This is a genomic window from Litchfieldia salsa (assembly GCF_900104555.1).
In the GTDB taxonomy this organism is placed as follows: Bacteria; Bacillota; Bacilli; order Bacillales; family Bacillaceae_L; genus Litchfieldia; species Litchfieldia salsa.
In genome coordinates this window covers 55,586-170,928 of the sequence record NZ_FNJU01000003.1, presented here as the reverse complement: position 1 = coordinate 170,928, position 115,343 = coordinate 55,586, and the positions used below count along the sequence as shown (strand labels likewise).

The window sequence follows — 115,343 nt, the reverse complement described above, 5'->3', positions numbered from 1 at the left end:
CCAAAAACCAAAGTTGCTAAATCATTAAAGCTTTTTCTTAGTTCATCATTATTTTTATAATCCTTGTATAACGACAACCCAGTCATATTTGCTCCCCTTCCAAGAATTCTTCTATCCCTAACATCTTACATATTTCCGTTTGAACCCTAGCCTTCCTCTATCCATTTCTTTTTGAATACTTTCATAAGCATTAAGGAAACTTCTTTTCTTATTTTCCCGCTTCACTTCTACTATTCCTACTTCTCTTGAGATCTCAAGCACCTTTTCATTTAGGGGCTTATATGATATCCCTACGGTAGATAGAAAATTATTCATAGCAGACTTTGTTCGTTCTGGAGAATCATGTATCTCAGCTTTAACCGTATCGAGCATAGTTGAAATCTTGCTTTCGGAAAATTTATTGTCTGGTCGATTTCCTAAGAGCCAGCAATAACAACTCCACCCTGCTGACATTCTCAGCTCCTGATTGCTTGCAATCCAGTTATCGGCAACTTCTTGAGCAATATCGGATTCAGATAGAGTTACAGCTACCACATAATCGGAAAGCATATAGAAATAGGCTGCATCCATCCAGCGATCAAAATCCGACTCTGTCATGGCTTTTGGGTCAGCAATAATACCTGCAAAATACATCGCATCATAGTTACCTGTCGCATAAAGCTCATCAGCTAAACGTTGATTTATTTTTATTTGCTTTGCAATTGGTTTCATAGCACCTGTTGCCACGCCAAAAACCGGCTCTTGGGCACCATTTGATATGTATATTTTTTTCGTTCGTTCCTTGCCTAAGGCTTCAAGCTCCTGCATAACTGTATCGAAATCCATCGATTTGTACTTCCTTCCAAATTTAGTTGTAAGAAACAAACAAACTAATTTCTATTTTAAGTCTCTATTCTTCAATTTTACCATAATCTTATTAAGCTAATCTTTGCTTAGTTCAAACACTTAAAGAAAGTCAAGTACTATTATCCTGATAATAATGACCGTTAACACATAAGGAAGAATGAAAATTCCAAACGCTTTTAAGAATGCACTAAATTCTGCTTGCTTCCTTCTCTTAAAATAAAATAAAAAAGAAGGAATTGAACCTAAGAAATAGGAATAGGTAACTACCCCAAGTGCTTGCAATATCCATATTTCCCGATCAACAGTCATTGCAAATCCAAACGCTATCACAATACAAAGAAGTATTGGAGAGGCAACACTCTTAGATTAAATTTCATAAATTCATCATACATATCCTAACCTCCCATTTTTAGAATCAATTAATTTTGGTAGAACTTCGTAAGCATTATGCTCCTTTAGCTTAGTACATTTCATCACAGTGTGTCCCTTTTCTTAAGTCGTATATATTTACCTTAACTCTTGCGTAAGATAACTGGTGCTATTTAAGAAAAATCAGAATTTAGATGTTCATATCAAAAAAGCACCCTAAGGATGCTCTTTAACTACTAATATAGGAATCTCAAATCTCCGTTATTAAAGTAATCGGTTCGACCCTTTAATAATTCACTGATTTTGCAACTTCAACCTTTAACGGAGATCTTTGAACAAGTCCGTAAAATGATAATAAAGCTAAGAAGCTTGCAGAAAGGATTGTTATACCCATTGGAACAGCTGTATGTTCCCCTGCTATCCCTACAAGAGGGGCTGTTATTGAACCAAGCATAAATGGTAAAACACCCAATAGTGCGGAGGCACTTCCTGCAATATGACCTTGTGACTCCATCGCTAAGGCAAAAGATGATGTGGCAATAATTCCTATACACATAACTAAAAAGAAGATAGGAATAGCGATTGCAACGATAGGTGCTTTTAATAGAATAGCTACAAGTAAAATAGCCCCTGCTGAGTTAGAAAGAATAAGACCAAACTTCAAGAAGGTTTTCTCTGAAATAGACCCAGATAATCGTCCAACTAGTTGGCTACCAATGATTAAGCCAATTCCATTAACCCCAAATAAAAAGCTAAATACTTGTGGTGATACACCATAAATATTTTGATAGACGAAGGAAATACCAGATACGTAAGCGAAGATACCTGCAATAATAAACCCTTGTGTCAGTGCATACCCTGTAAACTCACGATCTTTTAAAAGCGAACCAAAATTCTTTACCACATTCATAAAGTTACTTGGTACACGCTTTTCAGTTGGTAATGTTTCTTCAAGCTTAAAAGATGTGATGATGACTAACACTAACCCAACACAAGCTAAAGCAATAAAAACACCAGTCCAATTAGTAAAGTAGAGAATCCCTCCACCTGCTATAGGTGCAATAATTGGGCCTAGATTACTAACGATCATTAATAGAGAAAAGAACTTAGTTAGCTCTTTTCCACTATATACATCTCGAACAATAGCTCTAGAAATGACAAGTCCCCCTGCAGCTGCAAAGCCTTGCATAAAACGAGCGGCAATAAAGAAATAAATGTTCGGTGCGATTGCGCAAATTATTGATGCAAGCAAATATAAACTTAGAAAAATTAGCAATGGCTTACGACGTCCTAAAACATCACTCATTGGACCAATAATTAATTGTCCGAGTCCCAAGCCCAATAAACATGTTGTTAAACTAATTTGTACGAGTGATGCCGTGGTACCGAATTCATTGACAATAGTAGGAAAAGAGGGTAAATACATATCAATGGTAAATGGTCCTAAAATGGCAAGTGATCCTAAAAGTAAAGCTAGCTGTAAACGTTTAGTCCCTGTTGTTTGGTTCAATTTTTTTCTCGCCCTTCTGTCATGTCCTATCCACTAATTTAGTTAAATAAGAGCTTATAGAAACCCCTTAATACTCTAAAAAGGATACGAACATTCTTTATCTCGAATTATTTCGGAATCTAAAATATCCCTCTTATTATATAGGTAGATCAGATAAATTGGAATTATTTTGAACCTGAAATTACAAACTTTTAATATTCCCTCGACTTCTCAAAACATTTTACATCAATAACCCAAAGAAAAAAACTGTCAAGGACAGCCGATTCATTAAATCTTATTTCTGGTTTTCACCTTAAAAAACTATACACAGATTTAAACTGACTTAAACGTCCAATAATTATTTAAAATAAAATTAACTAATGGAATAATAAGGATGGTCACCAATTCACTAATTAGATAATTCATCGATAGCTTCGTAACAATGATATACATAATTAATATATTTAGCACAAATCCAATAGATGCAACAATAAAAAACTTAATCAATTCTTTGTGGCCGTAGCTCCCTCCAAATGTATATTTCTTATTAAGCATATAAGAGAATATTGTCATGATAAGAAAGGATATTCCAGAACTAAGTACTGGTTCAATGTTATTAACTTCTACACATAAGAACATGGCTAGAAAGTAGATAGCTGTACAAACAACACCCACTAAGCTATATCTAAAGAACTTTATTGCAAGATTCATGTTGGCCACCTCAATTACAGAAAAAACATGCTTTAATTTTGTGCACGTTAACTAGAATTTTCTAACATTCTATCACACCTTTAAGTCTAATCGTAGTTGTAGTTTTTTCCGATTTAAGAATCTAACATAAATCTAACGAAGATGTATTAAATTAATGAAAACTAAGGCTGTCTTTACTTTTTTGACACTGATCATTACAAATACTTAAAAAGCCAAACCTAAATAAACTAGTCCTGAAAATAATAAAAACGCAGTAAAAAGAAGGATTTTACTTCGACTTGACCAACTTTTCATCCAGCCCCATCTTTTTCGGTTTGAATCTAACCAATGGTAATCAATGAGTAAAGTTAAAGTCAGGATAACAGTAATTTAACCTTCTATTCACTTTCTTTCCGATTATTTCCTGTAGTCTTGTAAATAATAATCCTTGTTAGAAAATAAAATTGGAGGAGGAGGAGTATGAAACCAAAAGATAAAAAGGACTCAGATTCGATTATGGAGCCTAACTTTGCAGGAACTGACGCACAGAAAGTCAAGCAACAAATTAAAAAAGATGTAAGCCAAGGTCAAGGTGCAATGACTTCCCGTGAAGCAGGCGGAATGCAAGATTAATAATCATTATCCTATCAATAAGGTGGCCTGTAACGGAAGACTTGTTACAGGCTTTTCATGTATTATTTTTCTTTAAAATTAAGTAAGCGTTTTATCTTTTTCCGATCATCTATAGAATACTTAAAATATGTTGTACCTCTATTCAAAGATTGATATTATTATAGTTATTGTTTTTTTAAAATATTATTTTCATCAAGAAGGAGCACAATATCTATGCAAAACAAAATACCCTTTTCAACGTATGCAATTATTGGTACGATGCTATTTGGCATGTTTTTCGGGGCAGGGAATTTAATCTTCCCTATACAACTTGGACAACTTGCTGGCACGAACTTTTGGCTAGCGTTAACAGGATTTTTAGTTACAGCAATCGGACTACCCTTTATGGGAATATTAGCGATTGGTCTGACTGGAAGTAACGGATTACGAGATTTGGCTAGTAAAGTACATCCAGTGTTTGGGCTAAGCTTCGCAGTAGCACTTTACCTAACTATTGGACCGTTTTTTGCTATTCCACGTACAGCAACAGTACCATTTGTTGTAGGTTTTGAACCTTATATTAATCCGGAACATGCAAGCTTATGGCTTTTACTCTTTAGTTTTCTATTCTTTGTCATTGTCTATTATTTCTCACTAAACCCTGCAAAAGTTATGGACTACATTGGCAAATACTTAACACCTGCATTTTTACTATTTTTATTTTTCTTAATTATATTTGCCGTTGTTAAACCTATGGGGAAATTTGGTGTTCCTACAGGAGATTATACTCACCTAGCATTTATGACAGGCTTTAAAGAAGGCTATAACACAATGGATGCTCTCGCGTCTCTCGCGTTCGGAATTGTTGTGATTAATGCGATTAAGAGCCAAGGCATCACTGATATTAAAACAATTTCGAAAGCAACATGGAAATCAGGAATTTTCGCTATGGGGCTTATGATGCTTATTTACGGACTTATTACTTTTATGGGAGCATCGAGTGTATCTGTAATCGGTACATTTGATAATGGTGGTCTCATTTTCGCTGCTGTTGCTCAGCATTACTTCGGTTCATATGGTGCCATATTATTAGGAATTATTATCGTACTAGCTTGCTTAAAAACCAGCATTGGTCTTATTACGGCTTGTAGTGAATTTTTCCATCAGGTATTACCGAAAGTGAGTTATAAGTGGTTTGTATTCCTGCTATCATTGACTTCATTTATTATTGCAAACTTTGGATTAACAAATATTATTCAATTTGCGATACCTGTATTAATGTTCTTATATCCACTGGCGATTGTTCTCATCTTAACAGCACTATGTTCACCTTTATTCTCTAATAAGCAAAGTGTATTCGCAGGATCAATGTTCTTTACATTTTTCGTTAGTATCATTGATGGTTACAGTGCGTTAGTCGGAAGTTTACCACAAGCTTCTGTGCGGGTTCTTGAAGCAGTTAAAATGTTCTACCATGATTATCTACCTCTCTATGACATTGGTCTTGGATGGGTTTTACCAGCCATAATTGGTGCTATCATCGGTATTTTCTGGCCTTCAAAAAAGCATTAAAGCTTCGTTTTGTTTTTTTAAAAAAACATTATTAAAAAACCCAGATTCTAGTATCTGGGTTTTTTATTTTATTAGGCTGAATCTAAGATTATTACCGGTTATTTGGATAATCACATAGCTCTATTAATGTCCCGTCAGTGGAAACGGGATTTATATAGATAAGTCTTCTTCCACGTGCATTAATACGTAGAGTATCATCTAGAAATCGAATCCCAAGTTCTTTTGCTTCAACTATAGCCTTTTCTAAATCATCAACCTGGTAGGCTAGATGGTGAACACCTTTCCCACGTTGTTTGATAAATCTGGCAATCGGTGAATTCTTATTAGTTGGTTCCAGTAATTCAATGACCTTATCTTCAGTTCTTACAATAGCTACATGAACCTCAACTCCAGGTGCATCTGCTGTATAACGATCTTCTAGCGATCCTTTTAATACATTAAGATAAAAAGGTAACACGTCATCGATCTTCCTAACAGCAATCCCTACATGATCTAAAACATAGTTCAAATTAGTTTCCCTTCTTTCTAAGCTCTATTAGCAAGCTTCTCACACATTTACTATTTTAACAAATCATAAAAGAACTCTAATTAGGAAAGAAAAAAACTCACTACTAAAGCTATTACTTCAGTAGCGAGTTTTTCTACTAATCATTCTTTCTTCTTATCTTGTGTTTGTAGTACAAACTTATTTAAGCATTTTCAATCAGTAACTTGGTTTCTAAATCTATGGGGTTAACCAAACCCAACGTCTTAGCTGTTGATGTATGAACTTCCTTAAGAAGTTTAGGGTTTTCCATTAATGACAAGCCAAAAGAAGGAATCATTTTTTTGATTTGTGGTTCCCACTCTTGCATATGCTCTGGGAAGCATTTTTGAATAACCTCAAGCATGACGTGAACCGCAGTAGAAGCACCCGGGGACGCACCTAATAATGCAGCAATTGAACCATCAGCGGCAGTAATCACTTCTGTACCAAATTGAAGTGTTCCTTTACCACCTTCTACTGTATCTTTAATTACTTGAACGCGTTGGCCTGCAACTACAAAATCCCAATCATCACTTTTGGCGTTCGGAATAAATTCTCGTAGTTCCTCCATACGCTGTTCCTTTGTTAACATCACTTGCTGAATCAGGTATTTTGTCAAGGGTATTTCTTTTGCTCCTGCAGCTAACATCGTTAAGAGATTATCTGGTTTTACGGAAGTAACTAAATCAAAGACTGAACCATTTTTCAAAAACTTTGGTGAGAAACCAGCAAAAGGTCCAAATAATAATGATTTCTTATTGTCGATAAATCGTGTATCAAGATGTGGAACAGACATTGGAGGCGCTCCAACTTTCGCTTTTCCGTACACTTTTGCATGATGTTGTGCGACTACATCAGGATTATTACACACCATGAAAATTCCACTTACAGGAAATCCTCCGATATGTTTCCCTTCAGGAATGCCTGATTTTTGTAGTAAATGTAGGCTGCCACCTCCACCTCCGATAAAGACGAATTTAGCAATATGTCTTTGAACATTACCACTTTCTAGATCTTTCACCTTCAATTCCCATAAACCATCACTAGTGCGGTTAATCCCAATAACTTTATGGTTATAATTCAGCTCGACATTCTTACTCTCTAAATGATCGAACATCATGTTAGTTAAAGCCCCGAAATTGACATCTGTGCCAGAGTCAATTTTAGTTGCTGCAATTGCCTCATTTAGTTGACGGTCTTGCATAATAAGAGGAATCCATTCCATTAATTTCTGCGGATCATCAGAGAATTCCATCCCTTGGAAAAGCGGATTTTTTGATAGCGCTTCAAAACGTTTTTTTAAGAAATTAACATTTTCTTCACCTTGTACTAAACTCATATGAGGCAATGGCATAATAAAGTCTTCTGGATTATTTATCAGCTTTTTATTAACAAGGTAAGACCAAAACTGCATTGAAATTTGAAATTGTTCGTTAATTTTAATTGCTTTACTAATATCTACAGAACCATCTGGCTTTTCAGAAGTATAGTTAAGTTCACATAATGCCGCATGACCCGTTCCTGCATTATTCCATTCGTTTGAGCTTTCCTCACCCGCATTTGCGAGTTTCTCAAACACTGTAAGGTTCCAGTCTGGTACTAATTCTTTCAAGATTGTTCCTAAAGTCGCACTCATAATTCCAGCGCCAATCAATATGACGTCTGTTCTAATTTCATTATTGCTCATTTTAAACCAACCTTTACCCATAAAATTTACAGAGAAGATGTAGGTGTCACAATAAAACTAGGGTCATTACCCTCGTCACAGTCTTTTCTGTCTCAATACAGTGTTACAATAGTTATAGTTTTATATATCTACTATTATATGATAATTATGAATTATTTAAAAGTCGAAAAAAAGTGGGATGACCCACTTCATATCATAACATGCATTGTTATTTTTAGATAACCTAAAAAGAATGAATCCAATAAAAATCTAAATAATCAACCTAATCTAACTCCAATTAGAATTCAGATTCCAATCTCTTCATAAACTCTTCGGCTGCACTGTACCCTTGTTGTTTAAGAAGCCAGTTATTTGCGGCTGCTTCAATTAAGCCAGCTACATCACGACCAGGTTGAAGCTGTATTTCAATATGAGGGATTTGAACGCCCATATACTCAGTGAATTTTGACTCATGATCTAGTTCATTATTAAGAGAATTCTTTTGCCATTTTGTCAGCTTAATATCTAACGAAATTTTTGATTCATCCTGAAAAGCTTTCCTTCCGTATAAGCGAACAACATTTAATAACCCTACACTCCTTAATGCAAGGAATTCCTTCGTTTTCCCATCGTGTGTCCCTAAAATCGTCCTTGGACTTAATTTCTTCAACACAACTACATCATCTGCCACAAGTCTGTGGCCTCTACCGATCATTGTATGTGCAGTTTCGCTTTTACCAACACCAGAATTTCCTCGAAGTAAAATACCCAGTCCATATACATTAATACAGACCCCATGTACGGTCATAACCGGCGCTAAAATTTTTAACATATAGTTATCAAGGTGGTTGATAAATTCAGAAGTAATTTGAGGGACATTTGTACATAACAAAGGAATCCCTTCTTCTTTACAATACTGTGTTAAATAAGTTAGCCCTTCTTCTCCCGCAGTAACGATAAAACATGGCGGATGATATTTCACAATATTACCTATTCGCATCTGACGTTCCTCTTTACTCAACTTATGCAGATACGTTATTTCTTTTCTACCTAGTATTTGAACCCGCTCAGTTGGAAAAAAATCAAAGTGACCAACAAATTCCAAACCCGGACGATGGCACTTTGGTTGCCTGATTTGCTCCTTTAATTTATTTTCACCAGTTAGTACTTTTAAGGAAAATTTTTGAACTACATCTTCAACAGTTAAAATTTTCACCCAATCTCACTCTCCATCCCTACACTCTCAGATTAAAATATTTGTGTTTGTTGCAGAATATCACGCAGAGCTATTTATCTGAGAAGAAATTTATGTACAATTAAGTAATTTTAAATTTTGTTCTATAGGTGTTACCTCATTATCTCGAGTATGCCTTAATAATCAAAAATTGTGGTCTTTGCATAAGTTGCTCATATCTTTCAGGTGATCTTTCTTTAAACGCTATTGTCGGTTTGGGCTCAATAACACTTTGAATCGTAAAATATTTGAGGGTTTTGTTTAATATATCACTTAGTGGCCTGCGATAGAAAGGTACTTCATACAATTTACCCTCTTTTTTCCATTGGTCAATGATTAATTCCGTTGAAAAGTATTGAGGCTCATCTAGTAATCTTATATCACTAAGAGGGTGATGAATTGAAAAAATCAGGAAACCGTTAGGCTTTAGTATCCTTTTAAATTCACTAAACGGAAGATCCCATTCCTTGAGGTAATGAAGTGTAAGAGAGCTTAATATGATATCAAAAGAATGATCATTAAAAGGTAATTTTGCTTCTAAATCTAAACACATAACCTCCGCCCTGTTTCCTAGACGTCGCTTTGCAGAGTTAACCATCTCAGGACTTAAATCGGTTGCAATAACATTTGCTCCTCTATTTACTAATTCAAGAGTGTACCATCCTGCTGCACAACCTGCATCTAACACATTTTTATTAGTTAAATCTGAAGGTAACTGACTTAACATTGCTGGTCTTTCATACTCACTATTATACAAACTTGTATGATCCAAAGAGTGTTCATATACATTAGCAAGTTGATTAAAAATCTCTTTTATTTCTTCCTTCATATTAACTGCTCCATTCTCTGTTTAGTTTACTTTAAACATTGACTAGACACTACCACATGTTGGAAGTCCAGTTCTATTTACAAGCAAATCCTGAACATTTTAATGAGTAACTTCTTCAGTTAGCCCTTTACTTAGTCTTTTCTTTCCTTTACGAAGATTCATACGAATCCATAGTTCAATGGCTATTAGATTTCCAATCCAACTTAACCAAATGGCAACAACATACCCAACTGTAAAGTTATCTATTGAATATCCAATAATCGCTGACCACATTCGAAATGTAAGAGCTGCAAATGTAACAGCATAACTGCGATACATCCATTCCTCATGTAGAACTAGATGTTTCTTACGAATATATTTATAAGCTTTATATGTGGTGTATAGCCAGGTTAAATCTAAGCCTATAAAGCCAAGAATGGCTAAAATTCCTCCGTGGGCGTAGAATGATAAATAAATCCCCACTATAGAACTAGTAAGAATCATTAAAACATATACTCTTCCTAAATTTCGATGGACTTGTAAATGCAGATTGCGTAGTTTTTTAATAAATAAAAATGGACCTAAAACTAAGGGGATAGCGGCTGTAATGATATGAATGTACAATGCTATACTCCATAGTTGATTGTTCATTCTAAACATTGTCATTCCTTCTCTAATAAGAATGGCATTGCCCTCAACCGGATCAAGTATAAAATAACGAACGATTGCAGAAATTCCTAATACAGCTGATAACAAAAGAATGATGACGAACCCCATTTTCTTAAGCACTAAGTTCCCCTGTCCCCTCTAATAGTTCCTATTATTTCATATAATAATAGGAACTACCTTGATAAATTGGTATTTTCTGTTTTTCAAAAAATCAAAGGTCTTACTTTAACCTCTTCTTTGTAAACCCTCTGAATTCATCAAAACGATTCTCCACCCATCTGGATCTTCAATTGTTACTCCTTTTTCTTTCCAATATGGATTTTCTGGTTCGACTTCATTGTAACCGAGAGTTGATAATCGATCTTTTATTATTTTCACTTCTTCTTTATCAGGAATATAAAAAACAAGTAGGTTATCTTTCGTAGGAGCAGGACATGGACTACCTTCAATATGTCTAGTAAACTCTAAATGATAGTCTAAGTCTGGTAATCCAAACATAACCCCGTCGTATCCATCATGATTTTCGAAGGATGCAACTTTCTTTAATCCCAAACCCTTTTCATAAAATGTGATAACCTCTTCGAATTTATCTGTAGGTCTTGCTATACGAAATTGGATAAACTTTCCCATTAAACGATTATTCATTTTGATCATTAATGACTAACATATTATTTTCGTCAAATTCCCAGCCTTCTCCATAAGCAACCTCCCAATAGTAACCATCAAGGTCAGTGAAATAACCCCCATAACCTCCCCAGTCAGTCTTCTTAGGCTCCTTTTGTATAATGGCTCCAGCCAACTCTGCTTTCTTTAATACTTCATCAACTTCTTCCTTTGATTTTGCATTATAAGCTAAAGTTATCCCAGAGAAACCATTTGGTTTTGTAGGGGGATTTTGACGATCAATATCCTTAGCAAGTTCATCTAGTGGATATAAAGCAATTCTTGTTCCTTCATTTCTAAAGAAAATGATAAATGGGTTTGTTTCTGTACCTCTAATTGAAGTGTCAAACCCTAACTCTTTGAAAAAATGATTGGACTTAACAATGTCATTTGTACCAAGTGTTATGAGATTTAATCTATTCATTTTCCTCTACCTCCTTAGATATTACACACCTATATAATTTTTTCACATTAACTTATAACCTCATCACATTCGAAAGAGAAAGCTACTACCAAAGAGCCAAATCATAGGGGTTAAAATAACCAACAAAAATAAACCTGTGAACATATATTTTATGTATTGTTTTCTATTAATACCTTCTCTTAATTCCCAAAGCCCTAATGTAATGAAATATAGGCCAATCAGAATTGAAGTAATTGGAATAACAAAAATTAAACTCTCCATTTACGCAGCCCCCTACTGATTTTTTCCTCTCGATGTTTTTTGTATTATTTTACCATTAAATCTTAATTAAAGAATACATTTTTTTATTAACCTTACCGTTGCTACAACAAGAAAGGGCTGATTCCTTCATGAAGAATCGCCCTCTTAGTACAGTGTTACAATCATTTAAAATAAAAGAAATGAGTTTATTTTTTTGGCTGATCAAGTGCTTGATAAGCTACCTGGTATTTTCCTCCATCAGCAACTTCTGAATGATACAAGGCCTTGAGCGCATTGTTTTTTTCAAGACTATGTTCTTCCTTCAGTTCTTTAAAGCGTGTATGCAGTTCTTTATTTTCCTTAATTAGTTGTTGCATTTGTGATTTTATGTACTTCAATATATTTCTCTCCTTTTCTGAATCTCTTGGTTCAGCCTCGTTTTTTACCTAGAAATAACCTGTTTAAAAAGACCCCTAAATTGCTCCCGGTCCTCTGCTGTAAAAGGCTTTGGTCCCTTTGTTCGCTGTCCGCTTTTACGAGACATTGCACTTAAATAACGTGTTTGCAATAATTGGTCAATATTTTCATTTGTATAACTAAATCCTTTATGATGAAGGACGATATTTCCTTTCGCTAAACCTAGCGACGCAAGACCATAATCTTGCGTCACAATAACATCTCCTTTATCCACTAACTTTACAATTCGATAATCTGCAGCATCTGCTCCAGAATCAACATAAATCGTTTCCACTCCTGGTGGCTGTTCTGCATTAGAAAAATGAGAAAAGCTTGTAACAAGAATAACAGGGATTTCTAAATTCCTTGCTTCAGATATAATAATATCTTTCACCGGACAAGCATCTGCATCCACATAAATTTTCATCCTTTTTCCTCCTCTTAAGAAGTTCAATTAACTCTTTTCGAATCTTTTTCAAAAAAAGATAAAGGTTGTCTTAATTTCGTTTTTTCCTATCACATATTATACTATAAAATTGTGTTAGCAATCGTTTGTACAAGTGAAACTCCCTATAAATCATCTGATATTAGTAATACTACCTTCTATAATGTTTTCGACAATAGATATAGCATCTACTTTTTCAAGTTTTTCTGACAGATTAAATTCAATGTAATACGATCCATTTTTCACATTAAATGAGACTAACCAAAAATGTCCATTATCATTTTCAATTTCATCAACGATTGTTTTAACGCCACCAATTGTTTCTATGTTTGATCTTTGATTCATAGACACTTGAAAATTGCTGTAGGTGACTCGAAATACCATTTCCCCCTCATACGGTCCATACAATATTCTTTGTCGATCTGAACCTTCCATATCCATTAATTCACCAGATGTTTCCGAATAGGTTACCATAAAGTCCTTCTTTTCCCCTCCATTTGGTGCATACAAAATGGTTGAAAAGGTGATTGGATATTGTTTAAAAGTAGGAAAGTAGATATCGTCTTGGTACTCTGTTTGTAATACTTCATTTAAAATTGTGCTTGCCTGATCGTGTTCTTTTTGGAACTGTGGTATCAATAAGATAAGCAGTATTACTGCAGCTGTTACCACTGCTAAATAATATGGATAAGGAACTAATCGTTTATCTTTCTTATGCAATGATTCTAAAATCCGTTGTTTTTCATTATGAGTAATCTGTATATCTTTTAGTACTGAATGATCTAGATTCTCTTTTAAATCTCTTAATTTCTTATCCATTGAATCCCCTCCTTACCAATCCACCCTTTAATTTTGTCCGTGCACGATGAAGGCGACTTTTTACTGTATTTTGGTTTATTTCTAGTAACTTACTAATCTCATCAATAGTCATATCTTGATAATAAAATAAGATAATGACCTCACGGAACTTTAACGGCAGATCTAATACTTCCTTCATCAAAAGCTGACCCTCCGCTTCAGATACAGTTTGTTTTTCTGGAGAATTCAAATCATATACTAAATCAATTTCCCCTCTATACACCAAGTTTCTAAAGCTCCACCTTTTCAGTGAATCCTTACATTTATTGATTGTAATTCGTATTAACCATGTTTTATAACTACTTTCATCCCTAAATGAATCAATGTTCTTATAGCATGAAATGAATACTTCTTGGAGAATATCTTCAGTTAGGGATTGGTCTTTCACATAAAGAAATGCAAGCCTCTTTATCTCTGTTCCATATTCATTTAATAGCCATTCAATTAAATTAGCTTTATTACTTGGAATATTGCCACCTTGTCGCTCATTCACCTCTTTTAGTTCCCCCTTTTATTTATTAGACGACTTAGCTTAAACTCTGGTTCCCGAAATTATCATATTCGTAATCCTGCGAAGAATAGCCTGTCTAAACTTTAGTTAAAATTCTAGCAGTACAAAACAAAAAATGTCACTTTGTATCCGTTTACTTACAGCATTACATCTTAATTGTTATAAATAAATCTTTTGTTGGCTAATATAAAAAAGACCTTCGTATTGAAGATCTTAAAATGGCTTTAGTTTCACTTAATCACACCTAGCTTTATAATATATTGCTAGTATTCCTAACCGATATTTAGAGCAATGATAAATATTAACACTACGATCAATATTCCTAGAATAACATGCCACCATCTTATTTTGACTTTTGTTAACAAACGATCAATTATAAAAAAAGAGATAGCAGAACCAAGTCCGAGAACACCTAAAATGAAGCCGAAAAGACAATGAAATACAAAAGAGGTAATTTCACGAGTAATAGACGTTTGAGAAATCAATTTACTGAACCAGTCGCTTAATATTGATGTAATGACTCCATAAGTAACTACTATCATTACGTTCAAATAATATAAAGTAGCAAATGCATTCATGTCAAAGCCGCCTGGCAAAGAAAATATAAGGGCAAATAACAAACTACTAACGATTGCTGTTAAAATCTTTCTTCTTAAAATAATAGACATTTTTTCGCCTCCTATTTAAGAATAAACGACACATATTAATTTTACTACCTAGAGAGGTAAATTTTTTATATACGCATTCATTTTTACCTGTAAAAGACCGATTAGTTTATTCCTATTTTCGTTTTAGAATTACAGTTTCAACAAATTGATTGAATTTTTCCTCGGCTTCACTTCTTAATTTGACAGTGAAAAGGAAAGAATCATTAGTATTTTTCTGGGAGAAGGGGTTTTCAGTAAGATCCTCAAGAAAAATGTCCCACAACCCTTGTTCATTTTTACATCCAATAGCTTCTATAACATTATCATTTTTTTCATCATAATAAGTTACATGCCAATGGCGACCTTTTAAATGTTCTTTTATATCTTCGGCATAGGCTTCAATAGATGTATCTATATCAATTAATTCCATCCCCTCCGAAAGCTCATTGAAATCTATAGAGATGGGTAAAGGCAGTTCTTCATTATCGTACAAAATTCCTGCCAAAGAGTACGCTAAATCCTTTTTTGCTTCTTGTAATGCTTTACCTTTTGTTTCACCTCGTGATAAAGGATATTCCCATCCGTACTCTGGAAACAGAGTAGGAAAAAAACACCACACATTCCTTCATCGTCTTGTTGTATAAATGCTGGATAAACTAATTTATCGCCATCTACCATAGTCACACATCCTAACTTATTCAAGGCCTATATTAAAAGTTGAGTATTCCCACTAGTAAAATTACTAGCATAATACAAAGATGAATGTAGCTTCTTTTTATATAAAAGATGAGTATCAATATGAACGAAATAAAGACCCAAAAGATATTATCACCAACTGGTGGCAAGAGGTCAAAGACGAATAGGTCAATTGTATTCTTTATTAGAAATATTATAACGACTGCCATTAAAATAGAGTCAGATGTATTATTTTCTTTACTCTTATGTTTACTAGACATCCCTAAATTCCCCTTTTAAGGCTATTTATCTAATCTTTTTTTGTTTAATTATCCCTATAACTATTGGGATAAGAGTACTTAATATTGCAATCGGTAGAAACCAACCTCCAAGTTCGTTTCCCCAGCCTAATGCAATAGAAACGGATTCAATTAAGATGAGCGAAAAGATCATAAGACATATGTTTTTTATACTATTAATCATTTTTCTACTTAGTAAATAAAGCGCTTTAGCATTCTCTTTATTCAATCGTTCTGGATAATTATGTGATTCTGGAAACTTTTCAAGTATTTGCACAAAAATCGCCATGAATGCCGCTACTATCGGTAAAATAAGTAGTTCCATTTTTGAACCCCAACGATCGACTTCACCCAAAGCGTTATAATGAGCAGGAACTTTGTCAGGCAGCTCATTCCAATTGTAGAGTAAAAAGATTAATGAGCCTAAATAGAATGAATAACCAATAATATCAAATAACCACTCGCTTTTCGTTTTTAACAATTTAATTTTAGGTCTTTCCAACGAGTTTGAAATCCTCATCACCCCCACAGGATGTTTATTCAATGTTAGCCTTCTATCTTTTTCCCACATCATTTATTATTAATACGATTAAATTCTAAAACGGTTTCAGCTATTCCCTTTTCTCACAACCTAAACAACACTTGAATAAATATTCAGTTAATTTTAACATTATTTCCCTTTTAATGGTTCAAAAAAGAGCATTCCTGCCAATTGCAAGAACGCTCCTTTTTTTGAACGGAATATCTTTGTTAAATCCTGTTGATTTTATCCGCTGTTTTGCGATTATCACTGGTATACGAGAGAAGTTGACATGTATGCTTGAAATTAAAGTGTGACAATAATTGGGCCATTTTTAGTAATGATAATCGTATGTTCCATTTGAGCGACAAAGCTTTTTTCTGTAGCATAGGTCCAACCGTCTTCTTTTTGGAATACTTCCTCTTCCAATGTTGAGATAAATGGTTCAAATGCAATAACCATCCCATCCTTTAATAATTCATCATCCCATGTATCATAATAATTATAAATGTGGTCAGGTGCTTCGTGTATTGTTCGTCCTATACCATGTCCTGTCAGGTTTTTGATAACAGTTAATCCATTCTGTCTCGCTGTTTGAAATACTACTTTTCCAATCCCACTTTTCTTGGAACCAGGCTTTGCTTTCTTAAGCCCTGCTTCAAATGCCTCTTTAGCAACATTACATATTTTAGTTAATATTTCTTCTCCTTCGCCAACTACAAACGAGATTCCTGTATCTGCAAAATAGCCATTTTTTGAACCTGAAACATCTATATTGACTAAATCTCCTTCTTGAATAACTCGAGGACTTGGAATTCCATGTGCCACCTCTTCATTCACACTAATGCACGTATAGCCTGGAAAATTATATTCACCTTTAGGCGCTGAAACTGAACCTGCTTTCTCAAAAAGCTCTCCAGCTATATCATCAAGTTCTTTAGTCGTTATGCCAGGATTTGTTCGTTGTACCAGTTCATCTCTAATAGAGGCAACAATTTTGCCAATTTCCTTCAAACCATTAAAATCTTCTTCTGTTTTTGCAATCATCGTATATCCTCCATTTTTAAACTATCTTATGATTAGTATTCCATTTAGATTCTAGCATAAACTTGACTGTTATTTCTTAAAATAAATGAACCGGTACTTTAATTAATATAGAAATAGCGATCCTTGAAATTTCAAGAATCGCCGCCGACATTAGTTTTAAAAGTCATTAATGCTTGAAATTACACTTTTTAATATTTCAATAGATTTTAGTGGGTCATGATCAAGCTCTAGTCTGTGATTTCCACCTTCAACCACTTTTAATATAAGATTATGATTATTTTTCAGTTTTTCAAAGCGCTCCACAATAAAACAATGACGATCTTCTCCTCCAAAGATAGACAGTCCTTGATTTACAGTGTTAACCATTGCATTATATACCTTATCATTTTGGAGTAATGGAGTTAACCACACAATTTTTGCATCTTCCAACATTTCATGATCTAGCAGATAACCCACAGCTTTTGTTCCGATTGATTTAGCCACTATATAATAATGACTATATTTCTTGTCCGTGATTGCGTGATCGATTGTATGTTTGATATCTCTTGCAAAATCACTTTCATTTAGATCAGATAACTCTTCCCTACTAAATGTATAGTTAATGTGTAATACATCAAAACCTTTGTTGTAAAATAACGCTGTTGTAAAGTGTAACAATGGAGCTTGTGTTGTGTAACCTGCCCCAGGTAAGACAATAACTAAATGATTGCTTTCCTCTTTTTGTTCAAGCAATCTAAACGGCACATTTTTAGCACCTATCATTTCATTATTAATCATCAATTTCGCACTCCCTAAAGTTAATAGTTTTTCTATATTCTTCGAAGTCAACCACTTTTCCTTCTTAAAGAAAAATAACGTTGTAACGTTGTTCAACGGGGATTGGTCTACATAATCCTTTACTACAATTAGAATTGACTTTTTTATACAAATAAAGTTGTCAATTCATCGAGACTATGAATTACTGTGACATCCGTATGTTTCTTGTTATTCTTTCGATTTAGCCAAATTCCAACCATCCCAGCATTTTTGCTTCCAATAGCATCAGTTTCAAGTCTGTCACCTACATAATAACTGTTATGAACTTCAGCGTTGGCTTTACAACATGCTTCTTGAAAAATAGCAGGATTAGGTTTAGCCACTCCTATTTCACTTGAAGAAACGATACAATCAAAGAATTGATTAATCCCTATTCTTTCTAATTTTTCTAATTGCTGGCTATAATCACCATTACTTATGATTCCAAGACGAATTCCCTCTTGTTTCAAATGCTTCAAGCAAGGAAATACATCTTCAAAAGTTGACCAATTACTTTTATATAACTCCAAATAATGATTGAATTTAAGATCTGCTTGTTCATCGTTTAAATGATGACCAAACAAATCTTTAATCCGCATTCTTCTTTGTTCTTGAAAGGACACTTTATTTGCTAGAAACTTTTCAAAGTATTTTTCTGATAAGGTATACCATAATTCAACAAATTCGTTTTCACTAAATCCTATCTCGTCTCTATGTTGTTTGAAAAAATCTGTTGCTCCCTTTTTTTCTGCTTTCTCATGGTCAAGTAATGTTGCATCTATATCAAAAAATATCAAAGTACTACTCTCCTTCACTTCCTTATGTAATCACATCACATCACATCACCTGATTTATTTCTTCACTTTCTATTGGCTGAACAAGGATTTATTCCAGATTCTCCCTTCTATTAGGTGTGCAATATTCTAAAAGGAATTTACCAACCCTCACGTTGTTTAAGAAATTCGATTTGTGCTAAATGATGTTTACTATGCCAAGCAAATCTTTGAGTTGCAACATTTAGATTCATAGAGCCGTGTGTAGGACTCTTAAATGTCCTATAAAATTCATTTATTGATAGATTAGAGAGTAATATTACGACTCTAGTGCGAATTGATTCAATAAGATTCAAAGATATTTCAATTGGAGTATTTTGATAGTCACTTAATTCAGCCCATAAATCTTCTCGATAAGAACTAGCCATTGGGTTATCTTCGGTGAGTGCTTTTTTGAAGCGGATAAAGGCATTCATATCATTATCGGCCATATGATGAACTACCTGTTGAACAGTCCAGCCACCTGGACGATACTGTGTATTTAGTTGGTCAATAGATAAGTTTTGAGTTGTAAGTCGAAGAAGTTTTGGCAATTCTGAAATATCCTGAACCCATTTGTTACGCTGCTCAGGAGTTGGATTCTCTACTGGTTCAAATTTACCTTCTGGAAAACGAAGATCATCGTACATAAATCCCCATCCTTTTCTTTACTTTTGTCTAATATAAATCAATAAAGAAAGGATAACTAAATTCCGTTCTGTATTGAATGATAGCTTCAAGTGGTTTCTTTTCGTTTCTTTGTGAACTTAATAGATTTTCATTTTTCATAGTTCCTTCATACCAAACTTGCCCACTACTATTTTCTTGTATATCTTCCAAACCATTAAAATAGATTTCAAAATTTTTCGGTTTGTAATGATTGTAAATCTCCTCTTCACTTAATTCAGTAGATATTCTTTGATATGCCACTATTGTAGGTCTTCCCCCACTCCCCCAAGGGCCACCACCGTATAAAACTCCGTAATCAAAATCTTGTTCAATGATTGTGGTTCTTTCCGGTAACTCATATTCTAACAGTTGGTTTGCATAATTCTTAGCATATACATATTCCTGACCAGCAAACACATAAATCATAAATACTACAAATAGCCCGACAAAGATAAAAGGAATAGCTACTATCCACCTAACGCTCCGTTTCACAAAAAACACCGCCTGCTTAACTATGTAAGTTCCTTTTTAGTTTAACATTATTTTCCTTTTTTTTGGCATTAAAAAAGTGTCTCTCTAACTAAAGAGCTATACTCTCTGATTGATTTCCTAACCAATCTCCAACTGGATTGTTCTGGGGAAATCTGTTCTTAATACCCGTTAATTGAAGTATTTATTAATAAGTTTAGTGGTCTTTATAACTTCTATCTTGTCTTTATGTATTCTATACTTGTTAAAAAAATCAACTTTACCAACTTCTTCAAAATATCGATTCCATTTAAACATTTTAAAAAATATTTCTAATGTTGGTTTATAATTTGATTTTTCCAAACGAAGTTTTTGTTTAAGAAACCTCTTTATTATTCGGTATGTTCTTATTGAATAATTTGTATCTAAAAAAATGATCAAATCTGCATGATGAAAACAATTGCTTACCCAATCTTCATTGTGTACTCCTTCAATAATCCAACCTTCAGATTGTATGATGCTATTAAGAAAATCTTCTCTTTCTTGTTCCGTTCTTCTTAGATCTCCCGCCTCTTTCCTTATCCAAACTACATTATCTAATTCATAATAAGGTATATTTAACCTTAAAGATAAATCTCTCGCTAAAGTTGTTTTACCACTACCAACAGAACCAATAATATGTATTCTTCTAAGAATTTTCTTTTTCAAAATACCACCTGACCCTATATAATATGATTGTAAGGATATTCGATTAAGGCTTATGATTTTCCTCTTATATTTGAAGTAAAAATACAGTTTCTATTTACAAACCTTTCTTTTACTACAAAATGAAAAGGCATTAATCCTTTTAGATCAATGCCCGCACTTTTTTAGTGTGCAAAAATACTCTTATTATCATCTTTATTTCTTGAATTTTTCACTATTCAATATCTTCAACCATTGGAAGTGCCTTTACTTCTCTTCTACTTTTAATATTTGCTTTAATGATTTTTCTACAAATGCAGTTGCATCCTCTTCAGTTAATTTTTCTACTGGGAAAGTAAATTGATAAATTGTATGATCCATTTTGAAGCTAAAACTATATATGGTCTCTTCCTCTGGTAGTTCTCTTTCAATAACTCTATATTTTATAGGGTGCCCAGCAATTATTTTTTCTTCACCATACAACACTGAATTTCTCAGGTCTTTTTGAATAGTCTTTTCGTTAAAAATAACTATGGTAGCCTCGTGCTTCTCGTTTATTAGAAAATCTCCATATACAAGTTCAAAAGGTTCTGTACCTGGTGGCCTTATTATTTCCTTTAGTCGATCCCATTCTGCTGTATCTAATTCATCTGAGTCTAAATGACTATAAGCAATAACAGCTGCTACGTATCTTCGTTCTAATTCTTCTCCTTCAACTGTACTAGTAGTAGACACCATAAACATTGCCATTTTCAAAGGAAGGTCTTCATGATACGGAATGTATACAGATGCTTGCAAAACGTCAGATATTTTTTCTTCTATCTCAATATATGGGTTTTTAGATTCTTCGTTTTCTTGACTTTGGTTTCCTTTCTCTGAAAATATGATTTCATTTACTAGTAAGTATCCTCCAATAAGTAATAACATTCCTGCTAGAATAGTATTGAATACTGGACGTATATGCCAACTTAGTTTCCCGCTTTTAGATTTATTTACTGACTCACTCACCTTTAAATAGATCTCTCTCTTTTCTTTGTCATCTAGTTTAACATTTTGAAAACTTTTAAAAGTGTTATCATATTTCGTATCTTCTTTAGATTGACTCATGCTCATACCCCTCCTTAATCATTTGTTTTTTCAAAGCCTCTAATGCTCTTAACAAGGTGGTTTTCACTTTAGGTATGGTCCAATTTAAAACTTCAGCTGTTTCTCGAATTGATAGTTCTTCTATTTTCCTTAATATAATGACCTCTCGATATGACCTTTTTAGCTTTTGAAGTGAACGATACAGTTGTGCTTCAACTTCTCCTAATTGTGTTACTTTTTCTGGAACATAGTCATTACTTACAAGATAATTGTAGTTATCAAACATAAAACGCAATGGCTTTCTTTTTCGTAATTCATCAATGGTCGTGTTATATGCAATTCGATACAACCAGTTTTTTTCACTTGCTGCTCCTCTAAAACCTTCGAAATTTTTATAAGCTTTAATAAAGGTATCTTGTATTACATCTTTCGCTAGTTCCTGATCAACAGTCATCATTAAAACATATCGATATAGATCATCGCTATATTTGAAATACCATTCATTTAATTTTTCTAATGACTTATCATCTTCCACTTAATTCACCTCTTTCTATAAATGGAATCTTTTCAAAAAATAATTCGACTTAATGACGTGCAGAATGATAAAAAGTTACACTTTTTAATAAAACTTTTTTTGAATAAAAATTAAACGCTTGGATTATGATATCCAAGCGTTAGAGAACTGCCGTTTATCAAGAAGGAAAACGCGAAACCCTAGTCATCAGGAATCTAGCACCTTAGTTTGAATCTTCACTTTCTATAAAAAGTTATAGTTATTATATATTTAAACCTTACATCCTAAAATTTTTGTTTAACTAACCGTTCCAGTTCTTCTTCAATTCTTACTTTGTCAATTCTTTCAAACAATGGTTCTACTTTTTGCAAGTGCCTCGATGTAACAAAAAACGGTCTCCATTCATTTTCTTTTATTTGTAACATTCCCTTGATTTTTCTACTTGAAAAAGGAAGAAAGGGATGAAGAATATGAGCTAAATTTCCAATAAGATAAACACAATCTGCTAAAGTTTGCTTGCAAGACTCGATATCATCATTAATTTGTTTCCACGGTTGTTGTTCATCAAAGTATTTGTTAGAAAATCTAACTAGTTCAAACGCTCTTTCCAAACCTGTTTTGAAAGATGTAGTTTCTATACAATAACCTACGTCTTGGTATAATTGATTTACTTTCCCTATAATAATTGAAGATAAATCCTTGTTTGGAATAACACCATCAAATGACTTTTCAATAAATTTTAAAGTACGATTAACAAAGTTTCCGTAAGCCCCTAACAACTCACTATTATGACTATAAATGAATTCTTTCCAAGAAAAATCAGCATCTCGGTTTTCTGGTGCATTTATGGTTAGGAAATATCTTATCGAATCTGGATCATACCTTTCTAAAATATCTGGAACCCAAACAGCCCAATTTTTACTTGTTGATAATTTCTTCTTTTCTAAAGTTAAATACTCATTTGAAACAATAAGCGTTGGTAATGGTTCTTTTCCTAGTCCAGCAAGAATTCCAGGCCATATTATCGAATGGAACGGAATATTATCTTTACCGTGAACATAGTAAGATTTGGTGTAAGAATTCCAAAATGAGGAATCATCTTGATTCGTCTCCTTTGCCCACTTGCTCGCGGTATAATAGCCTGACACAGCCTCAATCCAAACGTAGATCTTCTTATCTTCATATCCTGCTACTGGTATACTTACCCCAATAGGTAAATCCCTTGAAACAGCTCTATCTTTTAAACCTTCTTGTAGGTAGCGGTTGGTAAGTGAAATGGCATTTTCTCTCCAAAGGTGTTTGTCTTCTGCCTGTTGAATATAGTTTTCCAAGACATTTTGAAATGTGCTTAAAGAAAAATAAAAATGCTCAGTTAATCTTGTGGTAGGAAGGTTTCCGCATAATTTACACTTTCTTTTAAGCAATTCAAGAGGTTCTAAAACACTTGAACAAGCATCACATTGATCCCCACGAGCATTTGCGCTGCACTGAGGACAAATACCCTCAACATAACGATCAGGTAAAAATTGCTGATCATATTCACAATAGGTTTGCTCAATTTTCTTTTTATAGATGTAGCCATTATCAATTAATTCTAAAAAAATCTCTTGAACGATTTTATGATGGTGTGCTGTATCAGTTCTTGTATAGACATCGTATGAAAATCCTAATTTTGAAAAGCATTCTGCAAATTCTTGGTGATAACGATCTGCAATCTCTTTTGGTGAAACACCTTCTTGCTTTGCTCTGATTGTAATAGGTGTTCCATTACAGTCGCTTCCAGATACATATAAAACTTTTTCTCCTTTAAAACGGTAGTATCTTGCCAGTATGTCCCCAGGCAATAAACTCGAAATATGCCCAAGATGCAATGAGCCATTAGCATAAACCCAAGCACCACCAATAAAAATACTCATAAATAAAACCTCCTAAAATAAAAATTTAAAAAACAAAAAAACCTCGCCCCTTAACTATTTAGTTAAGGACGAGGTTTCAATTTCCACGTGATACCACCTTATTTCGCAAATGGTTCACACCATCTGCCTCAACAAGTACGGAGTAAAAAACGCTACTCTTATACTGTGACATTGATAACGAGTGCCAAAACTCGTCGTAGCCTACTAATACATTAAAGTATGTTCAGTACGAAGCTCAGAGACCATTTTTCAAATGACTGTTTTTGCTTCTTTTCAGCTACCGAAGCTCTCTGCAGAAAAACATAATCATTTTACTTTTTCTCATCTTAGCCTTACTTATAATTAAGAATAGTTTATTCAAAAATTTTCCTGAAGTCAATATCAATCTAATTTTGTTAGCAGAAGATTTAATATTTCATTATTATCCAGTCTGTCTCCTTAGGGAAATCATTTCGGGTTAGTTTTTTACCACTAATAAATTGTCTATATGAAGTTATAGTTCCATCGTGAGAAACAACATATATTCTACTTTTACATGTTTGCTTACACCAGTTTAAGAATTTTTCTGCAATGACTTTAAATTCTTGTTCAGATACCGTATTTATACCATTTGACCAATATTCATTTATTGTTTTCTCTTCAATTTCACAATCAGAAAATCCATCTTTTATTTTTTCCTTTGTAAATAGTTTATCACAAGGCAACGTCTGTCCTTTAGGTTTGAGTGGAAACATTCTTGGAGATACTAAAGGACTTACTATTTTTCTGCAATCTATACCTCTACTCCAAATTTCTACTGTCTGTAAGGTTCTCCTAATTGGACTAATTATGATTACATCCTTTTCTGATAACGGGAATTGGTTTCTAATCAATTCTGCTTGAATTATCCCATTTTCAGTCAATGCAGGGTCTTTAGTATGCAAACTGTGAGGTAAATCTAAAGTATGTTCACCTTGTCCGTGTCTAATAAATACTAACTCTATCAAGGTCTCCCTCCTTAAATAAACATTATCTTCCTTTGTGTAATTTTTCTAATATTCATTTTCAAAATGAAAGAGTTCACCTAGTGCAATTAATTCACTTATTAATTCTTCACTATTTATAATTTGGATCCCATTTATCCAGTAGCTTCTAATGGTATAAATATAATCTTCTGTAACAATTGATAGTTTAATACCACCATAGCCTTTCTCTTTAGTTGGTTCCTGTAATACAGCACGTTGGTTCCCAACAATTAGTTCCTTAGTTTTATATGAATATGAAGAATATTTCTTATGAACTAGTCTTCCTGCAATCCCCTCTTCTATCGATCCATATTCATTAAACTGTGTATCTATTTCCACAAATCGACCAGGAGTGGTAGTTGAATAGGTGGCTGACATCGCGATCCTATCCTTATCAGCATTATTAACATAAATATCAGGTTTCCCCATAATCGTTTGAATGTGCATTTCGGCATCTTGTGGAAAGACTACATATTTCTCACCCAATTCTGTTAAAGTTGGCCAATTCACTCCATTATCTAGATTTTTATATTTATACAATGCCTCTACAGGTGCACGAGTTTCATTACTAGAGGAGGAAAAATCGATCATATTAACTTTTCCGTTGATCTGCCCGGCTAAAATAAAGATAAAAACTGCTACCAAAGTGAAACTTGAAGAATAGATTAATCCATTTTGGATTATCTTTCTTTTTTTTAGCTTCTTAATATCTTTCCTTACTTTGTCACGAACTAAATGCGACCTTTCCATGCTCCATTCCATTTGGTACTCCAGCTTTTGAAGTGACCGATCTATAGAGTTAAACTCACTTTGTCTCTTCATTTTTGTACCACTCCTTTTTAAGTTGTTCCTCCAGTGCTGGTAATGCACGAAATAAGGTTGCTTTTACTTTACCCTCCGACCAATTTAGTATTTTCGAAGTTTCACTAATCGAGAACCCTTTTATTTTCCGCAAAATAATTACTTCCCGATATGGATTTTTTAAACCCCCTAAAGCTTTATACAGTTCCACTACACTCTCATTTAATTGAACAATTTGGTCTGGTAGGGGTGCGGAGTCCTCTCTTGAGTTAAAGATTTGTTTAAATAACCGTATTGTTTTCTTCTTTCTTAAATAATCTATGGTCAAGTTGTGGGCAATGGTAAATAACCATGTTTTTACAGTTGAATCACGTTTAAAGGTATGGTGATATTTAAATGCTTTTACAAAAGTTTCATGAGTTAAATCCTCAGCTTGCTGGTAATCTTTTACCATTAACAAAACGTATTTGAAGATGGTTTGGTGATATTGTGTATACCATTCTTCAATTTCATTCTCTATGTAATCAGGCAATTGATCTTCCTCCTCATTAAAGATTAATTCTATATTTAGACGTTTCAATTAAAGGAAAGTTATGAAATTATTTATTTTTTTTAGATATTTTTATTTCTGAAGGATTATAAAGATGTTATCTCTAACTATTCTGTGCGGACCTAAATGAGGATTAACTAAATTACGCAGATGACCCACTCTTGAATTATAGAAAAAGTCTGAGGAGTCTTTTAACAGGAGGAAATGAACTATTCATTTTATGATTGAATAAATTCATGTTTCTATTTAGGGAAGTTATTTCGATTAAGGATATTTAATATAATATAAGCTAATCACAAGGTACCGGTTTCCTTTTGAATAAGAAAGGAACGACCACTTAATTTATCGTTCCTATTTATTGTTTTATTCCATCTTTCAGCTTACGAAACTTTTCCTTCTTTTCGCCTTATTTTAACCTTTAAATGTATGAGAAGGAGTTCCTTTCACATCTGTTTTAATCCTAAAAAGCCCCCCTGAAAAAGGATAATTTTCAAGTTGTTCTTCATCCAACCCTGTCCTAGCAGTGGTTATATATAATTCATTTAAATCTTTTCCTCCAAATGTACACGATGTTACGTTCAATGCTGGGATGTCTATGGAGTTTATTTGTTTTCCTGTTTTAGGATTCCACCTAGACACTTTTGAGCCACCCCAATGGGCAATCCACAGCATTCCTTCTTCATCAATCGTCATTCCATCAGGCATTCCGTCTTCATCTTGAAATTTAATGATTTCTACAGGATTTGAAATATCTCCCGTAGCAACATTATAATTAAAACAACAAACATTTTCATTTAAAGTATCTATGTAATACAAAAACTTATTGTCTGGGGACCAGGCTATCCCATTTGAAATGCCAACTTTATCTAATTTCTTTTGTACTTTCATGTTGGGATGTAAGCAATAAAGAGAACCTTGCTCTTTATCTATAGATTTACTCATTGTTCCTGCCCAGAAACTTCCATTTGCATCACATTTCCCATCATTGAATCTATTATTTGGTAAATGGCTCTCTGGATCATCAATAAGGGTAACATTTTCAGTCTCGAAATTTAAAAAATAAAAACCGTCTTCCAATGCCACTACAGCCTCGTTTCGATTTGTAAGAGCAAGTGCTCCTACACATTGCTCTAACTGTATTCCACGGTATTTATTTGTAACTGGATCAAATACGTATACCTTTTTTTCTAATATATCTACCCAATATAATAATTGATTTACACTATCCCAACACGGACCTTCTCCTAGAGACGATTTGACATCTAGAACTAATTCTAATTCTCCAAACATACCAAACACCTCGTTACAATTTATTCTAAGTGTACAATAGTTGTATACTTAGTTTGATTAGATGCAACTTACGTAAAGTTTTATAAATTCTATAAAACTAGCGTCAATCCCTTCTTCAATCAAATATATCTTGAAGCTTCAATAACACCAACGATTCTCACTTAAAAATTTAGTGTTGTATAATATTTAACCCTAAGCTCTCCAATAACGCAAAATACTCAGGACAGGTTTTAGAAACACATCCTGGATCATTTATTTGTATACCTTCGACTCTTGAACCAATAAGTGCTAATGACATTGCGACTCTATGATCATCATGTGTATTTAGTGAAGTTGGTTTAGGGATACCTGGATACACTTTTAAGCCATCTTTAAATTCTTCTACTTTAATTCCTAAATTAGATAGTGATTCGCATATAACACTTATTCGATTTGATTCATGGTGTCGTATATGTTCAACATCTTTTATGGTTATTGGTCCATCAGCAAATGGTGCTATTGCGGCTAAGGTTAACGTTTGATCAGACATTTCTCTCATAGAAATTTCAAACCCACCTTTTAATTGGGGTACCCCCTCTAATTCAATAAAAGAAGAACCCTTTCTTACTTTACATCCCATTTTTTCTAAAACATCTACCATTTTAATATCTGGTTGCTTTGTTTCATAAGTTAGATTCTCTATTCGGATTCTACCATTTGTTACTGCTGCAAGAGCAAGGAAGTAGCATGCAGTCGAAACATCTGCTTCTAAATTTATATCTCGCGGAGTGTACGTCGAAGGATATACTACAATATTATTTAGATTTTTATCATATTGAACTTCTGCACCAAATTGTTTCATTAATTCTAATGTTAAAAGTACATATGCATGTTGAACAATATGATCTTTAATAGTAATTGTAATTGATTCTTTGAAATAAGGTGCAGCAATCAATAAACCACTTATGAATTGACTAGATAGATTACCCGAAAGGCTAATCACGCCTCCAGATAATTCTTTTCCTTTAATTAACAAAGGGTAATGACCTTCTTTGTTTAAAAATGTTATTTCAGCACCGAGCTCCCTTAAAGCATCAATTAATGGTGAAACGGGCCTTTTGCTCATACTTTCGCTAGCTTCAATTTCCCATGCTCCTTCACCAGAAACCGCTAATGCCCCTGGTAGGAATCTTGCAATCGTTCCTGCTGCACCAATATATAAATGACTTGATTCCCATTTCCCTCCATTACCCTCAATGTAGGCTGTTTCACCTTTAATCTCTATATTTACACCTAATCTTTTCAAGGAATCTATGCACCAGTAGGAATCGTCACTTTTTAAAAAGCCTGTCACTGTCGATTTACCTTTAGCTAGAGCACTTATAATGAATGCTCTATTTGTTAAACTTTTGCTTCCAGGTATAGTAATCGAACCATCTATTCTACTTTTGCTTGGTGAAACACTGATCATTTTCACTCCTTTTAATGGTGTCCAAGGGCTCCGGGCTTTTACATCAAATCCATAATTATCCAATATCACACACTCCTTATTATTAAATTTTTTATTATTTTCTGTATTTTCATTATAATTTCATTTAAGATATAAATGAAATTAATACATTTGATAACAACCATAGGTGGTATCTATATCATGCAACTTGACCTTTATCGTGTTTTTTATGTGACGGCAATTGAACAGAATTTCAGCAAAGCCGCAAGAAAATTATATATTACACAACCAAGCGTAAGTCATGCTATTAAACAATTGGAGGAAGGACTTGGTGTTCAGTTATTTGTTAGAACCTCAAAAGGAGTAACAATGACAAATGAAGGTGAAACTTTATTTGGATATATCAGTCCAGCTTTTGGATTAATTAATAATGCTGAACGAAAGATCTCTGAGCTGAAAAATTTTAAAAGTGGACAAGTTACAATTGGTGGTAGTGATTCAACTTGTAAACATTTTTTACTTCCCCATATCCAAACATTCCAAGACCTGTTTCCAGAAATCAGGATTAAGCTACAACATGGTTCAACACCTCAGATTTTGGAAAAGTTATCAACCGGTCTTATTGATATTGGTGTCATTCATTTACCGATTGATCACGATCAAATAAAAATAACCGAATTTCTAACCATTAATAGTACGTTTATTGTAGGGGAGAAATATAAAGATTTGGCTGAATCAATTCTGACCCTTGAAGACCTACTCAACTACCCTATCATTTCCTTTTCGGAAACAAGCAGTTCAAGAAGATTTCTAAAGCGACTATTCCAAAAACAAGGGCTAAACGTAAAGCCCGACATTGAAGTTGGAAGCGTTGAATTGTTAATTGAATGCGCAAAAATTGGAATGGGGATTGGATTTGTCACTAAAGAGTTGGTTTCGAAAGAATTATCTGAGGGTGAACTATTCGAAGTTCGTTTAAATGTAAAAATAGAAAAAAGAAAAATAGGACTAATAACAAAAAAAGAGATTCCTCTGTCACTAGCAGCAACTAAATTTTTTACACATTTAGTTGAAACAAGACTCTAAAAAATGGGCATATAGATAGATTTATGCCCTTTTGAATTTACTGAACCAAAGAAGCCGTTAGTAAAAAAAGTTCTATTTGAAGGAATGGTCCAGTAGTATTAGAAATATTCATTTTGATGTTAAAAATAGAGTCTATCCTGAATTAGTTAATAGATTTTGTTTATTAATTCTTCTTAAAACAAACCAGCTAATAATTAGATAGATAAAGTATAAAACAATAGCAAATAAATGGGTAAATACAATAGGGATGGTTCCTATAGCTATCTCTAATAGAGCAGATTGGTACCACTCAAAGAGAATAACATTCAATAAAAAACTTAGACCAAACAATGCAAGAAAACCAGTTTTATAGTTTTTAAATATTCTCATAAAGCCAACACCAACAAAAAAGCTAATCACACCCACTATTAATAAAAATATAAAAAACAAATTTGTAATTGTTTCTATATTCATAGAACACCTCTCTTAACTCCATCATCGACCCTTTATTGAAATAGTAGGTTTCTTTTAATCCTGGTTTTCATCCATTTTGTTATATTCACCATTTAGCTTATAAATCTTTTTTAGTGTTGCGTTGATATTATTCAAACTTATAAAAATAAAACCTAACATAACAAATGTTACTATCTCTCCAAAAGGATACTACTCCTAGAACTAAAAAGTAAAAACTATACCACCAATTATTCATCTCTATATTTTCCCCTTTGTAAATACGTTATCACTTCCACTAAAACACTTCTCCTTTTTAAAGAAATACTAACGTTAGCACACTATGCCATAAGGTAGTCAAAAGTATAACCAAAAAGGATTATGCCAACGCCGATTGTAAAATGAACTTTTCTTTCGTTCAGATCTGTTTTCTCTAAAATAGTAAAAATGATTCCTATCAAACCGATAAAAAGGGCACTAGAAATAAGGTAAGAACTATTCACAAGAAAAAGGTTCGGGAACTTTTGCACAAGTCCCGAAACAACTCCTATAACCCCTAATATTAATGGAATTCTTAGTTTCCAATACATCTAACTCAACTACCTTTCTAGTTGGAAGTTTCCAGAAATTGTATTAATATCAGTTTCTCTTTTAAATTCGCCATTAGAATTACTCACTTCAATTGACATTTTCCTCCTCATTCAGGAACTCCTTTCCTTTATTTAACATTTGATATTACTATACCATATTTTACCATTACATTTATTAGGATAAATTCCACAAAAAAGCGTCTAATAAATTACCAAGGATTCTCAAGAATGTTATTGAATAAAATTTCAGGTTGGTGTATATTAATACAATAATTTTAATGAAAAGAGGAGAGTATAACGATGCCCTTAATAATCAGAACCGCAGAAAAAGATGATTTAAACCAATTAACTGATTTGATGTATCAGTATATCGTTGATTTTTATAAAAGACCTAAACCACCTATTGAAAACATACATCGTTTAATTGAGACGTTATTACAAAAGAAGAAAGGTATCCAGTTCATCGCTGAAGAAGATGGTAGATTACTTGGCTTTTCAACATTGTATTTTAGCTTTAGTACAACAAAAGCTGATAAAATAACAATAATGAATGATTTATTCGTTGTTGAAAACGCCAGAGGAACAGGTGTAGGCCAAGAACTGTTTAAACAATGTGAAAAATATACAAAAGAAAATGAATATGCACATATGGGGTGGGTAACCGCAACTGATAATTACAATGCCCAAAGATTTTATGAAAAGATGGGTGGGTCTCAGAGTAATTGGTTGAACTATTCAATATAGCCAAAAAGTCTTTCTCGGAAGACCTCTAGATCAGAGGTCTTTGTATTTCTCTACTACTATTATCAATTTCTTGAAGAGTAGCTTTCAAGTTTAGAATTGATACTCTCTTACTTTGTAACTGTTAAAATCAACTCATCAATCGTACCAATACATTTCTTAACTTGAGGCAAATGGTAAAAGGTACTCGTTGTTTCGAAGTTATTTACTTCATCATTTTGTGAGTATAGATAAATTGTTTTTCCTTGTCCAAGTGCAATGCCAAATTCAATATGACTTCCTTTACCTGCTGGTAGTAATACAATGATAAAATCTGCTTGTGTTACTGCAATGGTTTCTAGCTTTCCTATTTCTTTTAATTCCTCATTTGATGAAGCTCTTTCATGTTTTGTCCAATCATATGTATGAATATAACCTCTATTTATTAACTCGTTGGTAACATAACGAACTGCTTCTATATTTTTAAAACTAGATGCAACATAAAACTTTTTCATGATTTGCTCCCTTTCTTAGGCTCGGTAAAATTAATTCAAAAAATATTCATTTCTAAATATTTTTCTTTCCAAAGGGTCTGTGTTCATTGCTCAACTTCTTAGGTTATCCGCAATTAACTTAGCAACATTTTCTAAATAAGTTCGTTGATGAGGTACAAATTCGTTTAGACTTACACTTTTAATATAGTTGAATGTTTTTCCAAATTCATTAATCTCGAAGCCTTCGATTTTGATTGTGTCTTTTTCTCCAAGACATAAATCAAAAAAATCATCAAACCTTGTTTTTGCAATTCCAGATACCTCTTCTTGTTGCAATATGAAAGTATCCTTATCTTTCATATGATATACATATACATGTCCAAATTCTCTATCTATAAAGCTATTTGAAATGATACAATCTTCAATAATCCCTAGTGGTATTAGTTCTTCCATTTCAACATTTATACCTAATTCTTCCCTTACCTCTCTAATACCGTCAGAAACACTTTCATTAGATAATATATGTCCAGCAGCAGTTATATCTAAGAGGTTTGGATAATCTTTTTTAACATCACTACGTTTTTGAAAATAAATATGATTAACTCCATCCTTTTTATCTACAAACCAACAATGGAATGTTTCGTGCCAATAACCATGTATATGTACCTGATCCCTTTGGGCTACGCCTATTTCATTTCGCTTCTTATCAAAGATTTTCAGTTCTTCACTCATCTTCTAATCTCCTTTTTCTTATTAAGAAAGTAATAAACTTAATTGTTTGTTATTATAAAATTGACACACTTTTAGCAGTTTCACTAGCAAAATCAGGGGCGACAGATTATTCAATTGTCGCAACTCAATAGTTCAAGACCATATGTTCGCTAGGTTTGGATGTAACAATTAATTTACCACCAATTTGTTTGGTTAGAATTAGGTGGATTATGCTTTTGTGCTTCATCTTTAATTGACTCCTGTCCGTCTTTAACATTCTTATCGCTGATTTGTTTATAACGGTTGGTTTTTTTATCTAAAAAATAACCAAATAACAAAAGTACTGCAATGAACAATCCGACAAAAATCCATACCAAAGCCATTAATTTACCTCCTTTATATTTCATTAACTTTTATTAATCTCCTCTTTTTAAAACAACTACTAATCCTCCTGGAAACAAGCATTTAATAAAAAATACACCATTCTATTAATAGACTAAATTTTCTTAGTTACAATTAATTCAGATTGAAAGATATGACTCCTCGAAGGCAGAAAGGAAGTGATACATAATGAAATGGATAAGACCATCATGACAAGAACACCTATAATAACGACGAGTTGAATGGATGCAATTTGAGCAGCAATTCCCATAATACTGGTTACTAGTATAACTAAAGCAGCCTGAATTAAATGATAAACACTTCCAATTCTCCCCATTACATCAACTGGTACATTGTTTTGGTAGAATGTAAGAAAACCTGTATTTGCATAGGCTATAAAAAAGGCTAGTGTAAAGAAACCTGTGGCTGCAACAAGAAATGAACTAGAAAAGGCAAATATAATATACCCTGTTGAAACCAAAACAGTCCCAACACCTATTAAAACAGAGGTGTGAATTTTCTTAACGAAAAAGGAGTTAATTAAGGCACCAATAGCAATACCCGCTCCAGCAATCGTTACTAAGAATCCATACTCACTATCCGACAAAGAAAGAACTTCCTTTGCAAAAGCTGCTTCAAGAGAATCCACAGCACTTGCCATTATGACCATCACACCACTAAACAAAAAGTAAATCATCATAACATATCTGTTCTCTCGGCTATACTCAAATACAACTGACAAGTCCTCTTTAATTACTTTCAACGATAATCTATTATCATCAGAAGATACTGTCGTATGTTTCTCTATATCTGGCATTGCCAATGTAATTACACCTGATAAGAATAAAGCAATCGCATTAATATAGATTGCAAATATCGGAGATCCAATAAAAAATAAGATTCCTGCAAATGCTGGACCTATTAAAAATGCACCTGATGTAATAAGGCTATGAAGAGAATTAAATTGTTTTCGTTGTTCTTGTGGAATTAATTTTGTTATATAAGTCATTGATGTTGGACCAAAGATTGAACTTGCTATATTAATAAAAAATACAAATAAATAGATTAGAGAAATTGTTGAAAAGAAAGGTAATAACGCTATAAATATAGCTCTGACTATATCAAGTAAAACCATTAGCTTTCGTTTATTCAGACGGTCTATTAAGCTTCCCGCCCAAAAGTTAGTACATATAGTAGCTAATGGCTTAATGATATACAAACCAGAAACTGCTAAAGCAGACCCAGTCATGTCTAATACAATTAAATTAAGAGAAATGAAATAAATCCATTCACCTATATTGGAAACTCCGATTCCGACTAATAATATTGATGGATATTTCCATGATGATATCATTTTCTTTAAATTCAATAAGCTCCCCCCAATAGTCATACCTTATAATATAATCTTTAAAAAAGGCTGTTTGCGTATAAATTCTTGCTTTTAAAGCCGCAGGATGAATACTGTATGTCTTAAAACAAAAAACTTTGAGAAAACAGCCTTATAAAAAGAAAAGAAAAAAATCCCACCCCCAAGACCCTAAAGCCTTGAGGACGAGATTATATCATCGTGTTGCCACCTCAGTTTATTAATATGTCACCATATTAATCTTATCAGGTACATTTTATACCTTAGCCCTATAACGGGGGCACCCGCCACACCATCCCCCATTGGTTCCAATGTGATGCTCAGAGTCTTGGTTCAATAACCTATTCTTACTCCTTTTCAGCAAACGGAGCTCTCTGGAAAGAATAAGGGTTATTTACTCTTCTCTTCAACGCATTTGTTAATTTGTATTAATTTTACTGAAGTTAACAATTTTTGTAAACGAATTTTTCATTTCTAACCTTGTAAAGTAATCTTTCAAACTTTATTTGAATTACTAATTAAAGAAAAACTTGGCTTATCGTCAAGTCCTAATTGCAAAAAGAAAACGCAATAGGTTCTTCTTATACCTAAACCTTTAGTAGGGTTTAAGCTTCATAAAGTGTAATTATATTTTTTTTAAATGAAAATAGAGTGAATAAAAATACCTGTTGTCAAGGTTTCATTAAAACTTTACCTGTACTCTCTCCACTTTCTAAAAATCGATGTGCATCTGCACCTTGTGATAAAGGAAATATCGTTGGAGAAGAAAGTATGATTTCATTCTTTATTATCAAATCAAAAAGGCGATTCGCCCTTTTAATTCTATCCTCGCTTTCAGTCACCATTTCCCATAAGTCACCTCCAGCAAGAGTTTTTGAATGTGTGATAAGCATCTTAGGATCTAATGGAGCAGGATCACCACCAGCCGTTCCGTAAAATACAACTGTACCACCTGGTTTTACAACAGATAAGCTATCTAGTAATGTACTTCCAACTCCATCATAGACAACATCTGCACCAACTCCAGTAAGGTTAAAAATTGAACTTAGCCAATCCTCTGATCTAAGAAAAACTTCATCTGCACCTAGCTTTAATGCAATTTCTTTTTTCTTGCATGTTGAGGTAACCCCAATAACCGTTGCACCTTTACTTTTCACAACTTGAAGTAAAAGTTGACCGACTCCCCCAGAAACTGCCTGAATCACCACAGTATGCTTTGATTGAACACTGAAACTATCATTAATTAGGAAGTCCGTTGTTAATCCTTGCAGCAATACACTTGCAGCAGTATTAAATGATATATTACTTGGAAGAGGTATTGCTTGGTCTTTAGGAACCTTCACAAGTTCTGCGTTAGCATAGGGGACATCCGCAAATCCAACACGATCACCTACTTTATAATCAGTTACACCTTCACCCACCTTTTCTACAAATCCTGCAGCCTCATAACCTAAAATGTTCCCCTCTCGCGTATAGCCACCTCTTCTTCTATAGATATCCGCAAAATTTAGCCCAATTGCTTCTGTCCGAATGAGGAGGTCGTTATCTTCCAAAACTGGATTTGAAACTTCTTGATATGTTAGTATCTCTGGTCCACCAAAACCGTCCATTACAAGTGCTTTCACGTATAAATCCTCCTTTTGTATTTCGTTTAATCTTTTATTTAAACTGGCAAAAGCTTTCAATGCTTGGTAATCTTCTAAAATTCCACCTGATTTTTCCTTTCCCTAATAAATATGCTGCAAATTCGATTCCCATAAAGTTAGAAATCTATTGAAATTGTTGAATCATTGGAGGTCCTTTAATAATGGGCTCATCACCACCTTTAGGGCGATAACAAAAGTTTTTTTATCTTCCATTTTCTTCTTGAAACATGGATAATTTATATCTATAGTTGGATGTGACCATCGATCAATAAAGTTCTTCATTATCCCTGTCATACTCTACTTCTTTTATTGGTTAACTTGTTAAAGTCTCAGTATTTCCATTTTTTCGAGTGCCACAATGAATAAATACCATGCTATCTTCTCTCTTTAAACAGCTCATCATTTTCATATTTTCTATACTTAGCTTATAATGGATTTACAAATCAAAAAAGCGGATTATTTCGATTGAATCAATCGTTTTTAACGATTAAAACGAGGTGGATAAATGGATACAAAGCAATTGATTACATTTATAACAGCAGCAGACCTTCTAAATTTTACACAAACTGCAAAAATCCTCAATTTTGCCCAGTCAAGCGTCACAGCTCAAATAAAGACCCTTGAAATGGAGTTAGGTACACCTTTATTTGAACGTTTAGGTAAACGACTAATTTTAACGGAATCTGGTAAGCAGTTTAAACTGTATGCTGAAAAGATGATTATGATTTCTGAAGAGGCTAAGGAAGTGGTAAATGGAAATGAGGAACCAACTGGTACGTTAACAATTGGTGCTCAGGAAAGTCAGTGTACGTACCGCCTCCCTGTATTATTGAAAAAGTTTAAAAAGGAATTTCCTAATGTTAAAATCGTATTTAAACAATCTTACTCAAATGACCAAGCAAGAGAACAGCTCTTAGAGGGCAAGCTTGATATTGCGTTTATTATGGATAAGGTAAAGCCTGTCGATGCATTACATATTGAAACACTTATTCAAGAAGAACTCAAGGTTGTTGTAGCAGCTGATTATCAGTTACCAATAAGAAAGGCAGTTTTTCCCCACCACTATGAGAACGAAACATTTTTGCTTACAGAAAAGGGATGCTCCTACCGAACAATATTAGAAGAGTCTTTTCATTTTGCAAATCTTTCTATTTTAAATAAATTTGAATTTGTAAGTATAGAAGCAATAAAACAATGTGTTAAAACAGGTCTTGGGATTGCTATTTTACCAGCAATGGTGGTTGAAAAAGAAATTAAAGAAGGAATAATGCAAGAACTAGCATGGATAAATTTAGACTCAACAATTCACACACAAATTGCATGGCATAAAGATAAATGGCTCACCCCACCATTAAGAGCTTTTATTGAACTCACACGTAGTACATTTAGAGAATATGAGAAAAACAGAATTACTGGATAATTTTGTTTGGTAAGTACTATATAATATTTCTTGTAATTGGTTTCCTTTATACCCGTTTACTTACATTATGAAGTTCCGTAATGGGATTCTTCGGTATTCAAAAATCTTTAACCTGTTAAATAATCGTATGTGATAAAAGTGATTACCCCTACTAAAAATAGAACCATCGCTGAACCAAGAATAACTCTTGTTTTATCCAGTACACCGTCTTCATTTAAAAAAAGCCCTTTATGGTTTGAATAAGTCAATAAATAACGTTATTAAATCCATACCTATTCCCCATCCTAGTTTTGAAGAAGTTTTCATATAATCATTTTAACAACATTTATTTCCTTTTATTATTAAGAAAAGACTTTCCTCGCGTTCTTCAAGAAACCTCTTTTCTAAAAAAAAGGGATTATCCTCCTTAGATTGATCCCGGTCATATTCATCCCCTTAGTTGATGAACAAGGTTTATATTCGATGAATGTTTAACTTATTCCAAGTAGCCTCCCAATTCTTAGTTAAAATACGCTGATTGTAAATGAATGAAAGCTCTTTGTTTTCAAGAAAATACGGAGTCGGTTTTACTTCCAAATTGACAACATCACTAATTCCACAAGGAGCTGTTAAAATAACTTTATCCCTTTCATCTAACTTTACTCCTAATGCTGTTGCCGTTTCTGGAAATTTTGAAATAGCATCAACTGAAGAAGAATATGGGTCAATATTATTTCTAATGTGCATTCTGGCTTCATTCTTTACCGACCAAGGAATCGTTGGCAAGAGATATTTGAGTCTACCTTCATTCTTCTTTTCTTCTAATTCATTTATGATTGTTGAATCAAAATAGATTACATCAATATCTGGTATCGGTGTTCTAACACGAAACCCATGTAATACATCCCAAATTTTTGATCTAACAAAGCCTGCACAAACCCACCAATCTGATAAGTTTAATACTTTGACTGTTTTTAATATTTCCATCATCCATTCATCTTCTTCTATAAGACTAGTAATTTCATCTTCAGTAAGCACAATTTATACCCCTTTATGAACTAATACGGATTCTTAAGGAAATGCCGCCCTTGTTGTTTTTATTTTTTAAAAATTTACGTTCTAATTTACTAATAAATTCAAAAGAGTGTTACATATTAAAACTAGAGTAATTAGAATCTCCATCAGACAAAACTTCACTACCAGCAGTTGAAACCATATATCATCAAATACCTAAAATGCTTTCAAAAGATTCACTAAATTTCTAGCTTCATTTTTCTTCCTTCTCCATCTATAAACCCATTATTCTTATAAAACACAAATGATTTATCAAACTGTGGTAAAGGTGGGGTGGCAACCTCTAATCGCTTCCATCCCACTTGTTTACCATATTCATTTGCTTTAGCTAATAACATAGAGCCAATTTTCAACGATCTATAACTAGGACGAACAAAAAATTCCTGAATGACCCCAAATTCTCCACCTGCATATAGAGAGTAGCTTGAACAGACTGATATAAATCCAACAATTTCCGTCTCTATTTCTGCCACAAAAAACTTGTAAGTTTCACTTTCCAAATACTGTTTACATAATTCCAATGATTGAGATTTAGCTGGTAAATTTAGTTCCGTATTGGTTTTTTCACAAATCTCTTTTATTAGTTCTTCGTATAATTCTGTAATAATACGATAATTTTCTACTTTTGCACTTTTGATTTCCACCATAAAATCATCCTCTTATTTTTCTATAGGATAAGAGCCTTCTATATAAATTGAATAAAACCTTCTTCATTGCCCTATGTTTTATATCGTTACAATTCGTTCGTGACTGGAAGAGTAGACGTTAAACGTATCCACTTGAATTACTACATAACAAAAAATTGATTGAACCAAAAGGTTCGGGCAACACTTTATTCAAAAATTTTTTCTATTGTCGTTATTGAAAAGCCATCTTTAATCTGATAATTATGAACCTCTGATGATTCATAATCATAAACAATTAAATATTCCTCATCGTAGACAGTTATTCCGAACTTTCTTTCGTTATTTGCTCGTATAGTTATCCAATAAGAATCCGTTGATTCAATTTTGTGAATCTTAGACTCTTTTAATCTTGCATTAGAAAAAGAACTCATTACTTCATCAATCCCATATTTATCTTCAATAACTACCTCTTTATTATCAAAAGTTCTTAGGATTTCTACACTGGTTACTTCACTTAGAAGCTCTTTAGGTACGTTATCTTCGAAAGATTTTGTCATTCCACTAAAAATGAAAAATCCAACGATTGCTATTACAATTAAAGAAGCGAAAATTAAATTGACTTTTTTCAACCGAGAACACTTCCTTACTTTCTATTTGTTCACTTTTTCCTACCAATATAAAGTAAATGAGAAGAAATACCAAGAATATATGGGTCTGTTGCTTCTTCTATAATTAGATCAATTATTTTGTCTACTTCTTTTTCACCTTTGTTTTTCCAGTAATCCCAGTTTTCTTTATTGAAGATTGCACCTACATTGGAGCCTATTAACTCTAGAGAATCAAATCCGTATGCTTCCATAAAAGGATTGATTTCTTCTATATTATAATAATATGCACCTGTAAAACGTCCTTCTTCTGTGTGATTAAAGCAACCTGATTGTGAAAATTGAGAAATAGCATCCATATTGTTGTTTGGTTTCCAATTCTCAGGAGATAAAAGCGATGTAAGTATGTGTCTAATTCGAGGCATACAGGCAACAAAAACCAGTCCAGCCTTTTTAGTCACTCTATTTAATTCTTTAACTGCTAAAATACGGTCATTTTCTTCCTGTAAATGGTACATAGGACCAAGCATTAATGCAGAGTCAAACTTTTCATCTTCAATCATACTAAGATCTCTAGCATCCGCTGTATAAAACCCTTCAAATTGTCCTTCTAAATCAAGTTCTTTTGCTTTATCTTTTGCAAATTCAACTAACCTGGGGGTTAAATCTGTGAGTGTGATCTTATAACCTCCCTTAGCAAGTTTCATAGAATATTTTCCTGGTCCGGCTCCATTATCAAGGACATATCCTGTTTGGGGCATATACTTCTTTATATAATGCCAGTTTACTTGAAACTCTATCGGTTCACGTTCAAGTCTTCCCCACTCATCAAATTGATTGTAATAGTTAATAACCTTGCTCATATTCTTCACCCAAATCCCATTTTTTTCTATATATTCGATACAAGTGAGGTCATATCCTTTCTAGAATTAACTTCAATTAAAAAAGTGTATCGCCAATTGATGTTATGTCGTTCTTTTTAAGAGTAGACTCTCTGAATGGTTTAATGACTTAGTTCAAAGACTCTATGGTTTTGTCCGAATCTACTAACTGTTGTATACTATCCTTGCATTTGTTTATTATAAAAAAACAACCACCCTTGATAATAGGGTGGTTCAGAGTCTAGCATATCTAATACTTCTATCTTCCTTTAAATAATCCAAGACGATTTTCACCCGCTCTTGTACTGAATAATCTCCTTCAATCCTCAATACCGGGCAATGTAGGTCTGACATCCAATGTTCGTGTAATGTTTTACTTCTAACATCCATACCTGCTTCATCATATAGTGAAGCCCAGTCCAAAAATGCTTTTGACTGCTCGAACTTACTCCCTCCCTCTAGTGCTTCCTCGCCATAACGCTCGTACTCCCTAAGTTGTAATCTCTTAAGTCTGATTTCTTTTGGTAACGACAAAAAGATTACCAAGTCAAAAGACTGCTTAAACTGGTCACCCCAACCGCATATTGCACCTGTTAAAATCAATTTTTCATATCGGGTTAAATCTCTATTAAGTAATCTAATTCTATCAGGTACTTGTCTTTGTTCTGTATACTTAGTGATCCAAAAATAATCATCGGTATCAAGATGTCTATGTTGAAGGTGCTCTATTAGAGCAGTTCCAAGGGTAGTAGTTCCTGTACCAGCCGCACCAAATATGTGTATTCTTTTATACAAACAAATCCCTCCATCTCAACGGTTCTTTAGAAAATCAAGAATCATTTATTTACTTTCATCCATAATCCATGTTGGCTGCAATATGCGTAAAAATCTCCACGTACCATTTTTGGTATTCGTACTTCCGCGTCTTGTTCTGGATATAGCTTTACAATTATCACTCTGTCTAATGTAACGTGTGCTATAAAGGAAATATAGTGTGTTTTGCTCATTTCGTGCTGGATGGTAATGTAGTATTCATTTTCAATTTCATTGACAGTTATTTCGTGGTCAACATTTTCAAGCGTTGGAATTTGTAATTCTAATTTTCTTCCACAGCATGAAATCTGAGCTTCACTTGAACTATTGATAATATTCCCACAATTATGACATACATAAAAGTTAATTCTTCTCATGTTTCCTCCATCAGTATCATTGGGATCTAACTCACCTAACAATATATTTTCAATATTAACACCTAGTACGTTAGATAATTCTCTAAGCAAAGAAACATCAGGACAACCTAAACCACGCTACCATTTAGAAATCGTTTTATCACTAATGTTCATTGCATTGGCAACATCCATTTGTGTCATGCCTTTCTCTTTCCGAAGACTCAAAAGTAACCTTCCAACTTTGTTACAATCCACATTAATCACCTCCATAAATATAGGATATCCAGCACTGATGCATTTCTCAATAAACGCTCCGTAGAGAACATAGATGTCTACAAAGAAAAACGATCAAATGAAAGTTCATTAACATACTAAAATCACTTGGTTTATTTACTTACAGTAATATGATAAGTAATTTGATCTAACTGATAGAATTACTACAATATTAATAACCATACAATCATATCAATTGTGGTCTAATTGGTATGATTGTATGGTCTCTTATTGAATCTATGTAAGAGAATATTTATAGAACTTTTTATCTACCTGTAATATGGGAAAATTATCAGGCAACTCTTCATTCTTTATATTTTTAAATCCATTCTTTTCATAAAATTTATGAGCAGCTAAAAATTGTGGTGTTGTTCCAAGATACACTGTCTTTATTGAGTGTTCTTGCGCCCAATTAATAGCAGCGTTTAATAAAAGTTTTGCTGTTTTATACTTTGCTCCTCGGAAATCTTTGTCTACAAACATCTTTCTTAAAGCGACTTCATTATTTCCTATATCTAAAAGACTTATTGTACCAACTACTTTATCGTTATAAATAGCTACCCAAAAGTTGCCATTTCCAGTTTGGTAAAAGTCTTCTATGATAAACAAATCTGGTTGGTCCTCCTTGGTAATAGGTATCTTATATTCTGTTTGCTGAATATGAAGAATTAAATCTACGACTTGGGATTGATACTCTTTTGAATACTTTGTCACAACAGGTTGGTTATTCATCTATTACATCTCCTATAAAATGAACTACTTTTAATTTCTTAACTAATTTATCTTTTGGTTAAACCACTGAGCTTCCTTCGAGATAACTCTATTTTATTATTTTTAGTAGTTTTACATATTCACCATATTCGTCTTCACCAACAAATAATACGTTTGTAAATCCCTTCTTTTCATATAGATGTCTAGCGTTAATATTATCGGTGTCAACTCCAAGAGCTATTTCCTCATATCCAAGTTGCTCAGCATACTCGATCAAATAATCAAGAATAATACCACCTATTCCACGATTGCGATATCCTTCTTTGACGATCATACGAGATAAATAAATCCGTTTATTTGGAATCGTATATTCTGGATCATTGTTGTTAAAAACTAATGACCCTTCCCCTATAAACTCTTCATTTTCCAAATAAATAAAGGTAATTCTATTTCCGCTTACTAGCTCGTCATAAAACCTCTTCGCCATTTCGGGTTTGTTGTTCATATCCCAAATATTAGAGCACTTATTAAAGTCTTCAAGAGATAATTTCAATATTTGATAAGAAGTCATAACCGGTCCCTCTCATAGTTTTATTGTCGGGTAATCAAGAACTATATTTTCTATCGTTTGACTGTTTTATCATTCTCTATTTTTTCTTCGTAATGAATTTCATGCTTGGAATCCTCTATTGAACGATCCCATTTCACATTATTTTTGTGTCCAATTGTAATGTCATCATATGGTGTATATCTATTAGAAGCCCTTGATTTCCTTTTCGTCATTCGAACTATTATTAATCCAATAACAGAAATAACGAATAAAGTGTAAGCATATGCCATTAGATCACCCCTAAAATTAATTACTTGATTACTAGCTAAGGCAGTTTCTCTTTAGTCCCCATTTACTCAACACGAAATAATAAGTAATTAAAACCACTATTCCTATCTACTTGAAAGGTCAATGGATCATCCACTGTAAGCATTTGCGCATGAAAATTGATTCCATACCCATTATTCTCTGGATAGCCATATACATAACAAACGACTTTCCCATCCTTCATAAACACGATCTGGTTCATACCCTCACTCACAGTTTCAGTAATTTCATCCCACTTGTATCCAACCTTCTCATAGATATCTTCACTACTAGTATAGGGATCAAATGAATAGACAACATCCCATTCGAACGGAGTGATATCTAGTAAGTTCACCTTTGTAACAGATTCATCTATAGAAATGATCTCTTCTTTTAATCGTTTTTCGTTAACCTTCCAAACATCCTCTTTGTCGAAAAATTTTATGAATGCCGCAATTAACAAGAAACTGACTACAACGATTGCTACCTTAATTTCTGTTTTCAAATTAGTGGTTCACCTCTTATTGTAAAATGGATTAAAACATAGGTAACCTTCATATAAAAAGAGTAATAGATAACTACAAACCCTGCTTAGGTCAGGTACCCGTTCTTGTAACCTCTTGTATCATTTCTACTCTGTTACCAAAAGGATCTCTAAATTCAAAACGTTCATAATTTGGAATTGGAACTGATTCTAAAATTTCTATGTTGTTCTCTTCTAATACTTTTCTCCAATGAGAAACATCTTCTACTTGATATGCTAAATGAGCTTTCGTTAGTAATCTATCGAAACCTTCTTCCGTACCTACATGGACCTCCATTTTTCCAACCTGTAACCAAAATCCTCCTCGCCCTTTAAGGGGAACAGGCTTTTCAATCTCTGCTAATCCTAATACCTTACAGTAAAAATGTTTACCTTGTTCTTCAGCACCCTTTGGTATAGTAATTTGAGCGTGATGTAGTCCAATAATCATTATAAGTTCCTCCTTCTAAAGTTAAAATTTTTATTAGTTACTCTTCTTCTACAAATACTATTTTTTTTGAATAAGCTAACATTTTAATTCATTAGTTAAGGCTTTAATTGCACTCATTACTTCCTTTTTATTTTCTTCACTATTCATATTGTTTCTTGCATGAAGAAGTACAGGTCTAACAGATTCTATCGAACGTCCGAACTCGTACATCCATTCATAGCGTGGAACCATCCAAGTATGAAAATGATGTGTTGTATCTTCATTGTAAAAATAATAAACGTATTCTATATCTAGAATCTCTCTTTGAACCTTTCTAATTTTTGAAAGAAGGTTGATATAGTCCATTCTTTCTTCTTCAGTTAGTTCATCAAAGCATTTGATATGACGTTTTGAAGCTAATATGATTAAGCCTCTTATTGGATATGCAACATCTTGATGTGCATGAAAATATTCAGTTTCGACCACTACACCACCTTCAGGTTCAATAAGTCCACCTGTCAAAGCACAGCTTAAACATTCAACTTCTACTGTTGTTCCATTAGATAATGTAATCTTCCTCACTGACGTTCCTCCTAATGTTCCTTAATGTTTTAATGTTTGACAATAGTTACTTCGCAATCTTCTTTTCCTCTTCTCCAAGCAAAGAGTATGTCATACCATTTTTCACAGAGAATGCCCCTACAACTTCTTCATTACTAATAATTACTGTGACAAATATACTACCTAACCCATATATCTCACTTAAAAGATGTTGGTTTACATAGAAAAATTCATGATGAAGTTGTTTATCCGCATAGAACTCTGCATCGAAATTTTGCACTGATAAGTAGTCACTATATGGTTTTTCGTTTATGTCGTTTTTTGTTAAAGAGTATGGTCCAAACTCCCCTTCATGGTATAGAATAAATAAATCTTCATCCTTTAAATAATTCATAGCAATAGTACTTGATTCTGATAGATTAGATAAGTGAACCCACCTAATCCCAAACATTACTACAATCAAACTTAAAAATATAACTAAGATAACTTTATCCTTCATATAATACCGCCTTATATTTAGTAAGTTAACCGTCATTTCTTTATTCTTTACTTAACAATAACTTCTACTAAAAAGTGCTTTAATCCTTCTGGGATTAAAGCACCTTGTTGTTTAAATGAAATTATCTATATTGACTTGGATCCTTCTCCCTTTTAATTGGACCTTTATAAACAAAACTCCATTCAACGACATGATCAGTAATTCTGTCATACAAATCATCTGCAAGATACGGTACTTCATAATTAAGCAACGTATCAATATCTGTTCTAATTTCATCTAAAACCTGATTATCAAAGACTTTTATATCGTTTAACGTGTCCCTAAGGAACATGCAAAACCGTTCAAATCCTTCATCCCAATTACCATTTCCATTATTTTGAGCTTCATATCGAAGTTTTTCAATCGCTCTTAACAATTCACCTTCTATGGCATCTGCTTGCCCGCTCTTTGGAACGTGGTTTATCCAAATTTTTTTAGCTTCTTCAAAGTACTTCATATTTCCCTCCAATCAGATTCTAACATTTTCTTATATACTTTTTTCCACTTTTCTGACCCTTTACTTCAACAAAACAGCTACTAATCCTGCTATGATCAGTAGCTGCACCTCAATTATATTTTATCCTTTTTTATTTTTAACATCGAATTAGCATTTGTCTGAAATTCATATGGAACCTTCACTTCTTCAATGATAAAGCCACTATCTGTTAGATAACTTTTTATCTGATCTAAATGTTCATATCTTTTTCCCTCTAAGTCAACTAAGGGGAAAATTCGAACTTCTTCCTTAGTAACCCTCAATAACTCATTCAGTGTATCTATGTGAAATTGATAATCTAACCTATCCGCATACATAAATAGAAAATGGGCAGAGAGAAGAATTTCAAATTCTTCATTTTGAAACGGTAATGAAGGTAACGTAACCGGAATATATCTTCCTCTGGCTTTTTCCATATCGGTGGTACATTCTTCTAAGGCACTTAACCGATTTCTTCTAAGACCTTCTATATCTCTGAAATAATCCCATTTGTAATTATTTTGGGCTTTCCGCATATGCTTCATCGCGTGTTCAATATCCTGGAGACCTTTATTTTTTAGAGCCTCACCTGCATGATCATACGCAATATCGCAAGCTGTTACATCTAAACCGGACTTGTTACCAACAGCAGTAAATGAACAAGCTCCCGCAGGACAATCAAGTATTTTCTTTCCCTCTAATTCTTCCTTTGATAGCGAGAACATATCTAAATACTCTTCAAAGGTTCTTCCGATAAATACAATTCGTTCTAAATCTAATTTTGTACTCTGCTCAACTTTACTCAACTAAACTCACCTCTTATAAAAGAATACTTATAATATAGCATGAAAAAATTGGCAATGTTACCCTTTTTTTCTAATTCAATAAATTTGTTCTGAAAGCTTGATAAATTCTAACAAACAAAAGACCCCCAGATTAGATGGAGGTCTTTGCACTCTTTTTTTAATTTAATATTATAACTCGATTCTTAGACCTTCTTTTAAAGAAGAATAAAATCCACCAAACTACTAAATATAAGTAACCAGCAATCGTAAAAATAGACCAAACGGCACCTAATTGTAATTGACTGATTAAATGTTCAAATTCATTAGCCTCATTAGCTCTTTCTATACTATTTAACATACTAACGATTGGAACAGTTATACTAAATACAATGGATAAAAAGGACAAGCTTCTCATTGTCTTTTTGACAATACAAAATATAGCGCTTCCTAATGTTGTCAATAAGAATAAGTAATAGATTACCCAAAACCAACTAGGAAGAGTCTCAAAATACATTTTTCTACCTCCTTCTATATACTTACCTTATTCTAATTACGAATAAATCCACCTTCTGAATTTATAATCTGACCTGTTATCCATTTAGCATCATCACTAGCAATGAAAGCAATCGTACGCGCGACATCTTCTGGCGATCCAATACGGCCCATCGGGAATTTAGGAAGAAGGTACTCTCTTATTTCATCCGTCATCCAAGTCGAATCTGTTGGTCCTGGATTTACAGCATTAACTGTGATGCCTAATGGAGCTAGTTCTTGTGATAATGATCTCGTAAAGGCTGAAATAGCACCTTTGGTAGCTACATAAGCTAATTCTCCGGGCATTGGACCTAAATCTTGTCCCGATGTCATATTTATGATTCTACCAGTATCTAAACCTTGTTTTTTAAAACGACGAGCGAATTCCACACTTAGCAAAAAGGTAGATCGCATATTAACTGCATAATGTTCATCCATTATTTGAGCATCTAACTCTAAATACCCATCACTCTTTGAATGGGCTGCATTGTTTACTAAGATTGATGGAAAACCCATCTTGTTTTCTATTGAATCAAGTATAATAAATGCCGCATTAGCATTTGATAAATCAATTTTTAAGTTTTCGCAAAGGACACCCATATCCATAATCTCTTTTTGAAATTCTTCTATCCAAAAAGGATCAGAGTTCCAATGAGTAAAGAAAATATGTATTCCTCGTGAAGCTAAGTTTCGACAAATTGCAGCACCGATGTCTCTTTGACTACTCGCTCCTGTAATAAGTGCAATTTTATTTTTATTATAAATCATCATATTTCCCCCTATCAGGGACACTACGATATGGAAAAAAAGAAGTAAGTATTTCACCACAATGGTATCTACGAAGTTGATGGATAACTAACATTCCACACCATACATCCCTTAATGGTCATCATTTAAATAAATAGACATACTACACCTATAGGATAATTATAGAAGTGTTTTCTATTCATTTTTATCCAAATCATTAAAGAGTTTTCCACATAGCAAATTTTAATTCCCCTTCCAACTACATCTCAAATCTAATCTTACTTGTTTTTGTTTAAACAAACAATATTTTCCCAGTATTTTGAAATTATATTATTAACGCAAAAGTTAAACCCTTTGCATTTGTTTGGTACATATCTGTTAGAGAGTTAGGGAAAATTATCAGTTTTGGTCTTCTACTTTCTGTTTTTTATGATCACCTATAGAAAGTAATAAAATTGACACCAGTAAAAGAATAGCCCCAATAATATTCGTAAGTGTTAAGGGTACAGGAAAAAACGGAAATGAGATGATAGCAAGCAAAACAGGACTAAATGCTCTAGTAACATTCGCGATTGAAAAACGGAGATACTTTAACGCTTCGTATAAGAAAATTGTTCCTACAAAACCTGTTATAAGAGCTGATGATGCTATAAACGATACTCCTTGAAATGTATATGCCCCATCAAACAAATCACCAATTAACAATGCATATATGACAACAATTACTAGCGTAATGCAGTTGTTTGTAAATAAAATAGAATTAGAGTTTTTATCTTTGGAAAGTGTTTTTTTAATAAAAACGTTAGTAAGTGCAAAGAAGAACGTATACAAAATTGCAAAAACACTTCCTAATAAAGCAACTTTAAAGTCTCCTCCCTTGTTGACAAACAAAAATGCGCCAGAAATAGCAAGCATTATAAATATAATTTCTCTTCTCGTCATTCTCTCACCTAATATAAAAAAAGAAAGAACTACGGCAAAAACGGTATAAAATCTCCCTAAGAATCCAACCTGAACGGGTGAAAGTAAATCCATACTAATAAACAAAAAAATGACTCCTAAAGTGTTAAATAAAGCTAACCAAAGCATCTCCTTCTCATAATAAAAACGAACTGAATGTTTAGTAAGTTTTCCCCATAGATAACTTGCGATTATTATCGTAATTGCATTTATAATCGCTGCTTTAGATGGTGAAATATCAAGAAGTCCAAACTTTGATAATAGAGGACCAACCCCCATCATTAATACGGATAAAAAATTAAACAAATAACCTTTTTGTATATCTGTCATTATTTAGTAGCCTCTCAGTTTTATATCATTTTCATTTTTTCAAACTAATTTCATCTTAAAAGAAAGGTTTAAAGGAGTTCCATAAATATGGTGGCTATTTGAAGATCCTCTTTTGGTCATCCGGAATAATCATCACATCTTGTATGTGATATTTATTATCTGGAGTTAAATTTAGTAATACCATTTCACCATTATCAAATTCTAGTAATTCGTAAGTTCTGAAACTGGTACTAGCACTCATTATTTCATTTACTTCCTTTAATATTTCTTCAGATATATGTTCAACTCTAGCTTCAGCCATAAGCGTTTTTGCAAGTGAATACTCCTCATATCTAACTGCATCTTTAAATGCTACTCCAATATCAACCGGTCCTGGATCTACTCTAGTTGCTTCATTATATAGTAGGAAACTTAATATAACATTTAACAAAATTGATGATAAGATAACAAGATTCTTTATTTTCATAGACTATCCTCCTTGAATCAATAGTTAGACTTCATGATTGATTATCCCATAATAAACAAGATCTATATATTTCTTATCCTTCATAACATGTTCTCTAAGAATTCCTTCTTGTTTCATCCCTATTTTCTCTAAAACTCTTCCAGAAGCGGTATTTGTTGTAAAGTAACGGGCATATACTTTGTGAAATTTCTTTTTTGTAAAGGCGAATTCAACCATCCCTTTAGCAGCCTCTGTTGCATAACCATTACCCCAATATTCTTCGCCAATCCAATAACCAATTTCACCATTATGAGCATTTTTATTGTGGGATAACCCTATTGCTCCATATAATTCTCCAGTTTCTTTATCTGTAACAGCAAACTCATACATTCTATCATCATTATAATTGCTAAGATGATTCTTTATCCATCCTAAAGCGTCATCAATTGAATAGGGATAGGGAAGATACAAGGTGTTCTTATATAAATGATAATTGTTACACAAAATACTAATTTTTTTTGCATCAGATTCTCTAAATAAACGCAGAATTAACCGGTCCGTTTTGATTGTTTTCTCTGAATGATTATAAATCATGGTACACCCCATCGACCAACATAGTATATGTATCTTCATAATTCCATTTTTATTTTATTACCAAACTCATCATCAATTTATTGGTTAATAATAATAATTGATAATAGCAAATACAATAAGACTAACAATACTTTGGATAAATGTGATGAAAATGTCTTTTTTCCATGTATTATTATTAGGATATCGACTAGGATATCGTTTAAAAGCCAGTAGAATTGCCCACCAAAATACAAGGGCAAGAAACGTAGCACTAAAGCTATCATAAAACAAACTTGTTCCCTCCCTTTTACTAATCTTAAAAACCATCCTTTATAGGATTTTCTTCTTTAAAGTTATGAGTAGCTTTGCAGTTAGATCCTTTAAATATTAAGACTTTAGCCTATTAAACTAGAAAAATTCATAAAGTCCTTGATCGAAATATTTAAATTCTTCCTCTGTTACTCTATACCGTTTGTACCCGTCATAAAAAGCAGCCAAATCTTCTGGGTTATTAATAAATTCTCTAATGGCTAATGATTCATCGTATCTAGGATCTCCAACTGTCATTCCAGCAACATCAATAAATAGTTTGACGGCTCCATCGATGACAAACACATTATCAGTTGTGCAATCACCATGTATCATTGTCGGTATTACTGATAGTGGTTTGTTAGTCTTTAGATGATTTAATAGTTTTAAACTTCCCTCCGTCTGTCCGTTCTCAACATAGAATTGGGCTTTAATAAGCTGTTCTTCTAACCAATCACTACTGTTTCTAAGGATTTCAAGAGGCTTCTTTTCATGAAATTGATGAAGAAATTCTCCAAAACTCTTAATTAAAGCTTTTCTTTCGGTCGATGAAGGTGCCCTATTTAAGGCTGTCGTTAATGTTAATCCACCTTCAAATGACATGATTAAATGACTGCTATTCTTTTCTAAAATAAATCCAAAGTATTCAGGAACTGAAATGAGTTTTTCTGTATTTAGCTTTTTTAAAACTTGAGCCTCAGTATTTAACCATTTTCGATACCTTTCTTTAAAGGCACTTTTAAGTAAGTACGAACGATGATCTGTAATTATTCTGCGAACTTCTGAGGTGCATCCTTGTTCATTGAGTTTCTCTATCTCATATATGGATCCAATTAATTCCTCTAGCTTTATAAATAAGCCTTCATTCATATAATTCTGTTCCCCTATTCGTGTTTACTAAAAAAGTACCAATTAAATTGATGAATTTCCATTCACCTCAATGGTTCTTCCTATTAATAAAGAATGCTAGGATAATATTGATTATTTAAGTTTTCGATAATATAAATTTACACAAGTAAAGAACACGATCGCAGAACCGAAAATAAATGATAAGAATTCCTTTATCTTTTTCTTCCCCATCATTAAATTTTCATTATAAACAAATACCATATTTTCATTGATAAATATATTGGTAGTAAAAATCGATAGTATTAATACAATAACAGCGAAAACTCCATATATATTTAACACTGTTCTTATAGTAAGGTCTTTTTTTTGAACGATTTCAATATTTCGAGACGTTTGTGTATTAGCCTCCAACTACAATCACCTCCAATTTTTCAATTATTTACTATTTACGAAAATACTCATCAAAAGTTTCTTATTTCTAGAAGTTATAGAATGAATAAGAAAAAGCGTATCCCTTATTATAGATACGCAACTAGTTAAGGAAATAATGACAACTGGCCAATATTACGCCATCTCTGCAAAAAACTAATAAAGTCTTTTTAAATACCCTTCATCAAGCCTATCTTGAATAGATTCTACACTTGTATTAGGGAGTTTTGCGTGGTCAAATATCATTTTCGCAGCAGATGGCAACATGTTTTGATCTGGCCAGGTATGAGGATCCCATAATCCCGAACGTTTGAAGGCTTCTGCACAATGAATAAAACATTCTTCAACCTCAACATGGATACCTAAAAGTGGTTTTTTATTATTTACCGCCATCTTTTCAAGTATTTCCTCATCGGAGACCAAAGTAGCTTTTCCATTCACTCTCAGTGTTTCACCCATACTCGGTATAAAAAAGAGCAGACCAACTCTTGGATTAGATAGTATATTACGCAAAGAATCTACCCTTTTATTTCCAGGTCTTTCCGGTATGACTAGTTGCCGGTCACTTAACACTTGAACGAATCCAGTCTGATCTCCTCTTGGAGAAACATCACAAAATCCATATTTATCTGAAGTAGATAGTACCAAAAACGGTGATTTAGAAATAAAATCTAAACAATGATGATCAAGATATGTAATCACTTTGTTCTTAACTAAATCACTCGGAAAACCAATGATAGATTGCAATTCTTCTTCAGTTTTAATCATATTATTAAATTCATAGTTTTGTTTCATTATATATAACCTCTGATCTCAATTATCTGTTTAGATTTTTTTCTAACTTGATTTATTAAGATTTGATTGATTTCTTCAAAATTAGCCTCTGTGTTTCATAAGAAGGATCTCTAAAGTTTTAGAGTATAAATCTGGTTGCTCCCTATGTACCAAATGTCCAGCAAAAGGAATAACAGAGATATTAAATGTAGGATTTAACATTTTATAAGTTGTAACAGCAGAAATTTCTAGTTCTTCCTTATCGCCAACAATACATAGAGTTGGAATTTTCAAACTTGATACATCACCTAACTCATCAAACGGATAAAAATCATCATCATTAAACGAACGAAGCAACGTCTTCCAATCACTTTCGCCATGAATTTCATTCAAGTAGCCTACTGCCTCTTCGTCATTAAACAACTGTTCATAGCCTTCAGCTTCTTCTCTAGTTAATTCAGTCCAGTTATCTGGCTTAACAGGGAATATACCAGAAAAACTGAGCGACTTTACTTTATGCGGATACTTTTTAGCAAAAAGCAAGGCTACAACACCGCCTATTGATACTCCAGCAATATGACATACTTCAACATTCAGAAATTCTAAAGTGTCGTTTATATCCTCAATACAACGGCTAAAATAGTGATCTATTTCCCCAACAGACTTTCCATGGCCTCTTAGATCAGGTCTGATTACTTTATAATTCTGAACCGAAAAGTAATCTGCTTGTTCCTGATATTCGGTCAAACCAGTCATCCCACCCGAGTGGATTAAGACTAAAGGTTCTCCTTCACCTGTAATATTCGTATGTAAAATCATATCGTCACCCCATCATTTTTTAATTAAAATTGGTTATTTGTTCTTAATTACGCTCTCCTAAATTAATCATAATTTTCTTTATTTTACCATTAATTCTTAATGTTGAGTTACTTTTTCTTATAGGGTAAGCTGATCTGTTTAACGCAAAAAAAAAGATCACCTAAGCGATCTTCTCATAAATTCCTACTCTTCTATTTATTGAGTAAAATATCTTCTAATGTCTGTGCATGTTCTTTATCTAGTATTCCATAGCCTTCTTTTTCATTGTTGCTAATAATTGTTGCCGTATCATTTTTTTGATTAATCCAAATACGGTATTCAAATAATCTTTCAGGCATGTTCTTATCATATCTGAAAAACAGAGTTGCCTTTAAATCTTCTCTTCCAGACATTTTAGGTTCTACATTTGGTTCCCATTTAATTTGTTTAAATACTTTTCTTAACGAGTCTATCGATTCTTCATCAGTAATCATTTCGGCTTCTTCGTAGCTTTCATCTGCCTTAACCACTTCAATATCTATTCTAGTAAGTTGTTTTAGATCAAACTTATCCGGGGTTGTACAACCTATTAGTAACATTGCGAAAACACTGATGATAAAGTAGATATTCGCTTTCTTTGACAAGGAAATTCCTCCTACTGGAAAAATAGATTCATGAACTTTTTAATACCAAAAACTCTATCAAATAGTGGTTATAACTTAATTGTAGCACCTATATAGTAAGTCGTTTTCTCATACATGTGTCTTCAATAAAATCAAACTTCTTATAGAAATCGTGTGCATCCTTTGTAGCTAGGGCAAATGATGTATGTTTTAAATCTGGATGCTCCAAAATACAACCTATCAACCATTGACCTAAACCTTTGCCCCTATAACTTTCATCAACAACTACATCTAAAACCCAGGAAAATACGGCTTTATCTGAAACTACTCTTGCAAATCCAATTTGTTTATCATGGTCATATAAACCAAAAGAAACAGAGTTCTTAATACTTTTTTCAATCATTTCTTTTGTTCGATTGGAAGCCCAATATGTTGTTAAGAGCAAATGTAAAACACTCTCTAAATCAATTAACTTACTATCATCACTCACCATAAAACTCTGCTTATACCAATCCATTGATTATCCCCCCATTTTTTTCCTACAGGTCAAATTCAATTAAAAGTTTGCTCAGTCTCCAACACTACTTCTACAGCTGTCTTCCCACTTAACACTTCGTCACAATAAAAGTCCTTTATACCATTAGCCATAAATAACAACTCCTAATTATTAGCATTCACTTGTATTTATACGGCGAACTTTGCCTAATCCCTTCTAACTATAAGGAAATATATATTCTTTCTTTGACAATTTGGGACTGTTAAGCCAATAAGAAAGAGCGAATCTTCCTTTTTGAAGAATCACTCCTGATTTAAAAAACTTTTTCCTTTATTTATTAAAATTAATTCTTTTCTACTATTCTCAATCATTTTTTGGAATCCATATAAGATATAAGCTTTATAAAACATATAAAGAAAAAATTGAAAGTGATTCAATCTGACTAATTTACCAACTTTCAACTTCTCCAACCACTTCGGTATGACAAAGGCAAAGAATCCATCTACTATTGCATTAAGCATTAAAAACCTCTTGAAATTTCCATATGTAAGTTTTAATATCCAAATCGTTCCTGCGAAAAAAGGGCCAATATTAAAAGGAAATTCACCTGAAAAATACGAGTTCGGTTTCTTATAAAAAATCCACCATTTTCGTTTTTTTCCAATTTGAACATTTAATGCTTCAAATACAACAATAAATATTGATGCAGGAAGAAATCTTTTCATACTTTTACTTCCCATGAAAAGTAAGGAAATCCACGAAAGAACAATCATTACAATATTAATAGTCCATTGTTTATTTATTGACATATATGTCAACCTCCCTTTATAAGTAGATTACCAACTCCCATTCTTTTTTATTCCTTAAGGTAGAAGCTACTCTATTCATACTATTTTCCCCAAGGCAGATTGAATTCTTTTTTACCTAATGCAAATGGAGGGCATAGCGAAGAAAACCTTTACATTAAATAACTAAAATAGACAAGACTATATATGTCGTTACCACATGTAGGAGGTTTTGTAATGAAACAAAGCTATTTAGTATTTTATATTTCAATAATTATAATTTCTTTACTCGTCTTAACTGGAATTATTATTCCTAGTACATTAGAAGAAGTTACTTCAACTATTCAAGCTTTTATTTCTGATGCATTTGGATGGTATTACTTGATTTTAGTCTCTATTATCCTCGTTATTTGTCTATACCTAGTTTTTTCACCTGTTGGCCGAATTAAACTAGGAAGACAAGATGAACAGCCTGAATTTTCTAGACCTACTTGGATTGCTATGTTATTTAGTGCTGGAATGGGAATAGGACTAGTATTTTATGGTACTTCAGAACCACTTAGCCATTATGCAATTAATTCACCTACTGGTGAAGTTGGTACTAATCAAGGAATAAAAGATGCACTAAGGTTCACTTTTTTTCATTGGGGGATTCACGCCTGGAGTATTTATGGCATCGTTGCCCTAGCAATTGCATATTTTCATTTCAGACACAATAAATTAAGTTTAATAAGTGCAACTTTAGAACCAATTTTCGGTGATAAGGTGAACGGCATTACTGGAAAAAGTATTGATATCTTTTCTGTATTGGCAACGGTTCTTGGTGTTGCCACTTCTCTCGGATTTGGCGCTGTTCAAATCAATGGTGGTTTAGCATATCTATTTCAACTATCTAAAAGTTTTGAAATGCAATTTATTATCATTGCGACCGTTACCGTTTTATTTTTAATATCTGCATGGTCTGGATTAGGGAAGGGAATAAAAATATTAAGTAATACCAATATGATTTTAGCTGGTGCTTTACTATTACTTATGTTTATATTTGGTCCAACGTTATTTATTCTACATTTATTTACAGACACAATTGGAGGATATATTCAATCATTGCCACAGATGAGCTTTAGAATTGCTCCGTTGAACGAAGAAATTCGCGGATGGATTACTGGATGGACGATTTTTTATTGGGCTTGGTGGATTGCATGGGCACCATTTGTTGGGATCTTTATTGCCCGAGTTTCTAGAGGAAGAAGTATTCGGGAATTTGTATTTTTTGTATTACTGATACCCTCAGTTATTGTTTTTTTATGGTTCTCAACTTTCGGTGGTTCAGCCATAGCGCTTGAACATAATGGGATTGCTCAAATATCTAATCTATCTGCAGAAGAAACGTTATTTGGTGTCTTTTCACACTATCCATTACCTTTAGTAACATCCATAACAGCGATCGTACTGATTTGCTCATTTTTCATCACTTCTGCTGACTCAGGAACATATGTATTGGGTATGATGACAACAAATGGATCACATACACCTGGTAATAAAATAAAATTCACTTGGGGGATCCTACTTTCTTCAATAGCAGTTGTACTTCTATATACAGGTGGCCTTCGAGCATTACAAAATATGTTGATTATAGCAGCTTTACCATTTTCTGTTATTATCGCAATGATGACCATCAGCTTATTGAAATCTCTACAAGCAGAAGCAAAAGAACTTGGAATAGGTCGGATTAAAAAAAGAAAGTTATAATTTAACAAACGACATAGTAGATCCTACTATGTCTTTCATTTATCATACTATATTAAAGACCATGCTTCTTTCAACAACCTAATTCCAGTAACAATTTCATCTTCGGATAACCCACCAAAGCCAAGTAAAATTCTAGAACCCGGGCTCTCTCGTTGATAGTATATTGATAGTGGATAAACCTTTACTCCAACATTAATGGCCTTACTAATTAACTCGTGTTCATCCATATTAGTTCTTATTTCCAAGACAATATGAAGTCCTGATTTTTCACCTATTACACTTATTTGTTCACCAAAATAATCCTTAATAGCTAACATAAGAGTGCTATGTTTTTTGCGATAAAGTGTTCTCATTTTATTTAAATGACTTTCCCAATGACCCTCTTTTAAAAAACGATATAGAGTATCCTGATGAAGACGCGAAACAGTCTGCTTATAGACTGTAAAGTGTTCCTTATAGCGTTTCATGAGTGTGGGAGGTAATACCATATAACTGATACGAATAGATGGGATCAACGACTTTGAAAATGTACCTAGATACACAACACTTTCGTTTACATCCAATCCTTGAAGTGAAGGAATTGGTTTACCCTTATATCGGTATTCTCCGTCATAATCGTCTTCGATAATATACCCCTTGTTTTCTTCTGCCCATTTTAACAGTTCCATTCTTCTAGATATAGGCATGATCATCCCATTCGGAAATTGATGTGATGGAGTAACATAGACTACATTAGCACCCGAGATTCTTAATTCTTGAATGGTGATACCATCTTCATCTAGAGGAATTGCTACCGTTTTGGCTCCCAAATCTTCTAGAACAATTCTGGTTCGATGGTACCCAGGATTCTCAAGTGCAAAGATATTTTCTTTACCGATGATCAAACACAATAGTCCTATAAGTGACTGTGTCCCTGCACCAATAATTAGTTGATCTGAGGAGCACCTAACCCCTCTAGAAGCAAAAAGTTGTGTTTTAATTTGTTCCCGTAGCAGTTGCTCCCCTTGAGGATCCCCAATATTAAATAAGTTTGCTTGATCTTCGTATAATGATTGAATGGTTAATTTTTTCCATATTGCATATGGAAAATGTTCTAAATCAACCTTTCCAGAATTGAAATCAATCTTAACCTTAGTTTCTGCTGACTTTTGTTGTGGCTCTGATTTTACAAGAGTAGGTTGGTTTAAATTTATATCGCGATCGAAGTGGGTAACATACAAGCCTTTTCGAGGTTTACTCTCTAAATATCCTTCTGCACATAATTGATCATAAGCTGATTGAATCGTATTTAAGCTTATAGATAAATAGTTTGATAACCTTCGTTTTGACGGTAATTTATCTTTTGGTTTTATTCTTCCCGAAAGGATTTCTTGTTTTATGTAATTGGCTAATTGTATATATAACGGTTTGTCATTTTTACTATCCAAAACAGGTGTTATTTCAATCATATTTCCCTCTCCCAATCTGGCACCTTTAAATACAATGAATCTGGCACTTTAGATTATACCAGATTATGATTAAATAATTGTATATAAAAGTTAAAAGGAGATGAAAGCTATTGGCTATCAAAAAAGAAATGATAAAAGAATTAAATAGTAAGGAGGAGTGGAAGGAAGCTTATCCAGTAATGAAACAATTGAGAACTCACCTGGATGAAAAGCAATTCCTTCAATTGGTAGAAGAAGCGGTCGTTAAAGAAGGTTATAAGATAGCTGCTTTGTATGTTGAAGAAAAGGTAGTGGCTGTAACAGGTTTCATGCCTATGATTACTTTGTACAATGGAAGATCAATCTGGGTTTGTGACTTAATCACTGATACCAATAATCGTTCAAAAGGTTATGGTGAGACACTTCTAAATTATGTCCATAATTGGTCAAAGGAAAATGGTTATGATAACGTCTCTCTTTCATCAGGATTACAACGCGTAGATGCTCATCGATTTTACGAAAAGAAGATGGAATATGACAAGGTTAGCTATGTATTTTTTAAAAAGGTCTAATTTGAATATGGATTCATAAAAGAGAGGATTTACATTTAGTGACTCTTTTTTGAGTTAAACTTGTATTAATAAACAAAATAAAGAGCATTTCACAATTAATTGATAATGCTCTTTGATTTCAGTGAGTTTGATTCTATACCATAATGTCAATCAAAACGTTCGGTATCGTTACCATCCACTATATCCTCTAACTCTGTAAGAAAATTTATTTTGACAGGATCAGGAATCCGCTCCATCCAATTCTTGATTTCAGGTAACTCCTCGGCATCCTCTATATTTGTGGGCTTTGGATCAAGAGTGGTCCACCACTTTTTCAATTCATCGATAAATTCATAAAAATAGCGTTCAAATCTTTCTGCCCATTCTGCTCCATCATCACCACTAGTCTTTTGCATCATATTCCAGGCTTCCATCGCAGTTTCAAAGTGCTCATTAATCAACTTCATATAGTACTCCTTTCCAAACGAAATTGGGTAAGCCAAACAGCTAATCAATTTCTGTCTTTTGCTCTTTGTGTATCTCTAATATTCTTTTGAACAGTTATCGCTGCAAATATACTAAGAACATATGACATCCCGTAAAAACCCTTTTCGCTTAAAACAATACTTCCTGCATTATATAAACCAATCCCCATTAATGAAATCGATACAATAAGCGCAAACCAGCTAATACCATAATATATTCCAGTAACTGGAATACCTTCTTCTTTATCTCTTACCGCCTTTTGCAGAGATACTGCTGCATAAAGTCCAAATATTAAAACGGCAAAATAATACCCTTTTTCATTTAACTCCATTGCTGCGTTAAACAAACCAATCAGATAAGCTGAAACACCCACTAACAATGCTGCCCAAGAAGCTCCCTTAAAAGCCGGAGTGGGTTCTCCATCTTTCCTTTCTACTTTTATTTTCTGTTCATTTTGGTTACCTTTATCCACTAAAACATCTTGTTCATACGACATCGAATCTTTCTCCTCCAACTATTAAAATACTAAAAATGACTCATTACTGCAAATACACTATGTATGTAGCACTTATAACTATTATATAAAATTTTCTTACAAATAATAGATAAATTTAGTTTTTTTTCCAAAATTAAGCACTCTACGATGGTTTTCATCACATTTCCATTAAACATGAAGTCTAGTCCTTGACTGAATAACCAGTGATAACAAAATAAGTAGAGATTTTTCCTACTTTAAGTTCGGACTTAGCCTAATCTCCAATCGGTAAGTGCGGAATCCTTGTTCCTAGTTGCGGGAATAATTATGCTTCGTAAAAACCTGAAAGGAAAAGAAAAAGACGCATGCTAATGCATACGTCAATTTTTAATCTTAATGAAAGTATTCTAAGACAATCCTTTTAATATGATAGACTTTTCCCAAAATTACTTTCTAAACGGTGTAGCTGTTGAACCTGGTGCAACTCCGCCTTTTTTAACTAAAACAATTTCATATGCTTCTGCTCGTTTTGAAAGACCTTGTGTTCCAGCAGATCCACCGTTTTTAGTCCAGTCTAGCCAACCAAAATCTTGAACATGAACTCGGTAATACACATCATAGTGATTGGCCATTTCACCAGTTAAATTAATTTTAATTGCTTCGACACGCTTACTTTCCCCTGTTGTCCCACTTATTTGTCCATTAGATACAGGATTTAACCATCCATATGTTTGTACATGTGTCGTGTAGGAAATGCCACCTGAATAAGTAGCATTCTCTAAAGCGATTCTAAGTGCTTCTACTCGTAAACTTTTCCCTATAGTTCCACCGGTGCTTCCATTAGAAACTGTTTTCATCCAGCCAAGGTTCTGAACATGAGATGAATAAGTAACTGAAGCTTCTTTTGTAATAAATGCCTGATTTGTTGGTCCAGGTGCAGCCTCACCTTTTTTCACTAAGATAACTTGCATAGCTTCCATTCGTTTAGAAAGCCCACCTGTACCTGAAGGCTCACCATTTTTAGCCCAACCTAACCAGCCAAAGCTTTCTGAATGAACGCGATAATAAACATCATAATGCAGCGCCATATCTCCAGTTAGATTGATTTTGATCGCTTCCATTCTTTTACTTTCACCAACGGTTCCTGAAATTTTCCCATTGGCTACCTGACTTAACCATCCATATGTTTGAACATGAGTTGAATATACAATGTCTCCATTATAAGGACTGTTTTTTAATTGAATCTTAGTTGCCTCTAATCGTTTTGATTGTCCTTCCGTTCCACTCGTTTTTCCGTCTAAAACAAAATCCATCCATCCGTATGTTTGAACATGGGTTGAATAGCTTACACTAGGATTTGTAACAATATTCGTATTAGAATTGTAATGAATCAGTCCGAGACCATAGTATGGATCATGACCAGTTACACCTAAATCTTTTGAATGGCTATTCAGTAGTGTTTTTAATTCAACATTTGTTGCATTTGAATATTTCTCCTTCAAAAGAGCTAACATTCCTGCAACATGAGGAGTTGCCTGAGATGTCCCATTTTGTATTGCGTAATTTCCTTGGTTAAATGTACTTACTATATTCTCACCTGGAGCTGAAAACTCCACTTCAATACCAGTCGAAGAAAAATTACTAATCGTTAATGGTTCACTAACTGATGATACGGCAATTACATTACTAAATTTCGCTGGATAATGTACTGAATTCTCTAATCCAGTGTTACCACTAGCAGCCACAATAAGAATACCAGCTTCATAGACTTTATTAATCATATCTTCAAATAGCTGACTGTAATCTGGGCTACCTAAACTGAGATTTATAATGTCCATATCATTAGCAATTGCCCAATCTAAACCTTGTAAAATGTCTTGAAGTGTTCCTCCTCCTGAACCGTCTAGCACTTTAACTGCATACAGATGGACATTAGGAGCTACACCCGTGATATCCAATCCATTTACATTTGCTATTTCAGGCTTTGCCGCAATAATTCCGGATACATGTGTCCCATGCCCATTATCATCTTGCCAAGAAGTTGTATAATCGACAGTCGAAACTCCACCAGTAATAATTAACTCACTATGATTGGAGATACCTGTATCAAACACAGCCACTTTGACACCATTTCCAGTATATCCTTCATTCCAAGCCTGCTCGGTATTTGTTGCCTTTATGTTCCATTGAGTTTCAGTAGAAGAAGCACTTTCTATTGAATTTAATACTTTAAACGTCTTGTCTGCTGATATCTTAAAAGAAATATTTTCCTCAACATAATCAATATTAGGGTTTGATTCCATTTTCTCTATCTCATTTTCCGTAGCTAGGACAGATATAGCAGGAATGGTTTCAAACTCATACTCTACTTTTTGACTCTCTTTAATAATGAGGTCTTTACCATTTTGATTCTTATAAACAACGATAACCTCTTTTTCCTGTGTTGGAACTTCTTCAGCATCAATAAAAGAAGGATTATATCCTGAAACAGTTATTATGAGACAGGACAGAAGTGCGATTAAGAAGAGTCTATGTTTCATTAAATTTTCACTCCCGTATTTTAATAGACTATAAATGTATTATACTCTATCAGGTTGACTTTTGGGTATTGGTAGCGAAAGTCTTTTAGTCCAAATACTCCCACTATCTCCTTAACTGATTAGATTTAGGGCAACGCAAAAAAAGCGTCAATTCTTAAAAATTAACGCCTAGGAAGATCGAATTGTTCATGATAGAAGTATTAAACCAACTTATCAATTAATGTGAAATTTTGTTTAAACTCTTTTTCATTAATAGAAATCCTTACTGTTAAGTCTTTCGTCCTTAACACAAAGTCCTTTACCCCAATAAATTCAGATTCAGCAACTAAATAGAATTGTGTACCTTTTTTAAAGCCATTAAAATTAGTTTTAAGCATATAAGTCTTCATTTTACGTTTTAATACCCTCTATTTCTAATCAATACTTTTACAAAAAGTTTTCAATCTTGCACTAATGTTTATAAGTAGCATTATAAATCTTTTTGATCTACATTTAGTTCTATCAAATTCCCATCTGGATCAGCACAGAAAATTTGGGCGAAACCACTTTTGCTGTTTCGTTTATCTAGAATTTCTACCTCATTTTTTCTTAACCAATCAAGCGTTTCATCAAAACTCTCAACTCTAAGTGCAAAGTGACCTTCTCTGCTTGATAAGGTTTTATCATGACGAATGGTTTGTGATGAAGGATCGACGATTAAATGCAGTTGTTGTCCTTCAATCTCATACCATGCGCCTGGAAAACCAAAACCGGGACGAATTATTTCCTTCAAACATAAAACTTCCCTATAAAATTTCTTTGCTCTTTCCAATTCTGTAATCGTAAGACTTACATGGTGTAGACATTTATATTTTATCAAAAAACATCACTTCTTTCTTTATAAAATTTCTTTGATATACCTTCGTTATATAAAGTATGACAATACAAGATAAACAATTCAACAGATAGTTTCATATCGCTCTGACTCTATGATCCATAAGATTATGTTTGAGCGATAATCATGAACCGCTTAGAATTTGTATAAATTCCTTTTTCACTTCGATTTTCTTCTATGAAATTGTTTAGAATATCAAAATCTCTCTCCTCGTTTCCAAAGTCAGGAATAATTGGGGTATGCTTTAATAGAAAAATAAGATCTTCGGGTCTTTGATAATATTCTGGTGCATCATAATCAACTATTTGAATAATTGAAAAACCTGCAGCTTCAAGTTCTCTTCTATATTTCTCTTTTAATGCGCCATCAGAGATTTCAAAAGATTGTCCTCTTCCAAACGCTTCTTTTAGATTTAATTTATCTCCTTCACTGACCTGCTGTGTTAGAAAAGTTCCTCCGTCTCCTAATACTCTTGCTAATTCAGTTGAGCTAAAAGGGGCATGACAGCATGAAATCACGTCAAAAAATCCAGGAGGAAATTGCAATTTGTCGGAATCCATCTTAAAAAAGCGGACATTTGACACATCAGCATTTTTCTTATTTGATTGAGCCTTACTAATCATTGTAGTTGATAAATCTATTCCAATTGAGAAAAGTAGTGAAGAAGCAATTTTTATGATTTTCTCTCCTCCACCTGTACCAATATCCAATAGAAGATCCGATGATTTACATCTTTTAGATACTTCATCAAAAAAGTCCCATTCTACTCCTTCAGACTCATACCTTAAATGACTAAAATTCCATCCATTTGAAGCCCCGACTCTATCATAAAATTTCTTGTAATCTAATTCATTCAAATATGTCACCTCTTAAGAAAATTTTATTGCACTTTATATTCTATTGACGTGGTGCAAACAGCATTACTGAAACACCAATAATACAGATACTTGCACCAATCCAATCATATAAATCAGGTGTCTTCTTATCGATTCCCCATCCCCATAAAACGGATAGTATAACAAAAACACCACCATAAGCCGCATATACTCGTCCAAATGACGGAAATGATTGAAAAGTAGCAATGATTCCATATAAAGCTAAGGAGATTCCACCTGCTATTCCCCAATAATATGGCTTCCCTTCTCTTAACCATAACCAGATCAAATATCCTCCACCAATTTCAGCAATCCCTGCAAGTAAAAACAAAATAATGACAGTAAATATATAAATCACTCCTACACTACCTTATTAATTCAATCAACTAACTTATCTTTATCCTCTTGCTCTATATGTCTTTTATTGCTTCTTTTAAAAACTTGGTAAATGTTCTAACTTCACTTGTTTCCACTTTTGTTAATAAATAAGTAACAGATATAGGCATTTTAATCTTTTCTGAATGAATCTGTACTAGTCTTTTCTTTTCAATATCTTCTTTTACCATTGTAAGAGGTAAATACGAAACACCCAGACCTTTCTCAATAAATTTTTTAGTCACTTCTACTTGGTTAACGGCCATTGTTTGAACCCTTGGATAATAAGTCTTTATCTCATGTAATAGCTCATCCCAATATGCTGGATGATTATATGTGATTAATCTAAATTGTGATAAAACGACCTCCTCAACTAGTTTCGTAGATTCTATATAACCATTTGGTCCAACAAAGATGACAGGCTCTTCATGAATAATGTCTATGCTTAAATCTGGTTGTAATGGTTGTAGTCTAGTTAGTCCTAAATCAGCTTTTCCAGCACTAATTTCATCTCCCATTTCAAAAGAATTAAGTACATTGATAATCACTTCAATATCAGGATGATTATCAATAAAGCTTCTTAATAATGATGGAAGAAATGATGAAGCTATTTGAGGTGCTGCTGCAATCACTAATTTGCGTTCATATCCCTGTTTCCATGATTCAAAACTGTCAATTCCATGTTCATACTTTGATATGATTTCTCTAGCATGTGGAAGGAATTTAAACCCTGCATCAGTAAGAGTAACTGTTTTCCCTTTCCTTTCAAATAGCTGAATATTAAGATGTTCCTCAAGTCGTTTAATATGCTTTGTAATAGCTGGTTGAGTTAAATAGAGATCTTCTGAGGTTTTACGGAAATTTTCATATTTAGAAGCAATGATAAATGTTTTAAGCCACCTTATATCCAAACTACCCCTCCTGCTAATAACTATTCGTTATCAAAAATTTCCTTTTTTGTTAATATTAATTATATACACTCTCCCATATAATTCAATTAAACATCTATATTAATAAATTTTATAGACAAGGAGAAAACAAACATGTATCAAAAAGAGAAAGATGGTTGGAATGCTAATTTATATGATGGAATGCACTCGTTTGTTTCTGAGTTTGGAAATGACTTAGTAAACTTATTGAATCCAAAGAAAGATGAAAAGATTCTTGATATTGGATGTGGAACAGGGGATTTAGCAAATAGACTTCATCAGCTTCACGTTCATGTAGTAGGCATTGACAAGTCAGAAAATATGGTCTGTCAAGCAAGTGCCAAATATCCCAACATAGAATTTAAGGTTATCGATGTTCTCGATTTAAATTACAAAGAGGAATTTGATGCTGTTTTTTCAAACGCTTCACTTCACTGGGTAAAGTCTCCGAAGCTAGCGTTACAATGTATCTATCATGGCTTAGCTTCCGGAGGTAGATTTGTTGCAGAGTTAGGTGGGAAAGGAAATGTACAGCAAATAACCGATGCTATCATGACTCAATTTAGAAGTGAAGGAATACAATTCAGAAAAGAACTTTTCCCTTGGTATTTTCCAAGTATAGGTGAGTATTCAACCCTAATGGAAGAAGTAGGTTTCGAAGTGACACTCGCTCATCATTTCGATCGCCCCACTCCATTGAAGGGTGAACAAGGTTTAAAAAATTGGATTGAAATGTTTGCCGGAAGTATGTTTGAAGATGTATCATCTGAAACAAAAGAAAGAATGATTAACAATGTAGAAAATCACTTAAAAGACTGTATGTTTGTTGATGGTAATTGGATTGCGGATTATAAAAGAATTCGAGTGGTTGCAACAAAAGAATAGATTTTTCATTAGCCAACTATTGTTCAAATAAAGATGACTTTACTTTTGTCAGAGGGTTAAATGCTAAATTCCCAAACCCATATCAGTGGACGAAAAATTTTATAATACTTAAACATTTTAATTATGGTCAAAAAAATATTTATCCACCATTAGAATCTTTTCATCTCCAATTACGTACTATTATTTGGTACTTCCCTTTTTCATGTAAGAATCTTCCATAGCTAATCAATTAAGCTTTGTGTATTAATCTGATTCTTTTATCGATTTATGTTTGAGTGAACGCAAAGAAAATGTGGAGGGAGGGATAATAATGAGAGCGATCGTTACTAACAAATACGGTTCACCTGATGTTCTAGAAATAATGGAGGTAGACAAACCAATTCCTTTAAAAAATCAAGTTTTGGTAAAAATTCATGCAACATCCTTGAACTTTGGTAACTTGGTTCTTTTAAAGGGTGAACCGTTGTTAGCCCGTGTAGCTTTTGGATTACTTAAACCAAAATACTCCATCCCAGGAGGAGACATAGCTGGTCAAGTTGAAGCTGTAGGTCAAGATGTTAAGCAGTTTCAACCTGGTGATGAAGTGTTCGGTGACCTTTCTGGTTGTGGTTGGGGTGGTCTTGCCGAATACGTTTCTGTTCCCGAAACTGCATTAGCATCAAAACCATCCAATCTTACATTTGAAGAAGCAGCAGCTGTTCCAATGGCTGGAGTTACCGCACTACAAGGTCTACGGGATAAAGGTAGGATTAAGCCAGGGCAAAAGGTATTAATTAATGGTGCCTCTGGAGGTGTAGGAACTTTCGCTGTTCAGATTGCAAAATCATTTGGCGCAGAGGTAACTGGAGTTTGTAGTCAAAGAAATGCTGAAATTACTCGAGCAATTGGTGCAGATTATGTTGTTGTTTATACAGAGGAAGATTTCACCCAGAACACAAAACGATATGACCTGATTTTCGGTGTAAATGGATCACACTCTATTTCTGCTTATAAGCGTGTATTAAGCCATAATGGTACTTTTATTCACGTTGGGGGATCAGGGTCTCAATTGCTTCAATCATTGATCCAAGGACCTTTTCTAACTATGAATGGAAAGCAGAATATTGGAACCCTTTTACAAAGACCAAACCAAAACGATCTTTATATTATGAAAGATCTCATTGAAACAGGAAAAGTAACACCAGTTATAGATAGATGTTATAAACTTAGTGAAGTTCAAGCAGCTTTTCATTATTTTGGTGAAGGGCATTCACAAGGGAAAGTTGTTATCACTGTGTGAGTATAGAAGAATTTAAAGGAAGTGTAGGAAATGCAAAAGTTGATTAGTGTTAAATCTGCGAGCAATATCATCCTCACTATTAATATACTTGCTTTGTTTATGCATGCAATGATCCTTCTAGAGATTTTGCCATATCACTTTGTATGGGGTGGACGAGTAAATAGTAAGGCTGATTTACTTACCCTTGAGACTATATCAATTGTGATACAAACCATTTTCATTATCATTATTGCTATAAAAGCTGGATATCTATTTAAAGGAAGATTTGGACGAACAGTGAATGTCTGCATATGGGTCATGTTTGGAATTATGGTCCTTAATACAATTGGCAATTTACTATCAATATCTTCCCTCGAAACAATGTTAATGACCCCATTAACGACTCTACTTGCAATCTTATTATTTAGACTAGGGACAGATCGAACTAATCGACCGGTATAGCGGTCTTTTTTTTTTTCAATTGAGCGTTCACTTACTTTTGAGATTTCCGAGAAATTCTTTCCAAAATTAACTAGATTAGCCTATTAAAAATTGGTATTGTAAAGATATGCTCTTTTTTACTTTTTATGTAACTTTACGGTAGTATGTTCGTAAGTAAGAAAGAAGCCAATTGTGAGGGGGATCATCTTGGAAAGTAAGACAAAAAAGTTGCTTGCAGGTGTAACATCAGTAGCAATGATTGCAAGTATTGTCGGGTGTCAAAATAATACTCCAGCCCTACCCGATGATTCTAACTGTGATGAGTGGGAATGGGATGATGATGACGGCGTTTATGAATGTGATGAGACAACCTCATCATATTACGGACATTATTTTTACGGTGGAAGTTACTATAGTAATAAAGCATCGCTTTTAAAAAGTCCCTCTTATCAAAACTATAAAAATAGCTCAAGCTTTAAGGGTGGTAAAGGCTTTGGCAGTGGAAGTAGTTTTAGTGGAGGTTGATTACGTTTAATCCTCATCTCTACACACAATTATTAATGGAAGGGAGATCACTTTGAAAAAAACGAAAAAAATGATGGCAGGCATTTCAGCTGTTGCTCTGCTCTCAGGGCTAACAGCTTGTGGACCAAGAATGGACTCTTATACAGTCCAAACTTCACCCGGACAAAATACTAGCACTAATTCAGGTAACATGAATACTTCTACTTATATTGAACCTGACGATCCCTATTGTAACAATTGGGAATACGAGGACTATGACGAATCAGAGTTCTTTTATTGTGAAGATGATGATTCCGATTACTTTGGTCATTATTATTATAATGGTACTTATTATAAAGATAAAAATATGATTTATAACAAAATAAAGCCAAGGACCACAACTAATAATACTACTAAACAAGCAGTTTCAAATAATACGACAACTCAAAAAAATAATACGAACACCACTACAAACAAACCAGCAACTTCAAACAGTTCTAGTACTACAAATACAAATAAGTCTTCAGTTAGTAGTTCTAGTTCAAGTAGCTCTAGTTCAAGTTCAACAACAGTAAACAGCAGTAAAACAAGTAGTGGTTTTGGAAGTGGATCAAGCACAACAGGTGGATAATTTAGGTATGAAGATGGACGGGAGGAAATTGGTCTTATGTATGAATTGTTAGGAAATTTTTCAATTTACGCTCTAACTGCGTTCGGTGTATTTATTGTGGCTATGCTGGTGATTACACTGGTTACGCGTCATAAAGAATTTCAGCTAATCGCAAAGGGAAATCAAGCTGCAGCACTTTCTTTCGGAGGCAAACTCTTTGGTATTGCATTTGTTATTGGTTCTGCAATCACACATTCTGTGTCACTACTAGATATGGTTATCTGGGGATTCGTTGGTTTACTTGCACAACTTGTATTCTTTATTGGAGCAGAACTTATAACTTTTCGTTTTAACATTTCAGAAGCTATTGAAAAGGATAATAAAGCAGTGGGTATTTTATTACTGTTACTATCATTATCAATTGGCTGGATTGTATCAGCTTGCTTAACTTATTAACAGAATAACTATAGCCCCTGTATTTTTAAAAAATGGTTTATTAAGAATATACCGGGGCTTTGCACTATTTTAAAAGGTTATATATCCGTCACATATATCACATAGCATCTACGGTCCTCATCAATTTCCGCTGAATCTCTAACCATTTGTCGCAGTCCTGGAATATCAATGATATCTTTTAATAGATATCTCATTACTTCCCAATGAGTGTTTAAATGAAAGGTATGTAACAATGACATTTCCCCTATATTCTTAAATTGGCGGACTTCTAAATGAATACCAGCATTGTAGGTTTTTTCATCAGAGAAAGTTTCTACAATCCCTTTCTCTTGAATGATTAAGACCTCGTCACTACTTTTCATTTCATTCGAGTAAAGCTCATATTCTTTGCCATCTTTTATGAAATATTCACAGAGCTGTCTTGCATAGATTTCATCTTCATTGATAGCCCCCTTTTTATATTCATAAAATGGCTCATGAGAAGATCCTGTTTTGATATAATAAACGAGTGAGTGAATCATAGACTTCCTCCTAAATTACTTATCTACTTAAAAGCTTACTTCTATTATACATTTTAAAAAATAGAAATTGTACAGCAAGGAGCTATTTATTAATGGACATATCTGAACATAAGCGAAATAGAGAACAATTTTATTCCAAGCTCCCTAATTATTGGCCTGATCTATATGGAATTGAATACAGTCTATTTGATATTAAAATGGTAAATGAACAATTCTCTTTTGAAACAAGAGAATTTGCAAAAAAAGCAGGGCACATATTTTTCAAAACAGCCCAACTTTTACAATCCAACTTAATTTCAGACGATACATTACTACAAATGGGCTATCCTAAAGAAACTCTTTCATTAATAAGACTTAGAAGATCTCCTTTTCCAACAGTCATTAGCCGATTCGATTCAGTCATTGTGAATGGTAAACATAAGCTTCTAGAGTTTAATGCAGATACCCCTACATTTATATATGAACTGTTCAAGGTTAATGAGCACATATGTCAGGAGTTTAATTGTAAAAATCCAAATGAATACGAAGAAGCCCGTCTGAAAACGGCAATAAATCGAGCGATTTCTAGTGCTACGAGTAGATTGGGAAAACCTTCTCCGAACATCGTATTTACTTCTCATAGTGATAATATTGAAGATCGTCAGACAGTTCTCTATTTGAAAGAACTAACTGTTAGCCCTTCACAGTATGTTTCATTAGATCAACTTCGAATTATCAAAGGAGAAGCATTACTTGATCCTAATGGTAATGTGATTGATATCCTTTATAGACAAACCTTTCCTATCGAAAGTTTGATCTTAGACCAGGATCCTACAACCAATGACAAGGTTGGTGAACAACTTCTTGAATTAGTGGATGAACATAAATTACTCATCCTTAACCCCCCAAGTGCATTTTTAATGCAAAATAAAGCAATGATGTCCGTCATCTGGGGATTACACGAGGAATCATCTCCATTTTTTACTGAAGAAGAACATGGTTGGATAGAAGATCATTTTCTACCTACATACTTAGAGCCGGATCGGTTTATAGAAGAAAAAATCAAATATGTTAAAAAACCAGTCTTTGGTCGTGAAGGAGATACGATTGAAATCTTTGATGAGGCAGGAACTAAAATAGAAGAAGATCATAATAAGAGTTACACAAATTATATTGCTGTTTACCAACAGTTTGTTGATTTACCAACAACAACCATCAGAACAGAAGCAGGTGAACAACAAGGCCACTATATGATTGGAACGTTTCTTTTAAATGGTTCTCCAAGTGCATTTGGCTTTCGAGTTGGACAACAAATCACTAACAATCTTAGTTACTTTTTACCGGTGGGATATGAGAAATAAGATTGTATAACTTTTACCAAAAGGAAGGTGCTTGGCACAACTACCAGGTGGTGCCAAGCTTTTATGAAACAACCTTCTTTACTAAAACGCTCTAAAAATGCTACTTAACGGGAACATACCCCGTCAAATCAACGATTTTCTGTCCTTGCTCAGATTGCATCCAATCAATAAATGATTCAAGATGAGGATTTTCACTTTCAGCAGTGATTGCATAAAACTCAGCAACTATAGGATATGTATCATTTTGAATATTTTCTTTAGTAGGTAAAACACCTTCTACAGCAATATTTTTAATCTTTCCATTCTGAACCATTTCCTGTGAAAAATGTCTGAATGAAAACCCTATTGCGTTACTTTTGTTTCTATAATTAGAAGTTTCCTTAATAATACCGCCCATTGCCGAGACAATATCTTTAGACGGTGCTTCCATTAAGGGTTTCCCATTCATTACACTTAACAAAGCAGATTGACTTCCACTTTCTTCAGGACGTTGAAACGCTCTAATTTCTTTATTTTTTCCACCAACCTCACTCCAGTTAGTGATTTCTCCAGAATATATTCCTTGAATCTGTTCAATAGAAAGTTCCTTAATTGGGTTATCAATATGAACAAAAAATACAAAAGCTTCTCTTCCAATCGGAGACATTGATAATTCGATTCCTTTCAACTCAGCCAGATTCTTTTGGTTTTCGGAAGGCTCAGGCATAATGACAATATCAACTTCACCATCTAGTAAACGAGTATAAGCTTGATCTGTTTGGGTAGAGACAACTTCACTATTCTCTAAGGGATACTCTTTTTCTGGGTAGACTGCTTGAACAAAAGCTGAATAGACTGGATAGAGTGCTGTTGATCCATCTAACCAAGGTAAGTTGGCCTCAATTTTCAAGCTAGCAGGCTCGTTTAAGCTTACAGCTTTTGTATTCTCTGCATATGGACTGTACTCTGATAAATCAACATCTTGAGTACTTACAACTTCGAGGCTTTTAAGGTATGCTTGATAACTTTCATATGAAATAACAGATACAATACATAAAGAAGCAAAAACAATTGCGCTGGTCTTTATTACTTTTTTCTTTAACTTTCCATAGATTGCTAGAATAATGATGATGATAACTCCAATTGTTATAGTAGGGACAAACGGGACATAAAATTCAGCATGTCTAGTAAGAGATGATATGATGGTTGCAATAAAGCCAACAAATCCAAATCCTATAACCGTTAAGATCACACCAAATATCTTCATTGAAATCCCTCCTAAATATGGTTTGTTTTTTGCTTTGTATTAGTCAAAAACTTTTATTCTCCTCTACATAATTCAGAAAATCGAATCTTCGCTTCATCTTTATCGAATGTACTAAACCACCGATAATCCTTGCTATCTAAAATACGGAAATGATGACTGATAAGATTTTGTTGCAATCGAAATTCCCCATTAGTCTCAATTTCTTTCCACCACACTCTACCTCCCATCGTTTTATCCTTTGGACGATTAATTCCATCATGGGCAATTGTTTCAATGACCTCTAATGGTTCATCACCTAATATAGATTGCAAGATTTCACTGTCTCTAAACAGCGCACAAATCGCGACTGAATTTGTCCATCCAGCTAAGGAACGTCCCTTCTCGATTTGAACAAGTGTTTTCTTTGATATCCCCATTACTTCGGCCATTTTGTCTTGTGAATATTCTTTTTCCAACCGAATAAGTCTAATTTTTTTTGATATAAGCTCTATAAGTTGTTCTTTATCCATAACAAACTCCCTTTATGTAACATTTTATTTCTAATAGTGTAATTTTACACCTTTTATCTCTCGTTAACAAGAAATATTTTCCTATTCTTTATAAAAAAAAATACAACCAAGTCTAAGGTTGTATTTTTATATGACATAATTTACATTTTCGAGTTGTTTTTCTCCCAATCTGATATTTCATCTCGAACTCGAGGAGCTACCTCTGTTCCTAGCAAATTGATTGCGTTCATAACTTCTTCATGTGCCATCGTACCAACAGGCACATGAAGCATAAATCTTGTAATTCCAACATTCTTTCTTAAGTGAATAATCTTATCTGCAACTGTCTTGGGGTCTCCAACATAGAGGGCACCTTCGAAACTACGAGCAGCATCAAAGGTATGTCTATCATAATGTCCCCATCCACGCTCTCTTCCGATCTTATTCATTGCTTGTTGTGTAGAAGGGAAAAATTGATCTGCTGCCAACTCCGTATCTTCCGCAATGAATCCATGAGAATGTGATGCCACTTGTAATTGCGAAGGATCATGCCCAGCGTGAGCAGCAGCATTCTTATAAAGTTGAACCAATGGTGCAAATTGAATTGGACTGCCTCCGATAATTGCTAATACGAGTGGAAGTCCAAGTAAACCAGCTCTGACAACTGATTCTGAATTACCACCACTACCAATCCAGACAGGAAGAGGATTTTGAACAGGCCTTGGATATACACCTCTTTCGTTAATTGCTGGGCGATGTCCACCCTTCCAACTTACGATTTCAGAATCACGTATTTTCAATAACAACTCTAATTTTTCATCAAATAATTCTTCATAGTGCTTTAAATCATATCCAAATAGAGGAAAAGATTCGATAAAAGAACCTCGACCTGCCATAATCTCTGCTCGTCCATTTGATATCCCATCTAATGTTGCAAAGTCTTGGAACACTCGGACCGGATCTGCAGAAGATAATACGGTTACAGCACTCGTTAATCTAATCCGTTTTGTCTGAGATGCTGCTGCAGCAAGTATAACTGCTGGAGAGGATGCTGCATAATCCTGTCGGTGATGTTCACCGACACCAAAAACATCTAATCCAACCTGATCTGCAAGCACAATTTCTTCCACTACTTCACGTATCCTCTGAGCATGACTGATCACTTCCCCTGTCTTAACATCTGGTGTTGTTTCTACAAAAGTACTTATACCTATTTCCACTAAAACGCCTCCTACTTCATGATGCCCATGTTTCAACCATTGCTGAGTTAAGCTTACTATTCAACATATTAGATAATAATATCAAAAAGTAAGACAAACTTCATGTTTATTGATTTCTTATCATGAAGAAGTACGTTATAGTGAATTTCGGCTTGATTTTGTCTTTCATTAGCTTGATGAAGGACTTTTTCTTGTATGGTCGATTGAATTTTGTCTTTCATAGGCTCGATGAAGGACTTTTTCATAAAGATCATGTGGATTTTGTCTTTCATCAGCCCGATGAAAGACTTTTTCCAAAAGATCCACCAGATTTTGTCTTTCATAACCTCGATGAAAGACTTTTTCCAAAAGATCCACCAGATTTTGTCTTTCATAACCTCGATGAAAGACTTTTTCCAAAGTACTCACCGAATTTTGTCTTTCATCCCTTCTAATGACGAATCCTCGACAAAGGTTATAACCCACACCTTCCCTACCTACTTAACAATAGTCAGTTCCAAAATCTGTTTATAAGCATCTAAGAATAACTTAGGATCTGGGTCTTCTCCTTGAATTTTTGGTACATCAGAGTCTAACAAATTAAAATGGTACTTAGGCTGAACATCATGCCTTGCCAAGGTGCTTTTGCAACAAGACAAAGGGCAACCATCAATTGCGATGATATCTCTTCCTGATTTGGCTGTTCTAACTAATGGTTTTACATCTCCTCCAACTCCAGCAATACAGGACATCTCAGCCACTTTTTCTCGATCCATTCTTATCGCAATCATATTAGCAGTTTGAGCTGCTGACGAACACCCAGAGCATGAATATACAAGTGGTAATTTAGTATTTTTCATTACTAACATTTCCTCCTCTTTCACTTACATAATTTTAAAAAACAAATTATTAGGAGGGCTCCCACAACATGAAAGACTGTATCATCTCCAAATAACTTAGTATCCACTTTAAGTTATTTAGTTTTTTTGCGTCTGTGAGGTATGTTACTATTTTTAATTTTCTGAACAAAAAAACTATCTCAAATAATCTTGAGACAGTTCATACACCATTATTCAATCAAGGTTTTCTCAATTTGTTCTAATTCATTGATTAATTGATTGGCCTCATCATTGCTAAGTCGAATCGGTAGTTGGTCGTTTATTGTGATAATATGCTGTTCATCATGGTGAACTACTTTTGCCAAATAATCTGATAATGCTTGAATTTGCGTTTTTTTCATGATTGATTGGGTCGGTATTTGCTTTACCTGCTTTAATAAGTATTCGTTATTCGTTACTTCGCCTAAAAATATTTGATCCACTCTGCTCACCACTTCTTATTAGAATAATCTTAGCCTTCCCTTTCCATTAAATTTTATGTTTAGTTTACATAACATTATTATCGTAAACTAAGTAACAATCCCAACAGAAATACCTCTAAGTCTTTCCCACTTAGAGGTTATTTCTGTTCTTAAATTGTTGGCGTTCTTCTTTTGATAATCGGTATTTATCATCTAATAGCTCTTCAAGAAGCGATGCTTTTATCTTCAAATCCGCTATATGTTTAATAGACTGTCTACACTCATACAGAAAATCAACATATGCTTCATAGGATTCATCATACTTATTCATGAGTTCATTTCGTATTTTTTTGGCTAAATGTGGACTAGCACCTGAAGTTGAAACATTGATTTGTAGCTTGCCTCGTGAAAAAGATGCTGGTATATGAAAATTGCCAAGCTCATGTTTATTAACAACATTTAATAATTGGTTAGTTCCTATGTTGGCTGCAACGGTTGAATTAATTTCTAGTGAGTGTGTAGCAGCAATTACTAGAAATGCATCTTGATAATCCTCATACTGCACATCTCTTTGGAAGACAATCACTTTTTTTTCATTAGCAAGAAATTTAATTTCGTCACAAATCTCAGGACTAATAACCGTAATTTGAGCCCCTGACCTAAGGAGTGTTGTGAGTTTTCTTGCAGCAATTTTCCCGCCACCTATCACAACACAATGCTTATCTTTTAAATCAAGCATGATGGGGAACATCAAGAATCTCCTTGCTAAAGACTGTGTTATCAATAACTTCATGTACTCTTGAAACAATAACATCTTGAAGGATTTGATGATACCCAAGATAATTACATAAAATAAATTCTTTATTCATTTCTTTATTAATTGTTTTTATCTTCTTTTCCATGGTCTTCATTAAAATACCTGTAAACAAGAGATATGGAACTACAAAAATTTGGTTTTCTTCCCTCTGCCCTGCTAAACGTAATCCTTCTTCAAAACTAGGTTCACACGCAGCCAAGTAACAGATATCTACAGATAGATTTGTTTTTTTAGACAGAAGGTTGGCTAATTCTGAGAAATCTCTTTGAACCTCTGGGTCACTCGCACCTCTACCTACTAACAAAATGCTTGAATTCTCGCTGATTTGAACTTGTGAGTCTTTAATTCGCTCTTCAACAATATCAATCATTTGTGGGTGAACACCAATTGGCCGACCATATTGAATAGTTATGTGTGGGTACTTTTTCTTCATTTTGATGAGTTCCTCTGGTATATCACTTTTAGCATGTCCTGCTGTTAATAACAGGATAGGCAAAGCTGATATTTTTGTTGCACCCTTTTCAACACAACGAGTAAAGGCATCTTCTATACTTGGCTCTGCTAATTCAAGAAAACAACATTCCTGATAAAACACTTTCTCAGAAAGTCTACTCATACACTTTTCAATAAAAAATCTAGCCTCTTCACTTGCTTTAGGTACTCGGCTTCCATGACAAATATAAAGAACTGCTTCCATTATTCAATAACCTCACTTGAAAAAACTGGTTGTAACTCCTCAAACCACTTAATTTTCTCTCTCATTTTTACTACCTCACCCACAATAATCATACATGGGTTTTCAATTCCTTCTGTTTTAACCACATCACCGATATTAGCTAAGGTACCGACAACCGTTTTTTGTACAGTCGTAGTCCCCCAATTAATGACAGCTACAGGGGTATCTGCAGATTTCCCAAACTCAACAAACTTTTTTTGGATAAAAGGAAGGTTTTTTACACCCATATAGATCGCAAATGTATCAACACCTTTTGCTAGTCCTTCCCATCTGATATTATCTTCTTCAAAGTTTTTTCTGTGACCAGCGACAAAAGCAAATGAAGAGCTTAAATCACGATGCGTGACTGGAATACCAGCATATGCGGCCGCAGCAATCCCTGAGGTGATCCCAGGAACAATCTCAAATTTTATACCATGATTAAATAATTCCTCGGCTTCCTCGGCTCCTCGACCAAAAACAAAGGGATCTCCACCTTTTAATCTTGTGACAACTTTTCCGTTCTTAGCATGTTCAACTAATAATTGATTAATGGCTTCTTGCTGTAATGTATGACATTCAGGTGATTTGCCACAGAAAACAAGCTCTGCACCTTCTTTTGCATGTGTTAATAATTCCTCGTTCACTAATCGATCATATAAGATTACGTCAGCTTCTTTGATACACCGTAATCCTTTAAGGGTAATCAATTCTGGATCTCCAGGTCCTGCCCCAACTAGGTATACTCTCCCCATGAAATCTCCCTCGATTCGTTTTTATGTACTTCTTATTTTACACCAATTCACTTGTAGTATTGATCATTCTAAAAAAACAAATGAAACCAAGAATTTCCTCGTTGGTCCCATTTGTATTCTTATCATACCATAAAGTTTTGTGGCAAACTGAAATTTTCTAAATCTTTTAACAATGAATGTCCACTTACTAAATCAGTTCATTAGCCTGTAAATATGCTATGACTTGATTCACACACTCTTCAACCGAATTTTTATCTGTTTCAATCACTATTTCTGGATTACTTGGTTCTTCATATGGAGAACTGATTCCGGTAAATTCCGGAATAATGCCTTGGCGTGCTTTTACATAAAGCCCCTTTGGATCCCGTTCCTCACAAGCCTCAATTGGACACTTTACAAATACCTCAATGAATTCGCCATCTTCCAACAATTCTCTTACAAGATCTCTGTCTTCTTGGAATGGAGAGATGAAAGCAGTCAAAACGACCTGGCCACTATCTACAAAAAGTTTTGATACTTCACCAATTCTTCGGATGTTCTCTTTTCGATCATCATCTGAAAATCCTAGATCTTTGTTTAATCCATGGCGAATATTATCACCATCAAGGACATACGTTCGAGCCTTTAGTTCGAATAACTTGCTTGCTACTGCATTTGCCATCGTTGACTTTCCTGATCCTGATAAGCCAGTAAACCATAGAACAAAACTTTGGTGGTTATTCAATTCACGACGTGCTTGCTTGGAAAGTGAAGCCTGATGCCACACTATATTTTCGTTTTTAGCCATTATTCCTTACGCTCCTTTATCGAACACCTACAGATTCTCGTTGCAGGCCATTAATGAGTACTTCAACTACTTCTTTACGACTGAATGTACTTGGTGGAACTTCACCATTTCTTAACATCTCTCTTACTTTTGTACCTGATAAAATCATATGCTCACTTTTGTCATGTGGGCACGTTTTTGTTGAAGCCATGCTCTCACATTTTTTGCAATAGAAGCTATGTTCAAAGAATAATAAGGAAATACCTAGCTCATCAGCTGTGAAGTTTTCAAAAATAAGCTGAGCGTCATACGTTCCGTAATAATCGCCTACCCCTGCATGATCACGTCCAACAATGAAATGAGTACAACCATAATTTTTTCGTACCATTGCATGGAAGACCGCTTCCCTTGGGCCAGCATAACGCATTGCTGCAGGAAATACAGCTAAATAAACACGATCTTCTGGGTAGTAATTTTTAAGAAGCACTTGATAACTTTCCATTCTTACTTCTGCAGAGATGTCATCTGACTTTGTTTCGCCAACCAACGGGTTTAAGAATAATCCATCAACTGTTTCAAGTGCTGTTTTTTGAATATATTCATGTGCTCTATGGACTGGATTTCTAGTTTGAAAACCTACAACAGTATTCCAGTTCTTTGATTTGAAGACTTCTCTTGTTTCAACTGGATCTAAATAAAATCGTTCAAATTTGTCTCTCTCAATTCTCTTGACAACAGTAATGGGTCCACCAATATACACTGTTCCACGGTCAAATAATTTACTAACACCTGGATGAGCTAAATCTGTTGTACGATACACAAGACTAGCTTCTTTTTCTTTATCAGGAGTAAACAAATCTGTAATGGTAATAACACCATATACTTCTCCATCTCTTACTAATTTCACTTTATCACCAACTGAGAAATCCTTAGCAATCGTTTCATCTATTGGTAAAGTAATAGGTATACTCCAAATAGCACCATTAGCTAATCTCATATTTTCCACTACAGATTCATAGTCTTCTTGACTCATAAAGCCTTCGATTGGACTATATGCCCCAGTACCGATTAAATCAAGATCACTTAAAGCGATTATATCTAACTCAATTTCCTTCTCAATACTTTTGATATCGTAAGTTGGATTCCAGCGATTTACTAGAGTTCCTCCATGTGGTATGCTTTGTGACATTTTTATTCCTCCTATTTTTATTATTCATATATTTTTACTTGGTTTAAAATTACTAAATTCCCCCACCATTTTCTTGATATTGACGTTGGTCTTCTTTAATTGTTTTAATCAAGCTAATGGTTCCTAACGTTGCAGCACAAACTCCTACTAAAATAACTAATGTATATAAATCCCCATCTATAAACAATTTCACTAACCCATAGGAAATGACCATTGAGAAAACCGGGGAAACTACCCAAACTTTAAGTATTTTTGCTATAACCTGTTTTTTCCAGATGTCCATACCATCTTTCGCCATACCAATTCCAATGATAGCCGAGCTGGTAACCTGTGTAAGTGGTACTGGCAGACCAAACACAGAGGCAATCATAACTAGGATTGCTCCTGTTCCAGAGATTGCTCCACCCTCTAAGAGTGAGATACTAGTAATTTTCTTTGCATTTGTTTGAAGTACACGACCGCCAAGGAATAATACACCCAATGCAATAAACAACCCGCCAATAAGGATTCCGTATTCCATTGACACAATTCCTGCTCCAACTAAAGGACCTACTGCATTAGCAACATTATTCATTCCCGCTGAGAAGGCTTCAAAGAACCCAATAACGATTACAAAAATGGTGATAATTGGTTTGTACTTCTTTCCTTTAATTTGAGGATATTTAATTTCTAATTTCTGAATAAATCTTCCTAAAAAGAGAGCGAATGTAAATCCTACCACAGGAACAATAATCCAAAAGCTAATGATTACTAATATCTTATGAACATATAGTGACTGTAGTGCAATTCCGACTCCAATCACTGAACCAACTGTGATTTCACTTGTTGATAAAGGGATTCCTATTAGATTTGCTATAAATAAGGAAGAAGTAGCTGAAATTAAGATAATCAAAACAACTTTCACTGAGAGTAGTGATTGTGGCACAATACCAGAACCTATTGTTTTAACTACTTCACTTCCCCCAATAAAAGCACCTAGGAAAATGGCGATTGCACAGATAATGAGAGCATTTTTTCGTTTTTTAATTGCTCCTGATCCATAGGCAATACTAATGGAAGCTGCTGCACCACTAGCTCCAATGTTCATAGCAAAAAATAAAGCAATTATGCAAGCTGCTATTGTAAATGTCATCCTCGTTTACCTTCTTCTAGTTTCATGTGTGTAATCCGCATTCTACTTTATTTGATCCTGTCCATCTCCCTGATCTCATATCGTCTGCGTTAAAAGCTGGTTTTGTACAGGTCTTGCATCCGATACTTGGATAGCCATTATCATGTAATGTGTTGTAGTCTAACTCTTGCTTATGTGCGTATCTCCAAATGTCTTTCCATGTCCAATGAATGAGTGGACAAATCTTTATACTTTCAAACCTTTGATCAAGGTTAAGAAAATCTGTGTTCTTTCTTGACTCTGACTGCTCTCTTCTCAATCCAGATATCCATGCAGTTACACCAGATAGAACCTCATTTAAAGGTTGAATCTTTCTTAGGCTACAGCATTTATTTGGATCACTTTTCCAAAGCTCTGCACCATATTGCTCTGCTTGCTCTTCTAATGTTAGATTAGGTTTCTTTAATTCGATCGTTAAGGTTGGGTATCTCTTTTTCACCTTTTCGATTAACTCGTATGTCTCGTCAAAGTGAACATCTGTATCAAGAAAAACAATTCTCGCTTTATCTGTCACCTTTGATAATAAATCAATCATAACGATTCCTTCTATTCCAAAGCTACAAGCATAAACAATTTCATCATCATAATGATCGTAAGCCCATTTTAAGACTTCTAAGGCCCCTTTTGTATCATTTTCTATATCAAAATCAAGTCTTTCAATCTCATTAAAATTCTTAAAGGTTACTAACTGACTCATAGCAAAACTCTCCTCTCTCTAACTACCAAGTCTAATGACCCAAAGCTCCAAATCAACTTTATGTATTCGTACCTATTTTTAAGCAATGGTTATTCACAAAAATCATGTACCATCTTCCATGAATAGAAACCATTCTAATTACTGCTTTCCTTAGCTGTATTGTTTTTTAAATTTTATCACATCCAACCTTAAAGTCAACCTTTTTTATCGGATTAGTCTGGATAAATTTTTTGATTATTTTTTCAATATTTTTTTGATATCCCATCATGTTTAGGTACAATGAAAGAATAGCAGATTATTTTCATAAAAGGAGATTCATATGACTGAAAAATTGTACTACACTCAACCAACTACTACCGAATGGAATACGACGATTACGCGTATTATTGAACGTGAAGATTTTTATTTAATTGAACTACAAGAGACAGCTTTCTACCCTGTAGGTGGTGGACAACCCGCTGATAAAGGGCTTATTAATAATATAGAGGTTCTTGATGTATTTGAGGAAGATAACGAAGTATTTCATAAATTAGAAGTAAAACCCGACACACTTGAAGTTTCTTGTCAAATTGATTGGAAGCGAAGGTTTGATCATACTCAACAACATACAGGACAACACTTACTCTCGGCTGTGATCATCGAACAATTTGGTTATGCTACAAAGAGCTTTCATCTTGGAACAGAGTATTGCACGATTGATATCGATACCGTTCAACTAACAGATCATGAAAAAAGTGAAATTGAACAAAGAGTAAATCATTATATCTATCAAAACGAAGAGATAAAGACCTATTATGTTACAGAGGATGAATTATCGAAGCTCCCACTAAGAAAAATACCGGATGTAACAGAAGATATACGAATCGTTGAAATTAACGGTATTGATGTCTCTGCCTGCTGTGGGACTCATGTAAATCATACTGGACAGCTCGGAATGATTCGAATTGTTAAAATGGAAAAGCAAAAAGGAATGGTTCGTGTATACTTCAAGTGTGGTTACCGAGCATTACAGGATTACCAAGAATCTTCAAACATTCTCAATGAAATTTCAACTCATCTCAGTAGTAATCGTGAATCATTACGATCTAAAATTGAAAAATTAGAAAATGAGAATAAAGCTCTTCAAAAACAAGTTGAAACTCTCACAGATGAAAATGATCGACATTTTGCAAGTGAGTTAATAAAAGCTGAAACATCAAATGTAATAACTTACATATTCAAGGATCGAACAATAAAAGATGTCCAAAGACTCTCTCGTCAATTAACAGATCAAAATTACATCGTTATTTTTCAATCTCAACTAGAAAGGAAAATGTTACTCGCTCACAATGGTTCCCATCATTTCCATTCTGGTCAGTACTTTAAAGAACATTTAAAGAATTTTAACGGTAAGGGTGGTGGAAATGCATTAAGTGCTCAAGCTAGTTTTGAGGATATAGAAGACATGAATAAATTTTCACTATTAGCCGCAAAGAATATTCTTAACTCACTTAATGCAGTTTAAATATGATTGATACACATATCCATCTTGATCAATACAAAGATATTGAGAGGCACATACACATATGGATGGAAGCTGGAATAAGAAAAATTGTAGCTGTATCAACTAATCTTGATTCTAGTTATAAAACCTTGAATTGGAAGAGTAAATTTCCTGATTTTATCATTGCGGCCATTGGATTTCATCCTGAGCAGGAGCTACCATGCAGGCAGGATCTGATGGAATGGGAACAACTTTTACATACGGAGCAACATTTAATTTCTGCCATAGGTGAGGTTGGTCTTCCCTACTATTCTCTAAAAGAACGCGTACATTCACTCGAACATTATATAGAATTTCTAACGAACATGATTCTTTTAGCTAAAAAGAAAGATCTACCAGTGGTTTTACACGCTGTTCATGAGCATGCTGAAATTGTTTATCATTTATTAATCAACAATGAAATAAAGAAAGCACACTTTCATTGGTTAAAGGCTTCTAAGGAACTTGTAAAAAAGATCACACATCAAGGCTACTATGTCTCAGTAACACCGGAAGTTGTATATCGTGAAAGAGACCAGCAACTTGTCACCCATATCCAAACAGAACGGTTGTTACTCGAAACGGATGGTCCCTGGCCTTTTAATGGTCCTTTTGCAAACAGGACAACCTCACCTTTATTTCTAAACGAGGTTGTCCCAATTGTTGCAAAATTAAAGAATGAACCTATTTACGAATTTGTTGAAATGACAATGAAAAATGTTAATAGACTATATAATGTTTCTTGTTAAAAGGCTGTTTTCTCAAAGTTTGTTGTTTTACATATAACTTTGAAATTGCAATAACAAGCAGGCTGAATACACGTAGACTCCTGCGGGACCAGTGGCCAAAGTGAGACCCCACAGGAGCATGAGCGACGAGGAGGCTCACTGGTCACCCGCCGGACGCGAAGTGTATTCAGCCTGCGGTTTTAAAAGCAACAATCTATACGAAAACAGCCTTTTAAAAATAAGCCTGACTAATCTACTATGATTTGAGGCTTTTCTTTAATGATCCCATCACAGCAAAAATGGACTCATTCTATCATCTATATTTTATAACACTAATCATATTTTCATTGATAATTCAGTCCAGTAAATCATATTATACATAATACTCATATCGGAGGTGTTCAATATGATTTCTGTCATTACTTGTACAAATAGGCAACCTTTCATTCATAATCTATTTTCTAACTATTTATCTCAACATTTAGAAGAGAAAGAACTCATTATTGTCTTAAATGGCGATCAATTAGACTATCGTCTATATAAGGAAAAGAGTATGAATCATAAAAACATTACGATCATTCAGGTAGATGAAAAGATGAGTCTAGGAGAATGCTTGAACCTCGCTGTTTCCATAGCAAGCTATGACTACATCGCAAAGTTTGATGATGATGATTATTATAGTCCTTTTTATTTATTGGAAGCGATGGATTCAGTGAAGAAGACAAATGCGAAGGTGATTGGAAAGTCATCAATCTATATTTACTTTAAAGGAGAGCAGACCCTGGGATTATATAATCCAAATCAAGATAATAGATATATTGATATATCCACACTATTAATGGGTGCTACCCTTTTAATCGAAAAGAAATTACTAATGAAAATCCCTTTTCCAGATCGGAACTTAGGAGAAGATACATATTTTCAATTACAGTGTCTAAGTGAACAGGTTCCGATCTATTCGACATCTACCTATCATTATGCTTATATAAGATATAATACTCCTCTACATCACACGTCAGATTCCACAAATGTTCGATTGATGCGAAAATGTCAAAGACTCCGACAGACCATAGACTATAAAAAGGTTGTTAGACACGAGAATTAGACACAGGTGTATATAAGATAACCTCTGTGTCTAATAAAACCACCTACCATTATTTGTCGATTGTGATACTTTCAATATCTTGACAGCGAATAACCGTTTTTACTTCTGGTTCATATGGAGAATACGTGGAAGGTTGTAGAATCTTTACAATTCCAGTTTGATTACTCACTTCTTTAATAATTCCCATAATACAGTCACCAGATTGGGTACGAACAGATACATCCTTACCTTCATATTTTTTTATAAACCCACACAAAGAATGTTCCTTTTTTTCTTTCACCAATTTCTTAAGTTCTTTTAGGTGTTTAAGTTCTTTTAAATACTTCAAATCTTCTAACTTATCCTTTTCTTTATGCTTCTCTTCTTTGTGCTTTTCTTCCTTATGTTTTACGGGTTTTTCAAGACACTCGTTTTTTGTATGTTCATGTTTTTTATGATCATGCTTCAAACTCATCTGTTCTTCAAATTTCCCCAAAACCTGTTTAGTTAAGATTTTACTCAACATTCTAGGATCTTTTGCTAACTCTGAAAAATCATTTATCAACTTTACCCCTCCTTTCTTCTCTTAATACATTATTCAAACCTTTTCATTTTGGCAGGGTGTTTGTCTCTATCAAACCTATGAATGAATACTAAAAGAATAAAAACAGGCAAAATCACCATTCCTTTTGCCGTTTCAATAGTACCCGCCACTCATAGGATATAAAAATAGATGATAGGTATTTATCTTTTAAAAATGTAAGAAACGGAGGGAATATAATGAGGGTGTTATTTCTTGAGAGTCACCCTATGTGGATATATGGATTACCAAATGGCTTTCGTGATGCAGGGCATGAGGTTAAGGTATCTGGTCCACTCGATAAACTTAATTTAATGACTTATGTTTCCAACTATAACCCTGATTTAATAATGACAATGGGCTGGGGGCCAGAAACGGCTAATAGAGAAAACCAACAACGAATAGCAGAAGTGACAAAAAAGTTAGATATACCTCATGTTTACTGGGCAACAGAAGACCCAACATCTACTGAGATTTTTTCTTTACTCTACATTGAAGCTACAAAACCTGATTTTGTCTTCACCATTTGTAGAGACCGTGTTGATTTTTACCAAAACAAAGGGATTCCTTCAAGTCATCTAGATTTCGGATATCATCAAAGTGTTCATTCCCCTATTAAAACTGATCCAACATATAAAGCCTCAGTTGCTGTTGTTGCAAACGGATACGCCAAAAAGCTTGGTTTCTTCCCAGATCACTTTCGGTGTCAATCCATGAACATTTTATTGTCTTCGCTTATAAAGAACCATATTAAAATTGATTTCTATGGTAACAATTGGGATCAGATGAAGCCTATTCTGGGCTATGAGATCCCAAAGGAATGGATAAAAGGCTATATAAATTATCCAGATGCACGAAAGGTTTATAGTTCTGCAGATATTATTCTTGGACTTCAAAACCTCCCTACCCAACTAACACAAAGAACTTATGAAGTTTTAGGTTCTGGAGGATTCCTACTAACAAACCACACATCAGAGGTAATAAATACGTTTAAGAATGGTAGAGACCTTGTGACATCTTCTTCCCCAGAAGAAACATTGGAGTTAGTAGATTATTATTTAAAGAACCCAAAAGCAAGAGAAGAAATAAGACAGAATGCTTTAGAGACCGTGAAGAAGCATTCGTATACAGAGAGAACTAAACAAATAATCGAAGAATTAAAGAACTTTGGTCTCTTTGAAGGTAAACGGGGAGTTTATACATTAGTAGCTGAAGTAAAAACACACATTGAAAATGGCTATGAGGTCTATCGGGTACGGAATGGAGACTCTTTATACGCTATTGCAAGAGAATTTGGAACAACTGTCAATCAACTAAAAAGATTAAATCATCTATCAACCACTTTAATATATGCAGGTCATCCATTAAAAATTAGATTACAAGAGACTTCAGTCCCCTACCAATACTACACCGTTTGTAAAGGTGAAACATTAGGGTTGATTGCAAGGATGTTCGGGGTAACCGTTGCTGAAATTAAACGGGATAACAATTTAACCTCTGATTTAATTTATACGGGTCAGCTTTTAAGAATTAGAGGCAATACAAATCAATTCACCTCAAATCCTTCCGTTCTCATTACGAAAGGAATAAAAAAAAGCTCCACAAAGAAAATTTCACTAACCTATGATGCTGGCGATAGTGCTGAAGAGACTGAACATATATTAGCTGTCTTAAGAAAACACAAGGTCCAAACGACCATGTTTTTAACAGGATCTTGGGTCGAGAAATTTCCTGAATTAGCGAAAAGAATCCTTGAAGATGGTCATGAAATTGCGAATCACTCCTTCAGTCATCCTGATATGACGAAATTGTCTATAGATGAAATGCTATCGGAACTTGAAAAAACAACAGCTACTTTTGTAAATGTATTAAATACAAAAGGCACACCATTATTCCGCCCCCCATTTGGAAGTTGGAATAAGAAGGTTCTACAAGCAGTCGGCAAGGCAGGTCTCCCTTATACCGTCTATTGGAGTATTGATACAATTGATTGGCAAGAACCATCTGTCACTACTATGGTCTCAAGAATTATGGATCAAACCAAGACTCATGATATTGTACTTATGCATTTAAATGGAAAACCCACAGCAGCAGCCACTGATATGGTTATTGCTAGACTAAAAGAACAAGGGTACCAATTATCTAAGGTAAGTGACATGCTTGACTAAATGAAAGGACTGACATAAATTGCGTATTTTGTTTTTAGAAAGTAATAGTATGTGGATCCATGGTCTTCCAAATGGGTTCAGTGACTTAGGTCATGAAGTATTAGTATCTGGTCCCCTTACAGAAGGAAGGATAAAAGAAATTCTCTCATTCTTTCAACCTGAACTAATTATTACAATGGGACATACAAAAGAACACACAAAGGAAAAGCAGGACTGGCTAAGGAAATATATTCAACCATTACAAATTCCACATATTTATTGGGCGACCGAGGATCCTGGTTATACCTTCACATTTACCCTTCCTTACATCGAAACAGTTCGACCAGATTTTGTTTTTACAATCTGCCAATCAAGAGTCCCTTTTTACAAGGAGAGAGGAATAAAAGCTGCGCACCTCGATTTTGGATATCACTCAAGTATAAATTTCCCAACTATTAATCATTCATTCTACGAAGCAGCCCTTGCTGTTATCGCAAATGGATATCCAATGTTATACGAGAAAAAGCCCGATCACTTCAGGTTCGGTGCGCTCAATACATTAATCAGTCCTTTTTTAGTAAATGATATGAGGATTGATTTCTGGGGGAGATATTGGGAAGATATGGGTCATATCATAGGTAAAAATATCCCTGATGAATGGATTCATGGATATGTTTCATATGAAGAAGCAAACAAAATCTATTCCTCAGCTAAAATAATTCTAGGTGTTCAGAATCATACAACACAAGTAACACAACGTACCTTTGAGGTATTAGGTGCTGGTGGATTGTTATTAACAAATGATACACCTGAAGTAAGAAGACTTTTTAACCCTGGTCATGATTTACTTGTCACCTCTTCCCCAAAAGAAACGATTATTCTTGTCCAAGAATATCTAAAAAACCCTAAAGAATTAGCAAAAATTAGAGAAAATGGGATAAAGAGTGTTTCAAAATATTCTTATACTGAAAGAGCACGATATATGATTGATACCTTAGTTAATGAATCCATCCTTAGTAGCGAAAAAGCTAACAGGGATGGTAAAGGTAAAACAACATTATTCATCGATTTACTTAAGGAGAGCTTTGACCTCCATAAGATTGAGCCTGGTGATACATTATGGGCAATTTCAAGAAATTATAATGTAAGTATAGACTATTTAAAAAGATTAAATGAATTAACAACAGATTTAATAGAAGAAGACGATTATCTAAAAATAAGAGAAAAAGATTAAAGGAGTGTAATAGAAAGTGCGGATTCTATTTCTAGAAAGTAGTTCTATCTGGTCAAATAACTTACCTAGAGGGTTTCAAGCAAATGGTCATGATGTAATGATCTCTGGCCCAATCACGAAGTCAAGATTAAAAACGATGATTAAAGACTTTGAGCCTGAGTTAGCCATTTCGATTGGCTGGGGAGTAGAACAAGAACCTATGAAACAATTAATCATTCGTGAACAATTCAGTGGAATGGATATCCCACTGATTTACTGGGCGGTTGAAGACCCTGCATATACAGATACTTGGTCCATTCCGTTAATTAAACGAATGAAGCCTGACTTCGTGTTCACGTTATGTCCAAAAACTGTTGATAGATATGAGAAAATGGGAATACCCTCCTCTCATTTAGATTTTGGATTTGAAAACTCCGTTCATCATCCAGTTGAAAAAAGCTCTAATTACCAAGTTAAAATCGCTGTTGTGGCTAATGCATATCCTGATAAACTAAAGGAATATCCAGACCATTATCGTCATGAGGCGATTAACATTCTATTACGTCCCCTACTTGAAGATGATATTCAAGTTGATTTTTGGGGAAATGATTGGGAACAAATGAAACCTTACTTAGGAAGAAATATTCCGAAATCATGGTTACATGGACCTATCCCCTACATTGAAACTCAAAATGTATACAGTTCAGCTGATATCATCTTAGGATTACAAAACTATCCTGAAATACTTACACAAAGAACATATGAAATTCTAGGTTCAGGTGGTTTTCTTTTAACTCTAGATACACCAGGAGTAAGAAGCAAGTTTCAACCAGGAAAAGACTTGGATGTTTCCTCGTCCCCCAAGGACACAATTGAAAAGATATCCTATTATTTAAATAACGCCGAGAAGCGAATGAAAATCCAAGCTAGAGGCCATAAGGCTGTTCAAAGTCACACATACCAATCAAGAGCAAAACAGATAATCGAAACTTTAATCACTCGAAAGGTAATAGTTGATAAGCCAACTAAAGAAGTAGGTAAAGGCTTTGTTTTTCACTTTGCACATGATCCACACCATTCTGTTTATACGGTTAAGAAAGGAGATACCTTATTTAAGATTTCAAGAATAACAGGTGTACCCGTTGAAAAAATCAAACAAATCAATGAATTAACCTCAGATTTGATAATTGAAGGACAGGTGTTAATGATTTAAACCCTGTCCCTTTATTGACAGACGTGCTGATGATTTTTTTGTCTGTTTAAGGTAACCTATATTAACAAAGCGAATGCTGAGGCCAGTTGTTTTGTCTAAGTGAAAGGATCCTAATGGACAAAATGTCATGGTGGATCAGGGTGATTGTCTAATAGAAGCGGGCTATTGAACAAATTCCTTGCTCACAACAGAGGTTTTGTCTAATAGAGACCGTCTATTGGACAAATTCCTTGCTCACAACAGGGGTTTTGTCTAATAGAGCCCGTCTATTGGACAAATTCCTTGCTCACAACAGAGGTTTTGTCTAATAGAGACCGTCTATTGGACAAATTCCTTGCTCACAACAGGGGTTTTGTCTAATAGAGCCCTTCTATTGAACAAATTCCTTGCTCACAACAGGAGTTTTGTCCAATAGAGGCGCCCTATTGAACAAATGCCTTCTTCACAACAGGTGATTTGTCTAATAGAGACCGTCTATTGGACAAAGCGAACGCTGAGGCTAGTGTTATGTCTAAGTGAGCCGCTCACAATAACAACTTATTTTTTAAAAAAGGACTATATTCAGTCATTGTCTAAATTAAATAATCCAATCCCAAATGTAAATTCTAAATCCACTGTGATACAATGTATGTATATATAGACCTTGAAGGGATGGATATGAATGATAATCACAATTACTGATGATAAAAGAAAACTGGAATTAAATATAAATGGACTATACCTGTTTCAGGGATATCAAGTACTGGAAGCTTTCACATCTCAACAGGACGAATGTTATTATTTATTCTTTTATAAGAACGAGTTTCTAACAGGAAAGCGAACCAATTTTATCAAAAGATCCTCTACTCTTCAGCAAATTCTAACAAAAGGCATCTATCTCTCATCACCTCAACCAATAATCAAAACATTACTTGATATTAATACAATTCATTCAATCCCTTCTATAAATACGACCTGGAAAAAAATAAATAAAAGCTACAAAGAAGTTGAAGCTGCACATATCCTCACAGTCTTCGATAACTATTTAAAAATGGATAAAGTGATTTCCCTACTACAAAAAATATGTCTACAGTTCCGAAGAGATGGGAACCTGCTTCAAGCCTATCGCATGCTTAATCTACTTCTTACAAAATACCCGACCAATCAATGGGCAAAATCTTTAATTACTCATTTAAATTACCAAAAGTACACCCTCAAATATCAATCACATATTAAATCTCTACTTAATTATGATCCACTATACGCCGAAATCCACCTATATTTAAACTTGCACAGCACCCAATCATTTGATCTACTACAACAACACCTATATTCAGAATCGCGAACACTTGAATGTCTAACACTTTACACTCATCATATAACCTCGTCTGAAAGTAAACATTTTGAAGACTATTTTCAACAACTGCTGAAAATTCTACCTATTCATTACTCAAGCCAAGAATCTCTTTCATACCTATACAGAATCTACGAAGAAACAAAATCTAAGAAAAATAAAGCAATCATCCAAAACGAGATTGTCTCTAGGCTTTTAGACGAAAAAAGATACGAAGATGCCTATTTCTTACTGATAAAAAGTGATACAGCTTTATCAACTGAGCAAATTAATCTTATGATAAAAATTCTTGAAGTATTAGACGTTTCTTACTCACATTCATTCGATACATTTCAAGCGAGAATTCTCACCAATGCAAACAAGATTCAACTTGAACAAATCTTTAAGTTTCTCGTTCCAAAACTATTTAAGTCACATGATATTACCTATATTTATCATTGGATGAAACCTTTGCTTCACATTCCAAATACTTATACGAATAAAATAAAAACACTGTATGATATGAAGGAGGAGCCTGATCAACAACATTTCATGGGGGAATTGTACTATGAAATAAACCAGCTTCCACAAGCAATCGAATGTTATCTTTGGGATCTTGAATTAAATCCGACGAATCCCCGACCGATTAAATGGCTATCAAAATTATATCGTGAAATAGGGATGATTGAAGAATCTACATCCTATCAATATTTATACAAGCAGATTCAGAAAAGCTCTTAAAATATGATATAACGAAAAATTGATGCCGAATTATTGGCGGGAAAGTTCTCCTAGTGGATATACTCACATTACCTACTATATAATAAACAATGCAAGCAAACAGAAGAAGGAGAAGGAGTGATATATAAGATGGAAACACTTAATGGATTTATTGGTAGCTGGATGAGTCACAGAAAAGCGTTAATTGAATTACTTGATACTGTAGGTGATGATCAAATTCACTATAAACCATGGGATGAGGCAATGTCATTTTCAGAATTGGTTTTACATATTACTGGAGCGACTGGAATGTTCGCTACTACTGTAAAGAACGGAGTATTCACACCACCTGCTGAGTCAGCAAAGGTTGAAACAATTAATCAATTAAAAGAAATTGTACAATCTGAAACTGAACAAACTAAATCTGTACTAGAAGGTCTTTCTAATGAACAATTAGAACAAATTATTGAGTTCGCCGGGATGAATATGCCTGGAAGTGTTCTCTTAGAATCAGGTAAGGATCATGAAGTTCATCATAAGGGACAATTATTCACTTATGCAAGAATGATGGGAATCACTACTTTACCATTTTTCATTAGTCGATAATAAATTTAATCACATTAATTGTGGTTCAATGTTTTATGTCTAAAGCTACAAAGTTTGACTAGGTTAGGTTGATTTACACTCCAGGTATGTGCTTTCCGCGGGGCAGGTGATGAGCCTCCTCGTCGTTACACTCCTGCGGGGTCTCATCCTTCCTGCGCATCCCGCAGGAGTCACATACCTTCCGTTCCAATCAAACGAGGTCTACTAAATTAAATCAGTCTTAAAACTACAATCTTTTAGAAAACAGCCTTAATTATAAAAGGAATGACCTAGATTAAACTTAAGGTCATTCCTTTTTAATGCTCGTAAAATTATCGTTCGAATCTTGATTTAAGGTAATGATATACCCCGTCTTCATCACAAGTAAATTCTGTTACGTCACCCGCAATTTCCTTAATATGATCAGGAGCATTTTTCATTGCGACAGAATGTTGAACAAACTTTAACATTGGTAAATCATTGTCACTATCACCAATCGCCATAATTTCACTACTAGATAGACCGAAGTGCTCCAGCATCTGTTTAATACCTGTAGCTTTATTTACATTCGCAACCATTAGTTCAACATTATGCCTAGATGAAATCGAAGTAGTAAAGTCGATTTTACTCTTTATTTGTTCTAGTTCATTTTTCCATTCATTTATATGTTCTTGTGACCGGGCAAAGAAATAAAACTTTGAAAATTTATTCCCTTCTATATGATCCGACCAAGCAATTTCTTCTTTTATTGCTTGTTTACGTGAGAGCCACTCGTTGATTCCAACACTTTCTGGCTTCGGATCTCTGACTTCATCCTCAACATATTCTCGATCTTGTGCTAATGTCACTCGAGCTGTTCCATATGGAAATAGCTCATAATATATTTTGTTTTTTCTAGCTCTATCAATAATCATTTCTACCAACTCAAGCGAAAGTGAGTGCTCAAAGAGGACTTCTTGACCAACATACCCCGCCATTCCATTTGAGGTAATGAACCCATCAACATCAAAGCCTTTTGGTACGACTCCTGCTATTTCATCAAAGGCTCTGCCTGTAGCGATAAAAATAAGGATTCCCTGTTTCCGTAAGTCATCAATGATTTCTTTTGTATGTATACTAACTTTATTTTGGTGGTTTAAAATTGTACCATCCATATCTAAGAAAATGGCCTTAGGTCTAAAATCCACTAGTATTCCCCCTAATTTAAAAATGGTTATTTTGTAAGTATACACTTTGCTGGACTTAGGCTCAATTTAAGTAACCTTTAATCCCAAAGCTGTTTTTGTATAGATTGTTGCTTTTAATCCGCAGGATGAATACACTCCGCGTCCGGCGGGTGACCAGTGAGCCTCGTCGCTAGCTCTTGCGGGGTCTCACTTTGGCCACTGGTCTGAGCAGGAGTCTACGTATATTCATCCTGCTAGAAACCTACAAACAAACACAAAGAAGACTGCTACAGTCACAAAATAAGGTGCCTGGCACCACGGTTTTGGTGGTGACAGGCACTTAGGGACGGCATCAACCTATTGTTTATTTGCTAATTGTTTTCACTTTTGATATTTCGCTCTACCCAAACCTCAATTACTTCTCCAGCTTCATTCTCATCAATTACGAATGAACCGTTACTGTATCTATCATTTGGACGAAGACCCGAAGAATTCATACTATCAATTGAGCCATTTTTTGTTTTAATAAAAATGGTATCTGTTAACTGAACAAGCTGACAGCTCACAATTCGATGCGGATTTGATTTTAGTTCACGGAGCATAACAACTCCACGCTTAGCTCTTGAAGCTTTTTCAAACTCCGTTAGACGCATCTTCTTCATTGCACCGCGCTGTGTGACGATTACAACATCTTGTTTCTGACCAACTAATTTCCCGTTTACAACTACATCGTTTTCTTTCAGATTCATTGCTTTAACACCAGCTGCTCTAGCTCCAACTATGTTAACTTCTTCTTCACTAAACCAAAGTGCATATCCAGCCTGAGTGGCAAGAAATAGATCTTGTTTTCCATCTGTTAAATGAACATCCACTACTTGATCATCATTTTTCAGATTAATAGCAACTAGCGATTTTGAATATCGTTGTGCCTTGTATTGAGAGAGTTCCGACTTTTTAATCATTCCATTTTTCGTTACAAATACTAGAAATTCATTTGTTTCGAAATCTTTGATTGGAATCGCCTCGATTATATATTCGTCACGATCAATACTAATAATATTAGCAATATGCTGTCCCAAGTCCTTCCAGCGTATATCTGGTAATTCATGTACTGGAACATATAAATAATTGCCTTTGTTTGTAAACATTAATACCACTTCAGTTGTATTAATCTCTATTCGCTTCAACAGTCGATCCGTATCCTTCATTCCAAAATCCTGACCATTGGATGCTGCATACGATCTTAGGCTAGTTCGTTTCACATAGCCTTCTTTCGTAATTGTTACCATAACATCCTCTGAAGGAATCATAACTTCAAGGTTGATTTTTATTTCTTCAATTTCATCTTCAATTGTTGATCTACGATCATCACTATATGTTTTCTTTAACTTTTTTAAGTCGTTTTTAATGACAGATAAAAGAGTAGCTTCATTATTTAAAATTGCGAGTAACTCTTCAATTTTGGCATTAAGTTCAGAGGCTTCTGCTTCAAGTGCTGTGATATCTGTATTTGTTAAACGATATAATTGTAATGAAACAATCGCTTCAGATTGAGGTTCAGTGAACTGAAATTTTGAAATCAGGTTATTTTTAGCATCCCTTTTATCCTTTGAAGCACGGATAGTTGCAATTACTTCATCTAGAATCGATAGAGCCTTAATTAAACCTTCGACCACATGATGACGTTCTCTCGCCTTCTCGAGCTCAAATTCGGAACGCTTTGTAATGACTTCTTTCTGATGATTAATATAAGAATCTAAAATTTGCAAAATGCCTAACAGTTTTGGGCGCTTTTCATGAATCGCAACCATATTGAAATTGTAGGTAATTTGTAAATCGGTATTTTTATATAAGTAATTCAATACTCCTGCAGCATCTGCGTCTTTTTTAAGTTCAATCACAATTCTTAGCCCAGTACGGTCTGTTTCATCACGTACTTCACTAATTCCCTCAATTTTACGATCTAAGCGAAATTCATCCATCTTCTTAACAAGATTGGCTTTATTCACTTCAAAAGGAACCTCAGTAATGACGAGTTGTTGTTTCCCGCCTCGAACGGTATCGATTTCTGCTTTTCCTCTAACGATAATTTTCCCTTTTCCTGTCTCGTAAGCTTTCTTGATCCCTTCAATCCCTTGAATGATCCCACCAGTAGGAAAGTCTGGACCTTTAATCACTGTCATAATATCCGAGACAGTTGAGGATGGTTTATTAATTCTCATAATTACACCATCAATGACTTCACCGAGATGGTGTGGTGGAATATCGGTTGCATAACCAGCAGATATACCTGTAGAGCCATTAACTAGTAAACCTGGGAATTTGGCTGGTAATACAACAGGTTCACTACTTGTATCATCAAAGTTAGGTACAAAATCTACCGTCCGTTTATCGATATCACGAAGCAACTCAGAAGCAATCGATGATAATCTTGCCTCTGTATAACGCATTGCTGCTGGTGGATCTCCATCAATACTTCCGTTATTACCATGCATCTCGATGAGAAGATTACGAACCTTCCAGTCCTGACTCATACGAACCATTGCATCATATACAGAAGTATCTCCATGTGGATGGTAGTTACCAATTACATTTCCGACAGTTTTTGCTGATTTACGGAATCCCTTTTCTGATGTATTCCCCTCAACATGCATCGCATATAAAATTCTGCGTTGTACGGGTTTCAAACCATCTCTTACATCAGGTAATGCCCGTTCTTGAATAATGTATTTACTATAACGTCCAAATCGGTCACCTAATACATCTTCAAGAGGCAAATCACGAAATTGTTCGATTTGTGACATACTATTGCTCCTCTCCTGCGACCGATAAATTCTCATTATCTAATATATTTGTTTCCTCATTTAATCCAAAAGCAACATTTGATTCAATCCATTTACGGCGAGGTTCAACTTTATCACCCATTAATGTTGTTACCCTGCGTTCCGCACGTGCTGCATCATCAATACGAACACGAATCAGTGTTCTTGTTTCCGGATTCATCGTCGTTTCCCATAATTGATCTGCGTTCATTTCACCAAGACCTTTATATCGTTGGATCATATAGCCTTTTCCAATTTTATTAATGGCTGATTGCAAATCTTCATCTGACCACGAGTATTCGATCACTTCTTTTTTACCTATGCCTTTACTTACTTTGTAAAGCGGTGGTAGCGCAATAAAGACTTTTCCCGCTTCAATAAGTGGCTTCATGTATCGATAAAAGAACGTTAAGATCAAGACTTGAATATGCGCGCCATCTGTATCAGCATCAGTCATGATTACAATTTTATCATAGTTAATGTCTTCTACAGAAAAGTCAGCACCTACTCCTCCACCAATTGCATGGATAATTGTATTGATTTCCTCATTCTTAAAAATATCGGCTAGCTTTGCTTTTTCGGTATTAATAACTTTTCCTCGTAACGGGAGAACTGCTTGGAAACGGCGGTCACGTCCTTGTTTCGCCGAACCACCAGCTGAATCACCCTCTACCAAGTATAATTCATTCTTTTGAGGGTTTCTTGATTGTGCAGGTGTTAGTTTCCCACTAAGTATCGCTTCAGAACGTTTTTTCTTCTTACCACTTCTCGCGTCTTCTCTAGCTTTTCTAGCTGCTTCACGTGCCTGATATGCTTTTACAGCCTTTTTGATAAGCAATGACCCTGTCTCAGGATTTTCTTCTAAGAAATAGGAAAGATTCTCTGATACTACAGAATCTACTGAAGACCTTGCCTCACTAGTCCCTAATTTACCTTTAGTTTGCCCCTCGAACTGAAGAAGATGTTCCGGTATACGTACAGAGATTAATGCTGTAAGTCCCTCTCTAATATCAGCACCATCTAGGTTTTTATCCTTTTCTTTTAAAATCCCAATTTTTCGTGCATAGTCATTAAATGCTCTAGTCATTGCAGTTTTTGTTCCAGATTCATGTGTTCCACCATCTTTTGTTCGAACATTATTTACGAAAGAGAGAACATTCTCTGAGTAACCATCATTGAATTGAAAGGCTAGTTCTACTTCAATCCCATTTTGTTCACCTTCAAAAGAGACCACAGGATGTAGTACGTCTTTCTCTTCATTTAAATACGTAACAAACGCTTCAATTCCTGTTTCATAGTGAAATACATCATGAAAATCATTTCGTTCATCAATTAGTTCTATTTTCAAACCTTTTAATAGGAATGCTGATTCTCTAAGTCTTTCACTTAATGTCTCATAATTATAGGTGGTTGCACTAAAAATCGTTTTGTCAGGCTTAAAATGAATGGTTGTACCAGTTTGATTCGTTTTCCCTTTTTGTTCAAGCGTTGTGGCAGGTATTCCTCCGTTTTCAAAACGCTGTTCATATACAAATCCATCTCGTTTAATCTTAACGACTAACCACTCACTTAATGCATTTACAACAGATGCACCAACACCGTGCAATCCTCCACTTGATTTATATCCACCTTGACCAAATTTTCCTCCGGCATGTAACACCGTTAAGATTACTTCTGGTGTCGGTTTTCCTAATTTATGCATACCTGTAGGCATTCCTCGCCCTTTATCTTGAACACTGATGCTATTGTCTTTATGTATTTTAACGACAATATGATCACCATAACCTGAAAGCGCTTCATCTACAGAGTTATCTACAATTTCATACACTAGATGATGCAATCCTCTTGAATCTGTACTTCCGATATACATACCGGGTCGTTTTCGGACTGCCTCTAATCCTTCTAGTACTTGTATTGCATCATCGTTGTAATCGAACTGCTGCTGTTTTGCCAAAAAACATACCCCTTTCTATAAAAAACAAACAAATCATGTGAGTCATTCTCTATTTAACACCTGCTGACTTCACATTACATTATTTAAAATCACCCTAGGTGGTGAACGCCATTTTCATTTAACATCTCTATGCTTGTGTGATCTAGAAGTTCCACTAAGATTGAGAGATATCCCAACTTAATGACTGTGATCTTAAATCAAAACCAAGTTCAATTGCCTAAAGTAAGTAAATTAATTCATACAAAACACTGGAACGTTTGTTTCTATTTTTTAAGTCACCTATGCTTTATTTTATATGGTAAATGGATTTTAGCAACCCTATATCTTCAAAAATAAAAAAAATCCTCGATTTTTGACAAGGATTTTTAGTATATAGCCTCTATTTAGTCAATGCATGTTCTACTTTTATACATCGATCCATAATAACAGTATAACCTAAATTCCTTAAATATTCATAAGCTTCTTCATTGACAAGACCTTGTTGAGCCCAGAAAACATCCGCATTTATTTCTGCAAATTCTTTTGCAACCTCATACAAATGCTCTGACCGACGAAATACATTTACAATATCAACATGTTCGTCAATTTCTTTCAAAGATTTTACAGCCTTTACACCTAAAACTTCATCTACTGTAGGGTTAACAGGTGTGATGCGATAACCAGCATCCATCATGGCTTTACTTACCATATAGGATGTTTTTTCTGGATTTGCAGAAAGTCCTACAACCGCAATATGTTTGCTATTCTTTAGTATTTTACCCATTTCTTCTCTTGACGGAATTTCAATAGCCAAATCGATCTCTCCTTCAAGTTATATTATTTTATAGTTATTATTTCGGTAACTAGATAAATAATTCCTGCACAAAAAATAATCAAAATTTTTCATGCAGGAAAATGAATGATTATTTAGGTTGCTTAACTGCATTTTTTCTATTTAGAGAGTCCTCTAACTCTTGCCAAGCAACATCACTTGCAAACGTACGTTGCCATGACGCCACACCAGCCAATTGATATTTATGAACAAGCTGTGCACGTTTATTTAAAGACATTTCATCCTCAATCCAAACTTTATATAAAGATTTTTCTTCTTGATTATAAAATTCTGCATAGTTTTGCCCTGTTTTTTCATCATATGTTACCTGTAAATGATGTTCCTTAATCCATGCTTGGATAGATTCCATAGAATGCGCTTTAGAAGAAACTTCAATATTACCACCTTCAGTCTCCTGTTCCTTCCAGATCCTTGAATAAAGTGGTACCCCTAGGATCAGTCTTTCATTAGGAATTACTTCCAGTATTCGATTCAGATTACCTTCGACCCAAGGTAGACTCGCAACACTTCCCGCTATTGGTGATGTTGCCCAATGTTCATCATAGGCCATAACAACCATATAATCGACAATCTCAGCAAGCTTCTCTCTTTCATAAAAAGCAGACCACATTCCACTATCAGAAATAAAGGTAACATCCATTGAAATTAGTAACCCTGCTTGATGAAAATATGGTGTAGCCTCTCGAACAAACTGTGTAATTAGTGGCCCATCCTCTTCATAAACATTTTCTATATCTATATTAATCCCATCTAACTTATATGTTTTAGCATAATGAAGTAATTGTCGGATCATATGCTGCCTTGTTTCAAAGTGCTTGAACGCTCCATGTGTTTTATCAGGATCAAAATCATTTGAAAACAAACCCCAAATATGAAAGTTCTTTGATTTTGCCCATTCCACATACTCCATTGAACCTAAATTAGTAATTCCCCCTTGATTGTTTTCTAAAGAGAACCAAGTTGGAGAAACAACATTGACTCCTGGGATGGATGGGATTTTCTTTGTGTCAGGATTTTTTGAGTAGACCGCCTCCCATACTAGATGAATCGGCCAATTAAGCTTTGGAAGTTCATAGGTTACTTGATCAGCATCTACAGCTATTTTCACCGATTGATTAATCTCAACCTCACTTTTCTCAATATATCCTGCAATCCCATTTTGTTTTCTAACATAATAGAATCCTTCTTCTTCTTTTTCAATACTCACCTCTTCGCCATTCTGAACCTCATAAACATAAGGTGCCGTCAGACTGGAGGATGTTCTTAACCGAAGATGATCGATGTTCTTATCACTTCTTACCGAAGCATTTATGATCGTTTCTCCATTTCTCCTTAATACATGAATGCCAGTACTTTCATCATAATCCATTTGAAGCTCGAATAATGTTAAAAGAGGATCTAGGGCAACATAGGAAACGCCCGATTGAGCAATCATCACTGGGAACTTCAATTCGGTTGGTACTTCATTAATAAAATAGTTCAATGAATCTGTCGGGATCTGCAGTACTCTATCTTTCGTTGTAAGAATCACAGATTTTGAAGCCTCATCATATAGAACCGAATCATCTATCATTTGCTTTATATATTCTACTGAAAAGTAGCTTACATTATTTTTTCTAATAACTACTTCTTCTTCTTCTAATTTACCATCTAAAACGACTGCCTCATTACCGGATGAGTATGGAACCAAAGTCTCTGAGGGTGATGGATAAAATAGTAAAAACAAGCTTGACGCAACAAGAAGAACGGCAGAAAGTAAGCCTATAATTATCAGAGGAATTGATAATAATTGTTTCTTTTTTGATAGTTGTACCATTTAGATTCCTCCCTCCATACGTATGTTACGAGAATTTTGTCAAAATGAAAAGAAAAATCAATATTTTCCACCTATGATTATTTATAAGACTAGCATGGATTTTCACACATAAAGTGGTACAATAGGATTGAGCAATTATTACATAGCCTAAAGCAATATTGGATGGTAGATCGTAGTAAAAGGAGTTATACATATGATTTTATTTGACATTCTTTTAGTAATTGGAGCGTACTTAATTGGTTCGATTCCCTCGGGGTTAATTGTTGGAAAAGTGGGATATGGAATTGATATTAGGCAACATGGAAGTGGAAACCTTGGAGGAACAAATACATTCCGTACACTAGGAAAGAAAGCAGGAATAATCGTTACGCTAGCAGATATTTTAAAAGGTACACTAGCTGCAGCATTACCACTTATTTTCGGTAGTGAAATAAATCCGCTTTTATTTGGTGTGATAGCAGTAATCGGACATATGTACCCAATTTTCGCAGGTTTTAAAGGTGGAAAAGCTGTAGCTACTTCCGGAGGAGTCATACTATTATATCAACCTTTATTATTTTTAAGTGTTCTCCTCATTTTTTTAATTTCGTTAAAACTAACAAAATATGTGTCACTTTCATCAATTTTAACAGGTATCTTTGCACTTATATACAGTATCATTTATAGCGTGTTCTTTAAAACGGATATCCCGTTAGTTATTGTTATATCACTTTTAGCCTTTTTCGTGATATACCGCCACCGAGCCAATATTAAACGAATCAGGAACAAAACGGAACCAAAAATTACATGGTTATAAAGAAAAGCGCACGACACATGTATGTGGAGTGCGCTGGTTCTTATTTTTATTTTAAATATATCGATTGAAGAACTCAAGAATCGTTCGATTTACTTTTATTTCGTTTTCCTTCTTCGTAAAACCATGTCCTTCATCTTCTAGAACTAAATATTCTACATGCACACCTTGATCTTCAAGTGCCTGAACAATTTTATCAGATTCAGCTTTAACAACACGCGGATCATTAGCTCCTTGAATAACAAGCATCGGTTTTACCATGTTCTTTAAGAATGTGATTGGTGAGTACTCTATAAGCTTTTCTTTATCCTTAACAGGGTCACCAACCCATTGATTCATGACTGGTTTCCAATGATCTGGCACTGAATCAATAAACGAAAATAAATCACTTGGACCAAATATATCAACAACTGCCTTAAAGTACTCAGGATGTCTCCCATGTAATAATAAAGCCATATATCCTCCGTAACTACCACCCATTAGAAGGAGTTTCTCACGGTCAGCATAACCATTAGATAATAACCACTCAATTCCTTCAATATTATCTAGTCTAGGTCCATGACCCCAGTCACCTTCTACCATTTTCATAAAAGATAATCCATAACCAGAAGACCCTCGGAAATTAGGTGCGAATATACTGTATCCTCTTTGAACTAAAAATTGAAATAAGGCTCGAAAAGACTTTCTTTCAGCAGCTTGTGGTCCACCATGTGGCCATAATATCACATTACCATTACTTACTTCTTCTTTCGCCTTAAAAAATAAAGCTTCAATTTCTAAACCATCAAATGAAGGATATTTAACTACCTCTGGTTCACACAATTCATCTTTTTCAATTCCAGGCACACCGAAATTCGTACATGCCGTCCAGCCTTTATCTAGTCCTTCACTTTTATAAATATTAAAAGGCTCTATTGCAGAACGTCCAAGTACATAAAGGTTACCTTGTTCTGTAACCACTAGCTTCTGAATGACACTTACAGGAGTATCTAGTTTCGTTACTTCTTCATCAATCAATGAATATTTGTATAGGAAATCCTCAACACCTCTGGAACTTACAATATAGATTGATTGCTGTTCTTTGTTATATTTAATCGATTGGAAATCCTCTTGTTCAAAAGAAATTACTTTTGTAAAAGTTTTAGTTTGTAGATCAAACTTTGCTAAATATGAGAAATCCTCATTATAATCTGTGAGTAAGAATAATTCTGTATCAGATACAAATATCACAGATGACGTGGTGTGTTGCTTGTCAGTTTGAGGTGTTAGCAGATATTCCTGACCGTCAACAACCACATGTGCTAGGGTATATGTGTTGGCATAAAGTCTGAAATAAACTTGTTTTAATTCATCAGGACTGACGTCTAATAAGTACGTTGCAGCTTTTTCCCCTTTATTGATGAGTTTTTCGTTCTCTGTTAATAAATCATAGCAGTATGTATTCAAATATATAGAATTTTCCTTGGATGACGTGTAATATAGTCTGTTACCATCCTTCGATAGAATTGGAGACATATGACGTTCCCCATCTTGGACCCGAAGTGGGAATAATTCTCCACCCTTTGGTTGCATCGCATATAATTGAGTGTTTTCATCGCCATCATGATCAAAGCTAGCAATGACAAATCTTCCCTGCCCGTCAAACAATAACTCATGGCAACTTTGATCTATAAAAGTTAGCGGATAGGGAAAGTTATTTGGTAAGTCCATTCCCCATAAATTATACTTTCCACTAATGTTTGTACTTAAAATCAATTGATCTTCGTTTGGACTAACAGCAAAGTTTTGAATGGCTAATGTTCTAAAAAATTGTTCTACATCAGGTTTTTTAAATGTGATCATAAAGATCCCTTCTTTCTTTATCAATAGACATTTTAACTGGTGGTACTAATAATAGTTATTCGATAGGGACTAAAAAAAACCTCCCTTTTTATTTCGGATATTGAAATAAAGTTTTTTGAAGATTTTATGAAAATACCGCACAATTTTCAATTTCATATTATAGTTAAAGGTGAAAAGTTATCTTTCAACAAGCCTACAAGAGCTAATATATATAATGAATTGTGAATTTTATAAGAGGATTCAGTCAATATTATTGATTTACATACCATTAAAGAGGATACTATATGCTAAAGAAATCTCTGATTAGTTTTAGTTAGTATGGATTAGGGAAATGAATTGATTATAAGGAGGAAATAGTTTGGAAATTCAAATTGATACAAAAGCAGCGGATTGGTATAAAAGAGAGCTTAATTTGGGTAATGGAGATAGTGTACGGTTTTTTGTTCGCTATGGAGGGTCAAGTTCGATTCAACCAGGATTTTCACTTGGTGTTTCAAAAGATACTCCAGAAGATACCGGAAGTCAGACAAATGAATCAGGAATCATGTTTTTTATTCAAGAAGATGACTTATGGTATTTCAAAGATCATGATTTAATTATTAATTATGATGAAAAAGCAGAAGAGCCAGTTTTTAATTACCAATAATAAGGTGGGAATGTGTTCTGTTTCCTATCACAAGCAAGATAAAATGAGTGCCAATTTTTAAATAAAATTGACACTCATTTTTATTGAAGTAATACAAATTGATCTTACAAGAGTTTTACAATAGTCGGAATCTTTCCGTCTATTACAGCTAGTTTCAGAGCAATTTCCAAATTAAGAGGAATTTTTCCGCTTAATATCCAATCATGCTGATTCCATCATCAGGCTCAATGAATACCCGTCTCATATAGGTACGCTATGTGCAACAGAAAACAGAACCCGTTACCCATTACTACCTATCATCTTTTCTAATAGAGAACCTAGAAAGATGTTCATGCAATCCTTCAGCTTCCAGAATTCTTCTTTGAAAGTCTCCTAGTAAATCAAAATGTGGATAATCCTGGCGTTGATGAATCCATTCCTTCTTCAGCCCATACTTAGCTCCCCATTCTGCAAGTACCTCAATACTAGAACAACCAACCTTTGTCACTGTTTTGGCTTCACTAAAACGAGGATCTTGCCAATAGTGAGTTAGAAAAGCAATTTCACCTCTTGCCACTTTCATTTTCCATGAGTCTAATTCTTCTTTCTTTATTCCAAATGCCATTACTCATTCTCTCTTTTTTTAGCATTCTCATAGGCTTCGTGCCATTCAGGATAATGTTTCTTAAAGTGTATAGGTCTGAAAGAGTCTTTTTTAACACAGACATGAGAAGAATTGCCAGTAACTGCAACCTCTCCTGCTTCATTTACAATTTCATAGCCATATGTACTTCTAATTCCGTCATATTTCTCAATCCAAGTTGAAATCGTAGCGGTTTCACCATACCTTAATGGCTTCTTGTAAGAAACTTGAATATCGATTACTGGAGATATGATTCCATCTTCCTCCATACCAGCATAGCTAAAACCAAGATCTTTTATAAGAGCTGTTCTACCAATTTCCATCCAAACGAGATAATTGGCATGATAAACAACGCCCATTTGGTCTGTTTCAGCATATCTTACTTCTATTTCTTTTTTTGAAACATGCATGATTTTACCCCTTTTTCAATTATATATTTTAGAAGTAACTGCTCTAAATAAATTGAATAATATGAGTTATATTAACATAAATTCATTAATTTAGCATGTCTTATCACTTGAGTAACTAAAAAGAATAGAGGCCTTCCCAAAGGCCAAGTACTTGGCAACTTATGGGAAAGCCTCTATACTTATGTTCTACTTATTTATATCCATTTTCTCTATCACTTGCTTCATCTTTAATTTCACTTCTCATTGCGTCGATACTGTCTTGACGTCTTCTATTTTTGTCCTCAATACGTTGACGTTCTTCAGCAGAAGCAAAGCTCATTGTTTCTTGTGATTCTTCAATATTTTCAATGGTATTTTGAACCATATCTTGTAGCTTTTCTACATTATCACTGCGATCATCTGGCTTAGAATTTTGGTGATTCATTCGATTTTCCTCCTTTCAATATGTAAGTACAAACGTATTTTGCTCATGCGTGAGTGAAATTAAACACGCTTTTAATTGGCTACCTAAAATACCTAGTTCTTCCTATTTCCAATCGCTACAATCCACTCCCGTAAGGCAATTTCGAGGGCCTCCTGTCGCTAATCGTTTCATTGGTATAAGAAAAAGGCGTATGATGCATACGCCTTTCTTTATTTATTCACCTTTAGTTTGGATAACTTGTGCATGTTTTCCAGACTTATCTTGCATTTTCTTTCCTTTGTTCCCTCTAAATCCGCGAGGTTGAGTTCCTAAGTGATCTTGACTAAAATGGTTAGTTGTATCTCCACTCATACTATCGCCTCCCTTGCCTATATTATCACCGAGAGTATCGTTATGTATGAAAGGCAATTGTAGGAGAACAATCCATTTTTACTCTGCTTTATCAAGAAGTCTCTGCTCGAGACGTTCTTCAATTTTTTCTAATGCTGCATGATCTTTAAGTAGCTGCTGTTTATTTTCTAACACTAGTTCTTCAAAGGTTTGTTTTTTAATTTTTCTCACTATTCTCACCTCGACTTCTCATTTTCCTTATAATCTTTCCCTTATTTGGTGTGAATTATTACAACTTTTAGAAAATTTTATTTAAAGAGTAATAAAAAGATCTCTTTTATAGATTTTTGCTTTTAAAGCCGCCGCAGGCTGAATACACTCCGCGTCCGGCGGGTGACCAGTGAGCCTCCTCGTCGCTAAAGCTCCTGTGGGGTCTCACTTTGTCCACTGGTCCCGCAGGAGTCTACGTGTATTCAGCCTGCTAGTAACACTATTTCTACTGTGTCTAAAACCATAATTTTAGAAAAAAGCCTATTAAAAAAACTCCATTAAACGTATTGCACGTTCAATAGAGCTGTGTTCACTTTCAATCCATTTTTTCGAGAGTGTCTTCCATATACTCTAAACTCATAGCACCAGGAAAACGGTGATAGATGACCCCATTTGTATCAATAAAGTATGAAACGGGTAAATTTAGTACTTCATAATTACTACTTGTTTTATTTGTAACATCTAATAATACGGGGAACGTAAACCCATGTTCCTTCACAAAATCCTCAGCATTTTGCAAACTTTTTTCTGTTACGGTCATGTTAACTGCAAGAATGACTACATCTTCACTTTTATGATCGTGTAATTCCTGCATTGCCGGCATTTCCTCTAAGCAAGGTTCACACCATGAAGCCCAAAAATTCAAGAGAACTTTCTTACCCTTAAGTTCTGAAAGCTTAATGGTCCCTCCATCCACTACTTGTAATTCAAAGTCAGGTGCTTGATTACCAACCTCGACTCCAGTGACTTCACTTTTTTGTTTTTGCATCGCTTGAACGATCGCATAACCAATCATTAGCACCAAAACAAGTGAAATAATGATTGTTACTGTCTTCTTCATATGTATCCCCCAAACAGGTGAAATTTCCTTTATTTTATCATAAAACCATTCTAAACGTGCAAAAAATGCCGACCCTATTGGAGTCGGCATTTCATACAATCATTATGCTTTTAATTTATCACGTAGTACCATTTGAAGAATTCCACCATGACGGTAGTAGTCAACTTCAACTTCACTGTCGAAACGAACAAGAACTTCAAATTCTTGCTTGTTACCATCTTCATCAGTTGCTGTTACTTTTACATAATCACGTGGTTTAACTGTTTCATCAATTTGAACTTCAATTGTCTCTTTACCAGTTAATCCAAGCACTTCTGCGTTTTCACCTTGTTTAAATTGAAGTGGAAGTACACCCATTAACACAAGGTTACTACGGTGAATACGTTCAAAGCTTTCTGCAATTACTGTTTTAATTCCAAGAAGGTTTGTTCCTTTAGCAGCCCAGTCACGAGAACTTCCCATTCCATAATCATTACCAGCAAGTACAACTAAACCAGTTCCATCTTGCTTATAGCTCATACAAGCATCATAGATCGAAGTTACTTCACCAGTTGGCCAATGAGTTGTATAACCACCTTCAGTTCCAGGAGCTATTTGGTTTTTGATACGAATGTTTGCAAATGTACCACGCATCATTACTTCATGGTGACCACGACGAGAACCATAAGAGTTAAATTCTCTTGGTGTTACACCTTTTGATTGTAGGTATTTTCCTGCAGGCGTATCTTTACCAATTGAACCAGCTGGAGAAATGTGGTCAGTAGTAACAGAATCACCAAACTTAGCAACAACTCTCAATCCACTTAATGGCTTAACCTCACCTGCTTCAGGAGATAAATCCTCAAAGAAAGGTGGGTTTGCAATGTAAGTTGATTCATCATCCCACACATACAGTGCTTCATCTGTTGTTTCAATTTCATTCCAACGTTGATTATCTTCGAACACACGCTCATATTCTCTTCGGAATAATTCAGGAGTAACTGTTGATTTAACAGCATCCTTGATTTCACTTGTTGAAGGCCAAATATCTTTAAAGAATACATCATTACCTTCTTTATCTTTTCCAAGAGAATCATTTTGTAAGTCGATATCAACTGTACCAGCTAATGCATAAGCAACAACTAGTGGTGGTGATGCTAAATAGTTACCTTTAACTAGTGGATGAATACGGCCTTCAAAGTTACGGTTACCTGAAAGTACAGATGTAACTAAAAGGTCATTTTCAGCGACAGCTTTTTCAATTTCTTCAGCAAGAGGCCCAGAGTTACCGATACATGTTGTACAACCATAACCTACAGTGTTAAATCCTAATTTCTCAAGGTATGGAAGTAATCCAGCATCTTCTAAGTAACCTGTAACTACCTTTGAACCAGGAGCTAATGAAGTTTTCACATATTTAGGAACTTCTAATCCCTTTTCAGCAGCCTTTTTAGCAACTAATCCGGCACCTAACATAACAAATGGGTTAGAAGTGTTCGTACAGCTTGTAATTGCAGCGATTGCAATTGCTCCTGTTTTCATAGCTACTTCTTCACCATTATTGAATTTAACAGTAATTTCTTTATCAATATCGTCTGGAGTCAAACCATAACCTTGGTTTCCTGCTGGTGCAGCAAGAGCATCAGTAAATGATTGCTTCATTTTTGAAAGTGGAATTAAATCCTGTGGACGTTTTGGTCCAGAAAGATTTGGCTCAATATCTGCTAAATCGATTTCTACTAAAGCAGTAAATGTTGGATCTTCTAAATCAGGAGTATAAAATAAACCATTTGCTTTAGAATACTCTTCTACTACCTTAATTTGTTCCTCTTCACGACCAGTTAAACGAAGATATTCTAATGCTTCTCCATCAACTGGGAAGAAACCACAAGTAGCCCCATACTCAGGTGCCATGTTAGAAATTGTCGCACGATCAGCAAGTGGAAGTTGGGCAATTCCAGGTCCAAAGAACTCAACAAACTTTCCAACAACACCTTTTTGACGTAATACTTGTGTTACTTTAAGTGCAAGGTCAGTAGCTGTTGTTCCATTAGGAAGTGTACCAGTAAGCTTAACACCGATTACTTCAGGAACTGGGAAATATGAAGGTTGACCTAACATTCCAGCTTCCGCTTCAATACCACCAACACCCCAACCAAGTACACCAATACCATTAATCATTGTTGTATGTGAGTCAGTTCCTACTAATGTGTCTGGGAATGTTTCAAATTCACCATTTTCTCCCTCAATTGCATGTACAACATTTGCAAGGTACTCTAAGTTAACTTGGTGTACAATACCAGTTGCAGGCGGAACTGCACGATAGTTATCAAAAGATTTTTGTGCCCAGCTTAGGAACTTGTAACGCTCAGCATTACGTTCAAACTCTAGGTCCATATTAAATTGAAGCGAATCCATCGTTCCCGCTCTATCAACCTGTACAGAATGGTCAATAACTAAATCTACTGGGATTTCTGGATTGATTTTGTCAGGATCTCCACCTAGATCTGCCATAGCTTTACGTAAAGCAGCTAAATCTACTACTGCAGGAACTCCTGTGAAGTCTTGCAAAATGACACGGGAAGGCTTAAATGGAACATCTATTTCCTTTACTTCTTCCGTTCCCCATTTTGCTAGATTCTCAACATGCTCCTTTGTAATAACTCTTCCGTCTACTTGACGTAGAACCGATTCTAGAAGCACCTTAATTGAATATGGTAATTTTGAAACATTACCAACCTTTGCAGCTTCTAAAGCTTGCAATGAATAGTAGTTATACGTTTTTCCGTTCACACTAAATGATGAACGAGCATTAAAAACATCTTGTTTTGCCATATGTATTACCCCCTCTTATTAAATAGTAGTACAATTTCAACAAAATGTCGAAAATAAAGTGATAAAAAATCCCCATCTAAATTATAAGACAATATTATAGTAATACACTAGTGATTATAAGTAAATAAAAAGAAAGTTATTGATTAGAATAAGTTTTCCTTATGTAGCTATGATAAAAATGTTTTTTATGATGCTAATAATTTATATTAGATTGACTAAAAATAGAGGTGGAGGTGATACTGATGGCTAAACGCAAAGCAAACCATGTTCGTCCAGGGATGAATCACGCGGATGCCCAAGGAATTGGTGCTGGATACAATGAAGAGTTCTCAAATGAGCCATTAACAGCCGAACAACGTCAAAATAACAAAAAGCGTAAGAAAAACCAATAATAAACCAAGAGGCTGTCCCGATGATTTGTGTACAACACAAGTTGGGGACACCCTCTTTTTTGTCTGTTATTGATTTACCTCTTCAATAATTGATTGTAAATCTTCTTTATATTGAGTTAATTGAGCTAACTGTGTGTCTGAAGCTGTCTCAATTGCATTGTTTATTTGATTAAATGCCTCATTTACCTCATTTTTCAATCGTTTTAATTGAACACCATAATCTGGGTCATTATGGACAATGCTGTTATAAACATCCATTGCCTGATTTGTTCCTTGTTGTGCTGCTTGAAATGCTTGTTGTTTATCTTTATGATATGGCATTTTTTTATCCTCCTTAAACTTGTAAGTATCGTTATTAGCATCCCAAAAACACTAAAAAACATTACTTAATAAAGAGAATAAATTCATCTATATTTCTCATCCTAACTGTAGAAGGAGGGATTCAAATGACTAATAAAAACACTGGTGGAGATATCCGAAAAAATGCACCAAAGGGCCATAATCCTGGGCAGCCTGAACCACTTAGCGGTTCAAAAAAAGTGAAAAACCGTAACCATACACGCCAAAAAAATAATGCAAATCACGATCTTTAAGTCTTTAACATAATAGTTTGAGCTAACCACTATTCTAAAAGGAGGTGGTTAGCTCAAACCTGTTTATAATTGGCTACACGCCTTAACTACTTCCCCTAATTCATCTTGCGCAATTGTGCGAAAATCCAAAATGACACCATCCTTTTTTACTCTTGTGATGATGCTTGGCTTACCTGTTCTTAAAGAAACAGCTACTTCCTCTGCTGACTTATTACTATGGGTCAGGGACACAGTATAGGTTGGAATTTCAACATCTGGCATGGTTCCTCCACCCACCTGTGACACATCACTTTGAATGGTAAAAGTTAGATGCTCTTGATTTTTCATTTGTTCTATAAAATCTAAAGCTCGTTTCTCGATTTGATTCTCCGGGACAATTATATCTCGTATAGTTGGAATGGTTTCAAGCTCCTTCCCACCCTTTAGATATGTAAGAAGTGTTGCTTCGAGTGCTGCTAAAGTCATCTTATCTACCCTTAAGACACGTGCTAGTTGATGCTTCTTTAGCTTCTGAATAAGCTCTTTCTTACCAACTATGATACCGGCTTGCGGACCCCCGAGTAGTTTGTCTCCACTGAAGGAGATAATATCCGCTCCCTGATTAACTACTTCTGATACAATTGGTTCATCTCCTATACGAAGGGAACGATAATCAAATAAAACACCGCTACCTAGATCTTCATAGAATAGAACGTGGTCATTTTCTTTCTTTAAAGCGATTAATTCTTCAGCAGAGACAGTTTTTGTGAAGCCAATCGTCTTAAAGTTACTTGTATGTACTTTCATAATCATGGCCGTATTTTCATTAATTGCTTCTTCGTAGTCAAACAAATGAGTTTTATTTGTTGTTCCTACTTCAACTAGATTCGCTCCACTTTCCTTCATAATGCTAGAAACCCGAAAAGAACCTCCAATTTCTACTAATTGACCTCTCGAAACAATGACATCTTTCTCACTAGCTAATGCCCTTAACACAAGATAAACAGCAGCTGCATTATTGTTCACAACCATTGCAGCTTCTGCACCAGTAACCTGCTTCAATATTCCTTCAATAATATCATGCCTAGAACCTCTAGTCCCTTCCTCAACCCGGTACTCAAGATTTGAATAATTTCTAGCGATCTCAACGACCCTATTGATGGCTTCTTCACTAAGGCGCGCACGTCCCAAATTAGTATGTAAGACGGTACCTGTAGCATTAATTACCTTTTGGAGGTAGTAAGTAGTAAGACTCCCAGCTTTTTGATCCAGCTTCATGAAGATTTCTTTAAGAAAAGTCTCTTTGGAAGGCTCATTACCATTAGCATCCCAAGTGCCTGATAAAAGATGAACTCGTATGTCATTTATAACCTCTTGGAGCATTTCGGTTACTTTTTCATGGTTAATCTTATGCTTTTTAACAATTTCTTTAAATAATTCGTTTTTTTGTACCTCATGTATAGGTGGCAAATATCGTAAAAATTCTTTCATCATAAACCTCCAATGTTCTATAACAGTTGATGAAAATTGAAACAGTTCCATTTCTTTTGAATAGTATAAGTATAGCAATTAATCAGGGGGCATTTCCATGAAGAACAAAGATAACTCCAAACAATATCACTTAGATCGTTTTGATAAATGGATGCAACAGTTTTTGGATGATTCATTTAGATCATTTTTAGATAAAGAGCACTTCCAAATTGACCTTTTTGAAACGAGTGAAGAATTTATCATCGAAGCTGATCTTCCTTTAATTAAGAAGGAACAAATTACGATTCATTTTTCAGATGATATCTTAATCATAGAGGTTAAACCTTCCACAACTAATCTCCCTAACCATATCCTACTAAGAGAAATCACACTCCCATTCCTAATTGAGAAGAAACTGGTACGTGCCTTCTATAAAAATAACATCTTAGAAGTATTCATTAAAAAGGAAGGAGAAAGCACTAATCCAAACAACATCATCTCCATTGACTAATTTATTAAGAAGAAAAGGAGTTCTGTCATTGACAGGACTCCCCTCTTTCATACCTATTTATTTTCTAGTGTGTTTATAATTTCTTGAGTATCTGGAAATTTTCCGACTTCAAGTTTTGAATAGATCTTCTCTCCATTTACTGACACTTCAAATGCCCCACCTGAACTAGGTATTAATTCTAAATTGGAGATGTTATGACGAAAATGGTTAAATAACTCTTCTGCGAAACTCGCAGCTTTTGGTGCGTAGTTTCACTGCATGCAAAATTCTACAGCCAGTTTAAATGTTGTCATGATTTGGTTCCTCCTCTTATTCCTTATGTACTATTATTGTAGTACAATCTTCTCAAATTCTGCAATAGATATGATTTTTTGAATATGAATTGAATTTAGTGTTTTCTCTTATTTTACCCATACTCTATGGTTTTCTAAACGTTCCGTGAGTTTTAATTTATCATATAGTTCAAGTAAAGGAACTAAGTATTTCCTTGATAGTTGCAAGGTTTCTTTCGCATCCTTTAATTCAAACTTCTCGGGTTTCTCAGCTTTCAACTTATTAATTGAGTGTTCTAATGCTTCTTGGTGTAAATAGAGTTTATCATCCAAAGGATAGATTTGCTCCTTACCGAGTAAAAAGTGAAGTAAATCATTTGCTTCTTTAGCTGGAAGTCCAGATTGTGAAACATAATCTGCCCACGTTAATACATTTAACCCATCATTTTTAATAGCAAGTACGACACTTTCCATTCTTTTTGCCCATTGAGCTGGAAATGTTGGTTCAAAAGAATACAATGAAATAAATTGATCTA

General features: G+C 34.3%; 138 protein-coding genes and 2 other annotated features (2 of these 140 running past the window's edge). Of the genes, 27 read left to right on the top strand and 111 right to left on the bottom strand.

Going from position 1 to position 115,343, the window contains the following annotated elements; translation table 11 throughout:
• The 5 genes from BLQ56_RS07795 to BLQ56_RS07775 all read right to left on the bottom strand — a co-directional run.
• A protein-coding gene (locus BLQ56_RS07795; protein ID WP_090851940.1) for a GNAT family N-acetyltransferase crosses the window boundary here: on the bottom strand, positions 1-86 show its start. 796 nt of this gene lie to the left of the window's left edge; 86 of the gene's 882 nt are visible here — the first part of the coding sequence; it begins with the start codon at positions 84-86; its stop codon lies beyond the left edge, outside the window.
• A 31-nt stretch (positions 87-117) separates the two neighbouring features.
• A complete protein-coding gene (locus BLQ56_RS07790) occupies positions 118-825 on the bottom strand; it encodes a DNA alkylation repair protein (RefSeq protein WP_090851937.1) in 708 nt (235 codons plus the stop codon).
• Between the two features lie 120 nt (positions 826-945).
• On the bottom strand, positions 946-1,155 hold the full coding sequence (locus BLQ56_RS07785; protein WP_175490225.1) for a hypothetical protein: 210 nt from the start codon (positions 1,153-1,155) through the stop codon (positions 946-948).
• Positions 1,156-1,501: 346 nt separating this feature from the next.
• The gene (locus BLQ56_RS07780) at positions 1,502-2,725 is read right to left on the bottom strand and encodes a multidrug effflux MFS transporter (RefSeq protein ID WP_090851932.1); all 1,224 of its coding nucleotides are present in this window, start codon (positions 2,723-2,725) and stop codon (positions 1,502-1,504) included.
• 312 nt (positions 2,726-3,037) lie between these two features.
• On the bottom strand, positions 3,038-3,415 hold the full coding sequence (locus BLQ56_RS07775) for a GtrA family protein (RefSeq protein ID WP_090851929.1): 378 nt from the start codon (positions 3,413-3,415) through the stop codon (positions 3,038-3,040).
• Between the two features lie 459 nt (positions 3,416-3,874).
• Here BLQ56_RS07775 and BLQ56_RS23390 point away from each other — a divergent pair, with 459 nt between their 5' ends.
• The gene (locus BLQ56_RS23390) at positions 3,875-4,027 is read left to right on the top strand and encodes a hypothetical protein (protein ID WP_175490224.1); all 153 of its coding nucleotides are present in this window, start codon (positions 3,875-3,877) and stop codon (positions 4,025-4,027) included.
• Positions 4,028-4,240: 213 nt separating this feature from the next.
• Entirely contained in the window at positions 4,241-5,578 is a 1,338-nt protein-coding gene (gene brnQ / locus BLQ56_RS07770) for a branched-chain amino acid transport system II carrier protein (RefSeq protein ID WP_090851926.1), read from the top strand.
• A 91-nt stretch (positions 5,579-5,669) separates the two neighbouring features.
• On the opposite strand, the gene BLQ56_RS07765 is transcribed toward brnQ, so the two are convergent.
• The 30 genes from BLQ56_RS07765 to aroA all read right to left on the bottom strand — a co-directional run bounded on the left by BLQ56_RS07765 (position 5,670) and on the right by aroA (position 29,305).
• Positions 5,670-6,086 (bottom strand): VOC family protein, encoded by a 417-nt coding sequence (locus BLQ56_RS07765; RefSeq protein WP_090851923.1) that lies wholly within the window; start codon positions 6,084-6,086, stop codon positions 5,670-5,672.
• Between the two features lie 181 nt (positions 6,087-6,267).
• Positions 6,268-7,791 (bottom strand): malate:quinone oxidoreductase, encoded by a 1,524-nt coding sequence (locus tag BLQ56_RS07760; protein ID WP_090851920.1) that lies wholly within the window; start codon positions 7,789-7,791, stop codon positions 6,268-6,270.
• A gap of 277 nt (positions 7,792-8,068) precedes the next feature.
• Positions 8,069-8,986 carry an HPr(Ser) kinase/phosphatase gene (gene hprK, locus BLQ56_RS07755; RefSeq protein ID WP_090851917.1) on the bottom strand — a complete coding sequence of 306 codons (918 nt, stop codon included), beginning with the start codon at positions 8,984-8,986 and terminating at the stop codon, positions 8,069-8,071.
• Positions 8,987-9,125: 139 nt separating this feature from the next.
• On the bottom strand, positions 9,126-9,833 hold the full coding sequence (locus BLQ56_RS07750) for a class I SAM-dependent methyltransferase (protein ID WP_090851911.1): 708 nt from the start codon (positions 9,831-9,833) through the stop codon (positions 9,126-9,128).
• Positions 9,834-9,932: 99 nt separating this feature from the next.
• Positions 9,933-10,601, bottom strand: a complete 669-nt coding sequence (locus BLQ56_RS07745) for a DUF2306 domain-containing protein (RefSeq protein ID WP_090851908.1) — start codon at positions 10,599-10,601, stop codon at positions 9,933-9,935.
• A gap of 105 nt (positions 10,602-10,706) precedes the next feature.
• Positions 10,707-11,111 (bottom strand): VOC family protein, encoded by a 405-nt coding sequence (locus BLQ56_RS07740; protein ID WP_090852918.1) that lies wholly within the window; start codon positions 11,109-11,111, stop codon positions 10,707-10,709.
• Positions 11,112-11,118: 7 nt separating this feature from the next.
• Positions 11,119-11,568, bottom strand: a complete 450-nt coding sequence (locus BLQ56_RS07735; RefSeq protein ID WP_090851905.1) for a VOC family protein — start codon at positions 11,566-11,568, stop codon at positions 11,119-11,121.
• Positions 11,569-11,631: 63 nt separating this feature from the next.
• Positions 11,632-11,829, bottom strand: coding sequence for a hypothetical protein (locus BLQ56_RS07730; protein WP_090851903.1), 198 nt, complete (start codon positions 11,827-11,829; stop codon positions 11,632-11,634).
• Between the two features lie 185 nt (positions 11,830-12,014).
• Positions 12,015-12,206, bottom strand: a complete 192-nt coding sequence (locus BLQ56_RS07725; protein WP_090851901.1) for a hypothetical protein — start codon at positions 12,204-12,206, stop codon at positions 12,015-12,017.
• Between the two features lie 44 nt (positions 12,207-12,250).
• Positions 12,251-12,691 carry a YaiI/YqxD family protein gene (locus BLQ56_RS07720; protein WP_090851898.1) on the bottom strand — a complete coding sequence of 147 codons (441 nt, stop codon included), beginning with the start codon at positions 12,689-12,691 and terminating at the stop codon, positions 12,251-12,253.
• 150 nt (positions 12,692-12,841) lie between these two features.
• Positions 12,842-13,528, bottom strand: a complete 687-nt coding sequence (locus BLQ56_RS07715) for a hypothetical protein (RefSeq protein ID WP_090851895.1) — start codon at positions 13,526-13,528, stop codon at positions 12,842-12,844.
• Positions 13,521-14,060, bottom strand: coding sequence for a sigma-70 family RNA polymerase sigma factor (locus BLQ56_RS07710; RefSeq protein ID WP_238457213.1), 540 nt, complete (start codon positions 14,058-14,060; stop codon positions 13,521-13,523). The genes BLQ56_RS07715 and BLQ56_RS07710 overlap by 8 nt, the downstream gene beginning before the upstream one ends.
• 290 nt (positions 14,061-14,350) lie before the next feature.
• Positions 14,351-14,746 (bottom strand): hypothetical protein, encoded by a 396-nt coding sequence (locus BLQ56_RS23385; protein WP_175490223.1) that lies wholly within the window; start codon positions 14,744-14,746, stop codon positions 14,351-14,353.
• 112 nt (positions 14,747-14,858) lie between these two features.
• Positions 14,859-15,344, bottom strand: coding sequence for a type II toxin-antitoxin system HicB family antitoxin (locus BLQ56_RS07700; protein WP_238457212.1), 486 nt, complete (start codon positions 15,342-15,344; stop codon positions 14,859-14,861).
• A gap of 91 nt (positions 15,345-15,435) precedes the next feature.
• Positions 15,436-15,681 carry a hypothetical protein gene (locus BLQ56_RS07695; RefSeq protein ID WP_090851891.1) on the bottom strand — a complete coding sequence of 82 codons (246 nt, stop codon included), beginning with the start codon at positions 15,679-15,681 and terminating at the stop codon, positions 15,436-15,438.
• Between the two features lie 25 nt (positions 15,682-15,706).
• Positions 15,707-16,219, bottom strand: a complete 513-nt coding sequence (locus BLQ56_RS07690) for a DUF1648 domain-containing protein (RefSeq protein ID WP_175490252.1) — start codon at positions 16,217-16,219, stop codon at positions 15,707-15,709.
• A gap of 306 nt (positions 16,220-16,525) precedes the next feature.
• On the bottom strand, positions 16,526-17,266 hold the full coding sequence (gene map, locus BLQ56_RS07685; RefSeq protein ID WP_090851888.1) for a type I methionyl aminopeptidase: 741 nt from the start codon (positions 17,264-17,266) through the stop codon (positions 16,526-16,528).
• 156 nt (positions 17,267-17,422) lie between these two features.
• Positions 17,423-18,094 carry an alpha/beta hydrolase gene (locus BLQ56_RS07680; RefSeq protein ID WP_238457211.1) on the bottom strand — a complete coding sequence of 224 codons (672 nt, stop codon included), beginning with the start codon at positions 18,092-18,094 and terminating at the stop codon, positions 17,423-17,425.
• Between the two features lie 92 nt (positions 18,095-18,186).
• A complete protein-coding gene (locus tag BLQ56_RS07675; protein WP_090851886.1) occupies positions 18,187-18,858 on the bottom strand; it encodes an HAD family hydrolase in 672 nt (223 codons plus the stop codon).
• A 137-nt stretch (positions 18,859-18,995) separates the two neighbouring features.
• Entirely contained in the window at positions 18,996-19,523 is a 528-nt protein-coding gene (locus tag BLQ56_RS07670; RefSeq protein WP_090851883.1) for a YfiT family bacillithiol transferase, read from the bottom strand.
• 28 nt (positions 19,524-19,551) lie between these two features.
• The gene (locus BLQ56_RS07665) at positions 19,552-20,034 is read right to left on the bottom strand and encodes a hypothetical protein (protein ID WP_090851881.1); all 483 of its coding nucleotides are present in this window, start codon (positions 20,032-20,034) and stop codon (positions 19,552-19,554) included.
• A 168-nt stretch (positions 20,035-20,202) separates the two neighbouring features.
• On the bottom strand, positions 20,203-20,718 hold the full coding sequence (locus BLQ56_RS07660) for a P-loop NTPase family protein (protein WP_090851879.1): 516 nt from the start codon (positions 20,716-20,718) through the stop codon (positions 20,203-20,205).
• A gap of 243 nt (positions 20,719-20,961) precedes the next feature.
• The gene (locus BLQ56_RS07655; RefSeq protein WP_090851877.1) at positions 20,962-21,801 is read right to left on the bottom strand and encodes a hypothetical protein; all 840 of its coding nucleotides are present in this window, start codon (positions 21,799-21,801) and stop codon (positions 20,962-20,964) included.
• A complete protein-coding gene (locus BLQ56_RS07650) occupies positions 21,788-22,315 on the bottom strand; it encodes an RNA polymerase sigma factor (RefSeq protein WP_090851873.1) in 528 nt (175 codons plus the stop codon). The genes BLQ56_RS07655 and BLQ56_RS07650 overlap by 14 nt, the downstream gene beginning before the upstream one ends.
• 263 nt (positions 22,316-22,578) lie before the next feature.
• Positions 22,579-24,210 carry a methionine--tRNA ligase gene (metG, locus tag BLQ56_RS07645; protein WP_090851871.1) on the bottom strand — a complete coding sequence of 544 codons (1,632 nt, stop codon included), beginning with the start codon at positions 24,208-24,210 and terminating at the stop codon, positions 22,579-22,581.
• Between the two features lie 61 nt (positions 24,211-24,271).
• Positions 24,272-24,547, bottom strand: a binding site (T-box leader).
• A 70-nt stretch (positions 24,548-24,617) separates the two neighbouring features.
• A complete protein-coding gene (locus BLQ56_RS07640) occupies positions 24,618-25,196 on the bottom strand; it encodes a histidine phosphatase family protein (protein WP_338011842.1) in 579 nt (192 codons plus the stop codon).
• 45 nt (positions 25,197-25,241) lie between these two features.
• The gene (locus BLQ56_RS07635; protein ID WP_090851869.1) at positions 25,242-26,036 is read right to left on the bottom strand and encodes a hypothetical protein; all 795 of its coding nucleotides are present in this window, start codon (positions 26,034-26,036) and stop codon (positions 25,242-25,244) included.
• Positions 26,020-26,547 (bottom strand): RNA polymerase sigma factor, encoded by a 528-nt coding sequence (locus BLQ56_RS07630; protein WP_090851866.1) that lies wholly within the window; start codon positions 26,545-26,547, stop codon positions 26,020-26,022. The genes BLQ56_RS07635 and BLQ56_RS07630 overlap by 17 nt, the downstream gene beginning before the upstream one ends.
• Before the next feature lie 429 nt (positions 26,548-26,976).
• A complete protein-coding gene (locus BLQ56_RS07625) occupies positions 26,977-27,855 on the bottom strand; it encodes an SMP-30/gluconolactonase/LRE family protein (protein ID WP_090851864.1) in 879 nt (292 codons plus the stop codon).
• Positions 27,856-28,024: 169 nt separating this feature from the next.
• Positions 28,025-29,305, bottom strand: a complete 1,281-nt coding sequence (gene aroA / locus BLQ56_RS07620) for a 3-phosphoshikimate 1-carboxyvinyltransferase (protein WP_090852903.1) — start codon at positions 29,303-29,305, stop codon at positions 28,025-28,027.
• 180 nt (positions 29,306-29,485) lie between these two features.
• On the opposite strand from aroA, the gene BLQ56_RS07615 reads away from it, so the two are divergent.
• On the top strand, positions 29,486-30,370 hold the full coding sequence (locus tag BLQ56_RS07615; protein ID WP_238457209.1) for a LysR family transcriptional regulator: 885 nt from the start codon (positions 29,486-29,488) through the stop codon (positions 30,368-30,370).
• A gap of 132 nt (positions 30,371-30,502) precedes the next feature.
• On the opposite strand, the gene BLQ56_RS07610 is transcribed toward BLQ56_RS07615, so the two are convergent.
• Positions 30,503-30,823, bottom strand: a complete 321-nt coding sequence (locus BLQ56_RS07610; protein WP_090851861.1) for a hypothetical protein — start codon at positions 30,821-30,823, stop codon at positions 30,503-30,505.
• Between the two features lie 866 nt (positions 30,824-31,689).
• On the opposite strand from BLQ56_RS07610, the gene BLQ56_RS07600 reads away from it, so the two are divergent.
• A complete protein-coding gene (locus BLQ56_RS07600) occupies positions 31,690-32,133 on the top strand; it encodes a GNAT family N-acetyltransferase (protein ID WP_090851855.1) in 444 nt (147 codons plus the stop codon).
• Between the two features lie 107 nt (positions 32,134-32,240).
• Here BLQ56_RS07600 and BLQ56_RS07595 read toward each other — a convergent pair whose 3' ends face one another.
• The 5 genes from BLQ56_RS07595 to BLQ56_RS07575 all read right to left on the bottom strand — a co-directional run bounded on the left by BLQ56_RS07595 (position 32,241) and on the right by BLQ56_RS07575 (position 36,686).
• Positions 32,241-32,624, bottom strand: coding sequence for a group-specific protein (locus tag BLQ56_RS07595; protein WP_090851852.1), 384 nt, complete (start codon positions 32,622-32,624; stop codon positions 32,241-32,243).
• A 90-nt stretch (positions 32,625-32,714) separates the two neighbouring features.
• Positions 32,715-33,335, bottom strand: a complete 621-nt coding sequence (locus BLQ56_RS07590) for an NUDIX hydrolase (protein WP_090851849.1) — start codon at positions 33,333-33,335, stop codon at positions 32,715-32,717.
• A 173-nt stretch (positions 33,336-33,508) separates the two neighbouring features.
• The gene (locus BLQ56_RS07585; RefSeq protein ID WP_090851846.1) at positions 33,509-33,697 is read right to left on the bottom strand and encodes a hypothetical protein; all 189 of its coding nucleotides are present in this window, start codon (positions 33,695-33,697) and stop codon (positions 33,509-33,511) included.
• Between the two features lie 113 nt (positions 33,698-33,810).
• Entirely contained in the window at positions 33,811-35,049 is a 1,239-nt protein-coding gene (locus BLQ56_RS07580) for an MFS transporter (RefSeq protein WP_386756488.1), read from the bottom strand.
• A 190-nt stretch (positions 35,050-35,239) separates the two neighbouring features.
• Positions 35,240-35,480: a binding site (T-box leader), on the bottom strand.
• Positions 35,481-35,732: 252 nt separating this feature from the next.
• On the bottom strand, positions 35,733-36,686 hold the full coding sequence (locus tag BLQ56_RS07575; protein WP_090851840.1) for a quinone oxidoreductase family protein: 954 nt from the start codon (positions 36,684-36,686) through the stop codon (positions 35,733-35,735).
• 526 nt (positions 36,687-37,212) lie between these two features.
• On the opposite strand from BLQ56_RS07575, the gene BLQ56_RS07570 reads away from it, so the two are divergent.
• A complete protein-coding gene (locus BLQ56_RS07570) occupies positions 37,213-38,127 on the top strand; it encodes a LysR family transcriptional regulator (protein ID WP_090851837.1) in 915 nt (304 codons plus the stop codon).
• Positions 38,128-38,580: 453 nt separating this feature from the next.
• On the opposite strand, the gene BLQ56_RS07565 is transcribed toward BLQ56_RS07570, so the two are convergent.
• From BLQ56_RS07565 to BLQ56_RS07430, 29 genes are all read right to left on the bottom strand, one after another.
• A complete protein-coding gene (locus BLQ56_RS07565) occupies positions 38,581-39,096 on the bottom strand; it encodes a nucleotidyltransferase family protein (protein ID WP_090852897.1) in 516 nt (171 codons plus the stop codon).
• A 263-nt stretch (positions 39,097-39,359) separates the two neighbouring features.
• Entirely contained in the window at positions 39,360-39,827 is a 468-nt protein-coding gene (locus tag BLQ56_RS07560) for a GNAT family N-acetyltransferase (RefSeq protein ID WP_090851834.1), read from the bottom strand.
• 185 nt (positions 39,828-40,012) lie between these two features.
• On the bottom strand, positions 40,013-40,435 hold the full coding sequence (locus tag BLQ56_RS07555) for a hypothetical protein (protein WP_090851831.1): 423 nt from the start codon (positions 40,433-40,435) through the stop codon (positions 40,013-40,015).
• Between the two features lie 29 nt (positions 40,436-40,464).
• Positions 40,465-41,274 (bottom strand): class I SAM-dependent methyltransferase, encoded by an 810-nt coding sequence (locus tag BLQ56_RS07550; protein ID WP_090851829.1) that lies wholly within the window; start codon positions 41,272-41,274, stop codon positions 40,465-40,467.
• A gap of 252 nt (positions 41,275-41,526) precedes the next feature.
• Entirely contained in the window at positions 41,527-42,087 is a 561-nt protein-coding gene (locus tag BLQ56_RS07545) for an AAA family ATPase (protein WP_090851826.1), read from the bottom strand.
• Between the two features lie 41 nt (positions 42,088-42,128).
• Positions 42,129-42,572, bottom strand: coding sequence for an XRE family transcriptional regulator (locus BLQ56_RS07540; RefSeq protein WP_238457208.1), 444 nt, complete (start codon positions 42,570-42,572; stop codon positions 42,129-42,131).
• Positions 42,573-42,599: 27 nt separating this feature from the next.
• Entirely contained in the window at positions 42,600-42,716 is a 117-nt protein-coding gene (locus BLQ56_RS23835) for a helix-turn-helix domain-containing protein (protein ID WP_238457207.1), read from the bottom strand.
• Positions 42,717-42,971: 255 nt separating this feature from the next.
• On the bottom strand, positions 42,972-43,466 hold the full coding sequence (locus BLQ56_RS07535) for a GNAT family N-acetyltransferase (RefSeq protein ID WP_090851823.1): 495 nt from the start codon (positions 43,464-43,466) through the stop codon (positions 42,972-42,974).
• 88 nt (positions 43,467-43,554) lie between these two features.
• Entirely contained in the window at positions 43,555-44,016 is a 462-nt protein-coding gene (locus tag BLQ56_RS07530) for a GNAT family N-acetyltransferase (RefSeq protein ID WP_090851818.1), read from the bottom strand.
• Positions 44,017-44,066: 50 nt separating this feature from the next.
• Positions 44,067-44,285 carry a hypothetical protein gene (locus BLQ56_RS07525; protein ID WP_090851815.1) on the bottom strand — a complete coding sequence of 73 codons (219 nt, stop codon included), beginning with the start codon at positions 44,283-44,285 and terminating at the stop codon, positions 44,067-44,069.
• Between the two features lie 62 nt (positions 44,286-44,347).
• The gene (locus tag BLQ56_RS07520; RefSeq protein WP_090851812.1) at positions 44,348-44,806 is read right to left on the bottom strand and encodes a hypothetical protein; all 459 of its coding nucleotides are present in this window, start codon (positions 44,804-44,806) and stop codon (positions 44,348-44,350) included.
• A gap of 91 nt (positions 44,807-44,897) precedes the next feature.
• A complete protein-coding gene (locus BLQ56_RS07515) occupies positions 44,898-45,275 on the bottom strand; it encodes a VOC family protein (protein ID WP_090851809.1) in 378 nt (125 codons plus the stop codon).
• 75 nt (positions 45,276-45,350) lie between these two features.
• Positions 45,351-45,836 (bottom strand): HIT family protein, encoded by a 486-nt coding sequence (locus BLQ56_RS07510; RefSeq protein ID WP_090851805.1) that lies wholly within the window; start codon positions 45,834-45,836, stop codon positions 45,351-45,353.
• Between the two features lie 46 nt (positions 45,837-45,882).
• Positions 45,883-46,314 (bottom strand): hypothetical protein, encoded by a 432-nt coding sequence (locus BLQ56_RS07505; protein ID WP_090851802.1) that lies wholly within the window; start codon positions 46,312-46,314, stop codon positions 45,883-45,885.
• 121 nt (positions 46,315-46,435) lie between these two features.
• A complete protein-coding gene (locus BLQ56_RS07500) occupies positions 46,436-46,810 on the bottom strand; it encodes a hypothetical protein (RefSeq protein ID WP_090851800.1) in 375 nt (124 codons plus the stop codon).
• A 113-nt stretch (positions 46,811-46,923) separates the two neighbouring features.
• The gene (locus tag BLQ56_RS07495) at positions 46,924-47,634 is read right to left on the bottom strand and encodes an SAM-dependent methyltransferase (protein WP_090851798.1); all 711 of its coding nucleotides are present in this window, start codon (positions 47,632-47,634) and stop codon (positions 46,924-46,926) included.
• Positions 47,635-47,791: 157 nt separating this feature from the next.
• Positions 47,792-48,127, bottom strand: coding sequence for a hypothetical protein (locus BLQ56_RS07490; RefSeq protein WP_090851795.1), 336 nt, complete (start codon positions 48,125-48,127; stop codon positions 47,792-47,794).
• Positions 48,128-48,159: 32 nt separating this feature from the next.
• The gene (locus BLQ56_RS07485) at positions 48,160-48,915 is read right to left on the bottom strand and encodes an SDR family oxidoreductase (RefSeq protein ID WP_090851792.1); all 756 of its coding nucleotides are present in this window, start codon (positions 48,913-48,915) and stop codon (positions 48,160-48,162) included.
• A gap of 378 nt (positions 48,916-49,293) precedes the next feature.
• Positions 49,294-50,184 (bottom strand): DMT family transporter, encoded by an 891-nt coding sequence (locus BLQ56_RS07480; RefSeq protein WP_090851789.1) that lies wholly within the window; start codon positions 50,182-50,184, stop codon positions 49,294-49,296.
• A 94-nt stretch (positions 50,185-50,278) separates the two neighbouring features.
• Entirely contained in the window at positions 50,279-50,650 is a 372-nt protein-coding gene (locus BLQ56_RS07475) for a hypothetical protein (protein ID WP_090851787.1), read from the bottom strand.
• A gap of 24 nt (positions 50,651-50,674) precedes the next feature.
• Positions 50,675-51,223 carry a GNAT family N-acetyltransferase gene (locus BLQ56_RS07470; protein WP_090851784.1) on the bottom strand — a complete coding sequence of 183 codons (549 nt, stop codon included), beginning with the start codon at positions 51,221-51,223 and terminating at the stop codon, positions 50,675-50,677.
• A gap of 84 nt (positions 51,224-51,307) precedes the next feature.
• Positions 51,308-51,493, bottom strand: a complete 186-nt coding sequence (locus tag BLQ56_RS07465; RefSeq protein WP_090851781.1) for a hypothetical protein — start codon at positions 51,491-51,493, stop codon at positions 51,308-51,310.
• 117 nt (positions 51,494-51,610) lie between these two features.
• Positions 51,611-52,381, bottom strand: coding sequence for a phosphotransferase (locus BLQ56_RS07460; protein ID WP_090851779.1), 771 nt, complete (start codon positions 52,379-52,381; stop codon positions 51,611-51,613).
• A 111-nt stretch (positions 52,382-52,492) separates the two neighbouring features.
• Positions 52,493-52,771: a hypothetical protein gene (locus tag BLQ56_RS07455; RefSeq protein ID WP_090851776.1), complete on the bottom strand. Its 279-nt coding sequence runs from the start codon at positions 52,769-52,771 to the stop codon at positions 52,493-52,495.
• A gap of 174 nt (positions 52,772-52,945) precedes the next feature.
• Positions 52,946-53,584, bottom strand: coding sequence for a pyridoxamine 5'-phosphate oxidase family protein (locus tag BLQ56_RS07450; RefSeq protein ID WP_090851773.1), 639 nt, complete (start codon positions 53,582-53,584; stop codon positions 52,946-52,948).
• A gap of 81 nt (positions 53,585-53,665) precedes the next feature.
• Entirely contained in the window at positions 53,666-54,382 is a 717-nt protein-coding gene (locus tag BLQ56_RS07445; protein WP_090851770.1) for an alpha/beta fold hydrolase, read from the bottom strand.
• A 191-nt stretch (positions 54,383-54,573) separates the two neighbouring features.
• A complete protein-coding gene (locus BLQ56_RS07440; RefSeq protein WP_090851767.1) occupies positions 54,574-55,005 on the bottom strand; it encodes a hypothetical protein in 432 nt (143 codons plus the stop codon).
• Between the two features lie 88 nt (positions 55,006-55,093).
• Positions 55,094-55,501: a GNAT family N-acetyltransferase gene (locus BLQ56_RS07435; protein WP_090851764.1), complete on the bottom strand. Its 408-nt coding sequence runs from the start codon at positions 55,499-55,501 to the stop codon at positions 55,094-55,096.
• A 281-nt stretch (positions 55,502-55,782) separates the two neighbouring features.
• Complete coding sequence (locus BLQ56_RS07430; RefSeq protein ID WP_090851760.1) at positions 55,783-56,289, bottom strand: hypothetical protein; 507 nt, start codon at positions 56,287-56,289, stop codon at positions 55,783-55,785.
• A gap of 213 nt (positions 56,290-56,502) precedes the next feature.
• Here BLQ56_RS07430 and BLQ56_RS07425 point away from each other — a divergent pair, with 213 nt between their 5' ends.
• Positions 56,503-58,014 (top strand): glycine betaine uptake BCCT transporter, encoded by a 1,512-nt coding sequence (locus BLQ56_RS07425; protein WP_090851757.1) that lies wholly within the window; start codon positions 56,503-56,505, stop codon positions 58,012-58,014.
• 47 nt (positions 58,015-58,061) lie between these two features.
• Here BLQ56_RS07425 and pdxR read toward each other — a convergent pair whose 3' ends face one another.
• Positions 58,062-59,462 (bottom strand): MocR-like pyridoxine biosynthesis transcription factor PdxR, encoded by a 1,401-nt coding sequence (gene pdxR, locus BLQ56_RS07420; RefSeq protein WP_090851754.1) that lies wholly within the window; start codon positions 59,460-59,462, stop codon positions 58,062-58,064.
• Between the two features lie 128 nt (positions 59,463-59,590).
• Between pdxR and BLQ56_RS07415 the strand changes: the two genes are divergently transcribed.
• A complete protein-coding gene (locus BLQ56_RS07415; RefSeq protein ID WP_090852894.1) occupies positions 59,591-60,013 on the top strand; it encodes a GNAT family N-acetyltransferase in 423 nt (140 codons plus the stop codon).
• Positions 60,014-60,159: 146 nt separating this feature from the next.
• Here BLQ56_RS07415 and BLQ56_RS07410 read toward each other — a convergent pair whose 3' ends face one another.
• The 8 genes from BLQ56_RS07410 to BLQ56_RS07375 all read right to left on the bottom strand — a co-directional run bounded on the left by BLQ56_RS07410 (position 60,160) and on the right by BLQ56_RS07375 (position 66,528).
• Complete coding sequence (locus tag BLQ56_RS07410; RefSeq protein ID WP_090851750.1) at positions 60,160-60,459, bottom strand: hypothetical protein; 300 nt, start codon at positions 60,457-60,459, stop codon at positions 60,160-60,162.
• A 44-nt stretch (positions 60,460-60,503) separates the two neighbouring features.
• Positions 60,504-60,974 (bottom strand): inner membrane protein YiaA, encoded by a 471-nt coding sequence (gene yiaA, locus BLQ56_RS07405; protein ID WP_090851747.1) that lies wholly within the window; start codon positions 60,972-60,974, stop codon positions 60,504-60,506.
• Positions 60,975-61,399: 425 nt separating this feature from the next.
• Positions 61,400-63,493, bottom strand: coding sequence for a S8 family serine peptidase (locus tag BLQ56_RS07400; RefSeq protein WP_090851744.1), 2,094 nt, complete (start codon positions 63,491-63,493; stop codon positions 61,400-61,402).
• 200 nt (positions 63,494-63,693) lie between these two features.
• Entirely contained in the window at positions 63,694-63,870 is a 177-nt protein-coding gene (locus tag BLQ56_RS07395; RefSeq protein ID WP_238457206.1) for a hypothetical protein, read from the bottom strand.
• Between the two features lie 92 nt (positions 63,871-63,962).
• Entirely contained in the window at positions 63,963-64,352 is a 390-nt protein-coding gene (locus BLQ56_RS07390) for a VOC family protein (RefSeq protein ID WP_090851739.1), read from the bottom strand.
• A 122-nt stretch (positions 64,353-64,474) separates the two neighbouring features.
• Positions 64,475-65,224 carry a class I SAM-dependent methyltransferase gene (locus tag BLQ56_RS07385; protein WP_090851736.1) on the bottom strand — a complete coding sequence of 250 codons (750 nt, stop codon included), beginning with the start codon at positions 65,222-65,224 and terminating at the stop codon, positions 64,475-64,477.
• A gap of 40 nt (positions 65,225-65,264) precedes the next feature.
• The gene (locus BLQ56_RS07380; RefSeq protein WP_090852890.1) at positions 65,265-65,591 is read right to left on the bottom strand and encodes a YnfA family protein; all 327 of its coding nucleotides are present in this window, start codon (positions 65,589-65,591) and stop codon (positions 65,265-65,267) included.
• Positions 65,592-65,652: 61 nt separating this feature from the next.
• On the bottom strand, positions 65,653-66,528 hold the full coding sequence (locus tag BLQ56_RS07375; protein ID WP_090851734.1) for a LysR family transcriptional regulator: 876 nt from the start codon (positions 66,526-66,528) through the stop codon (positions 65,653-65,655).
• 132 nt (positions 66,529-66,660) lie between these two features.
• Between BLQ56_RS07375 and BLQ56_RS07370 the strand changes: the two genes are divergently transcribed.
• From BLQ56_RS07370 to BLQ56_RS07345, 6 genes are all read left to right on the top strand, one after another.
• A complete protein-coding gene (locus BLQ56_RS07370; protein ID WP_090851731.1) occupies positions 66,661-67,431 on the top strand; it encodes a class I SAM-dependent methyltransferase in 771 nt (256 codons plus the stop codon).
• A 310-nt stretch (positions 67,432-67,741) separates the two neighbouring features.
• On the top strand, positions 67,742-68,710 hold the full coding sequence (locus BLQ56_RS07365) for an NAD(P)-dependent alcohol dehydrogenase (RefSeq protein ID WP_090851728.1): 969 nt from the start codon (positions 67,742-67,744) through the stop codon (positions 68,708-68,710).
• Between the two features lie 30 nt (positions 68,711-68,740).
• On the top strand, positions 68,741-69,151 hold the full coding sequence (locus BLQ56_RS07360; protein WP_090851725.1) for a hypothetical protein: 411 nt from the start codon (positions 68,741-68,743) through the stop codon (positions 69,149-69,151).
• A 186-nt stretch (positions 69,152-69,337) separates the two neighbouring features.
• Positions 69,338-69,655 (top strand): aminotransferase yhxA, encoded by a 318-nt coding sequence (locus BLQ56_RS07355; protein ID WP_238457205.1) that lies wholly within the window; start codon positions 69,338-69,340, stop codon positions 69,653-69,655.
• A 52-nt stretch (positions 69,656-69,707) separates the two neighbouring features.
• Positions 69,708-70,265 (top strand): hypothetical protein, encoded by a 558-nt coding sequence (locus BLQ56_RS07350; RefSeq protein ID WP_090851723.1) that lies wholly within the window; start codon positions 69,708-69,710, stop codon positions 70,263-70,265.
• A 36-nt stretch (positions 70,266-70,301) separates the two neighbouring features.
• A complete protein-coding gene (locus BLQ56_RS07345) occupies positions 70,302-70,700 on the top strand; it encodes a DUF350 domain-containing protein (protein ID WP_090851720.1) in 399 nt (132 codons plus the stop codon).
• A gap of 77 nt (positions 70,701-70,777) precedes the next feature.
• Here BLQ56_RS07345 and BLQ56_RS07340 read toward each other — a convergent pair whose 3' ends face one another.
• On the bottom strand, positions 70,778-71,221 hold the full coding sequence (locus BLQ56_RS07340; RefSeq protein ID WP_090851717.1) for a hypothetical protein: 444 nt from the start codon (positions 71,219-71,221) through the stop codon (positions 70,778-70,780).
• 92 nt (positions 71,222-71,313) lie between these two features.
• Here BLQ56_RS07340 and BLQ56_RS07335 point away from each other — a divergent pair, with 92 nt between their 5' ends.
• Positions 71,314-72,561, top strand: a complete 1,248-nt coding sequence (locus BLQ56_RS07335) for a glutathionylspermidine synthase family protein (protein WP_090851714.1) — start codon at positions 71,314-71,316, stop codon at positions 72,559-72,561.
• A gap of 100 nt (positions 72,562-72,661) precedes the next feature.
• Here BLQ56_RS07335 and BLQ56_RS07330 read toward each other — a convergent pair whose 3' ends face one another.
• The 13 genes from BLQ56_RS07330 to BLQ56_RS07270 form a co-directional block, all read right to left on the bottom strand.
• Entirely contained in the window at positions 72,662-73,807 is a 1,146-nt protein-coding gene (locus tag BLQ56_RS07330; RefSeq protein ID WP_090851711.1) for a PstS family phosphate ABC transporter substrate-binding protein, read from the bottom strand.
• A 53-nt stretch (positions 73,808-73,860) separates the two neighbouring features.
• Entirely contained in the window at positions 73,861-74,316 is a 456-nt protein-coding gene (locus tag BLQ56_RS07325; protein WP_090851708.1) for a helix-turn-helix transcriptional regulator, read from the bottom strand.
• Between the two features lie 140 nt (positions 74,317-74,456).
• Positions 74,457-75,515, bottom strand: coding sequence for an LLM class flavin-dependent oxidoreductase (locus BLQ56_RS07320; RefSeq protein WP_090851704.1), 1,059 nt, complete (start codon positions 75,513-75,515; stop codon positions 74,457-74,459).
• 168 nt (positions 75,516-75,683) lie between these two features.
• Positions 75,684-75,914, bottom strand: coding sequence for a hypothetical protein (locus tag BLQ56_RS07315; protein ID WP_204381071.1), 231 nt, complete (start codon positions 75,912-75,914; stop codon positions 75,684-75,686).
• Between the two features lie 77 nt (positions 75,915-75,991).
• Positions 75,992-76,354: a putative zinc-binding protein gene (locus BLQ56_RS07310; RefSeq protein WP_090851699.1), complete on the bottom strand. Its 363-nt coding sequence runs from the start codon at positions 76,352-76,354 to the stop codon at positions 75,992-75,994.
• Between the two features lie 209 nt (positions 76,355-76,563).
• Entirely contained in the window at positions 76,564-76,815 is a 252-nt protein-coding gene (locus BLQ56_RS07305; protein ID WP_090851696.1) for a hypothetical protein, read from the bottom strand.
• A gap of 130 nt (positions 76,816-76,945) precedes the next feature.
• Complete coding sequence (locus tag BLQ56_RS07300) at positions 76,946-77,545, bottom strand: NAD(P)-binding protein (RefSeq protein WP_090851693.1); 600 nt, start codon at positions 77,543-77,545, stop codon at positions 76,946-76,948.
• Complete coding sequence (locus tag BLQ56_RS07295; protein WP_090851690.1) at positions 77,526-78,308, bottom strand: sirohydrochlorin chelatase; 783 nt, start codon at positions 78,306-78,308, stop codon at positions 77,526-77,528. Before BLQ56_RS07295 ends, BLQ56_RS07300 begins: the two co-directional genes overlap by 20 nt.
• The gene (gene cobA, locus BLQ56_RS07290) at positions 78,308-79,081 is read right to left on the bottom strand and encodes a uroporphyrinogen-III C-methyltransferase (RefSeq protein WP_090851687.1); all 774 of its coding nucleotides are present in this window, start codon (positions 79,079-79,081) and stop codon (positions 78,308-78,310) included. The genes BLQ56_RS07295 and cobA overlap by 1 nt, the downstream gene beginning before the upstream one ends.
• A 187-nt stretch (positions 79,082-79,268) precedes the next feature.
• The gene (cysC, locus tag BLQ56_RS07285; protein WP_090851685.1) at positions 79,269-79,868 is read right to left on the bottom strand and encodes an adenylyl-sulfate kinase; all 600 of its coding nucleotides are present in this window, start codon (positions 79,866-79,868) and stop codon (positions 79,269-79,271) included.
• Positions 79,869-79,884: 16 nt separating this feature from the next.
• Complete coding sequence (gene sat / locus BLQ56_RS07280; RefSeq protein WP_090851682.1) at positions 79,885-81,036, bottom strand: sulfate adenylyltransferase; 1,152 nt, start codon at positions 81,034-81,036, stop codon at positions 79,885-79,887.
• A gap of 52 nt (positions 81,037-81,088) precedes the next feature.
• Complete coding sequence (locus BLQ56_RS07275) at positions 81,089-82,168, bottom strand: inorganic phosphate transporter (protein ID WP_090851679.1); 1,080 nt, start codon at positions 82,166-82,168, stop codon at positions 81,089-81,091.
• Between the two features lie 22 nt (positions 82,169-82,190).
• Positions 82,191-82,904 (bottom strand): phosphoadenylyl-sulfate reductase, encoded by a 714-nt coding sequence (locus tag BLQ56_RS07270; RefSeq protein ID WP_090851677.1) that lies wholly within the window; start codon positions 82,902-82,904, stop codon positions 82,191-82,193.
• Positions 82,905-83,223: 319 nt separating this feature from the next.
• Here BLQ56_RS07270 and BLQ56_RS07265 point away from each other — a divergent pair, with 319 nt between their 5' ends.
• The 3 genes from BLQ56_RS07265 to BLQ56_RS07255 all read left to right on the top strand — a co-directional run bounded on the left by BLQ56_RS07265 (position 83,224) and on the right by BLQ56_RS07255 (position 86,259).
• Positions 83,224-84,408, top strand: a complete 1,185-nt coding sequence (locus BLQ56_RS07265) for an alanyl-tRNA editing protein (protein WP_090851675.1) — start codon at positions 83,224-83,226, stop codon at positions 84,406-84,408.
• 2 nt (positions 84,409-84,410) lie between these two features.
• Positions 84,411-85,175, top strand: coding sequence for a TatD family hydrolase (locus tag BLQ56_RS07260; RefSeq protein WP_090851672.1), 765 nt, complete (start codon positions 84,411-84,413; stop codon positions 85,173-85,175).
• Positions 85,176-85,560: 385 nt separating this feature from the next.
• Positions 85,561-86,259 carry a glycosyltransferase family 2 protein gene (locus BLQ56_RS07255; protein WP_090851670.1) on the top strand — a complete coding sequence of 233 codons (699 nt, stop codon included), beginning with the start codon at positions 85,561-85,563 and terminating at the stop codon, positions 86,257-86,259.
• Positions 86,260-86,308: 49 nt separating this feature from the next.
• On the opposite strand, the gene BLQ56_RS07250 is transcribed toward BLQ56_RS07255, so the two are convergent.
• Entirely contained in the window at positions 86,309-86,803 is a 495-nt protein-coding gene (locus tag BLQ56_RS07250) for a hypothetical protein (protein WP_090851667.1), read from the bottom strand.
• A gap of 215 nt (positions 86,804-87,018) precedes the next feature.
• On the opposite strand from BLQ56_RS07250, the gene BLQ56_RS07245 reads away from it, so the two are divergent.
• The 5 genes from BLQ56_RS07245 to BLQ56_RS07225 all read left to right on the top strand — a co-directional run bounded on the left by BLQ56_RS07245 (position 87,019) and on the right by BLQ56_RS07225 (position 94,029).
• Positions 87,019-88,986 (top strand): DUF3880 domain-containing protein, encoded by a 1,968-nt coding sequence (locus BLQ56_RS07245; protein ID WP_090851664.1) that lies wholly within the window; start codon positions 87,019-87,021, stop codon positions 88,984-88,986.
• Between the two features lie 49 nt (positions 88,987-89,035).
• Positions 89,036-90,199: a DUF3880 domain-containing protein gene (locus tag BLQ56_RS07240; RefSeq protein ID WP_238457204.1), complete on the top strand. Its 1,164-nt coding sequence runs from the start codon at positions 89,036-89,038 to the stop codon at positions 90,197-90,199.
• A gap of 16 nt (positions 90,200-90,215) precedes the next feature.
• Positions 90,216-91,391, top strand: coding sequence for a DUF3880 domain-containing protein (locus tag BLQ56_RS07235; protein ID WP_090851658.1), 1,176 nt, complete (start codon positions 90,216-90,218; stop codon positions 91,389-91,391).
• Between the two features lie 661 nt (positions 91,392-92,052).
• Positions 92,053-93,444, top strand: coding sequence for a tetratricopeptide repeat protein (locus BLQ56_RS07230; RefSeq protein WP_090851656.1), 1,392 nt, complete (start codon positions 92,053-92,055; stop codon positions 93,442-93,444).
• 129 nt (positions 93,445-93,573) lie between these two features.
• The gene (locus BLQ56_RS07225; protein WP_090851653.1) at positions 93,574-94,029 is read left to right on the top strand and encodes a DinB family protein; all 456 of its coding nucleotides are present in this window, start codon (positions 93,574-93,576) and stop codon (positions 94,027-94,029) included.
• A gap of 311 nt (positions 94,030-94,340) precedes the next feature.
• On the opposite strand, the gene BLQ56_RS07220 is transcribed toward BLQ56_RS07225, so the two are convergent.
• The 5 genes from BLQ56_RS07220 to BLQ56_RS07200 all read right to left on the bottom strand — a co-directional run bounded on the left by BLQ56_RS07220 (position 94,341) and on the right by BLQ56_RS07200 (position 102,598).
• A complete protein-coding gene (locus BLQ56_RS07220) occupies positions 94,341-95,195 on the bottom strand; it encodes a Cof-type HAD-IIB family hydrolase (protein WP_090851650.1) in 855 nt (284 codons plus the stop codon).
• Positions 95,196-95,545: 350 nt separating this feature from the next.
• The gene (parC, locus tag BLQ56_RS07215) at positions 95,546-97,978 is read right to left on the bottom strand and encodes a DNA topoisomerase IV subunit A (RefSeq protein ID WP_090851647.1); all 2,433 of its coding nucleotides are present in this window, start codon (positions 97,976-97,978) and stop codon (positions 95,546-95,548) included.
• 1 nt (position 97,979) lies between these two features.
• Positions 97,980-99,950 (bottom strand): DNA topoisomerase IV subunit B, encoded by a 1,971-nt coding sequence (parE, locus tag BLQ56_RS07210; RefSeq protein ID WP_090851645.1) that lies wholly within the window; start codon positions 99,948-99,950, stop codon positions 97,980-97,982.
• A 379-nt stretch (positions 99,951-100,329) separates the two neighbouring features.
• Entirely contained in the window at positions 100,330-100,743 is a 414-nt protein-coding gene (locus BLQ56_RS07205; protein ID WP_090851642.1) for a CoA-binding protein, read from the bottom strand.
• A gap of 109 nt (positions 100,744-100,852) precedes the next feature.
• The gene (locus BLQ56_RS07200; RefSeq protein ID WP_090851639.1) at positions 100,853-102,598 is read right to left on the bottom strand and encodes a glycosyl hydrolase family 18 protein; all 1,746 of its coding nucleotides are present in this window, start codon (positions 102,596-102,598) and stop codon (positions 100,853-100,855) included.
• Between the two features lie 193 nt (positions 102,599-102,791).
• Between BLQ56_RS07200 and plsY the strand changes: the two genes are divergently transcribed.
• Entirely contained in the window at positions 102,792-103,394 is a 603-nt protein-coding gene (gene plsY, locus BLQ56_RS07195; protein ID WP_090851636.1) for a glycerol-3-phosphate 1-O-acyltransferase PlsY, read from the top strand.
• A 51-nt stretch (positions 103,395-103,445) separates the two neighbouring features.
• On the opposite strand, the gene BLQ56_RS07190 is transcribed toward plsY, so the two are convergent.
• Positions 103,446-105,233 (bottom strand): S9 family peptidase, encoded by a 1,788-nt coding sequence (locus BLQ56_RS07190; protein ID WP_090851632.1) that lies wholly within the window; start codon positions 105,231-105,233, stop codon positions 103,446-103,448.
• A 358-nt stretch (positions 105,234-105,591) separates the two neighbouring features.
• Between BLQ56_RS07190 and BLQ56_RS07185 the strand changes: the two genes are divergently transcribed.
• Positions 105,592-105,879, top strand: coding sequence for a HesB/YadR/YfhF family protein (locus BLQ56_RS07185; RefSeq protein WP_090851629.1), 288 nt, complete (start codon positions 105,592-105,594; stop codon positions 105,877-105,879).
• 289 nt (positions 105,880-106,168) lie between these two features.
• Here the strand turns inward: BLQ56_RS07185 and BLQ56_RS07180 are convergent, their stop codons facing one another.
• From BLQ56_RS07180 to acnA, 7 genes are all read right to left on the bottom strand, one after another.
• Complete coding sequence (locus BLQ56_RS07180; protein ID WP_090851624.1) at positions 106,169-106,483, bottom strand: hypothetical protein; 315 nt, start codon at positions 106,481-106,483, stop codon at positions 106,169-106,171.
• Entirely contained in the window at positions 106,483-106,911 is a 429-nt protein-coding gene (locus tag BLQ56_RS07175; RefSeq protein ID WP_090851622.1) for an acyl-CoA thioesterase, read from the bottom strand. Before BLQ56_RS07175 ends, BLQ56_RS07180 begins: the two co-directional genes overlap by 1 nt.
• Positions 106,912-107,101: 190 nt before the next feature.
• Positions 107,102-107,335 (bottom strand): small acid-soluble spore protein Tlp, encoded by a 234-nt coding sequence (gene tlp, locus BLQ56_RS07170; RefSeq protein WP_090851619.1) that lies wholly within the window; start codon positions 107,333-107,335, stop codon positions 107,102-107,104.
• Between the two features lie 213 nt (positions 107,336-107,548).
• The gene (locus tag BLQ56_RS07165) at positions 107,549-107,686 is read right to left on the bottom strand and encodes an acid-soluble spore protein N (protein WP_090851616.1); all 138 of its coding nucleotides are present in this window, start codon (positions 107,684-107,686) and stop codon (positions 107,549-107,551) included.
• A gap of 78 nt (positions 107,687-107,764) precedes the next feature.
• Positions 107,765-107,896, bottom strand: coding sequence for an FbpB family small basic protein (locus BLQ56_RS07160; protein WP_090851613.1), 132 nt, complete (start codon positions 107,894-107,896; stop codon positions 107,765-107,767).
• Positions 107,897-108,251: 355 nt separating this feature from the next.
• Positions 108,252-108,776, bottom strand: coding sequence for a redoxin domain-containing protein (locus tag BLQ56_RS07155; RefSeq protein WP_090851610.1), 525 nt, complete (start codon positions 108,774-108,776; stop codon positions 108,252-108,254).
• A 102-nt stretch (positions 108,777-108,878) separates the two neighbouring features.
• Positions 108,879-111,590: an aconitate hydratase AcnA gene (gene acnA / locus BLQ56_RS07150; protein ID WP_090851607.1), complete on the bottom strand. Its 2,712-nt coding sequence runs from the start codon at positions 111,588-111,590 to the stop codon at positions 108,879-108,881.
• 242 nt (positions 111,591-111,832) lie between these two features.
• On the opposite strand from acnA, the gene sspO reads away from it, so the two are divergent.
• Positions 111,833-111,982 carry a small acid-soluble spore protein O gene (gene sspO / locus BLQ56_RS07145; RefSeq protein ID WP_078550625.1) on the top strand — a complete coding sequence of 50 codons (150 nt, stop codon included), beginning with the start codon at positions 111,833-111,835 and terminating at the stop codon, positions 111,980-111,982.
• A 66-nt stretch (positions 111,983-112,048) separates the two neighbouring features.
• Here the strand turns inward: sspO and BLQ56_RS07140 are convergent, their stop codons facing one another.
• Entirely contained in the window at positions 112,049-112,303 is a 255-nt protein-coding gene (locus BLQ56_RS07140; RefSeq protein ID WP_090851604.1) for a hypothetical protein, read from the bottom strand.
• Between the two features lie 125 nt (positions 112,304-112,428).
• Between BLQ56_RS07140 and BLQ56_RS07135 the strand changes: the two genes are divergently transcribed.
• Positions 112,429-112,575, top strand: a complete 147-nt coding sequence (locus tag BLQ56_RS07135; protein ID WP_090851601.1) for a small acid-soluble spore protein P — start codon at positions 112,429-112,431, stop codon at positions 112,573-112,575.
• Positions 112,576-112,638: 63 nt separating this feature from the next.
• On the opposite strand, the gene selA is transcribed toward BLQ56_RS07135, so the two are convergent.
• A complete protein-coding gene (gene selA, locus BLQ56_RS07130; protein ID WP_090851599.1) occupies positions 112,639-114,045 on the bottom strand; it encodes an L-seryl-tRNA(Sec) selenium transferase in 1,407 nt (468 codons plus the stop codon).
• Positions 114,046-114,142: 97 nt separating this feature from the next.
• Between selA and BLQ56_RS07125 the strand changes: the two genes are divergently transcribed.
• Complete coding sequence (locus BLQ56_RS07125; protein ID WP_090851596.1) at positions 114,143-114,535, top strand: Hsp20/alpha crystallin family protein; 393 nt, start codon at positions 114,143-114,145, stop codon at positions 114,533-114,535.
• A gap of 53 nt (positions 114,536-114,588) precedes the next feature.
• Here the strand turns inward: BLQ56_RS07125 and BLQ56_RS24030 are convergent, their stop codons facing one another.
• Positions 114,589-114,828, bottom strand: a complete 240-nt coding sequence (locus tag BLQ56_RS24030; protein WP_338011841.1) for an Rdx family protein — start codon at positions 114,826-114,828, stop codon at positions 114,589-114,591.
• 108 nt (positions 114,829-114,936) lie between these two features.
• Positions 114,937-115,343, bottom strand: the 3' portion of a protein-coding gene (gene selB / locus BLQ56_RS07115) for a selenocysteine-specific translation elongation factor (protein ID WP_090851589.1). Its footprint extends 1,477 nt past the window's final position; the window shows 407 of its 1,884 coding nt (coding positions 1,478-1,884); its start codon lies off the right edge, out of view — the gene reads right to left on this strand; its stop codon occupies positions 114,937-114,939.

Excerpts from the sequence above, each read along its gene's own strand:
- BLQ56_RS07790 (WP_090851937.1), bottom strand. The coding sequence starts at position 825 with ATGGATTTCGATACAGTTATGCAGGAGCTTGAAGCCTTAGGCAAGGAA.
- BLQ56_RS07785 (WP_175490225.1), bottom strand. The coding sequence starts at position 1,155 with ATGACTGTTGATCGGGAAATATGGATATTGCAAGCACTTGGGGTAGTT.
- BLQ56_RS07775 (WP_090851929.1), bottom strand. The coding sequence starts at position 3,415 with ATGAATCTTGCAATAAAGTTCTTTAGATATAGCTTAGTGGGTGTTGTT.
- BLQ56_RS23390 (WP_175490224.1), top strand. The coding sequence starts at position 3,875 with ATGAAACCAAAAGATAAAAAGGACTCAGATTCGATTATGGAGCCTAAC.
- brnQ (WP_090851926.1), top strand. The coding sequence starts at position 4,241 with ATGCAAAACAAAATACCCTTTTCAACGTATGCAATTATTGGTACGATG.
- BLQ56_RS07760 (WP_090851920.1), bottom strand. The coding sequence starts at position 7,791 with ATGAGCAATAATGAAATTAGAACAGACGTCATATTGATTGGCGCTGGA.
- BLQ56_RS07750 (WP_090851911.1), bottom strand. The coding sequence starts at position 9,833 with ATGAAGGAAGAAATAAAAGAGATTTTTAATCAACTTGCTAATGTATAT.
- BLQ56_RS07740 (WP_090852918.1), bottom strand. The coding sequence starts at position 11,111 with ATGGGAAAGTTTATCCAATTTCGTATAGCAAGACCTACAGATAAATTC.
- BLQ56_RS07735 (WP_090851905.1), bottom strand. The coding sequence starts at position 11,568 with ATGAATAGATTAAATCTCATAACACTTGGTACAAATGACATTGTTAAG.
- BLQ56_RS07730 (WP_090851903.1), bottom strand. The coding sequence starts at position 11,829 with ATGGAGAGTTTAATTTTTGTTATTCCAATTACTTCAATTCTGATTGGC.
- BLQ56_RS07720 (WP_090851898.1), bottom strand. The coding sequence starts at position 12,691 with ATGAAAATTTATGTGGATGCAGATGCTTGTCCGGTGAAAGATATTATT.
- BLQ56_RS07715 (WP_090851895.1), bottom strand. The coding sequence starts at position 13,528 with ATGGATAAGAAATTAAGAGATTTAAAAGAGAATCTAGATCATTCAGTA.
- BLQ56_RS23385 (WP_175490223.1), bottom strand. The coding sequence starts at position 14,746 with ATGTCTATTATTTTAAGAAGAAAGATTTTAACAGCAATCGTTAGTAGT.
- BLQ56_RS07695 (WP_090851891.1), bottom strand. The coding sequence starts at position 15,681 with ATGTCTAGTAAACATAAGAGTAAAGAAAATAATACATCTGACTCTATT.
- BLQ56_RS07690 (WP_175490252.1), bottom strand. The coding sequence starts at position 16,219 with ATGAGGATTTCAAACTCGTTGGAAAGACCTAAAATTAAATTGTTAAAA.
- map (WP_090851888.1), bottom strand. The coding sequence starts at position 17,266 with ATGATTGCAAAAACAGAAGAAGATTTTAATGGTTTGAAGGAAATTGGC.
- BLQ56_RS07670 (WP_090851883.1), bottom strand. The coding sequence starts at position 19,523 with ATGTACGATGATCTTCGTTTTCCAGAAGGTAAATTTGAACCAGTAGAG.
- BLQ56_RS07655 (WP_090851877.1), bottom strand. The coding sequence starts at position 21,801 with ATGAGTCAATCTAAAGAAGATACGAAATATGATAACACTTTTAAAAGT.
- metG (WP_090851871.1), bottom strand. The coding sequence starts at position 24,210 with ATGAGTATTTTTATTGGTGGTGCTTGGGTTTATGCTAATGGCTCATTG.
- BLQ56_RS07635 (WP_090851869.1), bottom strand. The coding sequence starts at position 26,036 with ATGAAGAGACAAAGTGAGTTTAACTCTATAGATCGGTCACTTCAAAAG.
- BLQ56_RS07625 (WP_090851864.1), bottom strand. The coding sequence starts at position 27,855 with ATGTTTGGAGAATTAGAATTAGTTCTAGATGTCAAATCGTCTCTAGGA.
- aroA (WP_090852903.1), bottom strand. The coding sequence starts at position 29,305 with ATGATCAGTGTTTCACCAAGCAAAAGTAGAATAGATGGTTCGATTACT.
- BLQ56_RS07615 (WP_238457209.1), top strand. The coding sequence starts at position 29,486 with ATGCAACTTGACCTTTATCGTGTTTTTTATGTGACGGCAATTGAACAG.
- BLQ56_RS07610 (WP_090851861.1), bottom strand. The coding sequence starts at position 30,823 with ATGAATATAGAAACAATTACAAATTTGTTTTTTATATTTTTATTAATA.
- BLQ56_RS07600 (WP_090851855.1), top strand. The coding sequence starts at position 31,690 with ATGCCCTTAATAATCAGAACCGCAGAAAAAGATGATTTAAACCAATTA.
- BLQ56_RS07595 (WP_090851852.1), bottom strand. The coding sequence starts at position 32,624 with ATGAAAAAGTTTTATGTTGCATCTAGTTTTAAAAATATAGAAGCAGTT.
- BLQ56_RS07590 (WP_090851849.1), bottom strand. The coding sequence starts at position 33,335 with ATGAGTGAAGAACTGAAAATCTTTGATAAGAAGCGAAATGAAATAGGC.
- BLQ56_RS07585 (WP_090851846.1), bottom strand. The coding sequence starts at position 33,697 with ATGGCTTTGGTATGGATTTTTGTCGGATTGTTCATTGCAGTACTTTTG.
- BLQ56_RS07580 (WP_386756488.1), bottom strand. The coding sequence starts at position 35,049 with ATGATATCATCATGGAAATATCCATCAATATTATTAGTCGGAATCGGA.
- BLQ56_RS07570 (WP_090851837.1), top strand. The coding sequence starts at position 37,213 with ATGGATACAAAGCAATTGATTACATTTATAACAGCAGCAGACCTTCTA.
- BLQ56_RS07565 (WP_090852897.1), bottom strand. The coding sequence starts at position 39,096 with ATGATGGAAATATTAAAAACAGTCAAAGTATTAAACTTATCAGATTGG.
- BLQ56_RS07560 (WP_090851834.1), bottom strand. The coding sequence starts at position 39,827 with ATGGTGGAAATCAAAAGTGCAAAAGTAGAAAATTATCGTATTATTACA.
- BLQ56_RS07550 (WP_090851829.1), bottom strand. The coding sequence starts at position 41,274 with ATGAGCAAGGTTATTAACTATTACAATCAATTTGATGAGTGGGGAAGA.
- BLQ56_RS07535 (WP_090851823.1), bottom strand. The coding sequence starts at position 43,466 with ATGAATAACCAACCTGTTGTGACAAAGTATTCAAAAGAGTATCAATCC.
- BLQ56_RS07530 (WP_090851818.1), bottom strand. The coding sequence starts at position 44,016 with ATGACTTCTTATCAAATATTGAAATTATCTCTTGAAGACTTTAATAAG.
- BLQ56_RS07525 (WP_090851815.1), bottom strand. The coding sequence starts at position 44,285 with ATGGCATATGCTTACACTTTATTCGTTATTTCTGTTATTGGATTAATA.
- BLQ56_RS07515 (WP_090851809.1), bottom strand. The coding sequence starts at position 45,275 with ATGATTATTGGACTACATCACGCTCAAATTACTATACCAAAGGGTGCT.
- BLQ56_RS07505 (WP_090851802.1), bottom strand. The coding sequence starts at position 46,314 with ATGAAGGATAAAGTTATCTTAGTTATATTTTTAAGTTTGATTGTAGTA.
- BLQ56_RS07500 (WP_090851800.1), bottom strand. The coding sequence starts at position 46,810 with ATGAAGTACTTTGAAGAAGCTAAAAAAATTTGGATAAACCACGTTCCA.
- BLQ56_RS07490 (WP_090851795.1), bottom strand. The coding sequence starts at position 48,127 with ATGTATTTTGAGACTCTTCCTAGTTGGTTTTGGGTAATCTATTACTTA.
- BLQ56_RS07485 (WP_090851792.1), bottom strand. The coding sequence starts at position 48,915 with ATGATTTATAATAAAAATAAAATTGCACTTATTACAGGAGCGAGTAGT.
- BLQ56_RS07480 (WP_090851789.1), bottom strand. The coding sequence starts at position 50,184 with ATGACAGATATACAAAAAGGTTATTTGTTTAATTTTTTATCCGTATTA.
- BLQ56_RS07475 (WP_090851787.1), bottom strand. The coding sequence starts at position 50,650 with ATGAAAATAAAGAATCTTGTTATCTTATCATCAATTTTGTTAAATGTT.
- BLQ56_RS07470 (WP_090851784.1), bottom strand. The coding sequence starts at position 51,223 with ATGATTTATAATCATTCAGAGAAAACAATCAAAACGGACCGGTTAATT.
- BLQ56_RS07460 (WP_090851779.1), bottom strand. The coding sequence starts at position 52,381 with ATGAATGAAGGCTTATTTATAAAGCTAGAGGAATTAATTGGATCCATA.
- BLQ56_RS07450 (WP_090851773.1), bottom strand. The coding sequence starts at position 53,584 with ATGAAACAAAACTATGAATTTAATAATATGATTAAAACTGAAGAAGAA.
- BLQ56_RS07445 (WP_090851770.1), bottom strand. The coding sequence starts at position 54,382 with ATGATTTTACATACGAATATTACAGGTGAAGGAGAACCTTTAGTCTTA.
- BLQ56_RS07435 (WP_090851764.1), bottom strand. The coding sequence starts at position 55,501 with ATGGATTGGTATAAGCAGAGTTTTATGGTGAGTGATGATAGTAAGTTA.
- BLQ56_RS07430 (WP_090851760.1), bottom strand. The coding sequence starts at position 56,289 with ATGTCAATAAATAAACAATGGACTATTAATATTGTAATGATTGTTCTT.
- BLQ56_RS07425 (WP_090851757.1), top strand. The coding sequence starts at position 56,503 with ATGAAACAAAGCTATTTAGTATTTTATATTTCAATAATTATAATTTCT.
- pdxR (WP_090851754.1), bottom strand. The coding sequence starts at position 59,462 with ATGATTGAAATAACACCTGTTTTGGATAGTAAAAATGACAAACCGTTA.
- BLQ56_RS07415 (WP_090852894.1), top strand. The coding sequence starts at position 59,591 with ATGATAAAAGAATTAAATAGTAAGGAGGAGTGGAAGGAAGCTTATCCA.
- BLQ56_RS07410 (WP_090851750.1), bottom strand. The coding sequence starts at position 60,459 with ATGAAGTTGATTAATGAGCACTTTGAAACTGCGATGGAAGCCTGGAAT.
- yiaA (WP_090851747.1), bottom strand. The coding sequence starts at position 60,974 with ATGTCGTATGAACAAGATGTTTTAGTGGATAAAGGTAACCAAAATGAA.
- BLQ56_RS07400 (WP_090851744.1), bottom strand. The coding sequence starts at position 63,493 with ATGAAACATAGACTCTTCTTAATCGCACTTCTGTCCTGTCTCATAATA.
- BLQ56_RS07395 (WP_238457206.1), bottom strand. The coding sequence starts at position 63,870 with ATGCTTAAAACTAATTTTAATGGCTTTAAAAAAGGTACACAATTCTAT.
- BLQ56_RS07370 (WP_090851731.1), top strand. The coding sequence starts at position 66,661 with ATGTATCAAAAAGAGAAAGATGGTTGGAATGCTAATTTATATGATGGA.
- BLQ56_RS07365 (WP_090851728.1), top strand. The coding sequence starts at position 67,742 with ATGAGAGCGATCGTTACTAACAAATACGGTTCACCTGATGTTCTAGAA.
- BLQ56_RS07360 (WP_090851725.1), top strand. The coding sequence starts at position 68,741 with ATGCAAAAGTTGATTAGTGTTAAATCTGCGAGCAATATCATCCTCACT.
- BLQ56_RS07345 (WP_090851720.1), top strand. The coding sequence starts at position 70,302 with ATGTATGAATTGTTAGGAAATTTTTCAATTTACGCTCTAACTGCGTTC.
- BLQ56_RS07340 (WP_090851717.1), bottom strand. The coding sequence starts at position 71,221 with ATGATTCACTCACTCGTTTATTATATCAAAACAGGATCTTCTCATGAG.
- BLQ56_RS07335 (WP_090851714.1), top strand. The coding sequence starts at position 71,314 with ATGGACATATCTGAACATAAGCGAAATAGAGAACAATTTTATTCCAAG.
- BLQ56_RS07330 (WP_090851711.1), bottom strand. The coding sequence starts at position 73,807 with ATGAAGATATTTGGTGTGATCTTAACGGTTATAGGATTTGGATTTGTT.
- BLQ56_RS07325 (WP_090851708.1), bottom strand. The coding sequence starts at position 74,316 with ATGGATAAAGAACAACTTATAGAGCTTATATCAAAAAAAATTAGACTT.
- BLQ56_RS07310 (WP_090851699.1), bottom strand. The coding sequence starts at position 76,354 with ATGAAAAATACTAAATTACCACTTGTATATTCATGCTCTGGGTGTTCG.
- BLQ56_RS07300 (WP_090851693.1), bottom strand. The coding sequence starts at position 77,545 with ATGTTCCCCATCATGCTTGATTTAAAAGATAAGCATTGTGTTGTGATA.
- BLQ56_RS07295 (WP_090851690.1), bottom strand. The coding sequence starts at position 78,308 with ATGGAAGCAGTTCTTTATATTTGTCATGGAAGCCGAGTACCTAAAGCA.
- cobA (WP_090851687.1), bottom strand. The coding sequence starts at position 79,081 with ATGGGGAGAGTATACCTAGTTGGGGCAGGACCTGGAGATCCAGAATTG.
- cysC (WP_090851685.1), bottom strand. The coding sequence starts at position 79,868 with ATGGCTAAAAACGAAAATATAGTGTGGCATCAGGCTTCACTTTCCAAG.
- sat (WP_090851682.1), bottom strand. The coding sequence starts at position 81,036 with ATGTCACAAAGCATACCACATGGAGGAACTCTAGTAAATCGCTGGAAT.
- BLQ56_RS07275 (WP_090851679.1), bottom strand. The coding sequence starts at position 82,168 with ATGACATTTACAATAGCAGCTTGCATAATTGCTTTATTTTTTGCTATG.
- BLQ56_RS07270 (WP_090851677.1), bottom strand. The coding sequence starts at position 82,904 with ATGAGTCAGTTAGTAACCTTTAAGAATTTTAATGAGATTGAAAGACTT.
- BLQ56_RS07265 (WP_090851675.1), top strand. The coding sequence starts at position 83,224 with ATGACTGAAAAATTGTACTACACTCAACCAACTACTACCGAATGGAAT.
- BLQ56_RS07260 (WP_090851672.1), top strand. The coding sequence starts at position 84,411 with ATGATTGATACACATATCCATCTTGATCAATACAAAGATATTGAGAGG.
- BLQ56_RS07255 (WP_090851670.1), top strand. The coding sequence starts at position 85,561 with ATGATTTCTGTCATTACTTGTACAAATAGGCAACCTTTCATTCATAAT.
- BLQ56_RS07245 (WP_090851664.1), top strand. The coding sequence starts at position 87,019 with ATGAGGGTGTTATTTCTTGAGAGTCACCCTATGTGGATATATGGATTA.
- BLQ56_RS07240 (WP_238457204.1), top strand. The coding sequence starts at position 89,036 with ATGTGGATCCATGGTCTTCCAAATGGGTTCAGTGACTTAGGTCATGAA.
- BLQ56_RS07230 (WP_090851656.1), top strand. The coding sequence starts at position 92,053 with ATGATAATCACAATTACTGATGATAAAAGAAAACTGGAATTAAATATA.
- BLQ56_RS07225 (WP_090851653.1), top strand. The coding sequence starts at position 93,574 with ATGGAAACACTTAATGGATTTATTGGTAGCTGGATGAGTCACAGAAAA.
- parC (WP_090851647.1), bottom strand. The coding sequence starts at position 97,978 with ATGTCACAAATCGAACAATTTCGTGATTTGCCTCTTGAAGATGTATTA.
- BLQ56_RS07200 (WP_090851639.1), bottom strand. The coding sequence starts at position 102,598 with ATGGTACAACTATCAAAAAAGAAACAATTATTATCAATTCCTCTGATA.
- plsY (WP_090851636.1), top strand. The coding sequence starts at position 102,792 with ATGATTTTATTTGACATTCTTTTAGTAATTGGAGCGTACTTAATTGGT.
- BLQ56_RS07190 (WP_090851632.1), bottom strand. The coding sequence starts at position 105,233 with ATGATCACATTTAAAAAACCTGATGTAGAACAATTTTTTAGAACATTA.
- BLQ56_RS07180 (WP_090851624.1), bottom strand. The coding sequence starts at position 106,483 with ATGGCATTTGGAATAAAGAAAGAAGAATTAGACTCATGGAAAATGAAA.
- BLQ56_RS07175 (WP_090851622.1), bottom strand. The coding sequence starts at position 106,911 with ATGCATGTTTCAAAAAAAGAAATAGAAGTAAGATATGCTGAAACAGAC.
- tlp (WP_090851619.1), bottom strand. The coding sequence starts at position 107,335 with ATGAATCACCAAAATTCTAAGCCAGATGATCGCAGTGATAATGTAGAA.
- BLQ56_RS07165 (WP_090851616.1), bottom strand. The coding sequence starts at position 107,686 with ATGAGTGGAGATACAACTAACCATTTTAGTCAAGATCACTTAGGAACT.
- BLQ56_RS07155 (WP_090851610.1), bottom strand. The coding sequence starts at position 108,776 with ATGAAGAAGACAGTAACAATCATTATTTCACTTGTTTTGGTGCTAATG.
- acnA (WP_090851607.1), bottom strand. The coding sequence starts at position 111,590 with ATGGCAAAACAAGATGTTTTTAATGCTCGTTCATCATTTAGTGTGAAC.
- sspO (WP_078550625.1), top strand. The coding sequence starts at position 111,833 with ATGGCTAAACGCAAAGCAAACCATGTTCGTCCAGGGATGAATCACGCG.
- BLQ56_RS07140 (WP_090851604.1), bottom strand. The coding sequence starts at position 112,303 with ATGCCATATCATAAAGATAAACAACAAGCATTTCAAGCAGCACAACAA.
- BLQ56_RS07135 (WP_090851601.1), top strand. The coding sequence starts at position 112,429 with ATGACTAATAAAAACACTGGTGGAGATATCCGAAAAAATGCACCAAAG.
- selA (WP_090851599.1), bottom strand. The coding sequence starts at position 114,045 with ATGAAAGAATTTTTACGATATTTGCCACCTATACATGAGGTACAAAAA.
- BLQ56_RS07125 (WP_090851596.1), top strand. The coding sequence starts at position 114,143 with ATGAAGAACAAAGATAACTCCAAACAATATCACTTAGATCGTTTTGAT.